General features: G+C 32.4%; 110 protein-coding genes and 1 tRNA gene (2 of these 111 cut by a window edge). 41 read left to right on the forward strand and 70 right to left on the reverse strand.

The genetic code is table 11. The annotated features are described in order from the left end of the window. On the forward strand, positions 1 to 2,337 hold the 3' portion of the coding sequence (ccsA, locus tag APR43_RS16050; RefSeq protein WP_053474158.1) for a cytochrome c biogenesis protein CcsA. It extends 873 nt beyond the left edge of the window; 2,337 of the gene's 3,210 nt are visible here — the last part of the coding sequence; its start codon lies beyond the left edge, outside the window; it ends in the stop codon at positions 2,335 to 2,337. Between the two features lie 1,013 nt (positions 2,338 to 3,350). Here the strand turns inward: ccsA and APR43_RS16055 are convergent. The 4 genes from APR43_RS16055 to APR43_RS16070 all read right to left on the reverse strand — a co-directional run bounded on the left by APR43_RS16055 (position 3,351) and on the right by APR43_RS16070 (position 5,476). Further along, positions 3,351 to 3,677, reverse strand: a complete 327-nt coding sequence (locus APR43_RS16055) for a DUF3667 domain-containing protein (protein ID WP_053473265.1) — start codon at positions 3,675 to 3,677, stop codon at positions 3,351 to 3,353. Between the two features lie 8 nt (positions 3,678 to 3,685). Beyond that, positions 3,686 to 4,069, reverse strand: a complete 384-nt coding sequence (locus tag APR43_RS16060; RefSeq protein WP_053473260.1) for a DoxX family protein — start codon at positions 4,067 to 4,069, stop codon at positions 3,686 to 3,688. Positions 4,070 to 4,157: 88 nt separating this feature from the next. After that, the gene (locus tag APR43_RS16065) at positions 4,158 to 4,946 is read right to left on the reverse strand and encodes an anti-sigma factor domain-containing protein (protein ID WP_053473259.1); all 789 of its coding nucleotides are present in this window, start codon (positions 4,944 to 4,946) and stop codon (positions 4,158 to 4,160) included. Continuing rightward, positions 4,946 to 5,476: an RNA polymerase sigma factor gene (locus tag APR43_RS16070; protein ID WP_053473258.1), complete on the reverse strand. Its 531-nt coding sequence runs from the start codon at positions 5,474 to 5,476 to the stop codon at positions 4,946 to 4,948. Before APR43_RS16070 ends, APR43_RS16065 begins: the two co-directional genes overlap by 1 nt. Positions 5,477 to 6,210: 734 nt before the next feature. Between APR43_RS16070 and APR43_RS16075 the strand changes: the two genes are divergently transcribed. Beyond that, the gene (locus APR43_RS16075) at positions 6,211 to 6,798 is read left to right on the forward strand and encodes a glutathione peroxidase (RefSeq protein ID WP_053473257.1); all 588 of its coding nucleotides are present in this window, start codon (positions 6,211 to 6,213) and stop codon (positions 6,796 to 6,798) included. Between the two features lie 284 nt (positions 6,799 to 7,082). Here the strand turns inward: APR43_RS16075 and APR43_RS16080 are convergent, their stop codons facing one another. Continuing rightward, entirely contained in the window at positions 7,083 to 7,580 is a 498-nt protein-coding gene (locus APR43_RS16080; protein WP_053473256.1) for a GNAT family N-acetyltransferase, read from the reverse strand. Between the two features lie 73 nt (positions 7,581 to 7,653). Continuing rightward, the gene (locus APR43_RS16085; RefSeq protein WP_053473255.1) at positions 7,654 to 8,829 is read right to left on the reverse strand and encodes a thioredoxin family protein; all 1,176 of its coding nucleotides are present in this window, start codon (positions 8,827 to 8,829) and stop codon (positions 7,654 to 7,656) included. Between the two features lie 175 nt (positions 8,830 to 9,004). On the opposite strand from APR43_RS16085, the gene menD reads away from it, so the two are divergent. From menD to APR43_RS16125, 8 genes are all read left to right on the forward strand, one after another. After that, the gene (menD, locus tag APR43_RS16090; RefSeq protein ID WP_053473254.1) at positions 9,005 to 10,669 is read left to right on the forward strand and encodes a 2-succinyl-5-enolpyruvyl-6-hydroxy-3-cyclohexene-1-carboxylic-acid synthase; all 1,665 of its coding nucleotides are present in this window, start codon (positions 9,005 to 9,007) and stop codon (positions 10,667 to 10,669) included. Between the two features lie 93 nt (positions 10,670 to 10,762). Continuing rightward, a complete protein-coding gene (locus APR43_RS16095; RefSeq protein ID WP_053473253.1) occupies positions 10,763 to 11,104 on the forward strand; it encodes a DUF2853 family protein in 342 nt (113 codons plus the stop codon). A gap of 136 nt (positions 11,105 to 11,240) precedes the next feature. Then, the gene (locus APR43_RS16100) at positions 11,241 to 12,098 is read left to right on the forward strand and encodes a S1 RNA-binding domain-containing protein (protein WP_053473252.1); all 858 of its coding nucleotides are present in this window, start codon (positions 11,241 to 11,243) and stop codon (positions 12,096 to 12,098) included. An 821-nt stretch (positions 12,099 to 12,919) separates the two neighbouring features. Next, on the forward strand, positions 12,920 to 13,753 hold the full coding sequence (locus APR43_RS16105; protein WP_053473251.1) for a 1,4-dihydroxy-2-naphthoyl-CoA synthase: 834 nt from the start codon (positions 12,920 to 12,922) through the stop codon (positions 13,751 to 13,753). 166 nt (positions 13,754 to 13,919) lie between these two features. Then, entirely contained in the window at positions 13,920 to 14,882 is a 963-nt protein-coding gene (menA, locus tag APR43_RS16110) for a 1,4-dihydroxy-2-naphthoate octaprenyltransferase (protein WP_053473250.1), read from the forward strand. A gap of 30 nt (positions 14,883 to 14,912) precedes the next feature. Then, positions 14,913 to 15,590: a metal-dependent hydrolase gene (locus APR43_RS16115; RefSeq protein ID WP_053473249.1), complete on the forward strand. Its 678-nt coding sequence runs from the start codon at positions 14,913 to 14,915 to the stop codon at positions 15,588 to 15,590. Positions 15,591 to 15,773: 183 nt separating this feature from the next. Beyond that, the gene (locus tag APR43_RS16120) at positions 15,774 to 17,012 is read left to right on the forward strand and encodes a tetratricopeptide repeat protein (protein WP_371079496.1); all 1,239 of its coding nucleotides are present in this window, start codon (positions 15,774 to 15,776) and stop codon (positions 17,010 to 17,012) included. Positions 17,013 to 17,097: 85 nt separating this feature from the next. Next, complete coding sequence (locus APR43_RS16125; RefSeq protein WP_053473248.1) at positions 17,098 to 18,162, forward strand: o-succinylbenzoate synthase; 1,065 nt, start codon at positions 17,098 to 17,100, stop codon at positions 18,160 to 18,162. 61 nt (positions 18,163 to 18,223) lie between these two features. Here APR43_RS16125 and APR43_RS16130 read toward each other — a convergent pair whose 3' ends face one another. Further along, positions 18,224 to 18,778 carry a hypothetical protein gene (locus tag APR43_RS16130; RefSeq protein WP_053473247.1) on the reverse strand — a complete coding sequence of 185 codons (555 nt, stop codon included), beginning with the start codon at positions 18,776 to 18,778 and terminating at the stop codon, positions 18,224 to 18,226. Positions 18,779 to 18,795: 17 nt separating this feature from the next. Then, positions 18,796 to 19,788, reverse strand: a complete 993-nt coding sequence (locus APR43_RS16135) for an OmpA family protein (RefSeq protein ID WP_240514960.1) — start codon at positions 19,786 to 19,788, stop codon at positions 18,796 to 18,798. A gap of 114 nt (positions 19,789 to 19,902) precedes the next feature. On the opposite strand from APR43_RS16135, the gene APR43_RS16140 reads away from it, so the two are divergent. Both APR43_RS16140 and APR43_RS16145 read left to right on the forward strand, forming a co-directional pair. After that, complete coding sequence (locus APR43_RS16140; protein WP_053473245.1) at positions 19,903 to 20,379, forward strand: CYTH domain-containing protein; 477 nt, start codon at positions 19,903 to 19,905, stop codon at positions 20,377 to 20,379. 3 nt (positions 20,380 to 20,382) lie between these two features. Continuing rightward, positions 20,383 to 21,351, forward strand: coding sequence for a YpdA family putative bacillithiol disulfide reductase (locus tag APR43_RS16145; RefSeq protein WP_053473244.1), 969 nt, complete (start codon positions 20,383 to 20,385; stop codon positions 21,349 to 21,351). 119 nt (positions 21,352 to 21,470) lie between these two features. Here APR43_RS16145 and APR43_RS16150 read toward each other — a convergent pair whose 3' ends face one another. Both APR43_RS16150 and msrA read right to left on the reverse strand, forming a co-directional pair. Beyond that, a complete protein-coding gene (locus tag APR43_RS16150) occupies positions 21,471 to 23,045 on the reverse strand; it encodes a protein adenylyltransferase SelO (RefSeq protein WP_053473243.1) in 1,575 nt (524 codons plus the stop codon). 136 nt (positions 23,046 to 23,181) lie between these two features. Then, entirely contained in the window at positions 23,182 to 23,715 is a 534-nt protein-coding gene (gene msrA / locus APR43_RS16155) for a peptide-methionine (S)-S-oxide reductase MsrA (RefSeq protein ID WP_053473242.1), read from the reverse strand. Between the two features lie 185 nt (positions 23,716 to 23,900). On the opposite strand from msrA, the gene APR43_RS16160 reads away from it, so the two are divergent. Continuing rightward, complete coding sequence (locus APR43_RS16160) at positions 23,901 to 25,388, forward strand: aminotransferase class V-fold PLP-dependent enzyme (RefSeq protein WP_053473241.1); 1,488 nt, start codon at positions 23,901 to 23,903, stop codon at positions 25,386 to 25,388. 315 nt (positions 25,389 to 25,703) lie between these two features. Here APR43_RS16160 and APR43_RS16165 read toward each other — a convergent pair whose 3' ends face one another. From APR43_RS16165 to APR43_RS16185, 5 genes are read right to left on the reverse strand one after another with little or no spacing between them, the layout of a single operon-like run. Beyond that, the gene (locus APR43_RS16165; RefSeq protein WP_053473240.1) at positions 25,704 to 26,174 is read right to left on the reverse strand and encodes a nuclear transport factor 2 family protein; all 471 of its coding nucleotides are present in this window, start codon (positions 26,172 to 26,174) and stop codon (positions 25,704 to 25,706) included. 52 nt (positions 26,175 to 26,226) lie between these two features. Continuing rightward, positions 26,227 to 26,751, reverse strand: coding sequence for a hypothetical protein (locus APR43_RS16170; protein WP_053473239.1), 525 nt, complete (start codon positions 26,749 to 26,751; stop codon positions 26,227 to 26,229). Positions 26,752 to 26,762: 11 nt separating this feature from the next. Further along, positions 26,763 to 27,239, reverse strand: coding sequence for a hypothetical protein (locus tag APR43_RS16175; RefSeq protein ID WP_053473263.1), 477 nt, complete (start codon positions 27,237 to 27,239; stop codon positions 26,763 to 26,765). A 6-nt stretch (positions 27,240 to 27,245) separates the two neighbouring features. Beyond that, positions 27,246 to 27,923: a peptidoglycan DD-metalloendopeptidase family protein gene (locus tag APR43_RS16180; protein WP_053473238.1), complete on the reverse strand. Its 678-nt coding sequence runs from the start codon at positions 27,921 to 27,923 to the stop codon at positions 27,246 to 27,248. 10 nt (positions 27,924 to 27,933) lie between these two features. Continuing rightward, positions 27,934 to 28,599 carry a spermidine synthase gene (locus APR43_RS16185; protein ID WP_053473237.1) on the reverse strand — a complete coding sequence of 222 codons (666 nt, stop codon included), beginning with the start codon at positions 28,597 to 28,599 and terminating at the stop codon, positions 27,934 to 27,936. Between the two features lie 66 nt (positions 28,600 to 28,665). Between APR43_RS16185 and APR43_RS16190 the strand changes: the two genes are divergently transcribed. After that, positions 28,666 to 29,217 carry a 1-acyl-sn-glycerol-3-phosphate acyltransferase gene (locus APR43_RS16190; RefSeq protein WP_053473236.1) on the forward strand — a complete coding sequence of 184 codons (552 nt, stop codon included), beginning with the start codon at positions 28,666 to 28,668 and terminating at the stop codon, positions 29,215 to 29,217. A gap of 83 nt (positions 29,218 to 29,300) precedes the next feature. Here the strand turns inward: APR43_RS16190 and APR43_RS16195 are convergent, their stop codons facing one another. After that, positions 29,301 to 29,759: a helix-turn-helix domain-containing protein gene (locus APR43_RS16195; RefSeq protein WP_053473235.1), complete on the reverse strand. Its 459-nt coding sequence runs from the start codon at positions 29,757 to 29,759 to the stop codon at positions 29,301 to 29,303. Positions 29,760 to 30,071: 312 nt separating this feature from the next. Between APR43_RS16195 and APR43_RS16200 the strand changes: the two genes are divergently transcribed. From APR43_RS16200 to APR43_RS16215, 4 genes are all read left to right on the forward strand, one after another. Then, complete coding sequence (locus tag APR43_RS16200; protein ID WP_053473234.1) at positions 30,072 to 31,226, forward strand: M14 metallopeptidase family protein; 1,155 nt, start codon at positions 30,072 to 30,074, stop codon at positions 31,224 to 31,226. 77 nt (positions 31,227 to 31,303) lie between these two features. Then, entirely contained in the window at positions 31,304 to 31,783 is a 480-nt protein-coding gene (locus tag APR43_RS16205; protein WP_008468989.1) for an Lrp/AsnC family transcriptional regulator, read from the forward strand. 93 nt (positions 31,784 to 31,876) lie between these two features. Further along, positions 31,877 to 34,462, forward strand: coding sequence for a phosphoenolpyruvate carboxylase (locus APR43_RS16210; protein ID WP_053473233.1), 2,586 nt, complete (start codon positions 31,877 to 31,879; stop codon positions 34,460 to 34,462). A gap of 30 nt (positions 34,463 to 34,492) precedes the next feature. Then, positions 34,493 to 35,008, forward strand: a complete 516-nt coding sequence (locus APR43_RS16215; protein WP_053473232.1) for a DinB family protein — start codon at positions 34,493 to 34,495, stop codon at positions 35,006 to 35,008. Positions 35,009 to 35,239: 231 nt separating this feature from the next. On the opposite strand, the gene recQ is transcribed toward APR43_RS16215, so the two are convergent. The 6 genes from recQ to APR43_RS16250 all read right to left on the reverse strand — a co-directional run bounded on the left by recQ (position 35,240) and on the right by APR43_RS16250 (position 44,591). After that, on the reverse strand, positions 35,240 to 37,360 hold the full coding sequence (gene recQ, locus APR43_RS16220) for a DNA helicase RecQ (RefSeq protein WP_053473231.1): 2,121 nt from the start codon (positions 37,358 to 37,360) through the stop codon (positions 35,240 to 35,242). Positions 37,361 to 37,495: 135 nt separating this feature from the next. Continuing rightward, complete coding sequence (locus APR43_RS24510; protein ID WP_053473230.1) at positions 37,496 to 37,906, reverse strand: hypothetical protein; 411 nt, start codon at positions 37,904 to 37,906, stop codon at positions 37,496 to 37,498. Positions 37,907 to 37,915: 9 nt separating this feature from the next. Then, positions 37,916 to 38,884 carry a deoxyhypusine synthase family protein gene (locus tag APR43_RS16230; protein ID WP_053473229.1) on the reverse strand — a complete coding sequence of 323 codons (969 nt, stop codon included), beginning with the start codon at positions 38,882 to 38,884 and terminating at the stop codon, positions 37,916 to 37,918. A 109-nt stretch (positions 38,885 to 38,993) separates the two neighbouring features. Continuing rightward, positions 38,994 to 40,397: a decarboxylase gene (locus tag APR43_RS16235; RefSeq protein ID WP_053473228.1), complete on the reverse strand. Its 1,404-nt coding sequence runs from the start codon at positions 40,395 to 40,397 to the stop codon at positions 38,994 to 38,996. A gap of 299 nt (positions 40,398 to 40,696) precedes the next feature. Next, entirely contained in the window at positions 40,697 to 41,764 is a 1,068-nt protein-coding gene (gene aroB, locus APR43_RS16245) for a 3-dehydroquinate synthase (protein WP_053473262.1), read from the reverse strand. A gap of 118 nt (positions 41,765 to 41,882) precedes the next feature. Continuing rightward, the gene (locus APR43_RS16250; protein WP_053473226.1) at positions 41,883 to 44,591 is read right to left on the reverse strand and encodes an O-antigen ligase family protein; all 2,709 of its coding nucleotides are present in this window, start codon (positions 44,589 to 44,591) and stop codon (positions 41,883 to 41,885) included. Between the two features lie 161 nt (positions 44,592 to 44,752). Here APR43_RS16250 and APR43_RS16255 point away from each other — a divergent pair, with 161 nt between their 5' ends. Beyond that, positions 44,753 to 45,922: a proline dehydrogenase family protein gene (locus APR43_RS16255; RefSeq protein ID WP_053473225.1), complete on the forward strand. Its 1,170-nt coding sequence runs from the start codon at positions 44,753 to 44,755 to the stop codon at positions 45,920 to 45,922. Between the two features lie 453 nt (positions 45,923 to 46,375). Here APR43_RS16255 and APR43_RS16260 read toward each other — a convergent pair whose 3' ends face one another. Then, positions 46,376 to 48,160, reverse strand: a complete 1,785-nt coding sequence (locus tag APR43_RS16260; protein ID WP_053473224.1) for an ABC transporter ATP-binding protein — start codon at positions 48,158 to 48,160, stop codon at positions 46,376 to 46,378. Between the two features lie 267 nt (positions 48,161 to 48,427). Here APR43_RS16260 and APR43_RS16265 point away from each other — a divergent pair. The 4 genes from APR43_RS16265 (at position 48,428) to APR43_RS16280 (ending at position 50,772) form a co-directional block, all read left to right on the forward strand. Beyond that, positions 48,428 to 48,505, forward strand: a tRNA-Val gene (locus APR43_RS16265). Between the two features lie 240 nt (positions 48,506 to 48,745). Then, positions 48,746 to 49,588 (forward strand): helix-turn-helix domain-containing protein, encoded by an 843-nt coding sequence (locus APR43_RS16270; protein ID WP_053473223.1) that lies wholly within the window; start codon positions 48,746 to 48,748, stop codon positions 49,586 to 49,588. A 58-nt stretch (positions 49,589 to 49,646) separates the two neighbouring features. After that, on the forward strand, positions 49,647 to 50,144 hold the full coding sequence (locus APR43_RS16275) for a DinB family protein (protein WP_053473222.1): 498 nt from the start codon (positions 49,647 to 49,649) through the stop codon (positions 50,142 to 50,144). A gap of 232 nt (positions 50,145 to 50,376) precedes the next feature. After that, entirely contained in the window at positions 50,377 to 50,772 is a 396-nt protein-coding gene (locus APR43_RS16280) for a VOC family protein (protein ID WP_053473221.1), read from the forward strand. A 62-nt stretch (positions 50,773 to 50,834) separates the two neighbouring features. On the opposite strand, the gene APR43_RS16285 is transcribed toward APR43_RS16280, so the two are convergent. The 10 genes from APR43_RS16285 to APR43_RS16330 form a co-directional block, all read right to left on the reverse strand. Then, positions 50,835 to 51,194: a nuclear transport factor 2 family protein gene (locus APR43_RS16285; RefSeq protein WP_053473220.1), complete on the reverse strand. Its 360-nt coding sequence runs from the start codon at positions 51,192 to 51,194 to the stop codon at positions 50,835 to 50,837. Positions 51,195 to 51,250: 56 nt separating this feature from the next. Beyond that, positions 51,251 to 52,180 (reverse strand): hypothetical protein, encoded by a 930-nt coding sequence (locus APR43_RS16290; protein WP_053473219.1) that lies wholly within the window; start codon positions 52,178 to 52,180, stop codon positions 51,251 to 51,253. A gap of 87 nt (positions 52,181 to 52,267) precedes the next feature. Further along, positions 52,268 to 52,810 (reverse strand): helix-turn-helix domain-containing protein, encoded by a 543-nt coding sequence (locus tag APR43_RS16295; protein ID WP_053473218.1) that lies wholly within the window; start codon positions 52,808 to 52,810, stop codon positions 52,268 to 52,270. Between the two features lie 20 nt (positions 52,811 to 52,830). Then, entirely contained in the window at positions 52,831 to 53,613 is a 783-nt protein-coding gene (locus tag APR43_RS16300) for an alpha-ketoglutarate-dependent dioxygenase AlkB (RefSeq protein ID WP_053473217.1), read from the reverse strand. Between the two features lie 9 nt (positions 53,614 to 53,622). Further along, entirely contained in the window at positions 53,623 to 54,852 is a 1,230-nt protein-coding gene (locus APR43_RS16305; protein ID WP_053473216.1) for a hypothetical protein, read from the reverse strand. 47 nt (positions 54,853 to 54,899) lie between these two features. Beyond that, the gene (locus APR43_RS16310; RefSeq protein ID WP_053473215.1) at positions 54,900 to 55,313 is read right to left on the reverse strand and encodes a VOC family protein; all 414 of its coding nucleotides are present in this window, start codon (positions 55,311 to 55,313) and stop codon (positions 54,900 to 54,902) included. A 68-nt stretch (positions 55,314 to 55,381) separates the two neighbouring features. Beyond that, the gene (locus tag APR43_RS16315) at positions 55,382 to 56,500 is read right to left on the reverse strand and encodes an FAD-dependent oxidoreductase (RefSeq protein WP_088636421.1); all 1,119 of its coding nucleotides are present in this window, start codon (positions 56,498 to 56,500) and stop codon (positions 55,382 to 55,384) included. Positions 56,501 to 56,561: 61 nt separating this feature from the next. Beyond that, positions 56,562 to 57,326 carry a helix-turn-helix domain-containing protein gene (locus tag APR43_RS16320; RefSeq protein WP_053473213.1) on the reverse strand — a complete coding sequence of 255 codons (765 nt, stop codon included), beginning with the start codon at positions 57,324 to 57,326 and terminating at the stop codon, positions 56,562 to 56,564. Between the two features lie 38 nt (positions 57,327 to 57,364). After that, a complete protein-coding gene (locus APR43_RS16325) occupies positions 57,365 to 58,552 on the reverse strand; it encodes a hypothetical protein (protein WP_123924605.1) in 1,188 nt (395 codons plus the stop codon). Between the two features lie 227 nt (positions 58,553 to 58,779). Then, entirely contained in the window at positions 58,780 to 59,742 is a 963-nt protein-coding gene (locus APR43_RS16330) for an AraC family transcriptional regulator (protein WP_053473211.1), read from the reverse strand. Positions 59,743 to 59,837: 95 nt separating this feature from the next. Here APR43_RS16330 and APR43_RS16335 point away from each other — a divergent pair, with 95 nt between their 5' ends. Continuing rightward, positions 59,838 to 61,001: an FAD-dependent oxidoreductase gene (locus APR43_RS16335; protein WP_053473210.1), complete on the forward strand. Its 1,164-nt coding sequence runs from the start codon at positions 59,838 to 59,840 to the stop codon at positions 60,999 to 61,001. Between the two features lie 180 nt (positions 61,002 to 61,181). On the opposite strand, the gene APR43_RS16340 is transcribed toward APR43_RS16335, so the two are convergent. Genes APR43_RS16340 through APR43_RS16350 form a run of 3 tightly spaced genes read right to left on the reverse strand, consistent with a single transcriptional unit; the run spans position 61,182 to position 62,360 of the window. Next, on the reverse strand, positions 61,182 to 61,556 hold the full coding sequence (locus APR43_RS16340; protein WP_053473209.1) for a DoxX family protein: 375 nt from the start codon (positions 61,554 to 61,556) through the stop codon (positions 61,182 to 61,184). A gap of 6 nt (positions 61,557 to 61,562) precedes the next feature. Then, positions 61,563 to 62,030, reverse strand: a complete 468-nt coding sequence (locus APR43_RS16345; RefSeq protein WP_053473208.1) for an SRPBCC domain-containing protein — start codon at positions 62,028 to 62,030, stop codon at positions 61,563 to 61,565. A 3-nt stretch (positions 62,031 to 62,033) separates the two neighbouring features. Beyond that, positions 62,034 to 62,360 carry an ArsR/SmtB family transcription factor gene (locus tag APR43_RS16350; protein ID WP_053473207.1) on the reverse strand — a complete coding sequence of 109 codons (327 nt, stop codon included), beginning with the start codon at positions 62,358 to 62,360 and terminating at the stop codon, positions 62,034 to 62,036. A 140-nt stretch (positions 62,361 to 62,500) separates the two neighbouring features. Here APR43_RS16350 and APR43_RS16355 point away from each other — a divergent pair, with 140 nt between their 5' ends. Continuing rightward, positions 62,501 to 62,854: a DUF2200 domain-containing protein gene (locus APR43_RS16355; RefSeq protein ID WP_053473206.1), complete on the forward strand. Its 354-nt coding sequence runs from the start codon at positions 62,501 to 62,503 to the stop codon at positions 62,852 to 62,854. Positions 62,855 to 62,932: 78 nt separating this feature from the next. Here APR43_RS16355 and APR43_RS16360 read toward each other — a convergent pair whose 3' ends face one another. After that, positions 62,933 to 65,281: an outer membrane beta-barrel family protein gene (locus APR43_RS16360; protein WP_053473205.1), complete on the reverse strand. Its 2,349-nt coding sequence runs from the start codon at positions 65,279 to 65,281 to the stop codon at positions 62,933 to 62,935. 341 nt (positions 65,282 to 65,622) lie between these two features. Here APR43_RS16360 and APR43_RS16365 point away from each other — a divergent pair, with 341 nt between their 5' ends. Further along, positions 65,623 to 66,711: a sensor histidine kinase gene (locus tag APR43_RS16365; protein WP_082356458.1), complete on the forward strand. Its 1,089-nt coding sequence runs from the start codon at positions 65,623 to 65,625 to the stop codon at positions 66,709 to 66,711. A gap of 1 nt (position 66,712) precedes the next feature. Next, the gene (locus APR43_RS16370; RefSeq protein ID WP_053473203.1) at positions 66,713 to 67,417 is read left to right on the forward strand and encodes a LytR/AlgR family response regulator transcription factor; all 705 of its coding nucleotides are present in this window, start codon (positions 66,713 to 66,715) and stop codon (positions 67,415 to 67,417) included. A 74-nt stretch (positions 67,418 to 67,491) separates the two neighbouring features. Here the strand turns inward: APR43_RS16370 and APR43_RS16375 are convergent, their stop codons facing one another. The 9 genes from APR43_RS16375 to APR43_RS16415 form a co-directional block, all read right to left on the reverse strand. Further along, positions 67,492 to 67,857, reverse strand: coding sequence for a hypothetical protein (locus APR43_RS16375; protein ID WP_053473202.1), 366 nt, complete (start codon positions 67,855 to 67,857; stop codon positions 67,492 to 67,494). A gap of 140 nt (positions 67,858 to 67,997) precedes the next feature. Then, a complete protein-coding gene (locus APR43_RS16380; RefSeq protein WP_053473201.1) occupies positions 67,998 to 68,930 on the reverse strand; it encodes a transglutaminase-like domain-containing protein in 933 nt (310 codons plus the stop codon). 17 nt (positions 68,931 to 68,947) lie between these two features. Next, positions 68,948 to 69,799, reverse strand: a complete 852-nt coding sequence (locus tag APR43_RS16385; RefSeq protein WP_053473200.1) for a substrate-binding domain-containing protein — start codon at positions 69,797 to 69,799, stop codon at positions 68,948 to 68,950. A gap of 52 nt (positions 69,800 to 69,851) precedes the next feature. Further along, positions 69,852 to 70,325: a DUF4265 domain-containing protein gene (locus tag APR43_RS16390; RefSeq protein ID WP_053473199.1), complete on the reverse strand. Its 474-nt coding sequence runs from the start codon at positions 70,323 to 70,325 to the stop codon at positions 69,852 to 69,854. Then, on the reverse strand, positions 70,325 to 70,717 hold the full coding sequence (locus APR43_RS16395) for a VOC family protein (protein WP_053473198.1): 393 nt from the start codon (positions 70,715 to 70,717) through the stop codon (positions 70,325 to 70,327). Before APR43_RS16395 ends, APR43_RS16390 begins: the two co-directional genes overlap by 1 nt. Positions 70,718 to 70,720: 3 nt before the next feature. After that, positions 70,721 to 71,161 (reverse strand): DinB family protein, encoded by a 441-nt coding sequence (locus APR43_RS16400; RefSeq protein ID WP_053473197.1) that lies wholly within the window; start codon positions 71,159 to 71,161, stop codon positions 70,721 to 70,723. Then, a complete protein-coding gene (locus APR43_RS16405) occupies positions 71,161 to 72,033 on the reverse strand; it encodes a nucleoside phosphorylase (protein WP_053473196.1) in 873 nt (290 codons plus the stop codon). The genes APR43_RS16400 and APR43_RS16405 overlap by 1 nt, the downstream gene beginning before the upstream one ends. A 272-nt stretch (positions 72,034 to 72,305) precedes the next feature. Then, positions 72,306 to 72,638: a translation initiation factor gene (locus tag APR43_RS16410; RefSeq protein ID WP_053473195.1), complete on the reverse strand. Its 333-nt coding sequence runs from the start codon at positions 72,636 to 72,638 to the stop codon at positions 72,306 to 72,308. A gap of 112 nt (positions 72,639 to 72,750) precedes the next feature. After that, positions 72,751 to 73,701 (reverse strand): isopenicillin N synthase family dioxygenase, encoded by a 951-nt coding sequence (locus APR43_RS16415; protein ID WP_053473194.1) that lies wholly within the window; start codon positions 73,699 to 73,701, stop codon positions 72,751 to 72,753. 370 nt (positions 73,702 to 74,071) lie between these two features. Between APR43_RS16415 and APR43_RS16420 the strand changes: the two genes are divergently transcribed. Then, complete coding sequence (locus APR43_RS16420) at positions 74,072 to 76,048, forward strand: thiamine pyrophosphate-dependent enzyme (RefSeq protein WP_053473193.1); 1,977 nt, start codon at positions 74,072 to 74,074, stop codon at positions 76,046 to 76,048. 97 nt (positions 76,049 to 76,145) lie between these two features. Here APR43_RS16420 and APR43_RS16425 read toward each other — a convergent pair whose 3' ends face one another. The 4 genes from APR43_RS16425 to APR43_RS16440 all read right to left on the reverse strand — a co-directional run bounded on the left by APR43_RS16425 (position 76,146) and on the right by APR43_RS16440 (position 78,843). After that, complete coding sequence (locus APR43_RS16425; protein ID WP_053473192.1) at positions 76,146 to 77,117, reverse strand: zinc-binding alcohol dehydrogenase family protein; 972 nt, start codon at positions 77,115 to 77,117, stop codon at positions 76,146 to 76,148. 182 nt (positions 77,118 to 77,299) lie between these two features. Then, positions 77,300 to 77,875, reverse strand: a complete 576-nt coding sequence (locus APR43_RS16430) for a Crp/Fnr family transcriptional regulator (protein ID WP_053473191.1) — start codon at positions 77,873 to 77,875, stop codon at positions 77,300 to 77,302. Positions 77,876 to 77,878: 3 nt separating this feature from the next. After that, positions 77,879 to 78,430, reverse strand: a complete 552-nt coding sequence (locus APR43_RS16435; RefSeq protein ID WP_053473190.1) for a hypothetical protein — start codon at positions 78,428 to 78,430, stop codon at positions 77,879 to 77,881. Between the two features lie 5 nt (positions 78,431 to 78,435). Then, positions 78,436 to 78,843 (reverse strand): hypothetical protein, encoded by a 408-nt coding sequence (locus tag APR43_RS16440; RefSeq protein WP_053473189.1) that lies wholly within the window; start codon positions 78,841 to 78,843, stop codon positions 78,436 to 78,438. 87 nt (positions 78,844 to 78,930) lie between these two features. Here APR43_RS16440 and APR43_RS24515 point away from each other — a divergent pair, with 87 nt between their 5' ends. Then, positions 78,931 to 79,107: a hypothetical protein gene (locus APR43_RS24515; RefSeq protein ID WP_165590699.1), complete on the forward strand. Its 177-nt coding sequence runs from the start codon at positions 78,931 to 78,933 to the stop codon at positions 79,105 to 79,107. Between the two features lie 137 nt (positions 79,108 to 79,244). Next, positions 79,245 to 79,673, forward strand: coding sequence for a hypothetical protein (locus APR43_RS16445; RefSeq protein WP_053473188.1), 429 nt, complete (start codon positions 79,245 to 79,247; stop codon positions 79,671 to 79,673). A gap of 66 nt (positions 79,674 to 79,739) precedes the next feature. Here APR43_RS16445 and APR43_RS16450 read toward each other — a convergent pair whose 3' ends face one another. Both APR43_RS16450 and APR43_RS16455 read right to left on the reverse strand, forming a co-directional pair. After that, a complete protein-coding gene (locus tag APR43_RS16450; protein ID WP_053473187.1) occupies positions 79,740 to 80,999 on the reverse strand; it encodes a mechanosensitive ion channel family protein in 1,260 nt (419 codons plus the stop codon). Then, entirely contained in the window at positions 80,992 to 81,285 is a 294-nt protein-coding gene (locus APR43_RS16455; RefSeq protein WP_053473186.1) for a DUF3817 domain-containing protein, read from the reverse strand. The genes APR43_RS16450 and APR43_RS16455 overlap by 8 nt, the downstream gene beginning before the upstream one ends. A gap of 103 nt (positions 81,286 to 81,388) precedes the next feature. Here APR43_RS16455 and APR43_RS16460 point away from each other — a divergent pair, with 103 nt between their 5' ends. From APR43_RS16460 to APR43_RS16480, 5 genes are all read left to right on the forward strand, one after another. After that, on the forward strand, positions 81,389 to 81,922 hold the full coding sequence (locus APR43_RS16460) for a DUF6155 family protein (RefSeq protein ID WP_053473185.1): 534 nt from the start codon (positions 81,389 to 81,391) through the stop codon (positions 81,920 to 81,922). Between the two features lie 108 nt (positions 81,923 to 82,030). After that, on the forward strand, positions 82,031 to 83,569 hold the full coding sequence (locus tag APR43_RS16465; RefSeq protein WP_053473184.1) for a DEAD/DEAH box helicase: 1,539 nt from the start codon (positions 82,031 to 82,033) through the stop codon (positions 83,567 to 83,569). A 170-nt stretch (positions 83,570 to 83,739) separates the two neighbouring features. Then, positions 83,740 to 85,074, forward strand: coding sequence for a DEAD/DEAH box helicase (locus tag APR43_RS16470; RefSeq protein ID WP_053473261.1), 1,335 nt, complete (start codon positions 83,740 to 83,742; stop codon positions 85,072 to 85,074). 78 nt (positions 85,075 to 85,152) lie between these two features. Continuing rightward, positions 85,153 to 85,677 (forward strand): GNAT family N-acetyltransferase, encoded by a 525-nt coding sequence (locus tag APR43_RS16475; protein WP_053473183.1) that lies wholly within the window; start codon positions 85,153 to 85,155, stop codon positions 85,675 to 85,677. 124 nt (positions 85,678 to 85,801) lie between these two features. Then, positions 85,802 to 87,070: an NAD(P)/FAD-dependent oxidoreductase gene (locus APR43_RS16480; RefSeq protein ID WP_053473182.1), complete on the forward strand. Its 1,269-nt coding sequence runs from the start codon at positions 85,802 to 85,804 to the stop codon at positions 87,068 to 87,070. A 399-nt stretch (positions 87,071 to 87,469) separates the two neighbouring features. On the opposite strand, the gene APR43_RS16490 is transcribed toward APR43_RS16480, so the two are convergent. Then, positions 87,470 to 88,699 carry a multidrug effflux MFS transporter gene (locus APR43_RS16490; RefSeq protein WP_053473180.1) on the reverse strand — a complete coding sequence of 410 codons (1,230 nt, stop codon included), beginning with the start codon at positions 88,697 to 88,699 and terminating at the stop codon, positions 87,470 to 87,472. Between the two features lie 140 nt (positions 88,700 to 88,839). Between APR43_RS16490 and APR43_RS16495 the strand changes: the two genes are divergently transcribed. Next, a complete protein-coding gene (locus APR43_RS16495; RefSeq protein WP_053473179.1) occupies positions 88,840 to 89,259 on the forward strand; it encodes a hypothetical protein in 420 nt (139 codons plus the stop codon). 89 nt (positions 89,260 to 89,348) lie between these two features. Further along, complete coding sequence (locus APR43_RS16500; RefSeq protein ID WP_053473178.1) at positions 89,349 to 89,732, forward strand: hypothetical protein; 384 nt, start codon at positions 89,349 to 89,351, stop codon at positions 89,730 to 89,732. A 15-nt stretch (positions 89,733 to 89,747) separates the two neighbouring features. On the opposite strand, the gene APR43_RS16505 is transcribed toward APR43_RS16500, so the two are convergent. Further along, complete coding sequence (locus APR43_RS16505) at positions 89,748 to 90,143, reverse strand: helix-turn-helix domain-containing protein (RefSeq protein ID WP_240514961.1); 396 nt, start codon at positions 90,141 to 90,143, stop codon at positions 89,748 to 89,750. Between the two features lie 761 nt (positions 90,144 to 90,904). Here APR43_RS16505 and APR43_RS16510 point away from each other — a divergent pair. Together APR43_RS16510 and APR43_RS16515 are read left to right on the forward strand one after the other, a co-directional pair. Next, complete coding sequence (locus APR43_RS16510) at positions 90,905 to 92,818, forward strand: DUF294 nucleotidyltransferase-like domain-containing protein (RefSeq protein ID WP_053473176.1); 1,914 nt, start codon at positions 90,905 to 90,907, stop codon at positions 92,816 to 92,818. 3 nt (positions 92,819 to 92,821) lie between these two features. After that, the gene (locus tag APR43_RS16515) at positions 92,822 to 93,418 is read left to right on the forward strand and encodes a PolC-type DNA polymerase III (RefSeq protein WP_053473175.1); all 597 of its coding nucleotides are present in this window, start codon (positions 92,822 to 92,824) and stop codon (positions 93,416 to 93,418) included. 376 nt (positions 93,419 to 93,794) lie between these two features. Here the strand turns inward: APR43_RS16515 and acs are convergent, their stop codons facing one another. From acs to APR43_RS16550, 7 genes are all read right to left on the reverse strand, one after another. After that, positions 93,795 to 95,705, reverse strand: a complete 1,911-nt coding sequence (gene acs, locus APR43_RS16520) for an acetate--CoA ligase (protein WP_053474517.1) — start codon at positions 95,703 to 95,705, stop codon at positions 93,795 to 93,797. Between the two features lie 507 nt (positions 95,706 to 96,212). Then, a complete protein-coding gene (ilvC, locus tag APR43_RS16525) occupies positions 96,213 to 97,682 on the reverse strand; it encodes a ketol-acid reductoisomerase (RefSeq protein WP_053474516.1) in 1,470 nt (489 codons plus the stop codon). An 87-nt stretch (positions 97,683 to 97,769) separates the two neighbouring features. Then, positions 97,770 to 98,291 carry an acetolactate synthase small subunit gene (gene ilvN / locus APR43_RS16530; RefSeq protein ID WP_053474515.1) on the reverse strand — a complete coding sequence of 174 codons (522 nt, stop codon included), beginning with the start codon at positions 98,289 to 98,291 and terminating at the stop codon, positions 97,770 to 97,772. 88 nt (positions 98,292 to 98,379) lie between these two features. Further along, a complete protein-coding gene (ilvB, locus tag APR43_RS16535; protein ID WP_053474514.1) occupies positions 98,380 to 100,074 on the reverse strand; it encodes a biosynthetic-type acetolactate synthase large subunit in 1,695 nt (564 codons plus the stop codon). A gap of 120 nt (positions 100,075 to 100,194) precedes the next feature. Then, positions 100,195 to 101,868 (reverse strand): dihydroxy-acid dehydratase, encoded by a 1,674-nt coding sequence (gene ilvD / locus APR43_RS16540; protein WP_053474513.1) that lies wholly within the window; start codon positions 101,866 to 101,868, stop codon positions 100,195 to 100,197. Positions 101,869 to 102,135: 267 nt separating this feature from the next. Further along, a complete protein-coding gene (gene leuB, locus APR43_RS16545) occupies positions 102,136 to 103,254 on the reverse strand; it encodes a 3-isopropylmalate dehydrogenase (RefSeq protein WP_053474512.1) in 1,119 nt (372 codons plus the stop codon). A gap of 77 nt (positions 103,255 to 103,331) precedes the next feature. Continuing rightward, the gene (locus tag APR43_RS16550; protein ID WP_082356497.1) at positions 103,332 to 104,507 is read right to left on the reverse strand and encodes a 2-isopropylmalate synthase; all 1,176 of its coding nucleotides are present in this window, start codon (positions 104,505 to 104,507) and stop codon (positions 103,332 to 103,334) included. A 155-nt stretch (positions 104,508 to 104,662) separates the two neighbouring features. On the opposite strand from APR43_RS16550, the gene APR43_RS16555 reads away from it, so the two are divergent. Beyond that, the gene (locus tag APR43_RS16555; RefSeq protein WP_053474510.1) at positions 104,663 to 106,207 is read left to right on the forward strand and encodes a hypothetical protein; all 1,545 of its coding nucleotides are present in this window, start codon (positions 104,663 to 104,665) and stop codon (positions 106,205 to 106,207) included. 282 nt (positions 106,208 to 106,489) lie between these two features. Here APR43_RS16555 and APR43_RS16560 read toward each other — a convergent pair whose 3' ends face one another. Next, positions 106,490 to 108,145: a M1 family metallopeptidase gene (locus APR43_RS16560; RefSeq protein ID WP_053471461.1), complete on the reverse strand. Its 1,656-nt coding sequence runs from the start codon at positions 108,143 to 108,145 to the stop codon at positions 106,490 to 106,492. Positions 108,146 to 108,293: 148 nt separating this feature from the next. Next, complete coding sequence (locus APR43_RS16565) at positions 108,294 to 109,949, reverse strand: M1 family metallopeptidase (RefSeq protein WP_053471460.1); 1,656 nt, start codon at positions 109,947 to 109,949, stop codon at positions 108,294 to 108,296. A gap of 115 nt (positions 109,950 to 110,064) precedes the next feature. Between APR43_RS16565 and APR43_RS16570 the strand changes: the two genes are divergently transcribed. Beyond that, positions 110,065 to 110,763, forward strand: coding sequence for a carbohydrate-binding family 9-like protein (locus tag APR43_RS16570; RefSeq protein ID WP_053471459.1), 699 nt, complete (start codon positions 110,065 to 110,067; stop codon positions 110,761 to 110,763). A 191-nt stretch (positions 110,764 to 110,954) separates the two neighbouring features. On the opposite strand, the gene hisIE is transcribed toward APR43_RS16570, so the two are convergent. The 7 genes from hisIE to hisB form a co-directional block, all read right to left on the reverse strand. Further along, positions 110,955 to 111,554, reverse strand: coding sequence for a bifunctional phosphoribosyl-AMP cyclohydrolase/phosphoribosyl-ATP diphosphatase HisIE (gene hisIE / locus APR43_RS16575; RefSeq protein WP_305728096.1), 600 nt, complete (start codon positions 111,552 to 111,554; stop codon positions 110,955 to 110,957). Between the two features lie 55 nt (positions 111,555 to 111,609). Next, on the reverse strand, positions 111,610 to 112,158 hold the full coding sequence (locus tag APR43_RS16580; protein ID WP_053471457.1) for an STM3941 family protein: 549 nt from the start codon (positions 112,156 to 112,158) through the stop codon (positions 111,610 to 111,612). A 21-nt stretch (positions 112,159 to 112,179) separates the two neighbouring features. Further along, positions 112,180 to 112,935, reverse strand: a complete 756-nt coding sequence (hisF, locus tag APR43_RS16585) for an imidazole glycerol phosphate synthase subunit HisF (RefSeq protein WP_053471456.1) — start codon at positions 112,933 to 112,935, stop codon at positions 112,180 to 112,182. Positions 112,936 to 113,038: 103 nt separating this feature from the next. Further along, complete coding sequence (hisA, locus tag APR43_RS16590) at positions 113,039 to 113,764, reverse strand: 1-(5-phosphoribosyl)-5-[(5-phosphoribosylamino)methylideneamino]imidazole-4-carboxamide isomerase (protein ID WP_053471455.1); 726 nt, start codon at positions 113,762 to 113,764, stop codon at positions 113,039 to 113,041. Between the two features lie 119 nt (positions 113,765 to 113,883). Further along, positions 113,884 to 114,465, reverse strand: a complete 582-nt coding sequence (hisH, locus tag APR43_RS16595; RefSeq protein WP_053471454.1) for an imidazole glycerol phosphate synthase subunit HisH — start codon at positions 114,463 to 114,465, stop codon at positions 113,884 to 113,886. 73 nt (positions 114,466 to 114,538) lie between these two features. Beyond that, positions 114,539 to 114,889 (reverse strand): nuclear transport factor 2 family protein, encoded by a 351-nt coding sequence (locus APR43_RS16600; protein ID WP_053471453.1) that lies wholly within the window; start codon positions 114,887 to 114,889, stop codon positions 114,539 to 114,541. Positions 114,890 to 114,977: 88 nt separating this feature from the next. After that, positions 114,978 to 115,343: the 3' portion of a bifunctional histidinol-phosphatase/imidazoleglycerol-phosphate dehydratase HisB gene (gene hisB / locus APR43_RS16605; protein ID WP_053471452.1), read on the reverse strand. The gene runs 771 nt beyond the window's last position; 366 of the gene's 1,137 nt are visible here — the last part of the coding sequence; its start codon lies beyond the right edge, outside the window; its stop codon occupies positions 114,978 to 114,980.

Below are 115,343 nucleotides of genomic sequence, written 5' to 3' on the forward strand. Positions count from 1 at the left end.
TATGAATCTAGTAATGATTTCAAAGCAAAATCTCATACAGATGCTTTAGTTGTAAAAGTTAAAGCTGAAGGACAGGAAAAAGAAGTAATGGTAATGGGCTCTAAAGGAAGTATTGGAGAACCAAAAACGGTAAAAATTGGTAAAATCGAATACTCTATATTCTACGGAAGTAAAGCGTATGTTTTACCTTTTAGAGTAAAATTGAATGACTTTATCGCAACGAAATATCCGGGAACAGAAAAAAGTTATTCTGCTTTTGAGAGTAAAGTTACCGTTCAGGATTCTACAGAAACTTTTGATGCCGATATTTATATGAACCATGTTTTAGACCATAAAGGATATCGTTTCTTTCAATCTTCTTTTGATCCAGACGAAAAAGGAACAGTTTTATCTGTAAACCACGATTTCTGGGGAACTTCTATCACGTATTTAGGATATTTTATGTTATTCTTTGGTTTAATGGCAATCATGTTCACCAAACATTCTCGTTTTGCTGACTTAAAACGCAAACTGGAAAATGTGAAAAAGAAAAAAGAAAAACTAATTACCATTTTAGTTTTAATGATTAGTTTGAGTGGTTTCGCACAGCAAAACCCTCACGTACATTCGCACGAACATGATCACAATCATACAGCAGATCCAAACGATCACGCGAATCACGTTACTGCTCCACCGAGTCAAAAACAATTAGATTCGTTATTGACAATTTATAAAGCTCCGGAGGCGCATGCGGCAAAATTTGGACGTTTAATTATTCAGGATGCGGGCGGACGTATGAAACCTATTAATACGTTTTCATCTGAATTACTTCGAAAAGTAAGCCACAGTGATACTTATAATGGAATGAACTCTGACCAAGTATTTTTGTCAATGACACAATATGCTCAGGTTTGGATTCAGATTCCGCTTATTTATATTAAATCAGGAAACGACAGTATTCGTAAAATTATTGGTATTGACAAAGAAGCAAAATTTGCTCCGTTTGTAAAATTCTTCGATGAAAACGGAAATTATAAATTGTCACCTTATTTAGATGCTGCTTATAAAGCAGGAAATCCGAATCAGTTTGAGAAAGATTATATTGAAACAGATAAAAAAGTAAACTTGATGGAATCTGCTTTAAGCGGCAGTATTTTGAGAATTTTTCCTGTTCCAAATGATCCAAACCACAAATGGGTTTCGTATTTAGAGCGCAATAACAATGGTTTTAAAGGAATGGATTCTACCTATGTAAACCAAATTCTCCCATTGTATTTTAGTGCTTTGAATAATGGTTCTATTTCTAAAAACTGGGATACGGCCGATCAATTGGTCGAAAGTATAAATGGTTTTCAAAAGAAATTTGGCGCAAAAGTTCGTCCAAGCGAACAAAAAATTGATGCCGAAATTGCTTATAATAAATATGATGTTCTTCAAAAACTACCGTATTGGTATATCACAGCAGCACTATTTATGTTTGTTTTTGTGATTGTCAATATTTTCTTTGAGAAAAAATGGCTTCGTATAACCGTAAATGCTTTTCATATTATAGTTGGATTGTTATTTGCGCTTCACACATTAGCATTAATAGCACGCTGGTATATTTCTGGTCATGCTCCATGGAGTAATGCGTACGAAGCAATTGTATATGTAGCTTGGTCAACAATGTTCTTTGGATTGGCTTTTGACAGAAAATCAAAATTAACGGTAGCTTCATCTGCTTTCGTTACTGCTATGATTTTAATGGCAGCATACATGAACTGGATTGATCCGGAAATTGCAAATTTACAGCCCGTTCTTAATTCATATTGGTTAATGATTCACGTTGCAGTTATTGTAGCAAGTTATGGCCCAACTGCATTAGGGATGATTTTAGGTTTTGTGGCTTTACTATTGATTTTGTTTACAACTGAGAAAAACAAAGCTAAAATGGAGTTGAACATTAAAGAGATAACTTATATCAACGAAATGGCGGTAACTATTGGTTTGATCATGCTGACTATTGGAAACTTCTTAGGCGGTCAATGGGCAAACGAAAGCTGGGGTCGTTACTGGGGATGGGATCCAAAAGAAACCTGGGCTTTAATTTCGATTATGATTTATGCTTTTGTAATTCACGCTCGTTTTGTTCCTGCTTTGCGTGGAAAATGGTTCTTCAATTTAATGACGATGTTTGCCTTTATTTCGATTCTATTTACATATTATGGAGTAAACTTCCATTTAGTTGGTTTACACTCTTATGCAAGCGGAGAAGCACATTCTTTAAACTGGGTTTATTATTCAATAGCAACAATTGCAGTAATTGGTGCTGTGACTTATCCGAAATATCGAAAATATTATAAAAGCAAAAAAAAGTAGTTTTTTTGATATAATAAAAGAGGCTGCTTCAAAAGTTGAGGCAGCCTCTTTCATTATAATTATTTTATTTTTGTTATTTATAGTCACTTTTTGATATTCAATATATCATTCCATAGGAATGTTTCGTAGGTAGAAAAAAATAAAGATCATCCACATTTACGTTCCATAGGAACGTTTGATGGATCAGGTTATCAAAAAACAATGCCAAAATCAAACGTTCCTACGGAACGTAAACCATTATAACAATATAATTTTCTACCAATGAAATGTTCCTCCAGAACAAGGAAACATATAAAATAAAAAAGGGACTGTCTCAAAAGTTGAGACAGTCCCTTTTTTTGGACCAAAACTTTGTTTTTTATCATTCCATAGGAATGTTTCGTGGGTAGAAAAAAATAAAGATCAGCAATATTTACGTTCCGTAGGAACGTTTGATGGGCAGATTATTTTAAAAAAAATATCAAATCAAATGTTCCTACGGAACGTAAACCTTTGTAACAATATAATTTTTCTACCAATGAAATGTTCCTACAGAACAAGGAAAAATATAAAATAAAAAAGGGGCTGTCTCAACTTTTGAGGCAGCCTCTTTCATTATAATTATTTTATTTTTGTTATTTATTAGTCACTTTTTGATATTCAATATATCATTCCATAGGAATGTTTCGTAGGTAGAAAAAAATAAAGATCATCCACATTTACGTTCCATAGGAACATTTGATGGATCAGGTTATCAAAAAACAATGCCAAAATCAAACTTTCCTACGGAACGTAAACCATTATAACAATATAATTTTCTACCAATGAAATGTTCCTCCAGAACAAGGAAAAATATAAAATAAAAAAGAGACTGTCTCGACTTTTGAGACAGCCCCTTTTATTGGATCAAAACTTTGTTTTATCATTCCATAGGAATGTTTGGTAGGTAGGAAAAAATAAAGATCAGCAATATTTACGTTCCGTAGGAACGTTTGATGGGACAGATTATTAAAAAAAATATCAAATCAAACTATTCACTTAACATCACTGGTATAAGGATATAAATTGATATGAAAATAATGATACATAAAACCGTAAAGCGTTGCCAACACAACAACAAGCGAAAGCGGTTTAAAATGCCTGACACGTTTTCCTTCAATAAATTCCCGAATAGAATGTCCCGGTTTGGAAAATGACTGCTTTAAGGAATATAAAATTCCCTTGTCAAAATGCAATAATCCGTGTTGAATATCGTGCCACAAAAAATGCGCATTTATTTTATGGGTTTCAGCACTTTGCCCGCAATTATTGCAGCAATGACCTGTATAAATCTGATGACAGTTTTTGCAAGTTATTTCCATATGATTCATTATTTAGAATTTAACTTAAACCCGTTTGGATACATTATAGCTAATAAAACGCAAATCAATAAAAAGTTATATTCAACACCATTTCTTCCGCCGCCCACAACAAACCAGCCTTCCTGAAAATGAACCAGAACAATTCCCATAATCAAAATAAAAATCGTTACAAATCCTGCTGGTTTTACATATTTATTAAACAGTAAAAGTAAAGCCGCAACTATATGAGATAGTTTAATAGACCAGGCCAGAAAAACACCAAAAGGAGCAAAGCCAATCTGATTTAAATATAAATTTCCAAAATCGTTAATTCCATTATTAAAAATTCCGAAAACCGAATGCGTCAGCAGAATTATTGCAGTGGCAATTCTTAAAAGTAAAGTTCCGTTCATAGTTTAGGATAGTTTTGTTTTTGGTTAAATAAAAAAGCGCATATTAAAAGTAATTAATATGCGCTTTAAATTATAAATATTTTAGGCTTTAAACTTTTCCTAAAGTATATAGTTGTTCCATTGTAGGTGTTGGGCTTCCACCGGCCGGCTCTAAAGTGATTCCAAATGCTTCTGCCGAATCTGTCTGGCTTACAGCAAAGATTTTTTGTGAATTTCCTTCAAAATTATCCAGTAAACCAATACTTGTTGGCGTTAATACCGGACTTAGCTTTAAAGACCAAACCTGATAAACCATTCCTTTTGGCGGAGTTGGTAAACCTGCAGCATCAATATAAGTCGTTTTTGTCTGCTGGTTCCAGTACACTTTTGCAAAAGATGTTGGAGAAACTGCCTGACCGCCAAGCGTTACGCCGGTATTTTTAATATCTCTAACGATAGTTAAGTTTTTCTCCGTTTGTTTATTCTGCTGATCTAGAAAAGCATAATTTCTTTCGATTTTATTTTTCTCACTTCCAACTTTAGAGATTGTTTCTTTTGATTTAGTTAATTCTAAAGTTTGGTATCCAAAACCTAACAATAATAAAACTGCCGCTGCCCAGCCCACATATTGAGTCCAGTTTGATGCAGGTTTTAGTTCGACAACTTTACCATGTTTAAGTTCTAAACGAGCTTTAATTTTTTCGAAATTCTCAACAGAGTGGAAAGGAGCGAAGCTTGATGATAGGGCCACAATAGCTCTTTCTATCGCAATTATTTCGTCGTCTACTTCCTTGTTGTTTTTTGCCAGTTCGGCAATTTCCAGATTTTCCTTTTCGGTTAATAAACCGTAAACATAAAGTTCTAGAGTTCCTGATTCAATATATTCTTGTGCTTCCATTATATTTTTAAATAATTTCTTAAATCGTTAATACAGTTTCTGTTTTGAGTTTTGATAGTTCCCAGTGGCAGTGCCAATTCTTCTGAAGCTTCTTGCTGGGTATATCCTTTGAAAAATAATAAATCAATAATTTCTATACATTTTGGTTTCAGTTTCTTTACGAACTCCTGAATTCCAATTGTATCAATTCTATTAATTAATTTATTACTGTCATCTAACAGATTTACGAAATTATCCGAGGAAAGGTTTTTTTGGCTGTTATTAAAATTTTTGGATCTCAGCTTGTCAATCGACGTATTCCTAGCTATATTAAGGATCCAGGTGTAAAATCGGCCTTTACTTTCGTTATAAGAATCGATGTTTTTCCAGATTTTTACAAAAACTTCCTGCAAAACGTCTTCGGCTTCTTCACGATTTTTGATTAAAACATTAATGACTGAAAATAAACTTTTTGAGTACATATCGTACAAGTGGGTAAAAGCTCTTTCGTCTTTTTTGTAAATTAAAACTAATAATTCTTCTTGACTCATAGATTTGGATTTAAAGCTTAAATATAATTTTATCGAAATTTTCTTATAACGTGAGATAAAGATAATTTATTTTTTTGTGAAAAAAATATTTTTTTTTGTAGTTAAAACCTTAGATAAATAAAGGCTTTAGATAAAATTTAGAAAAAAAGTGCAATTTTTTTTACTTTTTTTAAATCCAAAAATAAACCCTTTTCGTATATAACATTATAGATGGAAAATGAAAAAGGGAAAGATTAAGCAATTAGTAAATTTTTTTTTTTAAAGTTAAAAATTATGCGCGGGATAGAAAAATTTAAAATATTAATTGTGGGTTTAACAACCGTTTTATCGCTGATAAATTTTACCAATAAAGATTTTAAAAATGAAATCGTTAAAAATGAACTAAATAAAAATATTGAATAGTTGATGTCCTCGGACTTCCAACTGAAAATCAAAAACACTAATAGTAATCACGCATGCTAAACGAACTGAAATTTCCACTATAAACGCCATAGATAATTGAATTAGTGCGATTAAGATTAAAGATTTTCATTATAACCGGGGCATCAACTATAGTTTTAAAATATAAAAGAGACAAATAATTAATTCATGGTTTGATTTGTTTGTATGGGGGGAAGCCCGGCGTCTGATTAACGCCGGGCTTCATTTTTTATTTAACTTATTATTAATAAAAATAAAAGCGGCAAAAATATTCAGCAATACAGATTTTAATTAATTTTATAAAAAATTATACAATGAAAAAAATACTATTTATAGCATGCAGTGCCTTACTTTTATTAAGCGCACCAACTCAGGCTCAAACAAGCACAAACAAATTATTTAAATCAGATAAAGCTATGGCAAAAGAAAACATTTATCAGTTTAAAGTGGAAGATTTATCAGGTAATACTTTTGATTTTGCTTCTTTAAAAGGCAAAAAAGTCCTAATTGTAAATACAGCATCAAAATGCGGATTAACTCCGCAATACAAAGATCTTGAAGCGGTTTACAAACAATACAAAGACAAAGGTTTTGTAATTGTAGGTTTCCCGGCAAATAATTTTGCATCTCAGGAACCAGGAACAAACAAAGAAATCGAAACTTTTTGTCAGCAAAATTATGGTGTAACTTTCCCTATGATGGATAAAGTTTCTGTAAAAGGCGATGATATGTGCGAGGTTTATAAATTCCTGACTCAAAAATCTAAAAATGGTTTACAGGATTCTGAAGTAGAGTGGAATTTCCAAAAATACTTAATCAATGAAAAAGGAGAATTGGTAAAAGTAATTAAGCCAAAAACTTTAGTTACAGATCCAGAAGTTATCAATTGGATTAAAAGTTAATTTAGAACTTTAGATAAAAAAATCCCCAAATTTGAAATTCAAATTTGGGGATTTTTTTTGAGGTTCAAAGTGGCAAAGATGCAAAGAGACAAAGGTTTTCCTCAAAGTTTTGTCATTTCGACGAACGAGAAATCGCACTAGTATTTCCTCAAAGAAAATCGCCAATCTTTGTCGAGTTTCTTGTGCAATTTCTCGTTCCTCGAAATGACAAAAAAGCGAAAAGAAAAAAAATCCGTGATAATCCGCGCCTTCGCGATAGCGAATCCGTTAAATCCGTGTGCCATTTACGCCAATATAAGCTGCATAAAAACCAAATCAAGCCAATGATCAAACTTATATCCAACTTCACGAATCGTCCCGATTGCTACAAATCCAAATTTTTCATGAAAAGCGATACTTCCCGCATTATCCGCATCGATAGCACCAATCATAACATGAAAACCTTGTTCTTTAGCCAAACGAATCAATTCAGTCAATAATTTAGAGCCAATTCCTTTTCCAATAACATTATCAACCACATAAACAGAATGCTCAACAGTATATTGATACCCAATTTTTTCACGAAACTGGCCATAACTTCCAAAACCAACAACTTCGCCATCTAAATCAGCTACAACAATAGGAAGGTTTTTAGCTTTTTTATCTTCAAACCATTTTGTTTGTACTTCAAGAGTTTGAATATTATAACTATAATTTGCCGTTGTATGCAGAATAGAATGATTTACAATATCAAGAATTTTTTGCAAATCGTTTGTGGTTGCAGGTCTAAGAATAAGGCTCATGGTTTTAATCTTTTAAAATTTCACGTCACAAAGATTAGTGTTAATTCGTGAAATTCGTGTTTGTATTTTAAGTTTATTTAGAATTTAATTCGGTCAGTAAAGTATCGATATCTTTGGTGTTCCAACCCATTTCTTTACCAATAGCTTTGGCATCTTTAGCATATTTCAATGCCTGTTTTTTGTCTTTTATTTTATTATAAAGTCGGGCGATGAGTAAATTTCCATCGTAAGAATCCGTTAATTCTAAAGAATGTTTTACCCATGAAATTGATTTTTTTAAACTTTCGGCATCATTAATATGTTTTAAATAAGTCTGCCCGATATCTTTTAAGAAACTAGCATCATTCCAAACCAGTTTTTCAGTGTCTTCCAAAGTTACTTTTTTGTAGAAATCCCACTTTTCAGTACGTTCAGCCAGCGTTAAATCAAATTTAAAAACAAGAGAATCTGTTTTTTGCAATCGAATCGATTTGGCAACTTCTCTCTGTTTGTAATAATTTATAGTATCCAAATTATCCACAAGCGGACGAAGTAATTCATTTACAATACTTTCGACTTTACGATCAACACGGTTTTGCGAAGCCACAGCAGTAAATTCTTTTTGATGTTTTAAAACATATTGAAATTCTCTCGAATTAATATCGGTAACACCATTGGCAATTACGCGCCAATTGGTTTCGCTAACCAATTGAGCATCTGATTGTGTCTGTAGATAAATATGAGTAGGAATCGATAATTCTGTTCTGTCTTTTCCTTTTTTCAATGTATTCAAATAAGTAAAGAACTTTGTTGAATTACTTGGATCAGCAAGAAAATCTTTTTCTAAATACGGAAGTTGCAATTTAGGATTTAAAGCATAATTAGCTTCTGCCAAAAAATCTTCTTTTTTCATTTCGCCTTTTAAAGCATATAAAAGAGTTTCATTAGCATCTAAAAACAAAAATGCCGGAAGTGAAGTCGTTTTAAACTTATTTTTAAGTGCAATTCCTTCTTCTTTTTCAATGTTTTTCCAAATGCAGATATAATTTTTGTTTAAAAAATCCATCACATTTTGATCACTGAAAACTTCTTTTTTCATTTGGTTACAATGCGGGCACCAATCTGCATACAGCATTATAAAAACCGGTTTATTTTGTGTTTTAGCATTTTCAATAGCCGTTTTGTACGTTATTCCGTCAACAGCAAATTGATTTTGAGAGGTTACGGTTTGCAGCGAAACGAAAAGAAAAAGTAAATATAAATAACGCATAAAGGGTTAATTTTAATAAAGAAATTCTGTTTTACAAATATATTCCCTTTTTATAAAATCAGTCTTAATATCTTCCTAATATATAAGTTAAATAAAGCGCGAAGTTTGTAACTTTGTAATCGCAAAAGAAAATTTTAAGCAATATATTTTCTTTAAAAATTATACACCATTTAGAATGATTTACCCCAAAATAGCGCTTGCACAAAGCATTATCGAGATTTGTTCAGCAAAAGGAATTCATAATATTATAATTTCTCCAGGTTCACGAAATGCACCTTTGACGATTGGTTTCGCACAAAATCCAAATTTTAAATGTTACAGTATTGCGGATGAGCGCTGTGCCGCATTCTTTGCCTTAGGAATCGCAATGCAGACAAAAAAGCCTACAGCAGTTGTATGCACGTCAGGATCGGCATTGTTGAATTATTATCCGGCTGTAGCCGAAGCATTTTACAGTCAGATTCCGTTAATTGTAATTTCTGCAGATCGTCCGCAGAGTAAAATTGATATCGGCGACGGGCAAACTATTCGTCAGGAAAATGTCTACTTAAATCATTCTGTTTTTAATGCCAATTTAACCGAAGACGCTTCGGTAGAAAACGACTTAAAAATCAATAAAGCCATAGAAACAGCGATTCTTCAAAAAGGTCCGGTTCATATCAATGCACCATTTGAAGAACCATTATATGAAACAGTTTCAGAACTTTCTGTTGAACCAAAAATCATAACGCTGGAAGAAGAAATTCCAACCAAAATTATTGATAACAGCGAAGAAATTGCTTCCATTTGGAATTCGGCAAAAAGAAAATTAATTCTTATTGGCGGAATAAATGAAGTAAATTCTGTAGATCAGGAAATTCTGGAAAACTTTGCCAATGATCCATCGATTGTTGTCCTTACAGAAACGACTTCAAATATACATCATCCAAGTTTTATTAATAGTATAGATACTTTAATTACACCATTTGATGATTCTGATTTTAAAGAATTGGAAGCCCAGGTTTTAATCACTTTTGGAGGTATGATTGTATCCAAACGTATTAAAGCTTTTTTACGAAAGTATAAACCTGCACATCACTGGCATATAGATACTTTACGTGCTTATGATACATTCAATGCTTTAAGTAAACATTTTGTGATGGAACCAAATGATTTCTTCAAAGATCTGCTTCCAAAAACAGAATTTAAAGCAAGCAATTACTTTTCGAAAATCGATAAAATTTACAGTCTAAGAAATAAAAGAAAAGAAGAATTTTTAAAGAAAATTCCATTTTCAGATTTTAAAGTTTTTGAAAAAGTAATCGAATCGCTTCCTAAAAATATTCAGTTGCAAATTAGTAACAGTTCGGCAATTCGTTATGCACAGTTAATTGAAATAGATCCTTCAATTGAAGTATTTTGCAACAGAGGAACAAGCGGAATCGACGGAAGCACTTCAACTGCAGTTGGTTCAGCAGTTGGGAGCGGAAAACAAACTGTTTTTATTACAGGTGATATTAGCTTTTTATACGACAGTAACGCTTTATGGAATTCTTATATTCCTAAAAACTTCAAAATTATTATAATTAATAATGGAGGAGGGGGAATTTTCAGGATTTTACCCGGACATGAAGAAAAACCTGTTTTTAATACCTATTTTGAAACTTCACATCATTTAACCGCAGAACATTTAGCAAAAATGTACGGTTGTAATTATTATAAATCCAGTAATTTAGCTGAACTACATGAGAATTTAGATAAACTTTATAATGAAAATCAAGCACCGGGAATATTGGAAGTATTTACTCCAACGGCAGAAAACGATGTAATTTTAAAACAATACTTTAAAGAACTTGTTTAATTTTTTGTAAGTTAAATTGTGTTAAATATTTGTTTTGACTCATAATAATATTTAGATTTGGCTGCATAATTAGTAACCAATATTAAATTTATTATGAGTAAAAGACAAGAATTAATTCAGAAGTATGCAGCAGATTTAAAAGAGAAATGCGGAGTAACTCCAAATATGGATTTGTTGACAAAAGTAACCATTGGATGCGGGCCAGCAATTTATAATGCTGATGCGTCTACAGTAGCTGGAAATCAAGATTCAGAGATACACACCGTTAAAAATAATTTTCTGATAAAAAAATTAGGTTTAGCAGATACTCCGGCTTTAGATGAAGCTATTCATGCAGTTTTAGAAAAATACGGTAAATCAAACAAACATAAATACAGAGCTGTGGTCTACTATCTATTGACAGTTCACTTTAAAAAAGAAAGTGTTTATAAATAACAAATAAAAGCGTCAAAATTGGCGCTTTTTTCTTTTTATATACCTTAATCCAAAACATTTTTCATTTACGATTTCAAACTTCGTACATTTGCACCTTAGAAGCTTTGATGCTTTTCAACTTAGAATCTTAAGAAAAATGCTTGAAATAGGAAAATACAATACACTAACTATATTACGTGATACAAAAGTTGGTCTTTTTTTAGGGAATCCTGAAAAAGATCCAGACGGAATTCACGATGTTTTATTACCAAATAAATATGTTCCAAATGAATTTGAAATAGGCGAAGAACTTGTCGTTTTTGTTTATTTAGATCATGAACAACGCCCTGTGGCCACTACACTTGAACCTTATATTTTATTGAATGAGTTTGCACTTTTAAGAGTAAACTACACCAATAATGTTGGTGCTTTTATGGATTGGGGAATGGAAAAAGATATTCTGGTTCCGTTTAAAGAACAGGCGCGTCCAATGGAAAAGGGAAAACGCTACCTAGTTTACCTTTATAAAGATGAGAAAACCAATCGTTTAGTAGCTTCAAGTAAGTTGAACCAATTTTTAAATAACGATCAGCTTACAGTTGAAAAAGGAGAAGAAGTCGATTTGATCGTTTCTCACATTACAGAATTGGGAATAAATGTGATTATCAACGAACAGCATAAAGGACTTTTATACAAAGATGAAGTTTATGACGATTCGATAAGAACCGGAGACAGAATGCGTGGTTACATTAAAACCATTCGCCCTGATAATAAAATTGATGTTGCTTTGCAAATTCAAGGTTATCAAAGTATTGAGCCAAATGCAGAAAAGATTTTAGATGAATTAAGAGCCAACCGTGGTTTTTTACGTTTAAATGATAATTCACATCCGGAAGACATAAAAACGGTTTTAAAAATGAGTAAAAAAACTTTTAAAAAGGCTGTAGGAGCTTTATACAAAGAGAAACTCATTGAAATTAAAGAAGATGGAATTTATCTGGTAAAGGATAATTAAATTCCAATATTTTAAATTCCAAATTCCAATGTTATACGCATACATTGGAATTTGGAATTTATTTTTTGGAATTTCAACCATTGGAATTTGGAATTTTTATTTTTTGGAATTTACTTAGCCCGTTATAACAAGAAAGGCTGCTCATTACAAGCAGCCTTTCCCTTTTTATTCTAGTTTTAAAAAAAATTGTAATTAAAAAAAAACAGAAATAAAATAATTCGAATTCATCTTGAAAGTCAGCAGCTTTACGAATTTTAGAAACTACTTTCTTGATGGTATGTCTTTAAACAATTATTGCGTTTATCTTAAAAGCAAAAATTTAATTTCACGGCTAATCCATTTGGTTTAATAAAATAACTTATAGAAAGTTTTAGTTAGCATTTTTCCTCTTTTCGTAATCAATTTGATACTAATTACAAAACAATTCTAGCGTTTAACCTTAGGTGTTACTATCTCCTTTTTGAAATTTTGACAAACGAGTAAATCATTTGCTCATTTCTAATAGGTTTACTATTTAAAACCATTAAAAAATGAGCGACAAATTTTTTAAATTTTCTCAAAAAAATCATTTTTTAGGTTAATAAATCAGTGAAAGAAAATCAATCTTATGTCAACAAAATATTTGTATCTTGTTGATTTCTAGGGTGTAAAATTACTCATTATTTTTTAATACTAATGTTAAAAAGTGTTATTTTTTGTACAGGGAGTCCAATTGTTAACATTGAATGAAAAAATAGCTGTTACTTAAACAAAATTGAATAGGGGAAAATGTAAAAAATGGTTTATTTTTACACTATAATTTTTAAATAAAACAAACAGAAATGGATTGGATTACAGCCAGAGAATTTGAAGATATAACCTATAAAAAATGTAATGGAGTTGCCAGAATTGCTTTTAACAGGCCAAATGTTAGAAATGCCTTCAGACCTAAAACAACTTCAGAATTATACCAGGCTTTTTATGACGCGCAAGAAGATACTTCAATTGGAGTAGTTTTGCTTTCTGCAGAAGGGCCATCGACAAAAGACGGCGTTTACTCGTTTTGCAGCGGAGGCGATCAAAATGCGCGTGGACATCAGGGATATGTTGGAGAAGACGGTCAGCATCGTTTAAATATTCTTGAAGTACAGCGTTTAATTCGTTTTATGCCAAAAGTAGTTATTGCAGTTGTTCCGGGCTGGGCTGTTGGCGGCGGACACAGTTTACACGTAGTTTGCGATATGACACTTGCAAGTAAAGAGCACGCGATTTTTAAGCAGACAGATGCTGATGTTACCAGCTTTGACGGTGGTTACGGATCTGCTTATTTAGCAAAAATGGTCGGGCAAAAAAAAGCGCGTGAAATTTTCTTTTTAGGAAGAAATTATTCAGCTCAGGAAGCTTTTGAAATGGGAATGGTAAATGCTGTAATTCCTCATGATGAATTAGAAGCTACTGCATACGAATGGGCACAGGAAATCCTTCAAAAATCTCCAACTTCTATCAAAATGCTAAAATTCGCCATGAACTTAACCGACGACGGAATGGTTGGACAACAGGTTTTTGCAGGTGAAGCAACACGTTTAGCCTATATGACAGAAGAAGCTAAAGAAGGAAGAAATGCCTTTTTAGAAAAAAGAAAACCAAACTTTGGCGAAAATAAATGGTTACCATAAATAATTTTAGATTTTAGATTGCAGATTTTAGATTTTTTGAATCTGAAAATGGCATCTAAACTCTAGATTAAAAAACAATATTATTTAGATTACAGATTTTAGATTTTTTAAATTATAAAGAATCCAACAATCTAAAATCTAAACTCTAAAAATCTAAAATAAAAATATGAAACACTGGATTGAAGCAGCTAGACTGCGCACATTGCCTTTATCAGTTTCCGGAATTATAGTTGGAAGTATTTACGCACTTTCAAACCCAACAGAAACGATTAATACGCCAACAGAAGTTTTTAGTTGGAAAATTTTTGGTTTCGCACTTTTAACAACACTTGGTCTTCAGGTACTTTCTAATTTTGCAAATGATTACGGAGACGGAGTAAAAGGTACAGACAATGCAGATCGTGTAGGTCCGCAGCGCGCCATTCAAAGCGGTGCAATTACGCCGCAAGCCATGAAAAAAGCCATAATAATTACTTCTTTGCTGACTTTATTATCAGCAATTATTTTAATTTATTTTGCTTTTGGTCAGGACAATTTTGGGTATTCTATCTTTTTCTTATTATTAGGAATCGCAGCAATTGTTTCGGCAATTCGTTATACAGTTGGAAATTCAGCTTACGGATACAGAGGATTTGGCGATTTATTTGTTTTCATTTTCTTCGGATTAGTGAGCACATTAGGCGTTAACTTTTTGTATTCAAAAGAAGTAGATCCGCTTTTAATCCTTCCCGCAGTTGCAATAGGATTATTGAGCGTTGGGGTTTTAAACCTTAACAATATGCGCGACGAAGAATCAGACAGAAAATCGGGTAAAAACACAATCGTAGTGCAAATTGGCGGTGCAAAAGCTAAAATTTATCACTTTTCAATCATTATTACAGCTATGCTTTTGGTTGTGATTTTTGCAATTTTAAGCGATTATAATTTCGACCAATATTTGTTTTTACTGGCTTACATTCCTTTAACTAAACATTTAATTACTGTTTATAAAAATCAAAACCCTAAGCTTTTAGATCCGGAATTAAAAAAAGTAGCATTAAGCACATTTTTGCTTTCAATCTTATTGACAATTTGTATGATTTCGTTGATTTCAGACATTATTGTTAATCTTTTCCTTGGAGGAAGATAATTTCAAGTTCAACTTTAAAACTTTTTAAAAATGAAAATTACATTTTACGGACACGCATCTTTAGGGATCGAAGTAGGAGGAAAACATATTCTTGTTGATCCGTTTATTTCAGGAAATCCACAGGCTGCAGCCATCGACATAAATACATTAAAAGCAGATTATATCTTATTAACTCACGCACACAGTGATCACGTTTTAGATGTAGATACAATTGCTAAAAACACCAATGCAGTAATTGTTTCAAATGCTGAAATTACAAGTTACTACGCAAAAAAAGGTTTTAATGCACACCCAATGAATCACGGCGGAAGCTGGAAATTTGACTTCGGGAGAGTAAAATATGTAAACGCGATTCACTCCAGTTCTTTTCCTGATGGAACTTACGGAGGAAATCCCGGCGGATTTGTAATTGAAGGCGAACACAAAAATATTTACATTGCCGGAGATACAGCACTTACATTTGATATGAAATTGATTCCGCTTCGTACAAAATTAGATTTAGCTATTCTTCCAATTGGAAACAATTTTACAATGGATGTTGAAGATGCCATAATCGCATCTGACTTTGTAGAATGCGATAAAATTCTAGGTTATCACTTTGATACTTTTGGTTATATCGAAATCAACCACGAAGAATCAATCCGCAAATTCTTTGATAAAGGAAAAGATTTGATGCTTTTAAATATCGGAGAATCTATAGAATTATAATGTCATCCTGAGCGTAGTCGAAGGAAGGAGCTAATTCCCGCTATCCGCTATATCTTTTGTGATCTCGTGAAAAAACGAGACCACAAAAGGATATCGCTCCTATCGGGGCTAGGACATTCGGTTTCAAAAAAATATTTTGGCATAATATATGTCAAATAATTAAGCATTGAATCATTTTAATCTGTGCAATCTGTGGCAAATAAAATATCATCACGAAATATAACTTTCAAAAGTATATTTTTAATCCTTTTACTAACTTCTACCTACAGCGCTTTTGCTCAAAAAGACGGTTATTGGGACAAAGAACGTGCAACCACAAAAGAAATCCTGGTTTCTGCAGGTGACAGAATTGTAATAAAAACAGAAGATTTACCAGTAGGAACAACTGAAATTGTGTACAGAATTACACTTCTGGACAAAAATCAGCAAATGGCCAATAGTTTGGTTTCGCTGCTAAAAGCAATTCCAGATCCATACGGAATAGGACAAGGTTCTGCTGGAGCTGTTTTTTTAATGTCTAAAATTTCCGGAGATGATCAATGCACATATTCCTTGTTTACTTCAAATGAAAATGCTAAAAAATACGTTAGCGACGGAAAAGTTGATTTAGCTTGTTATTCTCAGTCAGAACCTGTTAGCAAAGACGCAAAGAGAATTTCATTAGACAAAAATTCCTGTTTAAAAGAAAATACCAAAACAATTTGGTTCGGTTTTGAAAGCAAAAATTGGTTTTTAAGTCAAAAAGTAGTTTTAGAAGTTGTGCCTTGGGTTGATATAAAATTAAACCGCGGCTGGAATCAGGACAATAAAAATGAGATTATTAGTCTGTGCAAAACATCAACAATGGCACAGAAAATGGCCAATTCTGATGATTTTTGTGTCTGCATACTAGACAAAATCATGAAAGAATATCGTTATGCTGAATTTCAAAAATTACTGGCTGTAGAAAAAACAAAAGTTTACAAAGACTTTGGAAATGCCTGCTATAAAGACGCTGACATTTCTAAAAACGTTTATAACGATTTAAGAAATCAGATTGCGACTTTAATAAAACAACAAAAGTACAACGAAGCCATCCAAAAATTAAATATAATCATCAACGACGGAAAAGCTACGGCATTAGATTACAGTTCAATTGGTTATTGCTATATCCTGACAAAACAATATGCAAAAGCATTAAAGTTTTTGCAGGAAGGAGAAAAATTAGATGATACAGAGTTATTAGTAAAACTAAATTTAGCACACGTATATTTAGTGAGTAATAATTACGGTGACGCAAAAACAATCTATAAAAAATATCAAGATCAAAACGTTACAGACAGCCTAAGCTGGAAAGACAAAACAAAATCTGATTTTGCCCTTTTCGAAAAAGCAGGTTTACCCTCAAAAGACTTCGAAAAAATTCTAAAATTATTTAACTAAGTTACTAAGTTGCTGAGATACTAAGATTCTAAGTTTTTTAGTTTCTCAGCATCTTAGAGTCTTAGAATCTTAGCATCTAAAAAAAATGAAAGCGACTTACCACAAATATATGCTCGAGTTTAAACGTCCGTCTGGGACGTCTCGCGGTGTTATGACCGAAAAAGAAACCTGGTTTATTATTCTTGAAGAAAATGGTAAAAAAGGAATAGGTGAGTGCGGAATACTTCGTGGCTTAAGTGCTGATGATCGTGATGATTATGAAGAAAAGCTAAAATGGGCTTGCGAGAATATTCATTTAGGAGAAAAAGCGTTATGGGAATCTTTACTGGAATTTCCTTCGATTCAATTCGGAATTGAAATGGCTTTTTTGTCACTAAAAAGCGAAAATCCATATTTATTATTCCCTTCTGATTTTACCAAAAAGAACCAATCAATCGAGATAAACGGCTTGGTTTGGATGGGCGAGCCGGCTTTCATGAAACAGCAGATTGAAGAAAAATTAGCCAACGGATTCAGCTGTATCAAACTTAAAATTGGAGCAATAGATTTTCAAAAAGAATTAGAATTATTAGAATTTATCCGTAGTCATTTTTCAGCAGAAGAAATAGAAATTAGAGTTGATGCAAATGGCGCTTTTGCTTTGAATGAAGCTTTAGATAAACTCAATCAATTAAATAAATTTCAATTACATAGTATCGAGCAGCCTATTAAAAAAGGAAACATTCAGGCTATGGCAGATTTATGTGAAATAACTCCTTTTCCAATTGCTTTAGATGAAGAATTGATTGGCATATTTTCATTCGAAGAAAAAGAAAAATTACTGCAGAAAATCAAACCTCAATACATCATTTTAAAACCTAGTTTTATCGGCGGTTTTAGAGGAACACAGGAATGGATAAAATTAGCAGATAAATACAATATTGGCTGGTGGATAACCTCTGCATTAGAAAGCAATATCGGATTAAATGCAATAGCACAATGGACATTTCTTCAAAATTCAAAAATGCCGCAAGGATTAGGCACCGGAGCACTTTACACCAATAATTTTGATTCTCCGCTAGAAGTTTTAAAAGGAAAATTGTGGTACAATTCATCTACAGACTGGGATTCAGTAATTTTAGAAAAGGTACAAAGTAACAAAGATTCATAGGGTTAAAAAGCACGATATAAAACCTCTGAGCCTTTGCCGCTCTGCACCTTTGAACCTATTTTTACTCTTTCCCGCCAAGTAAATTTCCCTGCCATTCTTTTAATTCCTGCCATTTACCCTGATAAGCAAATAAAGCCTGTTTCGCCCACGTACTAGGGTTATGAATTGAATAATTTTCTCCTCCGGAATCCAGAATGGACTGTAATCTTTCTGTTGATGTTTCCGAAAGATCTTTCCATGTTTTAATTCCGGAGTCGTTAAGTAAAGCTTCTATTTTTGGGCCAATTCCTTCAACAATTTTTAAATCGTCCTGTTTTATTTTTTTACCTAATATATTTGCAGCCAGTGCACTATCAAACAAAACAGCTGGAGTTTCTGCAACAAATGATTTAGGTACAGATGCAGAAGCTTTAGCATGCGCAGCCGCCAGATCTGCTTCCAGAGAAGCTATTTTTGTATTTAAATTTTTCGTATTTGCTTTACAGGCATCAAGATCTGCTTGTAATAATGCAGCTAAAGAATCATCTTCTTTTGAGTTCAATTTTCCTAGTAAGTAACCTAAAATTCCACAGATTATACCCACTAAAATCGGTATTAAGATACATGGTAAATTCATAATAAGTATATTTTTGATTATTTGATGGTAATTACGGTTCTTCTGTTGCTTGCTTTTCCTTCGGTTGTAGCGTTATCGCTAATTGGTTCATCCGGACCTTTTGATTCAGTTTCAATTCTGGAGGCTTCAATGCCATTTTTTATTAAATAATTTTTAGAAAAATCGGCTCTTTTTTGTGCCAATTCTACATTTAAATCTCGATTTCCGACATTATCACTATGCCCCACAACTAAGACAGAAGTGTTTTTTACATTTTTTAAATATTTAATAATATCAGTCACTTTTTGCTGTTCTTCTTCATTTAAATTAAAACTCGATTTATTGGTATTAAAATGAAGAATCAACGGATTGGCATTAATTTTTTCTTTTAATGCAGACCAATCATCGCTAGCTGCAGAAGTTGTATCAATAGTTGCAAATTCGTATTCAACAGGGCCAATAAGTGTATCTGCATTCGTTTTCCAGCTGTTGATAATTTCTCCTTTGGTATCCAATTGAGAAGAAGCTAAACCTTTTGAAACAAAATAATTTTTGACATCATTTGCACGTGCTAGTCCAAGATTTTCAAATTTTGTTGTATTCGTTTCGTCAGAAGTAGCATAACCCGTAATGGTAACTTTTTGTTTCAGATTTGAGACTAAAAAAGTTTTAAGTTTTTCAATTCCAATTGAAATTGAATCGCTTATAGGCTGAATTGCAACAGGGTTATTTTTTAGAAATTTAAAATTATAATTGGTTTGAAATTCAAATCCGGAACCATTTATGATAAAAGGAACAAAATTATCATTTTTAATTGTCGTAGGAGGAACTTTTTCGACAGCAGAATTTGGCTGCGCCGTATCGCAATTGCAGCAAAACTTTATATACAAAATTGTACCTAAAATTATGACCAGAGCGATCCCTAATAAATAAAGTGCTTTTTTAGACATGATTTGATGAATTAAGGTTCTATCAAAATTAACGAAAATTAATATAGCTAATATGTTAATAATCAATGAAATTGGTTTCATTTTAGACCAAAAAAACTGGAATTTGAAACGAATTTTATAAATGGATTTTTAAAAATGAAATTCCGCGACTGAATTAAAATGAGTAAATTGCAGTAAAATAAATTAAGACTCAAAATGCTCGAAATAGAAAGAAAGTTTCTTGTAAAATCAGACGATTTTAAAGAACAGGCATTTGCAAAAAATCAAATTGCACAAGGTTATTTAAGTTCAATTGCCGAGAGAACGGTTCGTGTTAGAATTAAAGGAGATAAAGCTTTTTTAACCATAAAAGGAATTGGCCACCAAGGAGGAATGTCTCGTTTTGAATGGGAAAATCAAATTCCGCTTGACGAAGCTGCAGAACTGTTGAAATTATGCGAAAAAGGTAAAATTGAGAAAACGCGTTATGAAATTAAATTCGGAAAACATATTTATGAAGTTGATGAATTTTATGGAGAAAATGAAGGCTTAACAATGGCTGAAATTGAACTGCAGTCTGAAGATGAAAGTTTTGAAAAACCAGATTGGCTGGGAGAAGAAGTAACAAATGATGAAAGATATTATAATGCTTATTTGAGCAAAAATCCTTTTAAAAACTGGGGAAAAGAATAATTTATGACAGACCAATATGATTTAATTATTGTGGGAGGCGGGCCAATAGGTCTGGCTTGTGCGATAGAAGCTCAAAAGAAAAACTTACGTTATTTAATTATAGAAAAAGGCGCGATTGTAAATAGTATTTTCAATTATCCATTGTACATGACTTTTTTCTCAACTGCCGAAAGACTTGAAATTGGTGATATTCCGTTTAACTGTTTAGCACCAAAACCGGGTCGTCAGGAAGCTTTAGAATATTATCGAAATATCCACCGTTATTTTAATTTCAATATTAATTTATTTGAAAAAGTAAATGGAATTAAAAAAACTGGAAGTTCTATTTTTGAAATTGCTACAAACAAAAGTTCATACAAATCGAAAAACGTTGTGATTGCTACCGGTTTTTATGATATTCCAATTCACATGAATCTAAAAGGCGAGGAATTACCAAAAGTTCGCCATTACTATAAAGAAGCGCATGAATATGCTTTTAGAAATGTTGTAGTTGTTGGTGCAAACAATTCATCTGTTGATGCAGCTTTAGAATGCTGGCGAAAAGGCGCCAACGTAACTATGGTAATTCGTAAAAATGAAATCAATAATCGAGTAAAATATTGGGTTAAACCCGATATCGAAAACCGAATTGCGGAAGGAAGCATTAAAGCTTATTTTGAATCTAATATTACAGAAATCCGTGATAATGAAGTTGAAATTGAAACTCCAAATGGAAAAGTGACAATCGAAAATGATTTTGTTTTGGCTTTAACAGGTTATAAACCAGATTTAAATTTTCTTGAAAATATTGGGATTGAACTTTCAAATGATGAATTGAAAATTCCAACGTATAATCCGGAAACGATGGAAACCAATGTTGAAGGTTTATTTGTGGCAGGCGTTGTCTGCGGAGGAATGCAGACGCATAAATGGTTTATTGAAAACTCAAGAATCCATGCTAATATGATTGTGGATTATATTGTTTCTAAGTGAATTATTGCCACAGATTACACAGATTAAAAAGGATTTCTTCTCTAATACTCATAATTTTTTTAATTACAAAGATTAAAAAATCATTCTAATCTGTGTAATCTGTGGCAAAAAAAAACTTTTTAAGAACTACAAGAAAGCATAGAACATCCCACTTTAGATCTCGCCCAATCTGGTCGTTTTGCGAACCATTTTTCGTATTCCGGCTGTTCATCGTATGGCTTTTGCAATAATGTATACAGCTCGTTTATCAACGAATAATCTTCTTTATCAGCAGCATCAATCGCTAATTGTGCCATATAATTTCGAAGTACATATTTCGGATTAATTAAATTCATTTTTTGAGAACGTTCTTCATCCGATAATTCTTCAGCATTCAATCTATCCAAATAAACTGCAAACCATTTTTTCCAGGCATCTAAAATATCTCCCGAAACTTCTTCAATTTTATAAAACGAATATTGAATTTTTTCAATCGCTTTTTCAACAGAATCTGATTTTTTAACGGAACTTAAATTTCTAAAAAAGATCGTCATATCGGTTTCTGTCAATTGTAAAGTCGCTTCCAGATTATCGGTTAAATCATTATCAATTTGAGCAGAAGTTGAAATAAACAATCCTAATTTATTTAGAAACATTTCTTTATAATCTAAAATAAAATCATTCATAAATGATTCTAAGATTTTTTCTAATTCTTCAGTTTCATTAATCAAAGGATAAATCGCATTCGCCAATTGATATAAATTCCAATGTGCAACTTGCGGTTGATTCCCGAATCTATATCTCTTGTTTTGACTGTCTGTAGTATTTGGAGTCCAATTAGGGTCGTAATTTTCAAGCCAGCCGTAAGGCCCGTAATCAATTGTGATTCCATGAATTGACATATTATCTGTATTCATTACGCCGTGAACAAAACCAACTCGCTGCCAATGCAAAATCATTTCGCGTGTTGTATCGGCTACTTTTTTAAAGAACTGCAAATATTGTTCTTTTGGTTCGCCTTTAATTTCAGGGAAATAATGTTTGATATTATATTCTACAAATTGCTTTAAGTTTTTAAGTTCGTTTCTGGCAGCCAGCATTTCAAAACTTCCAAAACGAATAAACGAAGGGGCAACACGACAAACAATCGCGCCTTTTTCGTAAGCAGGATTTCCGTTGTATAAAACGTCACGCAAAACCTGATCTCCGGAAAGAATCAACGAAAGAGATCGGGTAGTGGGAACACCTAAATGGTACATGGCTTCGGCACATAAATATTCTCTTATTGAAGAACGTAAAACTGCCAAACCATCAGCAGTTCTGGAGTATGGCGTTTTTCCGGCACCTTTTAATTGAAGCGTAAAAAACTGATTGTTGTTTTCAACCTCCGTTAAATTGATGGCTCGGCCGTCGCCTAATTGTCCAGCCCAATTCCCGAATTGATGTCCGGCGTAACACATTGCATAAGGCTTTGTTTCAGGAAGAATTTCTTTTCCTGAAAAAACATTCAAAAATTCTTCTGATTGAATTTCGTCTTTTGAAATCCCAACCAATTCAGCAACTTCTTCAGAAGCATGAATTAATTTTGGATTTGAAGGTTTTGTTGGATTTACATACGAAAAAGCAGTATTCCTAACTTGACGAATTTCATTTGTTAAGTCTATATCTGCGGGCAATTCAGCAGTAAATCGATTATTTATTTTTAAATTTTTCATTTGAGTTTTTTATAATTGGCCCACAGATTTTACAGATTGAACAGGTAAAACGGATTTTTTTAAATCTGTGTCCATCTTTATTTAGCATCAAAAAAAGAGAAATCATTTTAATCCGTATAATCTGTGGCCTATTTTTTTAGCCAATTAATTTATCAGCATACATTTTTTTAAGTTTTTGAACTTTTGGATCGATTACAAGCTGGCAATATCTTGCTTCCTGATTGTTGTTGTAATAATCCTGATGATAATCTTCGGCTTCATAAAACACTTCAAAAGGTTTTAACTGCGTTACGATAGGATCAGCATAAACGGGCTGCACTTCTTCAAAAACCTTTTCTGCAATTTCTTTTTGTGATTCATCATGATACAAAACTATCGAACGATATTGTGTTCCGTTGTCCCCGCCCTGACGATTTAAAGTTGTAGGATCGTGGCTTGTCATGAAAACAGTTAGTAAATCATGATATGAAATAATGTCAGAATCAAAAGTAACCTGAATAACTTCTGCGTGACCAGTTCGTCCTGTACATACTTCGCGGTATGCCGGATTCTTTATAAAACCATCTGAAAAGCCAGATTTTATTGTCTTAACTCCTTTTAAACGCTGAATTACAGCTTCTACACACCAAAAACATCCACCACCAAAAGTGGCTGTTGATAAATTTTCCATAAATGTAAAAATAGCTTAAAGTTTATATGCCCTATTAACCTGATAGAATATTATGATAATTTATCTAAAAAAGAGGTGTTTAACTAAAGATATTAAAAGTTTTCTTAAAGTTTAAAGTTTAGAATTGATAAATTCTCAATTTTAGAAAAAAGCAATATATTTGCAGTTAAACACAGGCACAACAAATGAATACCAAAAATAGTACCATCAGTCTAGAAACTTATTTTCAGGATTTTAGACAGCATATTGTTGGCATAGATCAGGAATTTATGTCACCTTTTGGCAAAAAAAATATTGTTTACACGGATTGGACTGCCAGCGGAAGGCTGTACAGACCAATTGAGGAGAAACTATTGAATCAATTTGGACCTTTTGTTGCCAATACACATACTGAAACTACGGTGTCTGGTACTGCCATGACAAAGGCATACCACCACGCAAGACATATTATAAAACGTCATACCAATGCAAGTGAAGATGATGTTTTAATTACAGATGGAACCGGAATGACTGGAGTTATCAATAAATTCCAGCGTATTTTAGGTTTGAAAATTCCTGAAAACCTTAAAAATTTCACCACAGTTCCTGCTGAAAAAAAGCCTATTGTTTTTATCTCACATATGGAGCATCATTCTAATCAAACTTCTTGGTTAGAAACAATTGCAGACGTTGAGATTATTCCATCTTGTGAAAAAGGACTGTTTTGTCTGGATAATTTAGTATTGTTATTACAGAAATACAGCGACAGAACTATAAAAATTGCGTCAATAACTTCTTGTTCAAATGTAACGGGTATAAAAACTCCTTTTCATGAAGCAGCAAAATTAATGCATCAATATAACGGAGTTTGCTTTGTAGATTTTGCCTGTTCTGGCCCTTATGTAGAAATTGACATGCATCCTGCAGATTCTGAATCTTATTTGGATGCGATTTTCTTTTCTCCTCATAAATTTCTTGGAGGTCCTGGAACTTCGGGAGTTTTGATTTTCAATAAAAAATTATACAATAATATGATTCCGGATTGTCCGGGTGGAGGAACGGTTAGCTGGACAAATCCGTGGGGCGAACATAAATATATTGATAATATCGAGGATCGCGAAGATGGCGGAACTCCCGGTTTTCTTCAGGTTATTAAAACCGCTTTGGCAATTGAGCTGAAGGAAGAAATGGGAATTGAGAACATTTTGCAACGCGAACACGAAATTGTTGATTTTGTTTTTAGTCAGCTAGATCCTGTTGAAAATATTAAAATTTTAGCGGGTCAGCATAAAAACCGTTTGGGTGTAATTTCATTTTTTATTGAGGACTTACATTTTAATTTAGGTGTAAAATTGTTGAATGACAAATTTGGAGTTCAGACTCGCGGCGGATGCAGCTGTGCCGGAACTTACGGTCATTATTTATTACACGTAGATCAGGAAACTTCTAATAAACTGGTAAATGAAATTACGATTGGTGATTTAATCAAAAAACCGGGATGGATTAGAATGTCGATTCACCCAACTACTACTGATGAAGAAATTGCTTTTGTTTGTAATAGTATTATAGACTTAGCTAAAAACCATAAAACCTGGGCTTTAGATTATTATTATAATAAAGACACTAATGAATTTGTTCATAAAAACGCTACTTCTTTTGAGGATGAATTGGTGAAGAGTTGGTTTAAATCGTAGGATTTTTTTTTAACGCAAAGTGAGTGAAGTTGCTGATTTAATTTTAACGCAAAGTTCGCAAAGTTTTTTCGCAAAGTGCACAAAGATTTTTAGTATAAAAACAAGTTTTTTTAAGTTCGCAAAGCTGGTTTTTAAAATATACGCATAAAGTAAAGTAAATAAGCCCGAGAGTTTTTAAAACTTTCGGGCTTATTTTTTATAATTGATATTCTCAAACGAAACTTTGATGCCTTAAAAAACTTTTACAAAGAAAAACCTTCGCGCACTTTGCGAAAAAAACTTAGCGAACTTTGCGCTAAAAAAAGCTTTTCTAGATTACTTAGATTCCTGGAATTTTTTAAGGGAAAGTAAGGCTTGTTCCTGAATTTTTTTATGGAAAAATCCTGTCCAGCCTAATAAATATCCAGTTGGTCCAAAGGCTTGTTTTGACCATTTCCAAACATCAAAATTATCGGTATGTTTAATGATTAAGCCATCCTGGAAAACAAATTCGGCAGAAATTCTATTGATTACGTTACGGTTTGTTTTGCTGAAATTATAAGTTGCAACCCATTTTGCAGAGCCCGTAAATTCATCGGCTTTTACATCAAAGAATTCAATTTTAAGACTTCCTTTGCTTCTTATAATCAGCATTTCCCACATTTTTGAAACTTGTTCTTCTTTTAATAAACCAAAGGCCGGATCAATAAAATGTATTTTTGGATGATAACATTCAGCCATTGTTTTAAAATCAGAATTGGCAAAAGCAGTATAGAACTTTGTAATTAAAGCTTCGTTGGGAGTCATAAATTTGAAAATTAGGTTATAAATATAAGATTTATTATATAAAATATTGTATTTACAAAACACTAATTTCTTTTGCGGTGTCGTAACTCTTTTTAGATTTATCGTAAACCGTTGAAAAATAATTCTTTTTGTTGTGCGCCGTAAAATATCCGGTTTCGTTTCCAAAAGTATTGGAACCTCCGTTTATGATAAATCGAACAGCGTAAATATCATTTTTTTTAAGTTTGGCAAATTCAGCAGGAGTAAAGTAATAGTACGAAGTTGTTTTTCCTTCAGTAGATTCTTTTACGTTTTTGTCAGTGCAGGCAATAACATCGGCATTAGCCAAATCTACATAAAGGCCTCCGGCAATTCTCGCTTTATCATTTGAAGTTGCAATTGTTATTTTTAAAATGCCGCCTTTATCTGTTTTTGCAATCTGAATGTTGGCTTCGCCCGTAAAAGCATATTTTTCGCAGATAAATGTATATTCCTGCGTTGCCGGAAAAGGCTGAGATCCTTTTACACTCATGGTTTGCTGCGCATTTGCAAAGATTGAAATAAACAGTAATAAAAGAAGAGGCAATTTTAATTTCATATATATTTACTTTATTGTTCGGCTGCTTTTGCGTCAAACTTTTCATCCCAATCCATTGATTTAATGGCAGATATTAAGTTCTCTTCATTTACAAAAATGCGAAGTTCTTTATTTGCTACTTTTTTACTGTATAAAGCGTGATAACGGTAAATTACTTCATTTTTGGTTTTGTAAACGCCATCTAATTTTAAATCAATAAAACTTCCATAATATTGTCTAAATCTGGTACAGGTTTTAGTCAATCGCTCTTCGGTCGTATTTTCTCTAACAGACTGAGTAACTTCGGTTTCATTAAAAGGTTTAAACTTTGATGTATTACAGGTTTCTAAAACTCTTTTCCCTAATTCGTACGCTTTTCTCTGCTGTTCTGAACTAATATCGGCGTTAGAAACTTTTTTAATTTTTAAATCTTCCGTATCTCTACTTACTGTTTTCGATTTACATCCAATTAATAACAACAAACATATAATCAATCCCGCTTTCTTCATAATCATTTAAGTTATTTTTAATAATAAGTTTGGGTCGGGGCAATTTTCTATATAAAAATTTAAATCATTTGTATTGCAGACACCGGGATAATCGCCCCATTTGTCTTCTAAGTTTTTTATAATCTGAAAGTGAACATGAGGAGCATAATCTCCGTTAACAGTTGAATTTCCTAAAGCTGCAATTTGTTCGCCTTTCTTAAAAATTGTCCCAACGGTAAGGTTTTCTATACTTTGTAACGATAAATGTCCGTATAAAGTATAAAATTTTTCGTTTTCTACTTCATGTTCTAATATTATGGTTGGCCCGTAATCTCCTAAACCTTGGTTATTTTGAAAACTGTGAACCTTTCCGTCAAGTGGAGCTAAAACTGGAGTATCAACTTTTGCCCATAAATCAAGGCCAATGTGAATATTTCTTTCCGGAACAGAATCATTTTTAAAAATAGTACTCCTTTTATATAAGTTACGGCCTTCGATATAACCGCCATAGGCAACTTCTGCATTATTATCTGCCAGATAATCAAAAATAAAACGTTCAAATTCTGTAGACGTTTCAGGTTTGCTTTCGACTAAATCAGTATTGGTTATAGATAAATCTAAAGGAAGGTATTTTGAAAAATCAATTGAGGCATCGATTACTTTAGTAGGTGGTAAGGCTTTTAATATAGATACAAGGGATTTCATAAAATTAAATTTAGGCTACTTTTTCGATTATTATTAATTCATTATGAACTTCAATGCGGGGCAGCATTTTTGAAGTAAATAATTGTGCGTTTATCTCTGTAATGTATTTTCTGTTTCGAACATTATGCGCTTCATCGAGAATCATGGTGTTGAATAAAATGAAGCCCTGATCTTTGAGAAGAAAACAAACTCGTTCGCTAAAAAACTTTTCGAACAAAAAGTTTGGCATATTAGTATCTTCAAAAATATCAATAATTATTAAATCGTAACGATCTTTTGTTTTTAAAACAAACTCAAAAGCGTCGTCAATGATAATTTCAAGCTGCTTGATCTCGTTTAAATTAAAATACTGATTGGCAATTTGAATCATTTCAGGATCGATTTCAACTCCGGTAATTTTACCTTTATAATTAATTTCGTCAACAAGGGTTTTGATTACGCTTCCGCCGGCAACGCCAAGAACAAGAATATGCTCCATTTGTAATACTTTATCATAACCTATATTTCGAAGGCCATACCTTAATATACGCTGTAAACTTCCGTAAGAATAATTTGTGTTTTCAGAATCTAAAACCAATTCTCCATTTGCCCAGGTAACTTCGATCACTTTACTTCGTGCCGATTTTTTTTTGAAGATTTTAATGGGATATAGATAACTGAACAATTTTTGAATCATTTTGTAATGCTTTTACTCAAAAATACCATTTTAAATCTTTTATTTTGCAAGAAATATTAAATTTTAATGAAGAAAAGACTATACAAATTCATCTTTTTTAAGCTAATGGGCTGGAAGATAGTAGGAATAGAAAATGCTGAAGTGAAAAAATGTATTTTAATGGTTATGCCGCATACCAGTAATCACGATTTTTATATTGGTCTTTTTACCCGCGGTATTTCCGGCTTACAAATGAACTGGGTTGGGAAGAAAGAATTATTCAAATTTCCGTTTGGTTACTATTTTAGAAATGTTGGTGGTGAACCGCTTGACCGCACCGGTGGATTAAATAAAGTAGATTCTATCGCTGCGATTTTTGATCGTAAAGAAGTTTTTCGCTTGGCTGTTGCGCCAGAAGGAACACGAAAAGGTGTAACCGAAATCAAAACCGGATTTTATTATATAGCGCTTAAAGCGAATGTGCCAATAGTTCCCGTTGCTTTTGATTGGGGAAAGAAAGAAGTTAATTTAGGAAAGCCTTTTTATCCGACAGGAAATTATGAAGCCGATTGGGAAATTTTAAAACAGCACTATAAAGGTGTTTTAGGAAAAATTCCTGAAAACGGAATTCAGATCTAATTTTTTGATGTTTTTCCAGATTCGTGAGAATCCCTTAAATGAAAATTATTTAAAAAAATTTTCAAATACGCGAAATTTTCGATCTATGGGACATAAGCCTTAAAAGTTCCGTTTTTATAGAAAATTACAATTTTCTCAATTTCGTCTTCTTCAAAACTCAAATTTGATTTTTTGGTTTCGATCAAACTTTTAATCGGGGATTTATTTTCTTCTTTATTTAATGGAGTAAATAAATCTTCTCCAGAATAATTTTCATTTGATGAAGAAGGGGAGTCTGAATTTATATTTTGAAAATTCGGAACTGTTTCATTTTCTGATTTTGGAAAATTTCCTTTTCCAACTAGAATCCAATATAAGTCTACTTCTGGAAAAACATCCAAAATTTTCATGACAAAATCAAGACTTGGTTTGTTTCTGCCAGAGAGAAGGTGAGACATACTGGAACGCTGCACGCCAATTTTATCTGCAAATGAAGAAGCATTTAGTCCGTAATAATCCAGTATAATTTCCAGTCTTTTTACAAAATCATCGATGTTTACCATTGTAAATTCTAGTTTAAATTACACGTGTTTACAAATGTAACTAAAAAGATTTGATAATACAATTTTACAGTTGTAAATCGTTCAAATTAAATGTTTATGGTGCAATTTTAACTCCATATAAAAACATATAACTCATTGAAATATAACATATTGATGTTTTATACTTAAAGTAATAACAATTGTTAACTGGATTTTACTGGAATCCTTAAAACTCACTAATAAATCTGTTTACATTTCTAAATTCTCTTTATTTTTTCATGTTTACAATTGTAAAAATAAAGATGTTTACTTTTGTAAACTAATCAAAACACAATGCATTTAGAAGAATTATTTAACCAATACAAAGAGCATTCTATTGAAGGAAGATACCTGACTTTAGATCATATTCAACCTTTATTAGACAAATTAAATACTGATAATCAAGTTAAGGTTATTGGAAAATCTGTTTTAGGAGAACCTATATATAGTTACGAAATTGGAACCGGAAAAACACGTATCTATTTATGGTCTCAAATGCATGGAAATGAAAGCACGACAACTAAAGCGCTTTTTGACTTTATTAATGTATTAAACAGCAAATCTGATTTTGCCGAAAAAATGCTTTCAACATTTACATTTTATGCTATTCCAATATTAAATCCTGACGGTGCAAGACTTTATACACGTGAAAATGCGAATAAAATTGACTTAAATCGCGATTCTCAAAACCTTACACAACCAGAAAGTAATGTTTTAAGAGAAGTTTTTGAGACTTTTAAGCCTCATTACTGCTTTAATCTGCATGATCAGCGTACTATTTTTGGCGCTGGCGATACTGGTAAGCCTGCAACTGTCTCTTTTTTAGCTCCGTCTTATAATGAAGAAAGAGAAGTGAATGAAAACAGACAAAAAGCCATCAATTTAATTGCCGGAATTAACGATGAATTACAAAAATATATTCCTGGACAAGTTGGAAGATTTGACGATTCATTCAATATAAACTGTATAGGTGATACTTTTCAGTTTTTAGGAGTTCCTACCATATTGTTTGAAGCAGGTCATTTTCCTAACGATTATGAAAGGGAAATTACAAGAAAATACATATTTTTCTCACTAATTTCGGGCTTTAAACTCATAAGCGAAAACGATTTAGTTGTCAATAGAAATTCTGATTATTTGAATATTTCACAAAATAAAGTCGTTTTTTATGATTTTATGTATAAAAATATCAAAATAAATTATGATGGTATCGAAATTATTACGAATTTTGTCGCACAATACAAAGAAGAATTGATTGAAAATAAGATTCATTTTAATGCTTATATAGTAGAAGCAGGCGAATTGGAAAATTATTTTGGTCATTATGAATACGACGGAAATGAAGCTGTTTATTCTGATGATTATCTTAATATTCCGAAAATGAACCAAAAAGCAGATTTTTATTTAAATAAAAATACTAAATTTGTTAACGGGTTGATAAAAAGTTAATTTTTATGTGAATTTGTTGTTTTTTATATATATTTTTATACTTTGTAATAGCAATTAGTAATATTAATTAAAGAATTATGAGTAAATTTCGTTTAGATGAAGTAGATCACCAGATTTTAGATATGTTAATAGACAATACGAGAGTTCCGTTTACTGACATTGCAAAAAAACTATTGATTTCTGCTGGTACAGTACACGTTAGAGTAAAAAAGATGGAGGATGCCGGTATCATCATGGGGTCTTCATTAGCCTTAGATTACGATAAATTAGGTTATTCATTTATTGCTTATGTTGGGGTATTCCTTAATAATACATCACAAACTAAATTTGTATTAGAGCGTATCAATCAAATTCCATTCGTAACAGTTGCTTCTGTAACGACAGGAAAATTCAACATCTTTTGTAAAATTAGAGCAAAAGATACAAAACATGCAAAAGAAGTTATCTTCATGATTGACGATATCGATGGTGTATACAGAACTGAAACTATGATTTCATTAGAGGAAAGTATTAACGATAAGAAGCGTTTGATGCATACTATTTTCAAAAATATGTAAGAATCCCTCTTGAATGCTATATTAAAATATAACCTCAAGTTTATTCTTGGGGTTTTTTTATGACCAATTAACCAACCAACTATAAAAGAATTTATGTACACGTTGCCAAAAATAGAACGTTTTAACAAAGACGTTCTCTCTAAATACCATATTTACAATAGTGTTTTCATAACATTACCATTTGACTCTATTGATAATACAGGTGTTTTACTGCCGTTATTTACAGAAACCTGCGAAACGGGATTTAAAAAACAGGAAACCCCAAAAGAAATTTTTGATTTCTTTTCAAACAAGTTCCTGAACAATGCTTCAGAAACGGAAAAAATCGACTTAATGTTTCGATTTATCCAATATATAGAACGTCAGATTGTATTGTTTGACGCTATCGAAGATGCTGCTTTTCCTGAAGTTAACAATATGGAAGGGCGAGGATCTTTGCGTGATATCAAAGAAAAATCAGATGCAAAAGAAAAAGACGACGAATTAGTTAATTTTTTAGAAAATTTCAATGTACGTACGGTTTTAACAGCGCATCCAACTCAGTTTTATCCTGGCCCAGTTTTAGGAATTATAAACGATTTGACCGAAGCAATTCGCCAAAATGATTTATTACAGATCAAACAATTATTGGCACAGCTGGGAAAAACACCTTTTATTCAGCATGAAAAACCAAACCCTTACGATGAAGCCGTTAGTTTGATTTGGTATCTTGAAAATGTATTCTATGCTACAGCGGGAGAAATTGTACATTATTTACAGAAAAATATTAATGACGGAAATCAAATTCAGAACCAATTAATAAAATTAGGATTCTGGCCGGGAGGTGACCGTGACGGAAATCCATTCGTTACAACAGAGATTACACTGAAAGTTGCAGATCGTTTACGAACTTCAATTTTGAAGTGTTATTATGTTGAAATGAGAAATTTAAAAAGAAAGCTAACTTTCTCAGGCGTAGATACTTTAGTGTCTGATCTTGAACATAAACTTTATCGTTCAGTATTTTATTCTAAAGGTGAAATTTTTATCACTTTAGATGAATTATTGACACAGCTGAATACAATTCGTACTATCATTATTGAAAAACATCAATCTTTATATTTAGACGAATTAGAAGCTCTTTTGGTAAAAATCAATTTATTCGGATTCCATTTTGCAACTTTAGATATTCGTCAGAATAGTAAAATTCATAATGTTGTATTTAAAGATGTTGTGAATTATTACTTAAACTCAGGTTCAGATACTTTTCCGAAAAATTATTATGAATTGACAGAAGATCAAAAAATTGATGTTTTATCAAAAATAAAAGGAGATTTAAATCCTGCTGATTTTGAAAACGAAATTACAAGATCAACTTTAGAATCTGTTCAGGCAATAAAAACCATTCAGGAAAACAATGGGGAAGAAGGTGCAAATCGTTACATTATTAGTAATAACGAAAGTGCCCTAAACGTAATGGAAACTTTTGCGATGATTCGTTTGAATAATTGGGAAAATCCAACTGTTGACATTATTCCGCTTTTTGAATCTGTAGATGATTTACAAAATGCGCATCAAATTATGGAGCAATTGTATACCAATCCTGAATATTCTAAGCATTTAAAATCAAGAGGAAACGAACAGACCATTATGCTTGGTTTTTCTGACGGTACAAAAGACGGTGGTTATTTAATGGCTAACTGGAGTATTTATCAGGCTAAAATTTCGTTGACTGAAATTTCAAGAAAATACGGAATTAAAGCTATTTTCTTTGACGGACGCGGCGGACCTCCTGCGCGTGGTGGTGGTAAAACACACAAATTTTACGCTTCTTTAGGGCCAAAAATTGAAAATAAAGAAATTCAGATCACGGTTCAAGGACAAACAATTAGTTCTAATTTTGGAACTTTAGATTCTTGCCGTTTTAATATTGAAAACTTACTAAGTGCAGGTGTAACCAATCAGGTTTTTGGTAAAGAAAAAAATGAGTTAACTCCAGACGAAACTCAAATCTTGACGCAATTAGCTAATTTGGGTTATGATAAATATTTAAGTTTTAAAAATCACCCGAAATTTATTCCTTATTTGGAAAAAATGAGTACGTTGAAATATTATTCTAAAACAAACATTGGAAGCCGCCCATCAAAAAGAAGCAAATCTGAATCATTAGATTTTGCAGATCTAAGAGCGATTCCATTTGTAGGTTCCTGGAGTCAGTTGAAACAAAATGTACCGGGATTTTTTGGAGTTGGAACAGCTTTGAAACATTTTGAAGAATCAGGACAATGGGATAAAGTAAGTGATTTGTACCACAATTCATTATTCTTTAAAACGTTGTTGGAGAACAGTATGATGTCATTGGCAAAATCATTTTTACCATTAACGGCATACATGAGAAAAGATCCGGAATTTGGTGAATTCTGGCAGATTATCTATGACGAATTCTCTGAAACAAAACGTCTTTTATTGAAAATTGCAGGTCATAAAACCCTAATGGAAAATTATCCTGATGGTATAGCATCAATTCAAATAAGAGAGCGTATTGTATTGCCGTTGTTAACAATACAACAATACGCATTGTTGAAAATTAATGAATTGAACAAAGAAAATTCTGCAAATGAAGAGCTAATCAAAGTTTACGAAAAAATCGTAACTAGATCTCTTTTCGGAAACACAAATGCAAGTAGAAATTCAGCTTAATCGTAATTTGTAAACTTTAAAATTATAAAAATGATTGCAAGTCAGTTACTAGAAAATGAATATTCAGGTCATTTTGGAACTTATATCAGAGAAGCCGGCGATGGGAAATTAATTGAAGAATTAGAAATTTCTCTTCATGATTTCATCCGATTTGTTCAAAATATTCCAATGGATAAATTTGATTATCGCTACGCAGAAGGGAAGTGGACAATTAAAGATATTATTCAGCATATTATAGATACTGAACGTATTTTTGCTTATCGCGCTTTGAGATTTTCAAGAAATGACAAAACGCCTTTGCCTAGTTTTGAAGAAGATGATTATGCAAATAATACAGAATCAAATAAAAGAAGTATTCAGGATTTATTAACTGAACTTTCTGCTTTAAGACATTCAACTTTATTATTTTACAAAAGTTTATCTGAAGAGCAGCTTAAAAGACTTGGAACGGCTTCTGGTAATCAAATTTCTGTTCGAGCTTTAGGTTTTGTTATAATTGGACATCAAAAACATCATCAAAAAGTTTTTGAAGAAAGATATTTGTAAAAGCATAAAATTATAAAAACTAAAAAAATCCTGTGAAGTAAATTCACAGGATTTTTTGCTTTTGTCATTTCGAGAAACGAGAAATCGCACTAGAAACTCGACAAAGATTACGATTCACCATAAGGAAATACTTGTGCGATTTCTCCTTTCGTCGAAATGACAAAAAAATCGCATTAATCCACGCCTTCGCGATAGCGAATCCGTAAAATCCGCGTGCCATCTACGCGAATATTATTTACCAATTAAATGCTTTCTCTCTAAAAACGCCAATCCAAATCGAATTTTATCATAAGACATTTTCTCTTCAAAGTATTCGTAGTAAGGTCGTAAAGCGCTAGGATTTTCTAATTCTAATTGAGCTTTTTTAATTTCAATGATTTCTTTATCAGAAACAAACTGACTTAAATCAAAATCGTTTCCGTCAACATATAATTTAGCTAAATGAGAAACAATTGTGGTTTCTCCCAGATTTCTTTGTCCGGCGATTTCTTCAATAGAAAGTCCATTTAGAAACAACTCTAAAGTTTTAGCATACGTGCTTTCCTTTTTGTCTTTCTTAACGACAGATTTATTTCTTTGAAACTCAATAATCGCCTTAATGAATTCTGCCCCGTATTTTTCAAGTTTTGCTTTTCCAACACCTTCTACAGCAAGGAAATCCTCATCGCTCATTGGTCTTAAAATTTCCATGTGTCTTAGCGAAGCATCGCTGAAAATAACATAGGCCGGAACTTCTTCTTCCTGAGCAATTTCGTAACGTAATTTTCGAAGTGTTTCAAAAAGAGAATTTTTAGCAGCAGTTTTTGCTTTCTCTTGTTTTACTTCATTTTTATCAATTACTTTCTTAACAACCGTTGTCAGTTTTACTTTTTCACCCTCAAACAAAACTTTTTTTGCAAAAGGGGTTAATAAAATTTTATTATGCTGATGAAAAGCAATTTCACAATATCCTAGATTAATCAGCTGAATTAAATATTGATTCCAATCGTACCAGGAAATATCGGCTCCAATTCCGTACGTTTTTAGCGTTTGATAATTTTTTTCGTAGATATATGCGTTTTTTGAGCCTCTTAAAAAATCAACAATCACAGCTAAAGGTTCAGATTCCTGTAATCTGGTAATAGCCGAAAGTGCTTTTTGCGCGAGAATCGTTCCATCAAAAAATGTTGGCGGATTTTTGCAAATATCGCAATTACCGCAATTTTCTGTAACGAGTTCTCCAAAATAAGAAAGAAGAATTTTTCGCCTGCAGCTTACTGCGTCTGCATATTGCTTCATTCGTTCTAATTTGGCAAGCTGAACATCAGAATTTAATCCTTCAGAAGCAAATTTTTGAAGCTGAATCACATCTGCATAACTTTCAAATAAAACTGTTTCAGCTGGTAATCCATCGCGGCCTGCACGCCCAATTTCCTGATAATAGCCTTCAATATTTTTAGGCAAATTATAATGAATTACCCAGCGAACATTTGATTTGTCGATTCCCATTCCAAATGCAATTGTAGCACATACAACCTGACAATCATCATTTATAAACTGATCCTGAGTTTTTGCTCGTGTTGTGTTGTCTAAACCGGCGTGATAAGCTTTTGCAGCAATTCCATTTTTTGATAATTTCTCCGCAAGTTCTTCGGTCGTTTTTCTGCTTAAACAATAAATAATCCCAGATTCGTTAGGCTTATTCTCGACAAAATCAATAATTTGTTTTACACGATCTAAAGCTGGTCGCACTTCAAGACTTAAATTTGCGCGATCGAAAGAGGCCACAAAAGTTTTTGGACTTTTTAAATTTAGCTGTTTGGTTATATCTGCACGTGTTGCTTTATCAGCTGTTGCAGTCAAAGCTAAAACAGGAGTAGAAGGGAAGCGGTTTTTTAAATATCCTAAATTGGTATATGCCGGCCTAAAATCATGCCCCCAAGAGGAAATACAATGGGCTTCGTCAATTGCAATTAAACTGATTGTTAATTCGTTAAAAACATTATCTAAATACGATAAACTTTCGGGAGCAATATAAACGAGTTTAAAATTATTCGATTTTAAATTATCAATATAAAACTGCTGTTCTTCAGATGATTGACTGCTGTTGATGTAACATGCGGCAATTCCGTTTGTTTTTAAACTATCAACCTGATCTTTCATCAAGGCAATTAAAGGCGAAATAACAATAGTTATTCCGGGTAATATAAGTGCTGGCAGCTGAAAACAGATTGATTTTCCACCACCGGTAGGCATAATAGCTAATGTATCCTGTCCGGATAAAATAGTTTTTATTATCGTTTCCTGATTTGGCCTGAATTTTTCAAATCCGAAATTTTCTTTCAGTTTGGCGTGTAGTAATTCTGATTTCATATTGGCGAATAATTTATATTTTAAATATATTTCTTAAAATATAAATATAGTAATTTTCTTATAATTTGTTTGTATGGATAAATAAAAAAGGAACTCAAAATAGAGTTCCTTTGTCTTTATTTTAAAAGTAAATGATTAATCTTCGTCGTCCTCATCTTCGTCATCATCAGCAATATCGTCTGGATCTCTGTCATCATCGTCATCATCTCCACCGTCAACGTCTGGTTTATCAAGATTGTCATCATCGTCATCATCGTCTGCAGCATCATCATCAAGATCAATACCTTTAACTGGCTCGATTGTATCAACATCAAGATCGATATCGTCATCTTCATCATAATTTTCGATTCTGTCAGCAAGTTTAGTACTGATTTTTACTAAATAAATAGTGTCTTCAGTACGAACTTCAACAGCTTCTACTAATTCGTTTTTAGCGTTTCTAAAACGGATAACATCCGAATCATCATAACCATCAGGAAATTTTTCAACCAAAAGGTTTAAAATTTCGTTTGTCAGTTTGGCGTAGTCTACTATAACTCTTTTCATAAAAATATCCTATAAATCTAATAAATATGCAAAAATTAATGGTGCAACAATTGTAGCATCCGACTCTATAATAAATTTAGGGGTTTTGATATCTAATTTACCCCATGTGATTTTTTCATTTGGAACTGCCCCTGAATAAGAACCGTAACTTGTTGTTGAATCAGAGATTTGGCAGAAATAGCTCCAGAAAGGAACATCATGCATTTCCATATCCTGGTATAACATTGGCACAACGCAAATAGGGAAATCTCCAGCGATACCACCACCAATTTGGAAGAATCCAATACCATTTTGGCTGTTTTTTGAATACCAGTCAGCAAGGAAAGTCATGTATTCGATACCAGATTTCATTGTAGATGCTTTCAAGTCACCTTTTATTACATATGATGCAAAAATATTACCCATTGTACTATCTTCCCATCCCGGAACAATAATAGGTAAATTTTTCTCAGCAGCAGCATACATCCAGCTGTCTTTTAAGTCAATTTCATAATATTCTTCTAAAACGCCTGATAATAACATTTTGTACATGAATTCATGTGGAAAATAACGTTCTCCTTTATCATCAGCATCTTTCCAAATTTTATAGATGTGTTTTTGCAAACGTCTAAAAGCCTCATGCTCAGGAATACAAGTATCTGTAACACGGTTTAATCCTCTTTCCAGTAAAGCCCATTCGTCTTCTGGTGTCAAATCACGGTAATTAGGAACTCTTTCGTAGTGAGAGTGAGCTACTAAATTCATGATATCTTCTTCTAGATTGGCTCCAGTACATGAAATAATTTGTACTTTATCTTGTCTAATTATTTCCGCAAAAATTTTACCAATTTCTGCTGTACTCATTGCACCAGCCATACTCACCAACATTTTAGATCCATTTGCTAATTGTTGTTCGTATTCTTTGGCTGCATCTACCAGTGAAGCAGAATTAAAGTGTAAATAATGTTTTTCAATAAACTGACTGATTGGTCCTTTCATTTTGTTTTTTGTTTTTTTGTTTTTTTTGAATTAAAAGTTTTTAACCTTTTGGATATATGCAAATTAATAATTTTCTAATTATTAACCTTAATTAATTTACAGTTTTTTTTTACAATTTTTTCTTGTAACCTAATATTTTTAATACGTCGTCTGAAGTCTGTTGTTCAGAGAAAACTTCTGTTGCCAGAATTCCATTTTCATCGCGATCTATCAAAATATGTTTAGGCTGCGGAATCAAACAGTGGTGCAAACCTCCGTAACCTCCAATTGTTTCCTGATAGGCTCCAGTATTAAAGAAACCAATATACAATGGCTTTTCTTTGTTGTATTTAGGGAGATAAATGGCGTTCATATTTTGTTCTGAATTGTAATAATCATCACTATCACAAGTCAATCCACCTAACAGAACCCGCTCGTAAGTATCATTCCAGCGATTAATCGCCAGCATAATAAAACGTTTATTGATAGCCCAGGTATCCGGAAGGGTAGTAATGAAAGACGAATCGATCATATTCCATTTTTCTCTATCATTTTGTTGTTTTTGATACAAAATCTGATAGATAGCTCCACCGCTTTCACCTACAGTAAACGATCCAAATTCAGTAAATATGTTTGGAACATCAACTTCGGCTTCATCACAAGCTATTTTAATTTGATTGATAATTTCATCAATCATATATTGATAATCATATTCAAATGCCAGCGAGTTTTTAATTGGGAAACCGCCTCCAATGTTCAAACCATCAAGAGTAGGGCATTCCTTTTTAAGTGCAATGTATACTTTAATACATTTTACAAGCTCGTTCCAGTAATATGAAGTATCGTTTATTCCGGTATTAATGAAAAAGTGAAGCATTTTAAGCTCTAATTTATCATTTTCCTGAATTTGTTTTTTGTAAAACGATACGATGTTTTTATAACCAATTCCTAATCTTGAAGTATAAAACTCAAATTTAGGCTCTTCTTCGGCAGCAATACGGATTCCAATTTTGAATTTTCCTTTGATTTCTCCCTGAAGTAAATCAAGTTCTTCGTAATTGTCAATAATCGGAATAGTGTTTTTATGCCCGTTATTAATTAATCTCGCAATATTATTAATGTATTCGTCTCTTTTAAAACCATTACAAATTACATAAGTACTTTTGTTGATTTTACCATTTTCTAATAAATTCTCGACAATATTAACATCAAAAGCAGATGATGTTTCAATGTGAATGTTATTCTTGAAAGCTTCATTCATAATGTATTCAAAATGAGAGCTTTTTGTACAATAACAATAGTAATATTTTGCTTCGTATTTATTCTTTTCCATTGCGTTTCTGAACCAGGCTTTTGCCTTATTGATGTTTTCAGAAATTTGAGGTAAATAAGTAAACTTTAATGGAGTACCATATTGTTCAACCAATTTCATCAAATCGATGTTATGAAACTGAAGGTTGTCTTTGCTTAGTTTAAATTCCTCTTGAGGGAAGTAATAGGTTTGATTTATTAGGTCCGAATATTTTGTATTCATTTATATTTCAATATTTTAAGTAGTAATTATTAAATTTAGTGATTTTCTTCTAAATTTAAAATTCAAACTCTAATATTAGCAAATATAATTTGCAGTTTTTCGTGTTCTGCTTTCGAACATTGGAAAACATCAAAACAAAACGGGCTTTTACTATTATAAAAACGATTCAACATTCTAAGTAAAGAACTGTTGAGGCGGTTTCTGTAAGAGCTGAATTGTCTTTGTTTATTGTTTGTTTTCATTGTGGCAAATGTAAAAAATAATATATACCAAAAGCAATGCTTTTAATTAAAAAAAGTTTAAGATTTATAATCCTGAAACGCAGCTAGAATTAATTTATTTTCAACGGATTGGTTAATTTTTATCTTTCCGATTCCTTCAATTAAGGCAAATTGAATCAATCCGTATTCATTTTTTTTGTCATGAATAAGCAATTCCAGGATAGGATCGATGTCATTTTCTTCAAATTTTACATCGTCATAAATTGCTTTTATAGCCGTTTTTATTTCAGAATATTCTTCGGAAGTAATTAAATCTTTATGAAGGGAAATATAACTTTCTAAGATCATTCCCACAGCAATTGCTTCACCGTGTAATAAAGTTGTTTTAGATTCACTCTCTAAAAAGTAGCTTTCGATGGCATGACCAAGAGTATGTCCGAAATTAAGTGCTTTACGGATATTTTTTTCTGTTGGGTCCTGAATTACGATTTCGTTCTTAATTTCAACCGAACGGTAAATCAATTGATCTAATGCATTATAATCAATAGCACCAAGATCAAGAAATTCTTTCCAGTAAGCTGCATCATAAATTAAACCGTGTTTCAGCATTTCTGCAAGTCCGGAACGCATCTCGCTTTGTGGTAAAGTTTCAAGATATTCGGTATCGATTAAAACCATTTGCGGAACATTTATAACTCCAATCTGGTTTTTAAGATTTCCTAAGTCAACTCCGGTTTTTCCTCCCACAGAAGCATCAACCATAGATAACAGAGTAGTAGGGATATTTATAAAATCAACACCTCTTTTAAAAGTTGAAGCTACAAAACCACCTAAATCTGTTACAACACCGCCTCCAAGATTAATTATAAGTGATTTTCTATCTGCCCCAAGTTCTGTTAAAACATGCCAGATTTCAATACAGGTTTCTATATTTTTATTGGCTTCTCCTGCTTCAAACTCTATAATTTCAATATTTAAATCTGTTTCAATTACAGGTAAAAGTTTTGGCAGGCAATACTCATTTGTCTCAGTATCAACAATAATAAAAATATTTGAGTATTTATTTTCTTTTAAATGTTTATTTAAAGCTTCGTATGCATATTGGTTAAAATGCACGAGATAATTGTTCGCTTGAATAGATTGCATAATTCTTCGGTTAATTGAAACCGCAAAATAAGGCATTTTTAACTAAAATATATTCAAATTTTGACCCTAATTTGTTTAAAAACGAATCATTCTAAATTAATTTTTAACAGAACAGAAACTATTCACACATCTTAAGTAATTGTTGTGCATCAGAATAGTTTTTGCTTTTTGATATATTTAAATATTTGCACGCATTAGTTTTGTCATTTTCTTTTAAATAACAAATTGCAAGGAAATATTCTGTTTTCCCGCCATTTAAGCCGGGATATTTTAAGGCATTCAGTAAGTAATTGATCGCTTTTTTTGACTGGCCAACTTTTAAATAATAGAATCCAATATTTTGTGCAGCGTAAATACTTTTTGGATCGATTTTTAAAGCTTTTTGGTAAGACTCCAAAGCTTCATCCATTTTTTTCTGTTCTTCAAAATTTTGTCCTTCCGTAATTAAATCGGCAATCAAAAGATCATTTTTGCGTTTTTTTAATGCTGCTTCATCTGCAAAATTATTATTTTGACTCGTAGCTATTAACTGTTTGGCTGCAGGATAATTTTTGTCTTTTGATAAATTAAAATATTTAAGAGCATTCGTTTTATCATTTTCTTTTAAATAAGCAATACCTAAGAAAAACTCTGTCTTTCCACCATTTAAACCAGGGTATTTTAATGCTTCAAGTAAAGCATTTATTGCTTTTTTGTTTTGGCCTTGCTTTAAATAATTGAATCCTATATTTTGTGATATATAAACATTTTTAGGATCAATTTTTAATGCTTTTTCATACGATTGTAAAGCATTGTTTAAATCAGATTTATTTTCAAAATTTTGACCTCCGACTAAATAACTGGTAATTAAAAGTTCATTTTTTTGTGCCAGCAATACACTATCCTGAGGATTCTTTTTCAATCCTTCATCAATAAACTTAAGCAAATTTTTATAATTATAACCTGAAAATCTAAGCCCTTTCAATGTAATTTCCGAGACTTTAGGCATTGGTCTGTATTGTGTAAATAGTTTGTTTTGTTTTAATATTTCTAATGTATCTTTTCTTGTTATCGCCATTAGAATTGAGTTCGTAAAAATCTGATAATTTCTAGGACGAGTATTGAAAGCTCTTTTTATATATATATAAGCACTATCTAAATTTCCTCTTTTTTTAGCTATAAGATGTTTATAATAATCAATACTTCCGTCATAATTATTTATTTTATTGGCTTTTGAAAGGTACTTTTGAGCTTTATCATATTTTTTTTCACGTATATAATAAATTGCTGCATATTGACAATATGACTCTGAAGAACTTGTAACATTTGGATATAAAGGCATTTTTTTTACAATTTCATCTCCAGTTAGAACTTTTTTATCGTCAGTATAAAGTTCATCCATTACAATTAAATACTGCAGATTCGATACTCTATAGATTCTAAAAGCAGAATAACTAAGTATTGTTGTTATACCTATTAAAATAACTATTATAACTTTTAATGAATTAGTATTATTTTTTATGCCACGATCTGATTTTAAATTATTACTCAACGTCAAAGCAATTATTAAACTAAAAAATATTGACATCGTTGGCCTGTACATAGGAAAATTGAATACTGAATCTATTCCATAAACAATTAAAAGTAAAAGTGTTAATAAGGCTATTATTTTTGTTTCTTTTTTTTGCGATTTTAGTATTCTTTTCAGATTTATAAAAAATACAGAAATAAAAATTGAAATAAAAATTAATCCATTTATTATTCCGGTTTCTGCTAAAATTTCAAGAAAATCATTATGCGTATGTAAAGAAGCTAAAGAATCATTAGCAATAGTTTTTTCATAAGAAATTGATTCTACCTGATAATTTCCCAATCCAATTCCAGTAAAAGGTGCGCTTTTAGTTATTTTTAATGCGTTATTCCAAAAAGCCAGCCTTAGCTGCGAAGACGTATCGTCAGCATTTATCTGTGTTATCTTTTTTTCTAAAGAGGTATATCTTCCTTTGTCTTTTGACTTTTCAAAAATTGAATTGGCAAATAATATGGCAGTCAATAGCGGAATTATTAAAAGCAAAACCTTAGAAAATGTTTCTTTTTTAAATGAATATTCTTTTAAGAGATAAAATATATAAATTGAATAAATCAAAAACAAATTAATCAGAGGTGTTCTGGCTCCTGTTAAAAAAATAACAGCAGTAACTGAAAATAAAATAAAAACTGAAAACCATTTTTTATATGTTTTAAAGTATGTTATTCCAAGAAGTAAAAAAGGGACTTTTATAGTTAAACTGGCTGCAAGAATATTTATATTTCCTGTATTTCCTTTCATTGTGTTTAACAAAGCCATAATTGAAGCATTACGAGGAATAATTACAAAATGACAAAGCTGCTGCCATGATTGAATTAATGCACTTATACTTATTATAAATACAATTTTATATATGAGATCTAGTTTGTTTTTTAAAAGGATAGAGATATTTATAAATAAACAAAATATAATTACTATTTCTGTAAATTTTGTAAATACTAATGATGTGTTCTTTGCAACAAAATAAGATATAGCACAAAAGAATAGAAATGCGGCATATAATTTAAAAATAATGCTCTTTTTTAAAGAAGAAAAAATATCAGGAAAAAGTAATTGCGAATTGCAATAAAAATAAACACTAATAATTATATTTAATACTGAGAGGTATAAAAACTGTGGATGAATAATTTCTGCAGCCTTAAAATAAGGTATAAAATCGATTATTAACAAAGAAGATATAAAAAGGAGAACTATAAAATTAGGAATTGAGTGTCTTCCTTTTAGTTCATTCAATATGCTGTTGGTATTGTTGTTTTCCATTTTGTTCTAATTTTTTGCAAAATTACGCCCTAAGGGTGTATACAATACGACTTTTTTATATCAAAAAAAGTCTTTTTAAGATTGTCATATTTTAAAAAAACGATCGCATTTAATGCGAAATATTGAAAACAGTAATTATCTTTGCACAAAAACTAAACTTAATGGAAAAAATATTCGATAACACTCAGGTTGCTTTTTCACTTAAAAGTGATACAGAACTTGACAGGGCTTATTTTCTTTTTAAAATGATTGATAGTGAGCCTTTAGTACGTATTGGAACTGCTGTTACAAATTTTGCAATCAAAGCACATCTTCCGGTTGAAGGATTGATTCGTGCAACGGTTTTTGATCATTTTTGCGGCGGAGTAAATGAAGATGACTGTTTAACCGTAGTAGATAAAATGTTTACCAAAGGCGTTTCATCTGTATTAGATTATTCAGTAGAAGGAAAAGAAGAAGAAGCACAGTTTGATGCGGCTTTAGAAATGACCTTAAAAACTATTGAATTTGCAAAAGAACGTTTAGCGATCCCGTTTGCAGTATTTAAACCAACAGGTTTAGGGCGTTTTGAATTGTATGAGAAATTAGGAGAAAAACAAACTTTAAGTCCAGCAGAACAAGAAGAATGGAATAGAGTTGTAAATCGTTTTGATCAGGTTTGCAGTGAGGCTCATAAAAAAGATGTTGCCTTATTGATTGATGGTGAAGAAAGCTGGATGCAGGATGCCGCTGATGAATTAGTTACGGATATGATGCGTAAATACAATAAAGAAAAAGCTATTGTATTCAACACTTTACAAATGTACCGTTGGGATCGTTTGGATTACTTGAAAAAATTGCATGAAGTGGCTAAGGCCGAAGGTTTCTTTATTGGAATGAAATTGGTTCGTGGCGCTTACATGGAAAAAGAAAACAAACGAGCTGAAGAAAAAGGATATGTTTCGCCAATTTGCGTTTCTAAAGAGGCAACAGATATTAATTATGATGCTGCTGTTCACTATATGTTAGAGCATTTAGAAACAATGTCCATTTTTGCTGGAACTCATAACGAATTGAGCTCTTATAAACTAATGGAAATGATGGCTGAAAAAGGAATTGCCAAAAACGATAAAAGAATTTGGTTTGGGCAATTATATGGTATGAGCGATAATATTAGCTACAACTTAGCTGAAAACGGTTATAATGTAGCAAAATATCTTCCGTTTGGGCCTGTAAAAGATGTTATGCCGTACTTGATTCGCCGTGCCGAAGAAAATACTTCTGTAGCAGGACAAACAAGCCGCGAATTATCTATGATTAAAGCTGAACGTAAACGTAGAAAAGGGAAATAATAGTTTTCAGTCTCAGTTTACAGTTACACATAAAAAAAGCTCCAATTAAAATTGGAGCTTTTTTATTACCTTAATTCTTTATGTAAACTGGACTAAAGTCCAGCCCTACAATATGGATCGAGCCAGAGGCTCTTTTTATAGTTCCGAAGGAACAAATTATGTTGTAGAGCTGGATTTTAGTCCAGTTTAAATACAATATGGATCGATCCAAAGACCCTTAGATAGTTCCGAAGGAACAAATTATATTGTAGAGCTGGACTTTAATCCAGTTTAACTACAATATGGATCGATTCAAAGGCTCTTAGGTAGTTCCGAAGGAACAAATTATATTGTAGAGCTGGACTTCAGTCCGGTTTAACGTGTTCATATCCAAAAAATGCAAACCCGACAGGTTTAAAAATCTGTCGGGTTTGCATTATAATTGAAATTTGGAATTTTTAAATTGAAATTTATTTAAGAATTACTAAACTGTAGATTGCTTAAGTTTTTATAAATTCCATTTTCCAGATTTATTAATTCCTGATGCGTTCCTTCTTCTGAGATTTCTCCGTTGTCCAGAACTAAAATTTTGTCTGCATTTCTGATCGTCGAAAGGCGATGAGCAATGATAATACTTGTTCTTCCTTCCATTAATACTTCTAAAGCTTCCTGAACTAATTTTTCGCTTTCGCTGTCTAAAGATGAAGTTGCTTCGTCTAATATTAATATACTTGGGTTTTTAAGTAAAGCTCTTGCAATTGCAATACGCTGACGTTGTCCGCCAGATAATTTAACGCCGCGTTCTCCAACTAATGTTTCAAATTTCTCTGGAAAACCGTCTACAAAGTTGAATGCATTTGCTTGTTTTGCTGCCAATATTATTTCTTCATCAGATGCATCTGGTTTTCCGTAAGCGATATTTTCTCTGATAGTTCCGCCAAAAAGAATAACATCCTGCGGAACAATACTCATATTTCCGCGAAGTGCTTCTAAATCATAATCATAAATATTTTTTCCGTCAACAGTAATTTCTCCCGAAGTTATATCGTAAAAACGCAATAGGAGAGAAGAAATAGTAGATTTTCCGGCGCCACTTGGGCCTACGATTGCTATTTTTTGTCCAAATTCTGCAGAGAAATTTACATTTTTCAATACCTGAATTTCCTGACGTGTTGGGTAACTGAAAGCAACATTATTAAAGGTTACGTTTCCTTTTATTTTTTCCTGCGTTGTATTTGAATCTGAATTTATTTTCTCCGGACTTTCATCTAATAATTCAAAAACACGTTCTGTAGCTCCAATTGCTTTCTGGATTTGGGCATATAACTCGGCAATTCCACCAAAAGAAGCACCAACAAAAGTTGAATACAAGACGAATGAAATTAATTGTCCAACGCTCATTTCGCCGGCAATACTTAATCGAACACCAAACCAAACTACGGCTACAATTGCGCCAAATAAACAGAAAATAATAAATGAGGCAAAATAACCACGGTATTTACCGCCTTTTATAGCCAGTTTTACAACATCGCTAATTTTACCTTTATAACGTGCAATTTCGTACCATTCGTTAGCAAAAGCTTTTACAATGCTGATTCCCTGCATCGTTTCTTCAACAATAACCTGGCTTTCTGCAACCTGATCTTGTACTTTTTTAGAATATTTTCTAATAAATCTTCCAAAAACTACTGCAGCAATAGCAACTAAAGGCACAACTGAAAGCATTAATAAAGTCAATTTTAAACTTTCTGTAGCTAATAAAATTACACCACCAATAATTAAGATAAACTGACGTAAAAACTCAGCAATTGTTGTAGTTAATGTATCCTGAATTTGTGTGATATCGGCGCTGATTCGGCTGTTTAATTCTCCAACTCTTTTTTGGGAGAAAAACGTCATTGGCAGTTTTACCAAATTGGTATACAAAGCCAAACGCAGATTTGCCAGCGTATTTTCGGTAAAATTTACGAACAATGATAATCTGAAGAAAGAAAAAAATGACTGCAGAAACAGAATTAAAATTAATCCAAAAGCTATTTTATTAGCTTCGTCATTGTTTTTGTTTTTTACACAATCTACAAGCATTCCCATTAATTTAGGAAAGGCAAGGGCAGTAGCGCCAGTTAAAAGCAGAAAAATTAATCCGATGAAAAATTTCCATTTGTGGTTTCCTGCGTATGTAAATATTGTTTTTGCTTTGTTAAGAGAAGTAGCTGTAATTTTTGATTTAGGTAAATCGTTTTCTTTATATCTAGCCATTAGAATATACTGTTTTTAGGTATGCAAATGTATGACTATAGCAAAAGATTACAAAGCATTATTAAGAATTAGAAACCCAGATTTCGTTTTTTAACGAAATTATAAGAAAACCTGGAATTTTATTTCTTTTTTAAGAAGCTGAAAAATAGGTTTCTAAATAAACGCATGAAAAAAATATTAGATTTTTTTTGAAATATACTTGCAAATACAAATTCTAGCTGTATATTTGCACTCGCAATCACAAAATGATAGCAGCCTAGTAAAATAGGGCGATTAGCTCAGCTGGTTCAGAGCACCTCGTTTACACCGAGGGGGTCGGGGGTTCGAACCCCTCATCGCCCACCAAGAAACTCCTTAAGAAATTAAGGAGTTTTTTTATGTCTATATTTTTAATTTATGTTTCCTCTATAGTACTAACCTCATATTTAATATCAGGCGCGTTGAAGTTCAAAATTCAAAAATATTTTCTACGGTTGAAATTTGTATATTAGCTAAACGTTTCACCTTCAAATTGCGACAGAATACAAAGTCGAAATACGTTAGTCAACAGTATGATAAATTCACAAACAGACATGAAAATCTAAAATGGACACATTTAGCACATTCGACTATATTTCATATCAAAAAACACCCAGAAATAAAATCTTTCTTCCACAAAACCTTGTTTCATTTTTAGAACAAGGCGAGAAAGTTGTATATTATTCTGATAATAAAATATCTATTACGAACAACCAATTTGTGATACTTTCTTCGGGAAATTGCTTAATGACCGAAAAACTTCCGGTGAACAATAATTATCGAAGCACTATGTTGTTTTTTAGCAATACAGCCTTAAAGAATTTTTTTGTAAAATATGCTTCTATTATTAACCAAATTTCACCTAATCCCAACAAAATAATTAAGCCATTTGCAATATTCGAAAAAGACCAGTTTATTAGAAATTTTATCACTTCACTTAAACTTATCCAATCCAAACCTGCAATATTTTCTAATAAAATGCTTGAATTGAAATTTGAAGAACTAATGCTTTATCTTCTTGAAATATATCCGAATGAAATTCTTTCATTCCACACAAAAAATCTGGAAGAATATTCTAATTTTGAAATACGAAGAGCCGTTGAACTAAATATAACAAACAATCTTACAATAGAAGAATTGGCTTTCTTGTGCCATACAAGCGTTTCTACTTTTAAGCGGAAATTTGTAAAAATCTACAATCTTGTACCAAGCCAATACTTTCTGCAACAAAAAATAGAAATGGCAAAATTGTTATTGTTGCAAAACGAAAATCCAAGCGAAGTGTTTTACAAAGTTGGCTATGAAAATCATTCAAGTTTTTCACAATCTTTTAAACGAGTTCAAGGCATTAGTCCTAAACAATTTCAGCAAAGAAATCTGAATGTTACTCAACAGCTTTTGAATGATTAGCGATAACTCTACAACATAAACGCCTTCTATTTTTGCAGTAAATTTAAACTCAAAAGAAATGAATAAAAGGTATCTTATGGAAATTGCTAACTATAGTAATTGGGTTGATAACAGCATAATTAAATGGCTCGAACAAATTAATGATGAACAATGGGATAAAGAAATTACAAGCAGTTTTAATTCTGTTGCAAAAACAGTAACACACATTGTTAGTGCTAAAAAAGTTTGGATCGATTTTTGGAAAAACACACCTAATCCTGTTTTTCTTTCAGCTAATTTCACCGGGACAAAAAAAGAATTGATTGAAATTTGGAAAAAAACAATGGATGATTATGATAATTTTATTGAGGGTTATCCAGAAGAAAATTACACACAAATAATTTCTTTCAGCGTAAGAGACGAAGAATGGAGCATGGAATTTGCTCAAACTGTACTACATCAAAATAATCATGCCACCTATCATCGAGGACAATTAATAACAATGTTGCGACAAATAGGCTTTACTAATTTTTCTAACACTGATTTGGCAACTTATTTTATCAAAAAAAAGATATAGTAGATTATAATGATGATACTAAACAGACTTGAAAACTAATACTTTTAAGTTTTTAATCATCAAAAAATGTCAAGATTGGAATTAAGTGTTCGATTACTGTCTCAGACACTTCACAGAATTTTAAAACTCCAAAGTCATTTGATTTTGGAGTTTATTTATAAAAAGCTTTACAAATGCTGATTTTAATTCCCTAACTTTATTTTATATTAAACATTTATAAAAAACTGAAGTTATGAAAACTAGAATGATTTGGGGAAACTTGGTTACTCACGATTTACAAAAAACAATTCAATTTTATACAGCATTAGGTTTCAAGCAAAACGGGAAAGAAACAAATGAACTGGTAAGTTTTATTATTGCAGAAAACCATTTTATAATAAACTTTTTTACTCCAAAAAGATTTGAGTGGGCTTTAAAGGGTAAATTGACTAATACAAATGCTGAAAATGAAATTATCTTTTCATTATCTGCAGACAGTAGAGAAGAAGTAGATCTTTGGCTTGATAAAGTTAAAAAAGCTGGTGGCACAATTTTCTCCGAACCTGAAGATTTTGAAGTAGGCTATACCTTTGGTTTTGCCGACCCTGATGGTCATAAATTCAATTTTTTATATTGGCCGGGAATGTAATTATAACAGAAATGAAAAAGCTCCATTAAAAAATAATGGAGCTTTTTAAATTATTTACTGGATTAATTCTCAACCAATTCAATATCCATAGTCTTTATAAGTCCGTTCTGGAAAGTATAAACATGTTTTACCAATCCGTCGAACATTAAATTGCCTTGTAAATCTTTTACATTTTGGTGCACTTTGACTTCCAGACTTCCGTTTTCTCTTTCGGTAAAACCAACTGGATTAACTTTTGGGTTTATTTCTGTCCATTGTCTTGTCCAATATTGCTTGATTTCATCGTGTCCGCTTATGTAACCGCCTTCCCAGGCTTTTGACCACTTTACATCTTTCTGCATTGTCGATAATGCGTTGTCAATATTTCTTTCGTTAAATGCAGAATATGCTTTTTCAATAACTTCTTCTAGTTGATTTGCCATTATATTGATTTTTGATTGATTTCTATGCTAATATAAACATTCTTTAGACAAGGAGCTCACTCAACCTTAAACCTTTCATTTTTACAGTCAATAATCAATTTATGATTTAAAAAGATTTTATTTCCAATCATTCCCTGCATTCCGGAGCGTTTCATTAAAAAAGTCTGCATTTTTGAAACCCCTTCAATATATGTTACTTCTGAAATTTTTAATTGTGTGTCTCCAAACTGCATTTTTTTATTTGCAGAAGCAGAAATCACAGTCAATACATTTCCCCAGGAATTTCCTTTTTCTACTTTTAATTTACTGTTTTTGAGTTTGTATTTTTGCCATTCTTCTTTATTTATAATCAATTCATAGCCGCTTGTACCAGAATCATAGAGCAATTTTAAATCTTGGTTTTCAATTTTTGCAGGAAAAAGAAGTTTACGTTTCTTAAATTCAAATTTTGTAAATCCGTTTTCAATTTCATTTTCTGTAAATGAGCATGTGTTATTTATGAAATTCAATGAAACTATTCTTTTTTCTAATAAATCGGTTCCAATTGTCCCTATAATATTGACAGAATTTGGATTGTCTAAATCAGCTTTTTTACCATAATCTAACAATTGAAATTTTTTAGAAGAAATACTTAGATTCTTTACTTTGAAGTTTAATGAAACATCTTCTTTAAAATCAATTTGTGAAGGAAATTTTTCCTGAACAGATTGTAGTGATTTTTTGTAGAAAACAGTTATTGGCGAACCAAAATCCAGCTGCATATAAAATGTTTTTTTTATGCCTTTTAATTCAACAGGCAAAAGAAGAGCGGCATACGGATTTCCTTCATCTGAAACCCATTTTACAGAAGCGTTTTCTGCATTTCCCGAAACCTTAAGATAGTTTTCCGGTGGACTAAATTTTCTGTCAAAATAAAAATAGCCGCCAATTAGTGAAAGGACAATAAGAGCTACGAAAGCCAGCACGATTTTTTTAATTATTTTCATTACAATTTTTTCTGCAATATTGAGAATTGTAATGTGATTAAATCAAAAAACGGATATGACTTTTTTACGTCAATTTAACGACATTGATTATAAGATACTGTATTTCAGTTTTATATATAAATCTGATTTTTGAGTTAAACTCATCCCATTTTTAAAAATTATATAAATATTTATAACTTTTAACAACACTAAGAAGACAATAAACAGTGGAAAATTCAGTGAAAATGCTTTCTGAATAAACGGACTTATAAGCATCAAAGTTCCTAGAACAAAAGTGTAAATAATCTGCACTGTCAAAATACTTTTTCCTAATTCTTTTGCTTTTGGTTCTTTCGATTTATACGTCAAAATAGATGGAAAAATAATATTTCCAAATGGAATAACCAGAGAAGACAAAGCAGAAAAATTAATGAGTTTAGCCCGTTTAATTTCTGGAGTATCTTGTAAATCTGAAATTAAATCTTCGGGTTGAACTTCAAATGATTTGGCCAAAGCTTTGAGCGTAAAACCTTTTGGAATATTTCCCGCTTCAATTCTTTGTATTGTTCGCAATGAGAGCCCTGATTTTTCAGCAAGCTCAGTCTGAGTCAGATATTTTTCTTCTCTCAATATTTGAACTTTTGCTTTCATTTAATTAATTGTTTAAACTATTATTTCGGAGGCATAGTATCACTAATACTCAGCGTATACGATAATTTTGGATAAGTAAAATCCATAGTAAAATTTTCCTGTCCTCTCAATTTATAAAATTCTGATTTTTGATCTTCATTTGCCAATTCTAATAATTCTCCGTTAGAAAATCTAGGTTTATTATCATCAAACTGAATAAAGGTTTTGGATTTTCTAAAAGTAATTCCTAGCCATTTATTTGCTTCGGATGTTTTTTGTTTTGGCACAGCTTCTAATATAATTTTATGAAGAAATGCCGTGTTTGCCGACAACGGAAATAAAACAACAGAATTATGATTTAAAACAATATCAAATTCTTCATCTGTCGCTTTATCTTTTACTTTAAGCTTTCTTAAGTTTTTTTCAGATAGTTCTTCCGGATTTTCATAACAGCTGAAAAGCCCAATATAAGAGCCTTCTTCCAGATCTAAAGCCTGATCTGAATGATATTTCATCGTAGCATAACTTGAATCGTAAACTTCAATTAATGCATTATTAAAATCAACTTTGGGTAAATTATCTATGTTATTCTTTTCAATTTCAGCATTTAAACTAGCTATTATGGATTGATGTAATGCAGAAAATTGGTTAGCCGGAATATTATAAATCGTAGTTGTTCTTACTATTGGCACACCATTATCTTTAACATCAACTAAATGATTTCCGAGTCTGCCTTTTCCTGTGATTTCAAAATCAGCAGAATGCAGCAATTCATTAAATAAATTATTTTCGATTGGAAGGATAATCTTTTGAAAGTCTTTCATTTTAGGAAATTAATATATTGGCTTTTCATAATCACCAGCATTCATACTAAAATGAACTTTTCCGTATTCAATGTTCTTTACGGTCATATTTTCTTCATAATAAGAATCTCGCAAAGTGATCATTGTTTCTTCTGTCATTTCTTCCAGTTTGATTAACCCTCCATTTTCTTTTATATAAGTTTGATTTTCCGTGTAAACTGCTTCCAGATTCGAGCATCGGGCAACATATCCCATTCTAATTGGGATTTGGTCAACGTTTAACGACGAAGGCCTAATTTCATGCGTATATAATCTATTTGTTGAAAGTGGGATTATAAAAGCTGAATTTGGATATAAAGTAACGCTGAATTCTTTTTCAAAAGAAGCATCAGTAACTGTATTTTTTAACTTAAAATTAAGCCTCGTCAATCCGCTTGTCTCTTTGTAACACCAATCGTATCTGTCTTTTTTAGAAGGTTTAAGTTTGTCAAAATTGGAATTATCATAGAAAGTACAAAAAGCAATAATTCCTTCTTTTGGCATATCCTTGGTTTTATCAGAATGCGCCTTTATTTTCGATTTTACTTCCTTAGAATTTTCATCTGATTTTACTTTATTTTCATAAATCTGAACCAAGACATGATTAACCTTTGTTTCTTCTTCAAAAGTCTGTTTAACAGCTTCGTTCAAAGCTTTCATTACAGAATGATCTGTTTCACGAAAATTATCTGTTGGACCTGTAAAATTGCTCGAGCATCTTAAAAGATTAAAATGCAGTATTTCTTTATCCGCAGTTTCTTCTTTTAAAATCTCACTTAAATAAATCCCGGTTCTCAAAGCTTTAGACCCTTTGTTGGACTCCGTTAAATTTTGAAATAAATGCTCCGATTTGATTTTATCGAAATAACCATTCCCAATGAACATTTCTCTAAAATAAACCCCGGCATTGCTCACCAAAATAGGAACTTGTCCAAGTTCTACAAATTTGATATTTGAACTTGCAAAGCCTTCATAATTAACAGAAAACTCTTTAATAACAAAGTAAGTACCGCTAGCATTTTTAAGCTGGCTGATATCACCAAAGGCATAAATTGTTTTATTGTTTATAGAAGTATTAATCTCCGAAAAGTGCTTAATAACTTTTCCGCAGAAATTAGAAACTAAATATCCAAGTTCTGATGAAGTGTCGATTGAATCTTGTAAAACAAGAAGTATATTTTTATCTTTTGAAATGCTGTTTTCGGTATGCGGTTTGGTCATTTTTTATTTAAATATGGATTAGGCTTAAAGAATTTATTTGTGAAATATTAATAAACAGGTTCCCAAAGTTCAATTTTATTGCCTTCTGTATCCATTATGTGTACAAATTTGCCATAATCATAGCTTTCAATTTCATCAAGAACCGTTACGCCGTTTGCTTTAAGTTTTTCTACAAGACCTTCGATATTTTGAACACGGTAATTCACCATGAAATCTTTTTTTGATGGAGAAAAATATTCATCACCTTTCTTAAAAGGGCACCATTGTGTTGATTCTATTTGCTCTGGTTTATCAAGATTTCTGGATTCAAAACTTGCCGAACCCCAATCGTTGATTTCTAAACCTAAATTTTTAGCATACCAATCTTTAGTTTCCTTCGGATTTTCAAGAAAAAAGAAAATACCGCCAATTCCAGTAACTTTTGGAGTTGTATCGTCTGGTTGATTTTGTGAGTCTGACATATTCTTCGTTTTAAAGGTTAGTTTTCTTTGACTAAGATAAAATTATTTTCATCACAAAAGGTAAATTTTCAATCAACAAATTTTAGAAAAGTAAAATCCGTTTTAAGCATTTCTATTTCATTTTCTCTGGTTTGTTGCTGCGCTTCTTTGGCATAAACAAACATTCTTTCTTCATAATCATTTATAGCACTTTCAATAGTTTGAAATTCTCCGTTTAATAGATTTTCAGATAAAATCAACGCATCCAGAAGTCCAATATTAGCACCTTGTCCGGCAAAAGGAGGCATTAAATGCGCTGCATCGCCAATAAGTGTAATAGGCAAGGGGCGGTTATTTTTCCATACTTTTTCTACAGAAATCTTTTTAGTTGGTAATCCGGTAAAGAAAGAAGTGGCACGAAATAATTCTTTATAGGATTCTCCCCAATCAGAAAGCTTATTTAAAAGAAATGTTTTGACATTTTCTATATTATGAAAATCAATTTCTAATGTTTCAGGCATCTTAAAAATAACATTGTAACTTAAAGCATTATTATTTTTAGGATTGGCAACCAATAAATTACCATTGTTAGAAGTCATCAAAATTTTATCACCGCACAACTCATAAAACCCTAAAGATTTTGCTTCTGATGCAGAAACTTCCCCTTGAATCATATACGTTCCCGTAAGTTCAACTTCGGCATCTGTGATATATTTTCTAATAGAAGTCATTCCGCCATTTGCACCAATAACAAAATCAGCTGCTGCCGTTTTTCCGTTTTCAAAATGTAAAAGCCATTTTCCGTTTTGTTCCTCAATTTCATTCAGTTTACTATCCCAAACAACTGTATTTTCTTTTAAACTGTCGATTAATAACGTTCTTAAATCATTGCGGTTTATTTCAGGAGCGTCGTATTGTTCTTCTACATTAGTTTCTTTACTAAATAATATATTTCCTTTATAATCAGTCATAATTCTTCCCATCGGAATTGCCATTTTATAATACGTTTCAAGCAATCCCGCCTTCTGCATCGCATCTTGACCAGAACCTTTATGTAAATCGAGCGTTCCGCCCCAAATTCTTGCTTTTGGATCTTTATCTCTTTCGTAAACTGTAACATTAATTCCGTTTTGTTGAAGTAATCTAGCCATTGTTAAACCAACCGGGCCTGCGCCAATAATGGCTATTTTTTTATTTGTGAGTAACATAATTTTATTGTTTAATTAGGTTACAAAATTGAGAAGACTACAGGAGATGAAATAGTAAAAATCAGTCGTTTTTGGTATTCATTTTTTTAATTGCCACAATATCCATAAAACGATTGTCTTTGTTTTTACTCAATTCTTTTGGCGTAACGCCAGAGTATTTCTTGATTTCTTTGATGAAATGATTTTGATCGGTGAAGTTTTGATCGGGAAAAAGTATGCCTTCGCTGATAGGTTTAAATGAAGAACCAAAGCGCAGAATATTGCAGTAAGCTTTTAAAGAAATCCCAAATTGCTGATTAAAGTAACGATTAATCTGGCGGCTGCTCCAAAACACGTTTTCAGATAGTTCCTTTACCGTTATTGATCCTTTTGAAGAATAAATAAACTCAAATAATTTTCTTTTTCGGTTATCAATATCTGATGTTGTAATGCTGTTTATTATTTGGGTTGCTTTACTGCAAAAATTCTCAAGAGTTTTTAAATCCTCAGCTTCAAACTGCCAGATTTCGTCTGAAATAATTTTATCATCATTTAAAACATCTTTGATAGAATCTCCAAATAAATATTCTACAGCCAATAATTTGAAGCCTATAGAAAACATTTTTGTTCCAATAGGAATTATAATCTGACTCGGAATTGTATCTAAACCCCGAATCGTTTTTTCCCAATTATCAGCATTTAAATTCATAACCGCCAAATCAACCATTGCGTTGGGCAAAATAGTTGACGGAATTTCTTTCCCAGTATTGTTCTCAAACATCCAAAAGCTGTGAACAAAATGCGAAATAGAATTATCTGGTAAAGCTGATTGAATTAATAAAGTCATTTTACTTTTAATAAGTAATTCAAAAGTACTATTTATTCTTAATGCTTCATATTTACGGCATTAAAAGAATAGGAAACCATTAAATAACTCCAAAATGCGAGTTTATTTTCATCCTGAATTTTAGGAAGATACTGCATCGCATTTGTTGAACTGTACCACGAAAACGCATAATTAATTTCTAATTGTTTTATTGGAGTATATTTTAATGAAAGATCATTTTCAAATCCAAGGAACTTTTTTACATTTTGCCCTTCATCATTTTTTAAGGGAAATTGATTGTAAAACAGATGAAAATCAGAACGAACAGAAAGTTTATCAGTTAAAGGAAATGAAGCAAATAAATACGGATTTACTAAACCTTTTCCACCAACATCTGCCGGAAAACGGGTAAATACATTCATATTTCCGTTAAATTTCCATGTCACGCCATAAAGCACATCAAAACTTTCAGATTCATCTGCAGGTAATTGTGAACGGTTTCCGCTGATTATTTCTGCACCTAAACGCAATATTGCTGTATTGAAAGAAAAGCGAATTTCCGGCTGAAAATAATAGGCAAACAATTTCTTGCCTTGAGATGTTCGTCCAAATTGCAAATAAGAATTTAATGTATAATACCAGTTATTGCTTTTATATTCAATTCTTCCTCCAGATGTGGCACGCCCGTACCTATTTCCAGATGCAGGATTTTCAAATAAATCAAATACATTCAATGAATTAAAAGAAAATCCATTGTCAAAATTATAATTGAAATTATTGACAGCTAAATATTTGTATTTATTAGAAGCCACGGGAGAGTAGGCCGGGTCAAATTCATTTCCGTATTTTCGGGTAAACAAAAAGAAAAAATCATTAGAGAAATGTTTTGCCGTTTTCATCAATCGTATTCCTTCATGCGCTCTGCCTTGCTGTGCCCAGGGTGCGTCAGAAAAAAGCCTTCCGTTGTCTAATAAAATACTTTGTCTTCCGAGCCGAATATTGAATGATTTGAATTTAGTTTCAAAATATAATTGATAGAGATTTATACTTCCAATTTTTGATTTTAAATTTTGTTCTTCCCAAACATGAATTTCTTGTATATCAGACTTTATTAACCATTTTTCTGCCGTATACGACATCGATATTCGGTTTCTTTGTGTTGTATAAAAATAAGGATCTATAGAATCGTTTGGCGGAAGAAAATAGTTAGAAGTATATTCAACTCTTGGCCTTAGTTCTATATTCATTAAAAACTGATTGGAAACAGGTTTTATTTCCTGAGCAGAAAATTGAATTGAAAATAAAAAAAGCAAGAAATAAATAAAGATTTTGACAAAGTTGAAAGTGCTGTTTATCATTTGAGATTATAATCAAATATCTTTATTAAAACCGTGATTTGGTTACTGATTTCTTTTTTGCTAATATAAAACTATTTCTAAATGCCTTACATCATTTTTAACACATAAAGTATTGATTATGTTAGCGAATATTTCTTTGGTTTCAAGCCAATTTGCTGTTCAAAAACCCTTGAAAAATGGCTGAGATTGGTAAAACCCAATTGATAACCAACTTCTGAAACTGATAAATGTTTTTCTTTTAAAAGTCTTGCGGCTTCCTGTATTCTCATATATTGATAATATTCAAAAACGCCTTTACCAAAAGTCTGTTTAAACAATTTTCGAAGTTTGGGTTCGCTCATTCCGGCTTCTTTTGCAAGCGAATTAATCTCTGGTGCTTTATCTAAATTAGATTGCAAATGGTATTTTATGGCATAAATTGCTTTAATATCTTTTATATGTATTCCGCTTGCCGGTGTTTCTTCACGCTGCAATAACAAAGCAAAAATATGACAGAGCAGTTCTTCGCATTTTAGCTTATTATAATGATTCTCTAAACTTTCGGGAATGGATTGATGCAGCATTTCGCTCGCAGTTGTAATCATGGCGGAAGAAATTCCTATTTCATAAGCAAAAGTATCTTTTGATGAAAGTATACTTGAAACTATGGAATGTTTTAATTCTCCAAATCGTTCCTGCAAATATTCTCTTGATGCTGAAATAGTTATACTTCTAAAAAACGTATTTTGAGGCATCGCCATTACAGATGAAACAGATTGCATTGCGATGAAAACATTGGGCTGTTCTGCGATTATGGTGCCTTGTTTTTGGTTAGAAGAATCAAAAATACCGCTGAGAAAAAAAATCACATTTTCTTGTCCTTCAGGAATTTCATTTTTACGATCAAGGACAATTTCTTCTTTTAAATAATAATTCCTGATCATCATTCGCAAATCTTTTCCCCATGTAAAACCAGTCATATAGCCTTCGCCAAAATGCTGTGGAATATCAATAAAACGTCCGCGAACACGAGCTCCAATTGCATCAGCAAACTTATGCAGGATTCCTGAACCGTTTTTATCTACAACTTCAATTTTCATTTACGACTATTTTAATATCAAAATAAGATATTTTACCTATAAAGATACAGATAATTTTGTAATGAAAATTTAAACAAAGTAAAAACGATATAATTATGTTATTAGATAATAAAAAAGTAGCCATTATTGGCGGAGGCCCAGGCGGATTAACTCTTGCCAGACTACTACAGGAAAAAGGAATTGATGTAAAAGTTTATGAAAGAGACGAAAACCGAAATGTTCGTCAGCAAGGTCATACACTTGATTTACATGAAGATACAGGTTTAAAAGCGATACAGGAAGCTGGATTGATGGAAGAATTTAAAAAATACTACCGTCCTGGAGCAGATAAAATGCGAATTGCCGATAAAGATATGACTGTAGTATTTGATGATCAGGAAGAAAAACCTGAAGATGATTTCGGAAACGAGCATTTTCGCCCGGAAATTGACCGCGGACCTTTGCGTGATTTACTGATTGCCTCGCTTAAAGAAGAAAATGTGATTTGGAATTCTAAATTCACCCAAATGAAACCTTTAGGAGCTGGCTGGGAAATTTCTTTTGAAAATGGAACAACAACTTATGCCGATTTCGTAATTGCTTCAGACGGCGCAAATTCGCGTGTGAGAAAATATCTTACAGACATCGAGCCTATATTTTCTGGCGTTACAGCGGTTGAAATTAATATTTATAAAGCAAAAGAAAATGCACCAAACCTTTGGAAGCTTGTAAACGATGGAAAACTTTTTGCTCTGGAAGAAGGCAAAACATTCTTTTGCAGCTCAAAAGCTGATGGCACCTTAACTATTTTAATTGGAATAAAAACAGAAGATAATTGGGTTACCAATTCAGGAATTAATTTTAAGGATAAAAACTCCGTTGCTGAATGGTTTAAAAACGAATTCAGAACCTGGAATACTGATTGGCAGGAAATTTTTGAAACCAATGAAATTTCTATTATTCCAAGACCTATGTATCATTTCCCGATTGACCAATATTGGAAACCGCTGCCAAATCTTACCATAATTGGTGATGCCGCACATCGTATTCCGCCTTATGCAGGAGAAGGAGCAAATCAGGCTATGGCCGATGCTTTAGATTTTTATGAAATATTTTGTTTTGGTAATTATGAAACTATAGAAGAGGCTGTTTCTTTATTTGAAAATAAAATGCGCAGTCGTATGGAAGAAATAACAGAAGATACTTTAAAAATGACCGACGCTATGCATGTAGAAAGCAATTTACAGTTTTTAACTGATTTTTTTAATCAAGTTTATTAGGGAGTTTACAGTGTTCAGTTTTTAGTGTTCAGTTTGTAATCACAGTTTGCAGACTGTCAGGCTGAGCGAAGTCGAAGCCCTCGTGTCGTAAAAGCCCTTCGACTTCGCTCAGGGTGACAGCTATTTTCAAAACTGAAAACTGCGACTGCGACTGAACACTAAAAACTGAATACTGAACACTTAAACAACAGCTTTTCTATCAATCGGTCTAAAATACCATGATGTAACTGTTAAAACCAATAATAATGTCGGGCCAAAATATGCTATACCAGAATCGTCTACGGCAAAATGAGAGAAAATAGCGCCGCTCATGGCAAAAAAGAATCCTGCGTAAGCCCATTCTTTTAATAAAGGAAACTTCGGAATTAAAATAGCTATAACGCCTAAGATTTTCCAAACGCCCAGAATGGTTAAAAAGTAAAGCGGATAGCCTAAATGTGCCATCATATCGGCTTCTTCCTTCATTTTTATAATTTGTACAATTCCTGTTGAAGTCATTCCTAATGCCAGCCAAAGAGTGGCAATCCAATAAATAATTTTATTTCTTTTGCTCATAACGATTTATTTAAGTTTGTTTACTATTTCCTGTAAGCGATTGTGTGCGAAGTTCAGGCCTTGTGCAAAAGGCAGTTTCAATTGTTGATCTCTGTGTTCTACAGATTTGTAGATAATCTGCATCGTAAGTCTGCTTGTTTCATCTGTAAGTTCTTCAAACTCCAAAAACTCCAATTGAGGTGCAAAATTGGCATTGTCCATTTCAAAAGTTCTGGTAATTCTTTCATTTGGAACAAAATCATGAATGACACCATTGGCACTAAAAACAACATTCCCGTTTTGGTCTTTGGTTTCAAACTGCCAGCCGCCATGTTGTTTGTTTTCTAATTTTACCACTTTTGTTCCCATCCATTGTTCTACAATTTCAGGTTCTGCATAAGCTTTAAAAAGTAAATCAACCGGAAGATCAAATTCTCTTGTAATTACAATTTCCTGCTGGCCATTTTCGGCATTAATTTTTGTTTTGCGTTCCATAAATTAATCTTTTTTGGGTTTATAGTTTTTCATTATGCTTTCTAATTTATTAAATCGTTCGTCCCACATTTGACGGAATGGCTCAATAAAATCAGCCACTTCTTTTATTTTCTTCGGATTTATATAGTAATAAATCTCGCGTCCGTTTTGCTGTTGGTCAAGCAGTTCGCATTCCGTTAATATTTTAATATGTTTCGAAATAGTCTGTCTTGACGAATCAAAATTTTCCGCTATAGTTCCTGGTGTCATCGCTTGAATGGCTACCAAATTTAAAATTGCTCTTCGCGTTGGATCGGCAATTGCCTGAAAAACATCTCTACGTATTTCCATTGTGCAGTTATTTGACTGCAAATATAATGAAGTCATTTGACTGCACAATATTTTTTACGAAAAATTTTATATTTTTTTGAAATTATGAGGAGTTACAGGCGTTTTTTTATAATTTTAAATTCAATAAAAAAGAAGAAAACATGAATAATAATGCTAAAGTATTTCAATATTCATTTGCGAGTATTTATCGATTGTATAAGGAAAAAGTAGAGAAGAAGGGACGCACTGCAGAAGAAGTAGATACAGTTATACTTTGGCTGACGGGTTATAACGATAAACAATTTAGAGATCAAATCGAAAAGAAAGCAGATTTGCAGACCTTTTTTGCAGAAGCACCAAACCTGAATCCAAATGCATCTAAAATTACTGGTGTAATCTGCGGTTACCGAATTGAAGATATCGAAGATCCGTTAATGCAAAAGATTCGCTACATGGATAAATTAGTAGACGAATTAGCTAAAGGAAAAAAAATGGAAAAAATCCTAAGAGAATAAAAAAAAAGCCGTTTTAAAGAATTATAACGGCTTTTATTTACAACAATATTTGGAATTTAAAAATTGGAATTTAATTTTTTACATATTATAAGGCAATCTATCAGCATCATTTTTGCTTCTGTTAAAACGATAAATAACATTCAAATTAATATAGCGTCCTTGCGATCTGGCTTCAGATTCTAAATAATAATATTGAGTTGTAATTTTTTCAGTCGTAATCTGCGAATTAAATAAATTATTTACGTTTAAAGTTACCGACATTTTATCTCCAAGGAAGTCCTTGCTCAAACCTAAATTTGCACTATACTGAGCCTCTGTAAGTGATTGAACGCCTTGATTTTTTCCTCGATATCTAAAACTGAATTCTCCCGAAATAATTTTAGGAAACTTCACTACAGATCTAAAATTTGAAAGCCAGGTTTGATCTTCGGCATTATAATTTACGTTTTCAAAAGTTCCCTGCTGTTTGAATTTGTAATAATTAAAATCTAAAGCCAGTCTAAGCCATTTTGTTGGATTATAAGTCGTCGAAACTTCTGCACCGTAACGGTCTTCAGTATCAAGGTTTACAGGCGTGCTTACAAAATAATTTTCATCGGTACGTTTTACTATATATTCAAAATAATTGGTTGTATGCTTGTAATAAACAGACGGATTAATGCTGAATTTCCCCGGTTTTGTCAATAAGGTAAACTCAAAAGAATTGGTAAACATTGGGTTCAAATCTGGATTTCCTACCGTTAAATTTCTTAAATCTGAAACTCCCGAAAATGGATTTAACTGCCAGAATCTTGGTCTGTTGATTCGTTTACTGTAGCTCAACTGCAAATCTGTTTTTTCGGTTAAATTGTATACAAAATGCAGCGTAGGGAAGAGGTTAATGTAGTTTTTAGTATTATTAAAAGTGTTTTTTGTATCTGCAATTTTTATATCAGACAATTCAGAACGCAGCCCTAACTGGTAATTAAACTTTTCATATTTGCTTGAAAACTGAAAATAAGCACTGTATAAATTCTCATCGTATTTTAATTTATTGGTAAATTGTTCTTGTAGTACATTATCCAGAATGGTGTGATAATCACTTCTCAGCGCACGAAGATCACTTCTAATTCCCATTTCAATTTTAGAATTTTCAGAAATTGGGTCTACAAAATCTGATTTTATAAAAATATCATTACTGCTTTCAATATCTCTTGAATACAAATTAGAAACCGAAGCATTAAAAGGAAATGTTTTTTTCTGTGTAATATATTGGTTTTCATCATCATTCCAAAAATCATATTGTAAACTTGTTGTCCATTTTTTATCCTTTCTGTCAAACGTTTTTACATAATTTAATTCTAATGCATTGTAAATTTGAGGTTCTTTATACTTTTCAGATCTCGAAATAATACTATCCGTAACATTATTGGCATTTGAATAATTGTAGTTGTAATGCATTTTGTTGTTATTGTTGTCTTTACTACGGTAATAACTTCCTGTTAATGTGTTTTTTGAGTTGATATAATAATCCCCGCCTACGTACATATTATACACGCCAATGCTTCGTTTCATATCATCATACTGATTTAAAATTGTTGTTGTACCGTTATCTGTATTCGTTTGAAACTGTTTGTTATACCCATAAATATCTAAATAACGATACCCTAAATTTCCAAAAAGATTCACTTTTTCTGTTTTATAACTCACATTGGCATTTAAGTTATGTCTCGCAGGATTTCCAATTCCGGCTTGAAGCGAACCGTTAAAGCCTTTCATGGTGTTCTTTTTCATAATAATATTAATAATTCCCGCACCGCCCTGCGCTTCATATGCCGAAGAAGGATTGGTAATAACTTCTACTTTTTCAATATTGGCCGCAGATATTTGCGACAAACCATTATTAGTGGTCAGCATAGAAGGTTTTCCGTTTATCAATACCGTAACGCTGCTGTTTCCTCTAAGGCTTACAACTCCTGCAATATCAACATTTACCGAAGGAACATTGTTTAAAATATCATTTGCAGACCCGCCGCTGGATAAAATATCTTTACCAACATTAAAGACTTTTTTATCGATTTTCATTTCTACCGCTGATTTTTCGGCAATAACATTTACTTCGTCTAATTGATTTATACTTTCTTCTAAAAGAATGTCTTTCATAACAATATCTTTATTCAATTGAATATTTTCAGCCGTAAAAGTTTTGTATGACATATAAACGGCTTTAAGCTGATAATTTCCAGAATTGCTTTTTAAAATGTAATTTCCATCAGCATCTGTAACGGCTTCTTTTTTATTTTCTGCAGATGATAATAAAAGCGTTACATAAGGTAAAGCCTGTTTGGTTTTAGAATCTACTATTTTTCCTTTGATAGTAAATTGTGATGTTTGTGCTCCAGATGTGAAGCTGAATAGTAATACGATTAATAATGTTAACTGTTTCATTTTTTGATTGGTTTAGAATTTTAAGCAAAACTCCTTTTTAATTTCACTCAAAATTTTCACGCATGATATAAGGGCGATTATTGCGTATAAACAATCAAATAGAAACCATAAATCGTGTTTATATCCAATTTTTATATGTTCGTATCTTTTTTTTGCATGTTCATCGACAACCATTTTGTCTTTCTAAATAAATGTTAACTTTGATTTACTTAGATTTTTAGTTGCTAAGATTCTGAGACACTAAGTTTTTTTTTAAATCAGCAACTTAGAAAAGAATAATAAACCTTTAGAAAAAATCTTAGAATCTTAGACCCTTAGCAACTCAGCAACTTAAAAAAAACATGACACCATTCGAAAAAATTATAAAGTTCTCTAAAGAGCACAGAATAAGTACCCATATTATTTTTTGGACATTTATTTTTATTATGTTTTTTAGCAAAAACACTTCTTCTGAACCAGAAGAATTATGGGTTGATATAGCATACACATTATATTATGAGTTGTTTTCTATCATTGGGGCTTATTTTATGTCTTATAGAATTTTACCCCGCTTAATGATTACACAAAAGCATAATTGGGTTTGGGCAGAATTGGTTCTGGGAAGTTATGCTATCTCTGTTATTGCCAGAATTGCAATGGTGTACGGCTTGGAAACTCTTACGCGCAAACGACCTTTTAATCAGGAACCTATTGCTGAAATCCTGACTGATTTACCTACTTTATTTGGAGCTTACTTTTTGCACATTCTTTCGTTATCTATATTTTTTATTTTTATAAAATTGATAAAAGATCAGTATGTTGTTCAGAAAAGGTCTTTACTGCTTGAAAAACAAAAAGCAGAAACCGAATTAAAAATCCTGAAAGCACAATTAAACCCTCATTTTTTGTTTAATACGCTTAATAACATTTATTCGCTATCTATTACAAATTCTCCAATAACTTCAAAATCAATTGCTGTTTTGTCTGAGATTTTAGATTGTATTTTATACCGATGCAGTGCGACTTATGTTCCCATTTCTCAGGAAATCTCGTTGCTTGAAAATTATATTACGCTCGAAAAACTAAGATATGATGAGCATTTAAGCGTTGTATTCAATCATTCTATAGATCACAATAAATCTATTGCGCCTTTGATTTTACTTTCTTTGGTCGAAAATGCCTTTAAACATGGAGCAGGAGAGGACACAGGAAGTTCTCCTAATATTCAAATTGATTTGAAGCTGCAAGGTGATCGTTTTGAGTTTAAGATTGTAAACTCCATAAATAAAATTGACAGCGAATCTGGAAACGGAAAAATTGGATTAAATAATATTATCCAGCAGCTTGATAAAATTTATCCCGAACATTATACTTTTGATGTTACTAAAACCGAAAAGGATTTTACGGCTTATTTACAGATTAATTTAGCAACCGAATATAATTTAGCTTAAAATGAAAATAAAGTGTTTATTAGTCGACGACGAGCCTTTAGCAATCAGCTTATTGCAGAATCATATCAGTAAATTAGATTATTTTGAAGTGGTAGGAACTTGTCCAAACGCTTTAAAAGCCGCCGATGTATTGCGTACAACTCCTGTAGATTTGATGTTTTTAGATATTAAAATGCCGCAGATTACGGGAATAGATTTTTTAAAAACATTAAAGAATCCGCCGGCTGTTATTTTTACTACCGCTTACCGTGAATATGCCTTAGAAAGTTACGAGCTCGATATTGTAGATTATCTTTTAAAACCGGTTACTTTCGATCGTTTTTTTAAAGCCGCAGATCGTTATTTAAGAATTAGCGGACCTGTAAACAGCAAGATAATTACGCCTTCGCAGGAAGATTATATTTACATCAAAAACGGGCCAAAATTCAATAAAATAAACGTCGATACAATTTTGTATATCGAAAGTGTCAAAGATTATATTATTGTACATCAAAAAGATGGTGTAAAACTAAATGCGAAATATAAAATCAGCGATATTGAATTAGAATTGCAGGATAAAAACTTCCTGAGAATTCACCGCTCTTTTATCATTAATTTAAAAAATATCACGGCATTTACGCCTTACGATGTAGAAATTGGAACTATTGAAATTCCTATTGGAGCGAGTTATAAAGAATACGTTTTTAAAATTTTAAAAAATTCATAGCAATAAAAAACTCCTTAAATGATTTACTTAAGGAGTTTTTTATTGCTTTTGTGGTTATATCAGGATAGCAAAGCTTATATTTTTTTGAGCGTAAGTTTCATTTCTTTACTGTCCAGAATTAATTCGTCACTGGTAATAGTACTTTCGCAAGGGTATGGGGTGCCAACTTCATCTTTAATTACTAAACTTTTTCCACCTTTTGTCAATGCATAAGTACCATTTGTAATTTCTCTTGTCAAGAATCCGGTAACATGCCCATCTTTTGTAAATGTTAAAGTTCCATCCGTTAAAATTACAGCTTTTAAAGAATCCGAAATGGGCATTTTCGGTTCTACCGCTGTAATTTTCCAAGAGCTTACCAGTGTATTTCTCTTAGAACATGAAATCATTAATACTGAAGCCAATGCAAGCGCGAAGATAAATAATTTAGATTTTTTCATGATTTTGTGATTAAAGATTAGAAATGAAAAGGTACGAAAAAAATTATTATCTATAACGTTATAGCTGCAGAAAGTTAGATTGAGTCATCTGATTTCTAATATCTTATAGAAAAACCTAGTTTTTCAAGAGTTTCAAAAAATCAATTCAGGGTCAAAGCTCCCAGAATTTCTTCATACATAAACGGGCCTCCGGGATAAGTTGCTGTATAATCGAGATTCATCCAGACCTGACCACGTTCATCAATATGGTAATGCAGGTTTTTACCATAACTTTCTCTTGGAAAAAGTACATTTTTAATTAGATAATTGACCTTTTCCAAATCAATCATAGAGCCTATTAATATTTCGGGATAAATATGGCCTTTGGTGTGTATAAGTCTTGGAGTTCCGCCAATAGAGCGAATTGCCGCCGCCATTAAAATAGAATGATCATCACAATCTCCTGAAAAATATTCTAATGATTCGCTGGCAGTAGCAATATAATCGCCTTCTTTTGGGTCGTTGACATAATTCCAGCGACCGTTTATTTCTTTAAAAACAGCAAAACACTGAATTATGGTTCTATAATCAGAATAACCTTTTATTCCTTTAAAATGCTTTGAAGTGGCCATAATAGCAAAATTTCGAACTTTCGGATTTTGATATTCAATGGCACTTATAATTTTTGATTTATTGGGAAACGGCAGCAGTTTTGCCACAATTATATCCTGCGGATACGGATTGTCTGACATGGTATAAATCATCGAATTATAATCTTCAGAAATCTCACTGAAGCCATAATTCCCAATAACCGATCCGTAAAATAAAACCAATAAATAAACCGCGACGCATAAAATGATTATGGTTCGCAGATACATTAGTAAAAAGAAAACAACAGCAAAAACAAAAATAAATATAAAAACACGATCCAGATTGAAAGCCCATTCCAGATCGATAAGGTTTTGATGCAAAATGATAAATATGGGAATCGTAATAAAAAGACTCAACACAGAAATAATAATCCTATCCCAAGGTGATTTCACCTGTAATTTGGATTTTAGCTGCGGTAGGTCAATTTTGGGAAAATTTATCATAAGAATCAAAAGCAGTTTTACAGCGCTTTCACCGTTTCAACAAAAGTACTTTTTTTATCAATAATTCCCAGATCAAATAATTGATTTTGAATTTTGATAAATGCTTTTTCACTTAAATGTTTTTGTGACCATTGTGTTAGTTTCAGCCATTCCTGAATATCTTCAACTTTTTGATTGAATAATTCGGCTAAAGTCTTGTCAATATCAGGAATCTGAGCAAAATCATGCGTTGTTTTATTAATAACTTCCAATACTTTTTCAACCACTTTTGGATTCTTTTTCAAGAATTCGTCGCGAACCGTGATTACAAATGAAGGCCATGGAGTAGGGCAGTCGCCAACACGCCTGAAAATTCCCTGATCAACCAGCGGTTTTGTCATAAAACGTTCCCACATAAAATAATCTGCAGTTTCGTTTGTCAAAGCTTCTACAGCGCCGTCAATAGTATTAATAATTTCAAATTGAAGCTTGTCGCTGTTCCAGCCTTGTTCATTTGCATTTACATAAGCCATTAATTGTGAACCTGAACCAATTCTTGAAATCGCAACTTTCTTGTTTTCTAAATCTTTTACAGTTTCGAAATCTGATTTTGCTGCAACGTGAATGCCCCAAATTAAAGGTGACTGCACATAAATCTGAACAATTTTACTTGGGTTTCCTGCCGTAATATCTTTTACAATTCCTTCTGTCAAGATAACGGCCATATCAGCTTCGCCGTCGCGCAGCATCTGACACATTTTTCCGGTACCTTCAGGAACGTTTTTCCATTGTAAATCGATATTTTCTGCTTCAAATTCGCCATTTTCAATGCATAAATGCCATGGCAGATTGAAGTGTTCAGGAACACCTACAATTTTTACAGTTTTCATTATAGTTTAAGTTTAAGTTAAGTTTGGTATGCGTATTTTTAAGTTTGTAAGTTTAGTTTTTTATTAAATCAGCCCTGTGTTTGTCTGAAAGGCAAGGTTCTGCATATTGAATAATTTCCTGAGATTCGTATTCGTTTAAAATACTTCTCACAATCGAATAATCAACATCGCGAACCACTTCTACAGAAAGAAAATTATCATTTAATCCTTCTGATAAACAATTTATTGCTTTTAGTTTTTCTCTGATGATTTCCTTGTCAAATCCTTTTTCCAAAATAATCACCTGAACAATTGAATTTCCTGAATTTTCAATTGTTTCTTTATAAACCAGGCGATCTTCCTCTTCATCAAATTCGGCATAAAATAAATCATCAGTAGCAATCAACGGTCCGAAAAATGGGATATTATCTAATTTAAAAAGTCCTTTTTCTAAATCTACAATTTCGGCCCACATCGTTTCTGAAACTGTTTCTTCTAAATAATCACTGTAATATTTAAATAATATTTTTTTATGTGTTTCCTGCATTATTCTATTTCGTTTATTATGGCTTTTAAGGATGATATTACAATACGATAACCATCTGGATCCTGAATCATTTTTCCGTTTTCGTTCCAAAACGGATTAGCTGCAGTTATCGTTGCAATATTATGGTGTATAAGCTTATTTATTAATTCGTTGTAATCTGAAATTGTTTTGGGATAAAGCACAATTACATCGTCTTCATCAAAAGAATGATTGGCTTTTACATTGGATTGTGTAAATCCAAAATGCCAGTCTAAACCCGATTTTCCAATAAAAATTCCATCGTAATTGTTGTGTTTTTCAAAACCTCCTAATTGTTCAAAACCGAGAATATCGACGTAAAAATCTTCAATTCTCTTTAAATCATTCGTATGTCTTGCTACTCTTAAAAACATAATCTAAGATTTTATCTGATTGATATGATGTTCTAAATGTTCTACATAATCCGTCATAAGAAACCTTAAATCAATCACTGATTCATCACTCAAAACAATTTTATAATCTAGAGCCTTCTCATCAACAGATTTCATGAGTCTCACAATTTGCTTGTTTAATACCAGCCACAACTGCAAAAGCTCATCAGGATCCATTATTTGATACTGATTTAAATTTACTAAATCTATTTGATTATATGGTCGGTGCTGATAAGGTTTTTCTAGATAATTAATTTCAGTAAAACGTACCAAATTATGAATTGCTGAATCTGTCAAATGACCTAAAATTTCTTTTTTAGACCATTTTCCAGCGGCTTTAGCTTCTAAAACTTCGTTACTTAATGTTGAAAAATGATTCACATTTTCGTTCAGTAATTTTTCAAATTTAAGAATAGCTGCCTGCATTATTTACTACTTGAAAGTTTATTTAAAGTATAAGTAATCAATTCATCAACAGCTTTATAAGGATCTTCACTAAAAGTTCCCGAAGCACGATTGGCAATAATTGCATTTAAAGATAAGGCATTATGCCCTAAAAGAGAAGAAAGCCCATAAATTGCTGCAGTTTCCATTTCAAGATTAGTAATGCGATTGTCATTAAAATCAAAATTATCCATTTTATTGTTTAATTCTTCATCCTGAATATTCAGTCTCAAAACACGGCCTTGCGGACCATAAAACCCTCCGGCTGTAGCGGTTATTCCTTTGAAAATTTTATCTGATTCGATAATTTTTTCCAGTTTCTCTGAACACGGAATCACGTAAGGTCTTCCTTTTCTAATATCCCAGTTGGTGTGAAGAATAAAAGCATCTTCAAGAGCTGTATTCGAAACTTCGTCAATTAAATAGGAGCGAAGCATGTTATCTAAACCAAGTCCAAATTTTGACATTACAAAACTGTCTACAGGAATATCTGCCTGCAAAGAACCCGAAGTTCCAATTCTGACAATATTCAAAGAAGTCAATTTTTCTTTTGGCTGACGTGTTTTTAAATCGATGTTTACCAAAGCATCTAATTCGTTTAAAACAATATCAATATTATCAGGCCCAATTCCAGTTGACATTACAGAGATTCTTTTCCCTTTGTAAATTCCCGTTTGGGTTTTAAATTCTCTTTTTTGTGTTGAATATTCAATCGAATCAAAAAACTGAGTAATTTTTTCGACTCTATTCTGGTCTCCAACAAAAATAATATCGTTGGCAATATGTTCAGGACGAAGGTTTAAGTGGTAAACACTTCCATCCGGGTTAAGTATTAATTCTGATGATTTTATCATTTTTTTTAGTTACTAAGGTTCTGAGATGCTAAGATTCTAAGTTTTTTTAAAGGTACAAAGTTGCAAAGAGGCAAAGATTCAAAGGTTTTTCTGTAGAGGTGCACAGCTGTGCATCTATAAAATTCCATAATTTAAATTCCAAATTCCAATTACTCAAATTTACACAAAGCTTTGCGAACTTTGCATTTTTATAAAAAACTCAAAGTAAAAAATCTTAGCGAACTTTGCGTTAAAATAAAAAATTGGAATTTGGGATTTAAATTTTGGAATTTTTATCCTCCGACACGCTTCGTTTTAAATCCTTTTTCTTTTAAAATTGCCATAATTTTGTCGCGGTAATCGCCTTGTATGATGATTGAATCATCTTTAAAAGTACCGCCAACGCTTAATTTTGTTTTGATTTCTTTGGCTAATACTTTAAAATCTTCATCGCTTCCTTCATAACCTTCAATTATAGTCGTTGGTTTTCCTTTGCGTTTTTCAAATTTACAGATCATTGGTTCTTTTTGTACATACAAAACATGATCCTGTTCCTGAATTACCTCAGGTTCGTTTGATTCTTCGTGATCTGGAAATAAGTTTTTTAACTGATCTTTTAAGTCCATATTTTTTTATTCTAAAAATAAATTTCAACCATAAAGGTATTTAAAAATTAAATTCCAAACTCCAAGAAAAGCTTGGAATTTGGAATTTTAATATTGGAATTTATTTAAGTTTTTATTTCTTAATTAAACCTAATTCTACCAAACGTTCGTGTAAAAACTCGCCCGCTGAAATATCCTCATATTTCTTAGGATGTTCTGCATCAATACATTTATCCAAACAATCCAGGCGCATATCGCTTACAGGATGCATAAAAAACGGAACTGAATAACGAGAAGTTCCCCATAATTCCCTAGGCGGATTTACAACCTGGTGAATTGTAGATTTAAGTTTATTATTAGTATGTCTTGACAACATATCGCCCACATTAATCACTAATTCATCGTCTGCCGCAATAGCATCAATCCATTCACCGTCGTGGTTTTGAACCTGAAGTCCTTTACCTTGAGCACCCATTAACAAAGTGATTAAATTGATATCACCGTGAGCTGCTGCACGAATCGCGTTTTCTGGTTCAGAAGTAATTGGAGGATAATGAATTGGTCTTAAAATAGAGTTTCCTTCTTTTGCATAATCATCAAAATAAAACTCATCAAGTCCAAGGTGTAAAGCCAAAGCTCTTAAAACATAAATTCCTGTTTTTTCAAGCATTTGGTAAGCCTCTTTACCAACTTCATTAAAACGAGGCAATTCTTTAACTTCTACATTTTCAGGATATTCTGAAGCCCATTTAGAATCTTTGTCAACATACTGGCCAAAATGCCAGAATTCCTTCAAATCTCCCTCTTTACGTCCTTTAGCATGTTCTTTTCCAAAAGAGACATAACCTCTTTGACCGCCAATTCCGGGAATTTCATAATTATGCTTAGTTTCTACTGGCAAGGCGAAAAATTTTCTAATTTCACCATAAAGTTCGTCTACCAATTTGTCATCTAAGAAATGACCTTTTAAGGCAACGAAGCCAATGTTTTCAAATGCACTGCCGATTTCATTTACAAATTTTTGTTTACGTTTCGGGTCGTCCGAAAGGAAATCACGTAAGTCTACACTAGGAATGTTTTGCATACTTTACATTTTTATTTAAGAAAAAAAGGCGCATTAAGCCTTTCAATAACAAAGGTAGAGAATATTTTATATTTGAATTTTATAAATTACCATAAAATTTAGTTTTATATCCAATTTTTAATACAAATTCTGAATTAAAATTTTAAATTCTGAAAAATTAATGCATTTATTTTTTGTAGCTAAAATATTATAAAAAATACTGGTCTGACGAAAAAAACCGATTATATTTGTGTTCGCTTTTTTTAAACCGAAAACTGCAAATTATTTTCTATTTTTATAGAATTAAAGATATGCGTTTTTAAATTATTTAACAATTAGATGTAAAATTGTTATATTTTTTTATATTTGAAAAACTAAACTTACTACAAAAATGATCTTTTACAGAGAAAACCTTACTGACGAAAAATTACTAGATTTATATAAAAAAATCTTGAAACCGCGCTTGATTGAAGAGAAAATGCTCATTTTGATCCGACAAGGAAAAGTTTCAAAATGGTTTTCAGGAATAGGCCAGGAAGCTATTGCAGTAGGAGTTACGTCTGTTTTAGACGAATCTGAATATGTATTGCCAATGCACCGAAATCTGGGCGTGTTTACAACCCGAAATATTCCATTGCACCGACTTTTTTCGCAATGGCAGGGAAAGGCAAACGGTTTTACAAAAGGCCGTGACAGAAGTTTTCACTTTGGAACGCAGGAATACAATATTATAGGTATGATTTCGCATTTGGGTCCGCAATTAGGAATTGCTGACGGAATTGCGCTGGCTAATAAACTTCAGGACAATAAAAAAATCACAGCGGTTTTTACCGGAGAAGGCGCTACCAGCGAAGGAGATTTTCACGAAGCATTGAATATTGCGGCGGTTTGGAAGCTTCCGGTTATGTTTGTTATCGAAAACAACGGCTACGGACTTTCTACACCAACAAACGAACAATATTTATGTGAAAACCTTGCTGATAAAGGAATTGGTTACGGTATTGAAAGCTGGATTATTGACGGAAATAATATTGTTGAAGTCTACAACAAACTATCGAAGTTAAAACAGGAAATGATCGAGAACCCGCATCCGGTTTTATTAGAATTTAAAACTTTCAGGATGCGCGGGCATGAAGAGGCGAGTGGGACAAAATACGTTCCGCAAGAATTAATGGACGAATGGGAAGCTAAAGATCCGGTTACCAATTATAGAAAATATCTAACAGAAATTGGAGTTCTTACCGAAAAACTGGACGAACAATTGCGTGCTGAAATTAAGTTGGAAATTGATAAAAATTGGGCAATGGCAAATGCCGAACCTGAAATAGAGCCAACTTATAGTGGAGAATTAGATGATGTTTATAAAGACTTTGAATATGAAGAATATACTCATGGCGAAGAAGTAAAAAATATTCGTTTTATAGATGCCATCCGAAATGGTTTAGAACAATCTATGTGGCGTAATAAAAACTTAGTCATAATGGGGCAGGACATTGCTGAATATGGTGGAGCTTTTAAAATTACAGATGGATTTGTTGATGCTTTTGGAAAAGATCGCGTTCGAAATACTCCAATTTGCGAAAGTGCCGTAGTTTCGGCTGCAATGGGATTATCCATCAATAATTATAAAGCCATTGTCGAAATGCAGTTTGCTGATTTTGTTTCGACAGGTTTTAATCCAATTGTCAATTTATTAGCAAAATCACATTATCGCTGGGGCGAAAAAGCCGATGTTGTCGTTAGAATGCCTTGCGGCGGAGGAACACAAGCTGGGCCGTTTCATTCGCAGACAAATGAAGCCTGGTTTACTAAAACTCCGGGTTTAAAAGTTGTTTATCCGGCGTTTCCTTATGATGCAAAAGGTTTATTAAATACCGCCATTAACGACCCAAATCCGGTTTTGTTTTTTGAACACAAACAATTATACAGAAGTATTTATCAAGACGTTCCAACAGATTATTATACTATTCCGTTTGGGAAAGCGGCTTTATTAAAAGAAGGAAATGCGGTAACCATTATTGCTTTTGGAGCTCCGGTTCACTGGGCTTTAGAAACTTTAGCCAATAATCCTGAAATCCATGCTGATTTAATTGACTTAAGAACTTTACAGCCGCTTGATACCGAAACTATTTTTGCTTCGGTTAAAAAGACCGGAAAAGCTATTATTTATCAGGAAGACACTATGTTTGGCGGAATCGCAAGTGATCTTTCGGCTTTAATTATGGAAGAATGCTTCGAATATTTAGACGGGCCGGTAAAAAGAGTAGCAAGTTTAGATTCCCCAATTCCGTTTACAAAAGCTCTTGAAGATCAGTTTTTAGCTAAAAATCGTTTTGAAGAGGTTTTATTCGAGTTACTGAGATACTAAGATTCTAAGTTGCTAAGATATTGAGGTTCTAAGATGCTAAAATTGTTTCTGAGTTTAAAAAAACTTAGAATCTTAGCATCTTAGAACCTTAGTAACTTTAAATAAGAACTACTAATCTTTTGCCATCAGAAACATCAGCGTTCCACATTTTCTCGATATCGACTAAATTCACTTTCTCGATATTTACTTTTAGTTTGTTCTGAGAAGCCAAAAGAAACATTTCAGGAAGAATTTCTGAAAACAACAATTTCACTTCATCCTTTGTCCAGCTTCCTAAACCTGAACCCGACAATTGCAAATCAACGCTTCGTAAAATTTGAGCAGATAATTGAATGGTGTCGCCAGACATTGAACCTACAGAAACATATCTCGTTTTAGGAGTAAAATTTCCGTTTCCTTTTAAAACCGAAAGAATCAATTCTGCCGAATGTCCCCACAAATAATCCAAAACAATATCAATTGGTGTATTTTGATGAATTTCTTTAAGCTTCGACACAAAACTTTTATCATCCTGTTTTAAAGAAACAATTTCATCAGCGCCTAATTCTAAAAGACTTTCAAGAGTTTTCTCGTTTCTTCCGATAACAATTATTTTCTTCGCTCCATAATGTTTCGCAATCTGAATGGCCATTTGTCCCGTAAAACCAGTTGCGCCATTAATTAAAACCGTTTCTCCTGATTTTATTCCAGCTCTAAAACGAAGCGCCATTGCCGAACCTGCAACCGCATTTGGCATTGCTGCGGCTGTTGCATCTTCAATTCCGTCTGGCAATGCGACCATTCGGTTTTTCTCGACTAAAGCTTTTTCCGCTATTGTTCCGGAAATTCCGCGGGCATAAACTCTGGTTCCGTTTTCTAGTAAACCTATGGCGTCACTCCCAATTACAAATCCGTTTTGATTTTCATTTTCCGAAGAATAATGTTCTCCGCTTGCAATTCCTTTGTCCAGATTAGTAATCGCTACAGCTTTAACCGAGATTAAAACCTCATTTTCATTTGTTGCGATTGGTTCTTGGAATTCTGCATATTTTGGCAATTCGCCTTTTTTATAAACTACTGCTGCTTTCATAATTTTAAATATTAAATTTTATGAAGCAAAATTATAGGGCTGTTTATGGGCAAACGATAACATTTGTTATCAAATGAAATAAGAAACAATTATCAAGTTTTTTTTTAAAACCATATAAGTTATATAAGTTAATTTAAGTCTAGCTTACAATTTCTTATATAACTTATATGGTGAAATTTTAATTATTTTTTGTGAACCAGTTTACTTTTGATTCGGCTTAAATGAACCGTGCTCACACCAAGATAAGAAGCAATGTAATGCTGCGGAACGCGCTGCACAATTTGAGGTTTTTCTTCAATTAAACTAAGATAACGCTGAGTAGGGGAGTCTTTTATGAAAGAAAAAAAGTGTTTCATATAGTCAAATGTTCTTTGAAAAAGCATATTGATTAACCGATCCCGAAGTTCTGGGATTTCTTTAATTTCTTCCAAAATTGTATCGACATCATTTTTAGAAATCCACCATAAAACAGAAGGCTCGATTGTTTCCACCACAACCGGACTCGGAAATTTTTTAATAAAACTTTCAATAGAAGCAACGCTATGATTTTCGAAAAAGAACTGTGAAGTCAAATCTTTTCCGTTATTATTAAACCAAACTCTGATACAGCCTTTTTCGATTATAAAAAGCTTTTTAGAAACTTCGCCTTCTTCGATCAAAACAGTTTTTGCAGGAACTTCAATACGATTGAAATAACTCGTGTATTCGTTCCATTTTTCATCGGTTAAAGGGAATTTATTTCGGAATTGGTCGAACATTTTTTATGTAATTTTAAGTTCTTTTGCTAAAGTGAGATTTGTTGTCACAAGCAAGTTATCACTCATACCATAAACCTTATTTTGTTCTGAATCTTTGAACTCGGAAGCGCTCAAAATTATCGTTTTTCCATTTTCTGTTTCAAGTAAGAAAGTCTGTGGATATATTGAGAAAGAAGCTTCTTCCCAGATTATTTTAAAATCAATAATTTTCTGACCAATTAAGTTAATCCACTTTTCCTCATTAGAAATATCCCATTTTTGTTCATAATCATTTGGAGTTTTCTCTAAATCAATCTCTTTTGATAAAAGTCCGTAACTAAAAAATGTATTATCCCAAAAAACATAAATTGTTTTGTTAGTCATTTGAAAATAGATAGAATGATCTAAAGTATCTATTTCTGGATATTTAGTAAAATAGGTAGGTTCTGGAATAAGATGCTCATTATCTTCAAAAACATATTGAATTTCTCCATAAATAACTCCTCGAATTATTTCTCCAACAAACATTTTACGACAATTGTTTTCGTAGACAATATGCTCATCTGTCAATATCATGGAAATTATTTAGAATCGGATTCAACCTCAAACAACTGCACTTGACTTTTAAGTCTCTCAATCAATAAATTCATCATTCGTTTATTTAAACTAGATGAATTCTGAATATAAGTTTCGTATTCTTCAATGGTAAAAAGTGCCATTACAATTCCTTTTAGGGAATTACGGAACTTAATATCTTTTTGAATGGAATTTTCTATAGTCTGCAGTTTCTTCTCAACTGTGTACGAATAAAAATCAGGTTTATTTTTATTTACATAATTAATAAAAACCGCAATAAACAAATCGTTCTGAAGTTTTAAAATAGGCCTAATCGTCTGATTTTGAAAGATCTCATCTGGAGAAGACTGAGCACTTACAGTTCCTAAAGTTTCGCCTCTTAATTCTCTTAAAAAAGTGTCTCTATCTGCCATGTTTTTTCTTTAAATTTAGAAAAAATCTTTTAATAAATTATATTTAATACATTTATTAAATATTAATTTCACTTAAAAATCAGCATCATGAAAAACAAGTCAATTATACTGACCGTAATTCTTCTAATCATTGCATCAGGAAATTATTTTAGAAGTAATTCATTATCAAATATTCGTAATGTAGATTTCCTTTCTATTTTTGCCATTGGAGTATTATTTGGCGTTCTCATAGTTCAAATTTTTCAATTGATTAAAAAGAATTAACTGTTTAAAAAGTTAACCATATAAGTTATATAAGAAAATTTAAGTTTCATTCTTAACGAACTGAATACTTGTATGGTCAAGATTAGGCTTTAATTTAAATGAACTTATATAACTTATATGGTTTAACACACACACTCATGAATATAAAATCTTTGGTTTTTCTCCTGTTGATATTGGTTACTATAGTTTCCTGCAATTCAAAAGAGGATAAAAATGATTATCAGGAAGTTTTGTATCGCGCCGTAAATAATAAAGACACCGCAATTTTAGCGCTTAATATAAGTGACAAACGTTTTTTTGGTCGTTATGAAATATCTTATTATAAAGTAGGAAAGGATTCCGGCGATGTAAGAGGGGATATAAACGGAAATACTTTAAGAGGCGATTTTCATTATATATCAAACGGTGGAACCTGGAAAAGAGTGCCTTTAGCTTTGCTTAAAAAAGAAAACAAACTGATTCTGGGAAATGGAGTAGTGGGAACTTACTTTAATCTTCCGTGCTTTATTGACGGAACTTTGAATTATAAAGATCCGAAGTTTGTTTTTGAAGAAATTAAAAGATAGTATTCAGTCGCAGTCTCAGTTTTCAGTTTTTTACTGAGACTGTGACTGAGTACTGCGACTGAAAACTTACCTATTCAATACCCCAATCTGCGACGGCAATTCAAAAATTTCAAGATCGAAATAAATTACCGACGCCATAATGTGATCGAAAATATCAGACATTATATATTCGTAATTTGCCCAGCGTTTATCGCTTGAAAAAACATAAATTTCTAATGGAACTCCGTGTGCAGTTGACTGCAGCTGTCGACACATAATATGCATATTTTTATTTAACCCAGGATGGTCTAATAAATACTGCATAATGTATTTTCTAAACAAACCTAAATTGGTCATATTACGACCGTTAAGAGACAATGATTTATCGATTCCCCGATGAGCATTGTACTTTTCAATTTCAGCTTGTCTGGTTTCAATGTAAGAGGTAATAAGCTGAATTCCTTTCATATGATTCAGGTCATCATTATTCAGAAAACGAATACTGCTGCTTTTAATCAAAATATGTCTTTTAATACGTCTTCCTTCAGAATTCTGCATGCCGCGCCAGTTCTGGAAAGAATCAGAACTTAAAGCATACGTTGGAATCGTGGTAATGGTATTATCAAAATTTCGAACTTTTACGGTCGTTAAATTGATTTCAATTACATCGCCATCGGCACCAAATTTATCCATTGTAATCCAGTCGCCAATACGAACCATATCGTTTATGGCAACCTGAACACTCGAAACAAATCCTAAAATTGTATCTCTGAAAATCAAGATGATAATAGCAGAAAGAGTTCCCAGAATGGTTAATAATTCGCCTCTTTTGATTCCGAATAAAGTTGAAATAATCATCGCAACCCCAAAAATCCAAAGCACAATCATAATAACCTGAATGAAACTGTCGATTGGTTTGTCGCTGTATTCCGGTTTTTGCTTTAAATAATCACGAAGCGCATTAAAAATCGTTCTGATAATCCATAAACTGATCAAAACGATATAAATACCAACGATTTTCCCAAAAAGCGATTCCCAATATTCGTATTTGTCCAGAATAATAGGAACAGCTTTATAAATAAAGAAAAACGGAATTAAATATGCGGTGTATTTTGTGGTTTTATTGTGAACTAGATAGTCGTCAAACTTTGTTTTGGTGCGCTGGGCAAAAATGGCTGTCAACGTTACCAAAACAAATTTTGCGACATAATAAATGGCATAAGCCAAAGCCACCATAATGGCAATATTAAAAATCAGACTAATATAAGACGCAAAATTGCGGTTCATTCCCCAATGCCTGAAAAGAGGGTATAAAAAATTGAATATTTTATCCAAAAGGTTAAGCATTTGCTTTAGTTTCTAAATATTTTTTCTCGATGTAGAAAGTTCCAAACGGAATAAGAGAAGCGATTAGTATAATTGCAAATGTTTTTAAATCCCAGTTTTGAGATTTTTTCAATAAAAAAGCCAAAACAATATAACCTATAAATAACACGCCGTGTGTCATTCCTAAAGGTCTTAATAAAGTATGGTAAAGTTCTGGATTGTTAGTTTTAATAATAAGCATATTGGCAAATAAAACTAAATATGAAATTCCTTCTAAAATAGCGGTAACTTTAAAAATCTTAAGCATGTAGATATATTTTGAGATTATAGCAGCAAAATTAAGTATTAGGATTGGTTTTTAAGTTATGTCTCAGGAAAGTAATTTACTTTTGTAATCTTAAACTTTGATAATGAGCAAGCGCGATTTAAAAAAATATTTAACCGAACTGAGCAAAGAGCAACTCGAAGAACAGCTTATTGAGCTGTATGAAAAATTTGCTCCGGTAAAAGTGTATTACGATTTTGTTTTTAACCCAAAAGAAGATAAACTTTTGCAGGAATCTAAGGTTAAAATTTCCCATGAATATTTTCCCATAAAAAAGCCCAATGCAAAATGGCGCCCCAGAGCAAAAATGCGTCGTTCTGTGGCACAAAAAATCATCAAACATTTTATAATGTTAGGCGTTGATCCATTTATTATTGCCGATTTGATGTTTTACAATATCGAAATTGCGCAAACTTATTCTGCCAACAACTACATTAAGCAGGAATTATTTTACAAAAGCATTTTTAATTCGTTTGAACAAGCAGTAAATTTTGTCATTTCTAACGGAATCCTCGCTGAATTTAAAGCAAGGATTGACGCAATTCACCAGCAGACTTTGCAGCAAAAATGGAAAAATAAGTATGATTTTGAAGCAATTCTGGATAAAATCGACTTTTAAAAACACTTCCTATAAAAAATCTTATTTAAAAAAATCATTTATTTTAGGTTAAAATAAGATGAATAACTGTTTTTTAGATGTATTTTTGCAAAAATCCAAAAATAAACAATGTCTCAAAACACTTTAGAAATAGAAAGAGAAGAGAAAAAAGAACTTTATGCATACCAAAAAGGCGATATTGATGCCATTTTTGACCGCTTAGACAATGCTCCTCCAAAACATCATTTATTGTATCAGCTGCCTACCGGAGGCGGAAAAACAGTAATTTTCTCTGAAATTGTACGTCGTTATTTATCTAATAATGACAAAAAAGTGGTTGTTTTAACTCACAGAATCGAGCTTTGCAAACAAACTTCAAAAATGTTGAAGGGCTTTGGCGTAAGCAATAAAATAATCAACAGTAAGGTAAAAGAATTACCGGACCAAAATGATTATTCTTGTTTCGTGGCGATGGTTGAAACTTTAAAAAACCGTATCAACGACGAGAAACTGCACCTTGACAATATTGGTTTGGTAATTATTGACGAGGCACATTACAATTCATTTAGAAAACTATTAAACTCATTTAAAAATGCTTTTATTCTTGGAGTAACAGCAACACCTTTGAGTTCAAACATAAAATTACCAATGCACCAAAGTTACGACGAACTTATCGTTGGAGACACAATTGGTTCATTGATCGACAAAGGATTTTTGGCGAGAGCAACAACCTATAGTTATGATGTTGGTTTGACCTCATTAAAAGTAGGTATCAACGGAGATTATACCGTAAAATCATCTGATGATTTGTATACCAATTCTTTAATGCAGGAAAAATTGCTCCATGCGTATACAGAACGCTCTTTAGGTAAGAAAACTTTAATTTTCAATAACGGTATTCATACATCATTATATGTATATGATACTTTTAGAGAAGCTGGCTACGATATCAGACACCTTGATAATACAAGCAGTTCTGAAGAGCGTAAAGATATTTTGGCTTGGTTCAAGAAAACTCCGGATGCAATTTTGACATCTGTGGGGATTTTAACAACTGGTTTTGATGAGCCAACTGTTGAGACAATTATCTTAAACAGAGCAACAAAATCATTGACATTATATTTCCAGATGATTGGCCGTGGATCTCGTAAATTACCTGGTAAAGACGAGTTTACAGTAATCGATTTAGGAAACAACGCCGCTCGTTTCGGTTTATGGAGCGAACCGGTAAACTGGCAGCACATCTTTAAATCTCCAGAATTTTATTTAGAGAATTTAAGAGACGATACTGAAATCGAAATGTTCTTTAAATACAGTATGCCTCCAGAATTAAGAGCAAAATTCAGCAAAACTGCTGATGTTACTTTTGATGTTGAAGAAGAACACAAACTAGCGATTAAACAAAATTTACGTTCGAAAATTGTTTTAGATAAATCGCTTGAACAGCATGCTGCAATGTGTGTTGATAATACAGAGACACTTCAGGAAGCAAAAGCTTTGTCAAGAGAATTAGAAGACGATATCGAATGCCGAATTAAACGTTACGCAAAATGTTTAAGTCAGTGTAGTAAAAACTACCGCGAATGGCTTCTGGATGATTACAAGCAAAGATTGACCTTATTAGTAGGTAAAAAATACCGCGAAAAAATCATGAACGAACCGGATTGATTTTAGAATTGTTTCAAGTTTTAGGTTTCATGTTTCAAGTTGTTGGAATCTAAACATAATATAATTTAGAAAGGAGAAATTGCGATTTAATGTGATTTCTCCTTTTGTCAAACTTATCAGGCTTCTGTGCAACTTGAAACATGAAACCTGAAACAAAAAAAACTAAAAATATGTCTAAACAATTCTCAACATTAGGACTTTCAGCGCCAATTTTAAAAGCTTTAGGCGAATTAAACATTGTTGAACCTACTGAAATTCAACAAAAAACAATTCCGCTTTTACTGTCTGAAAACCACGATGTTGTTGGTTTAGCCAAAACCGGAACCGGAAAAACAGCGGCTTTTGGACTTCCTTTATTGCAATTAATTGATACAGAATCTCCTGTAGTTCAGGCTGTGATTTTAGTTCCAACAAGAGAATTAGGACATCAGATTTTTAGAAATTTAGAAGATTTTTCAAAATATATTCCAAATATTTCAATCGCGGCAACTTGCGGTGGAATTCCCATAAAACCTCAAATTGAGCGTCTTACATCGCCAACACACATTATTGTGGCAACTCCGGGACGTTTAATCGATTTGATTCAAAGAAAAGCAGTTGATTTAAAACAAACCCAATTTTTAGTTTTAGATGAAGCCGATGAAATGGTTTCGATCTTAAAAGAAAGTCTGGACGAAATTCTGGCTGAAATTCCTAAAAAACACCGCACTTTATTATTCTCGGCTACTTTACCGGGAACAATTAAACAATTGGTTCAGAATTACTTAAACAAAAATGTAGTTCAGGTAAGCGCCAATATGGAAACTGTTGGTAACCAAGGAATTGATCACGAATATATTGTAGTTGATCCTATTGAAAAATTAGATGTTTTAATGCATTTTCTAAATTCAAAAGATGGGGAACGCGGTATTATTTTCTGTAAAACAAAAGCTGCCGTTAATAAATTAGCCAAAAATCTGGCGATAAACCGTTTTTCTTCGGGAGCAATTCACGGAAGTTTATCACAGGGAATTCGTGACAGGATTATGGAACAATTCCGAGAAGGACATATTAATATATTAGTTGCCACCGATTTAGCAGCGAGAGGAATCGACGTAAAAGAAATCTCTTATGTTGTCAATTACCATTTACCGGATGCTTACGAAACGTATGTTCACCGAAGCGGAAGAACTGCGAGAGCAGGAGCAAAGGGACTTTCTTTAACTGTTTTACAGGAAGAGGAAGTGGCAGAAATTGCTGATTTTGAAAGAGAACTGGGACTTAAATTTACTAAATTCCAAAAACCGTCTGCCTTAAGTATTGAAGAAAACAATACACTTTTATGGGCAAAACAAATCTTCAAAACAAAACCAAATCACGATATTTCGACTGATTTAAAAACGAAGGTAAAAACCGTTTTTCATCATCTTACAAAAGAAGAACTGATTGAGAAATTGTTAGCCAATTATGTTTTACAAAATAAAATTGAAGTAACAGAAAAACCTGTTAAAAAATTCAAAAAGTAAGACTTAAAGCTTCTAAATCTGCTGATTTATGTTGTATTTTTATAAGAAATTTAAACCCTGAAATACAGCAAAATTAGAATGGAAGATATTCATATAAACAAAATTACACTTGACGATATTGACCAATTGCAAAAAATTGGCCGACAAACTTTTTATGAAACTTTTTCAGAATATAATTCTGAAGAAAACATGCAAACTTATCTTGATGAAAAGTTTTCTAAAGAAAAATTAACGGAAGAACTAACGAATAAAAACTCTGAATTTTATTTCGCAGTTTTGAACGATAACGCAATTGGTTATTTAAAAATAAACTTCGGAGAATCGCAGACTGAACTGCAGGACGAAAAATCCCTTGAAATCGAACGTATTTATGTTTCAAAAGAATTTCACGGAAAAAAAGTCGGGCAATTACTTTATGAAAAAGCGATTCAAACAGCCAAAGAAAAGAACGCTGACTATGTTTGGTTAGGAGTCTGGGAAGAAAATCATCGCGCTTTAAGTTTTTATAAAAAGAATGGTTTTGTCGAATTTGACAAACACATTTTTAGACTTGGAAATGATGAACAGACTGATATTATGATGAAACTTAAATTGACTGAATAATTCTCAAAAAAGGAAAAGAAAACTTAAGTTTGAGTTTCATATTTGGAATTAAAATGTTAAATTTATGGAACTGCTAAGGCAAAAACAGTTTTACTCATAAATCCTACATAATAAAACAATACGTATGAATATAGTCATTATAGGAGGTGGTTTTGCAGGAATAAATCTCGCAAAAGAACTTGTAAATCATCCTCAAATACAAGTAACCCTTGTCGATAAAAACAATTATAATTTTTTTCCTCCGCTTATATATCAGGTTGCAACCGCTTTTTTAGAACCATCAAGTATTAGTTATCCTTTTAGAAAATTTTTTGCCGGTAAAAAGAACCTTCAGTTTCGTTTAGGTGAATTACTTTCTGTAGTTCCCGCCGAAAATAAAATCATTTTGAGCAACGGCGAATTATCATATGATTATTTGGTTTTTGCAACGGGTGCCGAAACGAGTTATTTTGGTATGGAAAACGTAATGAAAAACGCAATTCCGATGAAAACCTTAAATGATGCCATCGAAATGCGAAATGCATTGCTTAAAAACCTTGAAAAAGCCGCTATTACCAAAGATATTCGTAAACGTCGTAAATTATTAACGATTGTTGTTGCCGGAGGCGGACCAACGGGAGTTGAAGTTTCTGGAATGTTTGCCGAAATGAGAAAAAATATTCTATTGAAGGAATATCCGGAATTAGAAACATCTGCGAGTAATGTTTATTTGGTAGATGGAGGAGATGCTCTTTTAGCACCAATGAGCAAGGAATCTCAAAAAGATACTCTCGAAGCGCTTACAAAACTTGGCGTTGTTGTAAAACTGCATACTCGTGTTGTTGATTATGTTGATGATACGGTGCATTTTGAAAACGGAGAAACAATCAAAACCAAAAACTTAATCTGGGCAGCCGGAGTTTCTGCGAAGCTTTTTGACGGAATTCCAAAGGAAAGTTACGGTCGCGGCCGACGTATGGCGACAGATCAATATAGTAAGGTAAATGGTCTAGACAACATTTATGCTATTGGTGATACTGCAATTTCAGCCGGAGATAAAAATTTCCCCGATGGACATCCACAGGTTGCACAAGTTGCAATTCAGCAAGGATTAAATTTGGCTAAAAACTTTAAGGCAATGACTCAAAATAAACCTTTGAAACCTTTTGCTTATAATGATAAAGGTTCAATGGCGATTATTGGAAAAAACAAAGCCGTGGTTGATTTACCAAGTCCGAAATGGCATTTTAAAGGATTCTTTGCATGGGTTATCTGGTTGTTTATTCACCTGATTTCCTTAATTACATACAGAAACAGGATTAATACATTTTGGAATTGGATGGTTGCGTATTTCGCAAGAGATCAATCTCTTAGAATGATTATTAGACCTGATAAAAAACAACAATTGGAATAAAATATTAAATTCCAAAATTTTTAAAATCCAAATTCCAATTATCGGAGTTTGGATTTTTTTTGAGTTTACTAAATTTAAATTCCAATTTTTTAAATTCCAAATTCCAATTATCGGAGTTTGGATTTTTTTTGAGTGAGCCAAACCGGACAGGTTTTAAAAACCTGTCGGGTTTGTTGTAGAAGATCCACAAAGTATTGTCATTTCGACCGAAGGGAGAAATCGCACACGGAACTCTACAATCTAAATCTCCAATCTTTGTCGACATTCTAGTGCGATTTCTCCTTTCAGTCGAAATGACAAACTGTTGAACATAAAAAAGCCAGAATCTTGATTCTGGCTTTTTATATATTTTATAATCCAATTGGAATTTGGAATTTAAAAAAATTGGAATTTAAATATCTAATGTCCCACAACCACATCATCACTTTCAGCAATCTCAACTTTATTTTTAATAAACCGTTTTCCGATATTTAAAACTACAAAAGCAATAATTGTAGTAACGGTCATAATAAGAACCATAGGCGCTACAGAATCTTTAACAAAAATTCCGACAGCAAATGAAGCTAAAGCCCCTAATCCTAATTGAATAGCGCCCATTAAAGCCGAAGCACTTCCGGCATTTTTAGCAAATGGAGCCATTGTAAGTCCTGCAGTATTTGGATTTGAAATTCCTAAACAGCCCAGGAATAAAAATAACATTACAATTGTCGAATACAAGCTTAAAAGGTTATTTACCGAAAGTATCAGGAATACAATAGTAATTAAAGATTGCAAAATTAAAGCAGCAAAAATCATTTGTTCACTGGAAAATCTCTTTAATAAAACCGAATTTAACTGACTCGAACCAATAAAACTAACGGACATAAAAGCAAAAATCCATCCGTATGTTTTAGCATCAACGTGGTAAATATCCATAAAAATGATAGGCGAGGCCGCTACATAAGTAAATAATCCCGAAAAAGCGATCGCTCCCGTAAATGCATACGTATAAAACTGAGGCTCTTTAAGGACTTTTAAAAAGTTAGAAATTATAGGTTTTGGCTTTAAAGAAATAGAATGATCTGGTTTGTAACTATTTGGCAAACCAACTTGAGAAGCAATTAAAATGGCAATTCCCATACAAAACAGGATTAAAAATACGATATGCCAGCCAAAATCCTGCGTTACATAACCGCCAATTGTGGGCGCCAGCATCGGCGAAAGCCCTAAAACAAGCATTAATAAAGAAAATACTTTCGGAATATCTTTTACAGGAAATAAATCACGAACCATCGCAACCGAAGCAACTGTTGCAGCACAACTGCCAATAGCCTGAATAAAACGTAAAAAGATAAACGAATCAATATCAGCAACGTATACACAACCTAAAGAGGCTAAAATATAAACCATTAAACCCACAAATAAAGGTTTTTTACGTCCGAAACGGTCTAATAAAGGTCCGTAAAGTAATTGTCCTGCTGAAATTCCGATAAAATAACTCGACAAACTCATCGAAACTTTTGCTACAGATGTATTTAAATCCTTAGCAATATCAGAGAAACCAGGCAGATACATATCAATTGAAAAAGGGCCAAGTGCAGTTAAAGAACCTAAAATAAGTATAAGTTGAATATATTTTTTTGTTGTCATTTTCTTAAAATATTGCTTTTAATTTCGTGCAAAGATAAATATTAACTATCTTGTTGTAAATAATAATTACTTTAATTCAAAAATGGTTATTATATAACGTTTCGAAAATGTTTTGAAACATTAACTATAAAATTTAGATTATGAAAAAATTCACTTTACTATTAGCACTTATTTTTACAACAATTTCTTTTGCTCAAACCATCTCATCAAAACAAGAAGATGCAAATGTGGAGCAATATTCATTACTATCAAAAGTAAATCAATATTATCCGGATATTACTTTAAGCAAAACGATCACAAATTTTTATGCTGATGGGAAAATTATTGATTCACAGCAGCAATTTGATTTAAAAGGAACTAAATTTTCTAGTTATAAACTTGGAATTGAACCAGATAACAAAAAATTATTGTTTGAATATGTTTCTGATGAAACTGGAAAAGTTTACGGTGACGTTTCACTTTTTAACGGAAATGTGCTGAGAACAACATTTACTGAAAAGACAAATCAAATTGAAGTTTCACTTAACGGAAAATCGGTTTATTTGAAAAAATTAAATTAAATTTTCAAATACGCGAAATATAAAGCATCACAATTCTGTGATGCTTTTTTCGTTTATATTTGAATCATAATTCTGCACATTTAAATTTTATGAAAAAAAATATTTTGTTTCTGATTCTTATAAGCTTTCAATCATATTCGCAAACCAATAAATTTACCGGCACATGGGGATCAGAAAAATGCAAAGACTGTAAAAAACAATATATTTTTACCATAACAATGGCACAGTCAAATTATATGATTTCTGGAACTGCAGAAGTTACAAGCGATTCTAAAGAATTAAATTCGGGAGTTTTAGATGTTACCGGATATGTTTATCCATTGGGCGACACAGCTCAAATAAAACTGATAAATAAAGACGGATCAAGTTCAAGCGCAGTTTTAGTTGTAGAAGATAATGTCATTCAATTTAGAAAACGTGGTGGTAGTGATTTAGTACCTAAAGAATTAATTATGAAGAAATTATACGAATAGTAATCGTAGTATTTTTTACTTTCCCTGAATCAACTTTTCTAACTTATCAATCATTTCTTTTTGCTGCTCAAGCATACGCTCGTAAAGCTCAACCATTTTATCAATAGGGTTGAAAGTAGGTTGGTTATTAAAAAAAGCCGGTTGTTGACAATTGTCAAAAGAAGCATTATTTGAAATAATATTTACTGCTTGTTCTTCGTCGAAATTTTCGATAGCTTGTGCAGGAACTTTCAGTATTTTAGCAACTTGTTCTAAAATATCATTTTCTATAGATTCTTTTTGTTCCAAAAGAGAGATTTTCTTTTGATTCCAATTTTCGCCCAATTCAAAGGCAAGTGCTTCCTGTTTAATACCTAACATTTCACGGAAACGTTTTATATTTCTACCTTGATGTATTATTTTGTCTGTCATGTTGCGATCTGTCATAAATGTCAAATATAGGATTTTTACTTAAAATAATTAAAACATATGAAGGTTTAAATTAAAATTTCACTAAACTGAAAATCCGTTTATTTGAAAAAAATAAAATAATTTTTCAAATATGAGAAATTTGAAGCATCACAATATTATATGAAATCTTGACTAATGTATAATCGTTAAAGTAAAATTTCAACGCGTAAAAATCTTTTATTTGAAATTTGAAAATTTTATTTTTCAAATATGAGAAATTTTAACGCAGTAAAATGATATTAATTTGAATCAATATAAATCTCATATTTGAAATAATATAAAGCATTTTTTGAAAGATGAGATTCTGAAACAAGAGATAAGTCTATGAATAGAAAGAGAATACAAATAATAAAGCCTTGCCAGCCGTTAATTAGACATATATATTTTTGAACTATAATTTATATTATGTAAAATAGAAAATTATAAGAATCTTATGCTGAATCATTCATTATTATAAATCCTGAATAATCTAAACTGCTGCCTCTTTCCCTATGCAACATAAATTGAATAATTTAGTTTATAAACTGATAAAACTGTAAATTTATAACAATGAAAATCAATCGATTATTTAAAATTGATTCTCAAAAAACTATTTTAAAGCCTTGAATTCAGTAAATCTTAACATTTCTTTAAAATAATTAGATTCTGAGCAAGATGGTTTCATTCTAAGAGTTTATTTTATTATTTTTACATTCAATATTTTAAAAGATATTATACCATATATGAATACAATTGCTGAGCATATTGCAGATTTTTTAAAAGAATACCCGCCGTTTGATAACTTAACTTTTCAGGAATTATCAGATATCGCAACAAATATTCGTGTCATTAATTTAGAAAAACATGCAGTATTGTTTCAAAATAATGATCCGCTTCACGACAGTTTTTATGTTGTGGCTTCTGGAGTCATTAATTTAACAACGATTGCTGATGCCGAGGAAACTCTTATAAACAAATGTCACGAAGGAGATATTTTTGGTTTACGCCCGTTTTTTGCCAAAAATAACTATATGATGACGGCAAAAGCACGTGAGGAAAGTATTGTTTACGCAATTCCAATTGCTGTTTTCCGCCCGTTTGTAGCTAATAATTCAGATGTTTTAAACTTTTTACTGGAAAGTTTCGCAGTAAATTCAAGACATACACGAGATAATTCACGCTCTAACGGAAAATTAGATCCGGACAGTAATTTCATGGATCAGCAGAATGAGATGCAGTATATTCAGTCTCTTTCTTATAATAATTCTCCGTTAACAACAGAATCTCACCATATTGTAAAAGATGTTGCCATTTTGATGACAGAATCTATGGTGGACAATATTGTGATTTGTGAAAAAAATAATCCAATTGGTATTGTTACCCATGCCGATTTATCTTCAAAAATTGCAACCGGACGTTATCCTATTACAGAAACGATTGACAAGATTATGTCTTCGCCGGTTGTTACAGTAATTGAAAATGTTTCTTTGGCCGAAGCTCAGCTTTTAATGCTGAAACATAATGTTTCTCACCTTTGTGTGACTAAAGACGGTACAAGTAAATCTGCTGTGAAAGGAATTATTTCTGAGCACGATTTAATTGTGGCTCAAGCTAGTAACCCTGGTGTTTTAATTAAAGAAATTAAGCGTTCGCAGCTTCCAAAAGATTTAAAACAAATTCGTGATCGTTTATCAGATTTGATTCAGAATTCGATTCAGAAAAATATACCAATTTCTCACGTTAGTAATATTGCAAGCGAAATTAACCTTGCCATCATTAAACGTGCGGTAGAATTATCTATTTTAGATTTAGGCTCCCCTCCTGCCAGATTTGCATGGTTAAGCATTGGTAGTCAAGGACGTAAAGAACAGCTTTTATTGACAGATCAGGATAGTATTTTGATTTTTGAAGATGTTGCTCCAGAGAAATACCGCGAAGTAAAAGATTACTTTTTAAGACTCGCAAAAAGAACAACTGCCATACTTGAAAAAGTAGGTTACGAATATTGTCCAAACGGTCATATGGGAAGTAATATGCTTTGGTGTAAGTCATTGAGCGACTGGACAAAACAATACAACAGCTGGATGAATACTCCAGGTGAAAACAGTAATGATTTGAGCAGTATTTTCTTTGATTATGAGATTGTAATTGGTGAAGCAAAAATTGAAGAAGTTATCGAAAATGTGGTATTTAAAAATGCCGTAAACAATACTTTATTCTTTGACTTTTTAGGAAACGATGCTTTAAAGAGAAATTCTCCTCTAAGCTTTTTCAAGAAATTCATTGTTGAAGAAGAAGGTCCGCAAAAAGGGAAATTTGATATTAAAACCCGTGCTTTAATGCCGCTTATTGACAGTGCACGTTTGTTAATTTTGAGCGCGAATATAAAAGGAATCAAAAATACGTATTTAAGATTCAAACAATTAGCGATTACCGATTCTAAAAATGCTGAAATATATTTAAGTTGTGCCGAAGCTTTTTTAACACTTTCAAAATTCAGAACTGTTGAAGGTTTAAAAAATGACGATTCCGGGCAATATATTAATTTAAGAGAAATGTCTAAATCAGACAAAGAGAAGTTAAAAAATGCTTTAACCCCGATGAAGGATCTTGAGGAACTTATTAAGAGTAAATTTCAACTGACACAATTCTCATAAAATATGCTAGACTGGATTAAAAATATCAATAAGGAATATCCGGAATTCTGGAAGGAATACTTAACAAAATTAGAAGCAAAACCAACCAAATACGTGGTTTTGTCGACGGAAACTTCTGGCTTAAACCCTAATAAAGATGTTATTTTATCTTTAGGGGCTTTTTCTGTAATTGACGACAGTATTGTAATTAAAGAGAATTTTGAAGCAGTTTTACTTCAGTATAAATTTCTAGAAGAACACGGAATTTCTAATGAATTCATTATTGAAAGCAAAATGAATAAAATGCCTGAAGCTGAGGCTTTAGAGGCATTTATAAATTTTATTGGAAATGCAGTTCTGGTTGGTCATCATATTAATTTTGACATTGAAATGCTAAACGCTGCTCTGGAAAGATTAGATTGCGGAAGATTAAAAAATGAAGCTCTCGATATTGACATTATGTATCGAAAATTAACTGATATTAATGACAAACAGTTTTCCTTAAACGATTTATGCGAAATTTATAAAATTCCAAAAAGCGACAGAAATTCTTCTGCAGAAGATGCTTATAAAATTGGGCTTTTATTTTTGAAATTGAAGTCGAGATTGGGGATACGATAATTCTAAACACAATCTTTGTCAAAGTTTTGAACTTTGACAAAGAACTACACACAATCTTGTCATTTCGAGGAACGAGAAATCGCACTAGAAACTCGACAATGCATGTCACCAATCTTTGTAGAATTACGAGTGCGATTTCTCGTTCCTCGAAATGACAAACTACATGTTGAAACAACGCGATTGTCAGGCTGAGCGAAGTCGAAGCCCGTCATGCAAGAATCACTTTGCGAGGGCTTCGACTTCGCTCAGCCTGACATAGATTATAAATACTTAAGCTTTGTCAAAGTTTAAAACTTTGACAAAGCTGATCATCATAAAAACAAAAATGCCTCTTAAAATTTAAGAGGCATTTTTTATTATAAATACAAGTTTCGAATTAAGAAATTCTATCTTTAATAATCTCATCTACAATTTCAGGATTCAATAATGTTGAAGTATCTCCAAAATTAGAATTATCACCTTCAGCAATTTTACGTAAAATTCTACGCATGATTTTTCCTGAACGTGTTTTTGGTAAACCAGAAACGAATTGGATTTTATCTAATTTAGCGATTGGCCCAATATGATCCGAAATATATTGGTTGATCTCTTTTGATAAATTCTCTTTATTTCTAACTTCTCCAGTTTCTTTCAGAATAACGTAACCATATAAAGCGTTTCCTTTAATATCATGTGGGAATCCAACAATAGCAGATTCTGCAACCGCTGGGTGTTCGTTGATAGCATCTTCGATTGGCGCTGTTCCTAAATTATGTCCAGAAACAATTACAACATCATCTACTCTACCCGTAATTCTGTAATAACCAACTTCGTCTCTTAAAGCTCCGTCACCTGTAAAGTATTTTCCAGGGAAAGCAGAGAAATAAGTGTCTTTATAACGTTGGTGATCTCCCCAAATCGTTCTGGCGATTCCAGGCCAAGGGAATTTAATACATAAACTTCCAACTACTTGGTTTCCTTCAATTTCATTACGTTTTTCATCCATTAAAACTGGCTGAATTCCCGGCAATGGCAATGTCGCATAAGTTGGTTTTGTTGGCGTTACAAAAGCAATTGGTGAAATCATAATTCCTCCAGTTTCTGTCTGCCACCAAGTATCTACAACCGGACATCTTTTATCTCCAACGTGGTCGTTGAACCAGTGCCAAGCTTCTTCGTTGATTGGTTCTCCAACAGATCCAATAACTTTTAGCGATTTTAGAGGATATTTTTGAATATAATCTAAGCTTTCTTTTGCTAATGAACGGATTGCCGTTGGTGCTGTATAAAATTGTGTGATTTTATGTTTTTCGATAATATCCCAAAAACGGCTAAAATCAGGATAAGAAGGAACTCCTTCAAAAATTACGGTTGTTCCGCCATTTAGTAATGGTCCGTATAAAATGTATGAGTGTCCTGTAATCCATCCAATATCTGCCGTACACCAGAAGATATCGTTTTCTTCATGGCTGAATACGTTTTTGAATGTATAAGCCGTGTAAACCATGTATCCGGCTGTTGTATGCACCATTCCTTTTGGTTTCCCTGTTGATCCAGAAGTATACAGAATAAACAAAGGATCTTCGGCATCCATAATTTCAGCAACACTATTATCAAGAGCTGCATCTAATAAAGGCTGTAACCAAATGTCACGTCCTTCTTTCATTGCCACTTCTGTTTTTGTTCTTTTTACCACTAAAACTTTAGAAACTGACGGACAAGTATCCAAAGCTTCATCAACAATAGATTTTAAATCGATTGTTTTATTTCCTCTATAACCTCCATCAGATGTAATTACCATTTTACATTCGCTGTCGATAATTCTGGCAGAAACTGCAGAAGCAGAAAATCCTGCAAAAACTACTGAGTGAATCGCTCCAATTCTGGCACAAGCCAAAACAGAAACTGCTAATTCTGGAATCATTGGTAAATAAATACAAACGCGGTCTCCTTTACGAACTCCCTGCTCGCGCAAAACGTTCGCCATTTTTGAAACTCGTTCGTATAATTCATTATAAGTTATATGTAAAGCGCTTTCAGACGGATCATTCGGTTCAAAAATGATAGCCGTTTTTTCTCCTCTTTTGCTTAAATGTCTGTCGATACAGTTTTTGGTAATGTTAACCTTAGCGTCAGTAAACCATTTCACTTCGGCATCTGCCATATTAAAATCAACAACTTTTTCCCACTGTTGATACCAAGTAAAATTTTCTTCGGCAATTTTCCCCCAAAATTTTCTTGGCTCTCTTATTGACTTATTGTAATGTTTAAAATATTGTTCTAAATTTTCAATTTTATAATAACTCATAGTTTTGTGGAATTTTTTTTTATAAATGTATTAAATCTGCTTCTATTCTTAAAATTATTTAATTCATAAATTTTATATAAAAAAAACATATAATAAATAAAATATATGTTTTTTTTAAAGTTATTCTAAAAAAAGACGATTTAAGAAAAAATCTAAATCGCAAAAAAGGTATGACAAAGAAATTATCATACCTTTTTATTTAACAAATTTCAATAACAATTAATTTTGTAATATCTGCATTACAAATGCTTTCCCTACTTTGAAAATAGCAGCAGCTTTATTAATTATAATAGAAATTTCAACAAGTATATTTTTTGATTAAAAAATATACCCCAATTTTAGGGATCCGCTTCACTTAACTTGCTTAAATAACAGAAGTTAAGTGAATGCAAAATGCATCTATATCTATTTTCTTAATAAGTGCTTACTAATTCAAAATATTAATTTAAAACATTGATACAGAGCAAATTCCACTACATTCGGAATGCGTGGAAATTCCCAATTTTATTATACAATTTTTTTCATTGCTGTCATTGATTCTCTCAACCATGCTCCTACTTCTTCGATAGGATGCTGACGAATTTCTTTATTTACAGCAATTAAAACATTATTATCTACTCCATTTGAAGTTGAAAATGGTTTTCCAATAATATTTGTTTCTACTTTTTTCATAAATTCAGTCAACAATGGCTTACAAGCGTGATCAAATAAATAACAGCCATATTCTGCAGTATCAGAAATTACACGGTTCATTTCAAACAATTTCTTTCTTGCGATTGTGTTTGCAATTAATGGTAATTCGTGTAATGACTCATAATAAGCAGATTCTTCAATGATTCCAGCCTCTGTCATAGTTTCAAAAGCTAACTCAACACCAGCTTTTACCATTGCAATCATTAAAACTCCATTATCAAAATATTCCTGCTCAGAAATTGGAGCTTCTTGCGGAGCTGTTTTTTCGAAGTTAGTTTCTCCTGTCGCAGCTCTCCATTTCAATAAATTAACATCGTCATTAGCCCAGTCAATCATCATAGTTCTTGAGAATTCTCCAGAAATAATATCGTCCTGATGTTTTTGGAATAACGGACGCATAATATCTTTCAATTCTTCTGCTAATTCATAAGCTTCAATTTTAGAAGGATTATTTAAACGATCCATCATATTTGTGATTCCACCATGTTTCAAAGCTTCAGTAATAGTTTCCCATCCGTATTGAATTAATTTTGAAGCATATGCTTTATCGATTCCTTTTTCAACCATTTTATCAAAACATAAAATAGATCCTGTTTGAAGCAATCCGCAAAGAATTGTCTGCTCACCCATTAAATCTGATTTTACTTCGGCAACGAACGATGATCTTAAAACTCCTGCTTTGTGTCCTCCAGTTGCTACAGCGTAAGCTTTTGCCTGATCTAAACCAAATCCGTTTGGATCATTTTCAGGGTGAACTGCAATAAGTGTTGGTACACCAAAACCTCTTTTATATTCTTCACGAACTTCAGATCCCGGACATTTAGGCGCACACATAATAACCGTGATATCTTCACGAATCTGCATTCCTTCTTCAACAATATTAAAACCGTGAGAATAAGCTAAAGTCGATCCTTGTTTCATTAATGGCATAATCGCAGTAACAACAGATGTATGTTGTTTATCCGGAGTAAGATTACAAACTAAATCAGCAGTTGGAATCAACTCTTCATAAGTACCTACTTTAAACCCATTTTCAGTTGCATTTTTATATGAAGCTCTCTTTTCAGCAATTGCATCTGCACGCAATGCGTAAGAAATATCTAAACCTGAATCTCTCATGTTTAAACCTTGATTCAAACCTTGTGCACCACATCCAACAATAACAACTTTTTTCCCTGCTAATGCTGAAATTCCGTCTGCAAATTCTGACTGCTCCATAAATTCGCAAACTCCAAGTTGCTCTAATTGTAATCTAAGTGGTAATGTGTTGAAATAATTTGCCATTTTGTTTTAAAATATTTAATGAAATGAAATTTAGTAATTAATTTATTTATAATTGGTTGTGATCGTGTAATATCACATATTAATTGTTTATTTGAAGGTTTCTAACAATGATGAAATCTCCATTTTTTCTTTAGAAACCGAAATTCTTCCCGAACGTACAAATTGCATAATTCCGTATGGTTTGAATTTTTGGTATAAATCTTCAATTTCTGAACGTCTTCCTGATTTTGAAATCACAAAGAAATCTCTTGAAACCGTTACAATCGTCGATTGGCTGTCTTTGATGATATTTTGAATTTGTTTTTCATCAAACAACAAACTTGAAGCGATTTTAAAAAGTGCATTTTCTAGATAAATGGTTTCTTCATCTGTATGATAAAATGCTTTTATAACTTCAATTTGTTTTTCAATCTGTCCCACAATATTCTGAACCCATTTCTCCGTTGTATTTACTACAATGATAAATCTTGAAACATTCTCTATTTCTGATTCTGAAACATTTAGACTTAATATATTAATGTGACGCTTTAAGAATATTCCCGATATTCTATTTAATAAACCCACGTTATTTTCTGAGTATACCGATATGGTAAATGTTTTATCTTCCATTTTTTTGTTAGTTTATTTTGTTTCAGGTTTCAAGTTTCAAGTTCTGCTGAGAACGTGAAACTTGAAACTTAAAACTTGAAACCTTTTTTTAGCTTAATCTAATTTCTGATACACATGCTCCTGTTGGAATCATTGGGAAAACGTTGTTTTCCTTTTCGACCATGACTTCTAAGAAATAAGAATCTTTTGAAGCAAGCATTTCGGCAACTGCGGAATCTAAATCTTCACGTTGTGTAACTTTCTTAGATTTAATATGATACCCTTCGGCAATTGCTGTAAAATTTGGATTAATCATTTTTGTTGATGCATATCTGTTGTCAAAAAATAATTCCTGCCATTGACGCACCATTCCTAAAAATTCATTGTTTAGAATTACAATTTTTACCGGAACCTGGGTCTGGAAAATTGTTCCCAATTCCTGAATCGTCATCTGGAATCCTCCATCACCAATAATAGCTACAACTTCACGATCTGGTCTTCCCATTTTAGCTCCAATTGCAGCCGGAAGCGCAAATCCCATTGTACCTAATCCGCCAGAAGTAATATTACTTTTAGTTGAATTGAATTTAGCATAACGACACGCAAACATTTGGTGCTGACCAACATCTGAAACTATAATCGCATCACCTTTTGAGTGTTTGTTGATCATTTCGATAGTTTCTCCCATCGAAAGTCCCGGAGTTTCTGGATTTAATTCGTCTTTAATAACCGTATCATATTCTATTTTAGCCAATTCTTTAAACTCATTGTGCCATAAATCGTGTGATTTTGCATCCAGTAATGGTAATAAAGCAGCTAAAGATTCTTTTACATCACCTAAAACAGCAACTTCTGTTTTAACGTTTTTATCAACCTCTGCAGGATCAATTTCGAAGTGAATTACTTTTGCCTGTTTTGCGTAAGTAGCTAATTTACCTGTAACACGGTCGTCAAAACGCATTCCGAAGGCAATTAAAACATCACACTCATTTGTTAGTAAGTTTGGAGCATAATTTCCGTGCATTCCAAGCATTCCTACATTTAAAGGATGATCTGTTGGCAGAGCCGAAAGTCCTAAAATAGTCCAGGCCGCCGGAATTCCTGATTTTTCAAGAACTGCTTTAAACTCGGCTTCAGCCTGACCTAAAATAATTCCCTGACCGAAAACTATAAAAGGTTTTTTAGCACTGTTGATTAACGCTGCAGCTTCTGCAACTTTGTCTAATTTTAATTTCGGAACCGGAACATAACTTCTAATTCCAGTACATTTTTCATAACTAAAATCTAACTCATCAAACTGAGCGTTTTTAGTAATATCGATTAATACAGGTCCCGGACGTCCGGAACGAGCAATATAAAATGCTTTTGCAATGATTTCAGGAATTTGAGAAGCCTCTGTTACCTGAAAATTCCATTTTGTAACCGGAGTCGAAATTCCGATAATATCTGTTTCCTGAAAAGCATCAGATCCTAATAAATGCCTTCCAACTTGTCCGGTAATACAAACCATTGGAGTTGAGTCGATTTGAGCATCAGCAATTCCGGTCACTAAATTTGTTGCTCCCGGTCCAGAAGTAGCAATCGCCACTCCTACTTTTCCTGTCGCTCTCGCATAACCCTGAGCAGCATGCGTTGCACCTTGTTCGTGACGTACTAAAACATGGTGTAACTGATCCTGAAATTTATATAATTCGTCGTAAACCGGCATGATTGCTCCTCCCGGATAACCATAAATTAAGTCTACTCCTTCTGCTAATAAACATCTAATAACGGCTTCGGCGCCTGATATCCTAATTGTTCCCATTTGGTATATTTTTTTCTCTCTTATTTCTATTTTTTAAGAAATAGAGATTTACACTTTTATAGTTTATTCCAAAATCTTTTTCATTTTATTGAAATTGATTTTTGAAATTGTAATTGAATGCTAGTTATCGGTAACACATCCTGTTGATGCGCTTGAAACCGACCTTGCGTATTTAAGTAAAACTCCTCTGTCAACTTTTAGCGCTGGTTGAACCCAAGCCGCTTTACGAGCTGCATATTCTTCGTCAGATATCTTCAGGTCGATAGTATTTTTCACAGCGTCGATAGCGATTATATCTCCATCTTTTACTAGTGCAATACCACCACCATCATATGCTTCTGGTGTAACGTGTCCTACCACGAATCCGTGTGAACCTCCGGAGAATCTACCATCTGTAATAAGTGCACAGCTGCTTCCTAATCCAGCTCCAATAATCGCTGATGTTGGTTTTAGCATTTCAGGCATTCCCGGACCACCTTTTGGTCCACAACCCCTGATGACGACTACATTACCCGGTTTAATTTTTCCGGCCTGAAGACCAGGAATTACTTCAAATTCACCCTCAAAAACTACAGCCGGTCCTTCAAAATATTCTCCTTCTTTTCCGCTGATTTTTGCTACAGCACCTTCAGAAGCAAGATTTCCGTATAAAACCTGAATATTTCCTGTTGGTTTTAATGCTTTTTGAATTTCATGGATAACTTCTTGTCCGTCTTGTAAATCTGGAGTTGAAGCTAAATTTTCAGCAACTGTTTTTCCTGTTACAGTTAAACAATCTCCGTGAATCAATCCAACTTTTAACAGATATTTCATTACTCCCGGAATACCTCCCACTTCATGAATATCTTCCATCATATATTTACCACTTGGTTTCATGTCAGCAAGAACCGGAGTTCTGTCATTAATAGCCTGAAAATCATCCAAAGTAATTGTGATACCAACAGAATGTGCCATTGCAATTAAGTGCATAACAGCATTTGTAGAACCTCCTAAAACCGCTACAATTGTAATAGCATTTTCGAAAGCTTTACGAGTCATAATGTCTCTTGGCTTAATATCTTTTTCTAATAAAATTTTAATTGCAGCTCCGGCAGCTAGACATTCGTCTCTTTTTTCCTGACTTAAAGCAGGATTAGAAGAGCTATATGGCATACTCATTCCTAATGCTTCAATTGCAGAAGACATTGTGTTTGCCGTATACATTCCACCGCAGGCACCAGCTCCAGGGCAGGCATTTTGAATAACACCTTTAAAATCTTCCGGAGTAATTTCTCCTTTTACTTTTTTCCCTAAAGCTTCAAAAGCAGAAACAATATTTAAAGATTCTCCTTTCCATTTTCCAGAGTGAATAGATCCTCCGTAAACCATCATTGACGGACGGTTTAATCTTCCCATTGCGATTAATGCTCCGGGCATATTTTTGTCACAGCCGGGAATTGCGATGATACTATCGTACCATTGTGCTCCTGCCACTGTTTCTATAGAATCTGCAATAACGTCACGAGATACTAATGAATAACGCATTCCTTCAGTACCGTTTGAAATTCCGTCACTTACACCAATGGTATTAAAAATAAGTCCGACCAGATCTGCATCCCAAACACCTTTTTTAACATCTTTTGCTAAATCATTCAGGTGCATGTTACACGTGTTACCATCGTAACCCATGCTCACAATCCCTACTTGTGCTTTTTTTAAATCTTCTTCAGTTAAACCAATACCGTATAACATCGCTTGCGCCGCTGGCTGAGTTTGATCTTGAGTGATGGTTTTGCTGTACTTATTTAATTCCATTATTGTATTATTTATTTTAATTTTTATTCAAAAAAAAACCTTCCAGTATTTGGAAGGTTTGTAATATAGTTTTTCAATTATATTTATACCATTCCCGATGCAGATGTGCGAAACACATTGACAACAACGACAGAAGTAATAATAATTGAGATTTGCATCTTTATTTTTTTAGTGTTACAAAAGTACGGAAACTTTAAGAACTAAAAAAATAAAATCTCAACATTTTCAATACTTCTTGTTATTTAATTCATAATTTTAATAAAAACTTTAAACTATTGTCGACTGTCCGATATGAACATTGTCATTTCTGAAATATAACAGGTCATCTTTGCTGAAAATAACATTGGAGACAAACTCCCCTACTTCATTTGTACCGAATTTTGAATCTGGTTTTAAATCAACTGTAACCACTTTATATTCAATTGCTTTTTCAATAGCTTTATAAATCACATTTGCTTCTGTAAACAATCCGAAATGTTCTAACAACATTGCTGCTGATAAAATCGAAGCAATTGGATTGGCAATATTTTTTCCTTTTGCCTGAGGATAAGATCCGTGGATTGGTTCGAAAAGCGCATTTTTTTCTCCTAAAGATGCCGAAGCTAATAAACCAATTGAACCTGTAATTACGCTTGCTTCATCTGATAAAATATCTCCAAATAAATTTTCTGTCAAAATCACATCAAATTGTTTTGGATTTAAGATGATTTGCATGGCTGCGTTATCAACAAATAAAAAGTCTAAAAGAACATCAGGATAACTTTCGCCCACTTTTTGAACTACTTTTCTCCATAATCTTGAAGTTTCCAAAACGTTAGCTTTGTCAACCATAGTCAGCTTTTTACGTCGGTTTTGTGCCGATTTAAAAGCTAAATGTGCGATTCTTGTAATTTCTTCTTCTGAATATTCACATAAATCTGAAGCGTGTGTTCCTTCTTCATTTAATGTTTTAGCTCCAAAATAAGCACCGCCAGTTAATTCTCTGAAAATAGTAAAGTCAGCACCTTCAATAATTTCTCTTTTTAAAGGAGATGCGTCAACTAATGCTTTATAAGGTTTTATTGGACGAATGTTGGCAAACAATCCTAATTCTTTACGCAATTTCAATAATCCCTGCTCCGGACGAACTTTTGCATTTGGATTATTATCGTATTTAGGATCACCAATGGCACCAAATAAAACAGCATCAGTATTTAAACAAAGATTTAAAGTTTGTTCCGGCAGCGGGTTTCCAGTTTTGTCAATGGCGATAGCACCCATGAGCGCTTCTTCAAAAACAAATTCATGATTGTACACTTCGCCAATAGCGTATAATGCTTTTTTGGCCTGCGCAATAACCTCTGGTCCAATTCCGTCTCCTGGTAAAACTGCTATTTTCAAATTCATAACGTCTCGTTCTTTATGATTTAAATCTTTATTATTTTTTCTTTCTTCTTTACTCTTTCTTCTATTTTCTTTTTTAACTAGCTTCTGATTAAATCACCTTCAATTTTAGAAGCTTCGATAATTTGGTGAATATCTGCATCAACCACTTCTTTTTTGATATCTGCAAATTTCAGGAACTCAATATATACAATGTCTAATTGTACTTTAGTCAACTCGTAACCTACTTTTTTAGCACGGTATGCTAATGCTGCTCTTCCGCTTCTTGCAGTCAAAATGATTGAAGATTCGTTTACACCAACATCAAGCGGATCCATGATTTCATAAGTCGCTCTGTTTTTGATAACACCATCCTGATGAATTCCAGAACTATGCGCAAAAGCATTTGCTCCAACGATCGCTTTATTTGGCTGCACAATCATTCCCATACTTTCAGAAACCAAACGACTCATTTCGTTTAATTCTCTTGTATTAATGTTTGTATCTAAATTTAAGTATGGATGCTGTTTGAAAATCATTACCACTTCTTCAAGTGCTGTATTTCCAGCTCTTTCTCCAATACCATTAATAGTACACTCGATTTGTCTTGCACCATTTATAGCACCTGCAATTGAGTTTGCAGTTGCCATTCCTAAATCATTATGACAGTGACATGAAAGGATTACGTTTTCGATTCCTTTTACGTTTTCTTTTAAATATTTAATTTTTGCCCCGTATTCTTCAGGAAGACAATATCCTGTTGTATCAGGAATATTTAATACCGTTGCACCAGATTTAATTACTTCTTCGCAAACTTTAGCAAGGAAAGCATTGTCTGTTCTACCAGCATCTTCTGCATAGAATTCAACATCTTCTACATATGATTTTGCGTGAGCTACTGCAAATTTTGCTCTTGCAATAATATCTTCTGGAGTAGTTTGTAATTTATGGAGTATATGAGATTGTGAGGTTCCGATTCCGGTATGGATTCTAGGTCTTTTAGCGTGCTTTAAAGCAGCTGCCGCAACATCAATGTCGTTTTTTACGGCTCTTGTCAATCCGCAGACGGTTGCATTTTCTACAATTTTACAAATCTCAGAGACCGATAAAAAATCGCCCGGACTTGACACAGGGAAACCGGCTTCGATAATATCAACTCCCATTTTGTCTAGTCGTTCTGCGATAACTAATTTTTGCTTAGTATCTAACTTACATCCTGGAACTTGTTCACCGTCGCGTAATGTGGTGTCAAAAATTTGAACTTTCTCTCTATTCATATTCATTTATTTAATGTAATTTCACATCTTGATAACAAATATATATTGTACAATCGCAGTACGAAATTCATTTTAATGAAATTATACTGTTCATAACACAATTTATAACGACTTAAATATTTAATAATCAATAAGTTATATTATTATTTTTTACAATGGCTAACCATCAAAAAGATTTCTTATTTGTTCTGATAAAATCACTTTCCAAATCTGAAAAAAGGCAGTTTAAAATTTTTGCAAGCCGATTAGAAACAAGTTCGAATACTAAATTCATTGAATTATTCAATATTTTAGATAAGTCTGAAACCTATGATGAAAAGCTGATTTTGAAGAGCGGAATCATCAAAAAAGTACAGTTATCTAACTTAAAATCATACTTATATAAACAAATTTTAGTAAGTATTCGTTTGAATATTCCGAGCCAGAACATTCGTTATCAACTTCGTGAACAAATTGATTTTGCTGTTATTCTATATAATAAAGGTTTGTACAAACAGAGTTTAAAAATTCTGGACAAAACAAAACAGCAGGCTTTAGAAAATGATGAAAAATATATGGCGTATGAAATTGTCGAGTTCGAAAAGCTGATAGAATCGCAATATATTACCCGAAGTATTCAGGGCCGCGCCGACGAACTTGTTATTCAGGCCAAGGAATTGAATTACCGAAATACAATTTCAAGTAAATTATCGAACTTATCGCTTCAATTATACGGAATCATGCTGAAAACCGGTTACGTAAAAAGCGATGAAGAGTATAAATATATTGACGATTATTTCAACAAACATATTGCAAAACTTGACGAAACTAAATTTGGTTTCCGTGAAAAGTATTGGTTTTACAACGCTAATTTATGGCGCAGTTTCTTGGTTCAGGACTTTTTAGCGAGTTATAAGTTTGCTTATAAATGGGTGCAGCTTTTTTACGATAACCCGAATATGATTTATCTGAATCCGGTATTCTTCTTAAAAGGAAATCATTATTTTCTTGAATCGCTTTATATGTTAAAATATACATCGAATTTCAAAAGATATCTTTCACTTTTAGAAGAAACTATTCAGGATCCAAAATTTCCGGTAAACGATAACATTGCATCACTATCATTTCTATATGTTTACAACAATAAGTTGAATTTACATATTCTGGAAGGTACTTTTGCTGAAAGCGAATATTTGATTCCGGAGATTTTAGAAAAAATAAAACTGCACAGCGAACATCTTGACGAACATCACGAAATGTTGTTTTTCTATAAAATTGCTTCTATTTATTTTGGAAATGAGAAGTACAATGAATGTATTCTTTATTTAGATAAAATCATCAACAACAAGAACTTAACCATGCGTGAGGATTTAATGTGCTTCGCGAGACTTTTGTCTTTAATTGCGCATTATGAATTAGGGAAAGATTATTATTTAGAAAATCACCTGAAAAGCACCTATAAGTTCTTATTGAAAATGAATGATTTACATGAAGTTCAAAAGGAAATCATCAAGTTTTTAAGAAACCTGAACAACTTCTATCCTGCCGATATTAAAAAGGAATTCAAAAAAATGCACGCTCGTTTTGTAGAGCTTGAAAAGAATACTTACGAAAAAAGGGCTTTCTTGTATCTTGATATTATTTCATGGCTTGAAAGTAAAATTGAGAATAGAAAAATTGCGGATATTATTAAGGAAAAGGCGAAGCTTAACAGCCGTTGATTTAAATTCCAATTTTTTTAAATTCCAAATTCCAAACTATTTGCGGTACTACCTTTGTCAAAGTTTAAAACTTTGACAAAGGTTTCTGCGCACAATTACGACGTACTATTTGTCATTTCGACCGAAGGGAGAAATCGCACTCGAAACTCTACAAAGATTGGCGAATTTCTTTGCGGAAATACTAGTGCGATTTCTCCCTTCGGTCGAAATGACAAAACTTTACGAAAAAATCCCAAACTCCAACAATTGGAATTTGGGATTTATATTTTGGAATTTAAAAATTTACTCTATAATATTCGAAGTCGTAACATAAAAATCCTTATCAACTTCTACTTTTCTATCTTCATTAGTCGTTTTTTCAGACTGCCATTCTGTTGTTGGTTTCAACCAGGTTTCAACACCGTTTAATTTTACTCTTACCGGCATATCAAATTTAGCTACGCAGTTTGTCCAGTGATATCCAAAAGTTCCGTTTTTAAACATGTATTCAAAAACCGGAATCTGTGTTGTAGTTAAATATTGTGCAAAAACTCTGTTGAAGTTAATTCCAGATTGTTCGTTGATATAATCCTGAATTTGTTTGCCAGTAACCGTTTGGTGATAGAACGTTTTATTCATACCTCTTAAAATCGATTTCCATTTTGCATCATCATTAATTACCTGACGAATCATGTGCAGCATTGAAGCACCTTTTGGATACATATCTCCAGATCCTTCATTATTAACATCATAATGTCCGATAATTGGCGTATCGTTTTGAATGTTTTTTCTGCATCCAATAATATATTCAGCGGCTGCATCTTTTCCGTAATAATATTCAATAAAAAGGCTTTCAGAGTAATTTGTAAAACTCTCGTGAACCCACATATCAGCAATATCTCTGTACGTAATATTGTTGGCAAACCATTCGTGGCCAGACTCGTGAATAATGATAAAATCAAATTTTAATCCCCAGCCCGTTCCGCTTAAATCACGTCCTAAATAACCATTTTTATATTGGTTTCCGTACGTTACAGAACTTTGGTGCTCCATTCCTAAATACGGAACTTCTACTAATTTATAACTGTCTTCATACCAAGGATAAGGTCCAAACCAGTTTTCAAAAGCTTTCAGCATTTTTGGAGCATCCTTAAACTGCTCTTTTGCCAAAGTTAGATTATCTCTTAAAACATAATAATTACAATCTAAATCGCCTTTTTCTCCTTTATAAACTTCAGAGAAATTAACGTAATCACCAATATTAATGTTTACGCCGTAATTATTAATTGGGTTCGAAACGTACCAATTAAATGTTTTTGTTCCGTCTTTTTCTTTTTTAACGCTTTGCAATCTTCCATTAGAAACATCCGTTAAATCTCCCGGAACATTTACGCTGATTAACATATTTTCTACTTCATCATACATATGGTCTTTGTTTGGCCACCAAACGCTCGCGCCTAAACCCTGACAAGATGTAGCAATAAAATCTTTTCCGTTTTTATCTTTTTTCCATGAGAAACCTCCTTCCCACGGCGCTCTTACCGCTTCTTTTGGTTTTCCTTCAAAATAAACTACGATTTCTTTGGTTTCGCCAACTTTCTGCTTTTCAGTTAAAGTAATGAAGAACGCATTTCCGTCTCTTTCAAATTTTAATTCTTTCTTGTCCTGCGTTACTTTCGTAATTTTCATAGGTTCCTGCAAATCAATCTGCATTCTGTTATTCTCTGTTAAAACAGTATAACGTACTGTGTTAAAACCCGAAATAGCTTTTTCTTTAGGATTAACTTTTACATCAAGATGATAGTATTTTAAATCCCACCAGGCTCTTTCTTTTGTTATGCTTCCGCGTAAAGTATCCTGATGTGTAAAAACCGTTTCTCCTTTATTAAGGAGTCCTTGAGCATTGGCAGTAAAACCAATTAAAAAAGCAGTAAAAATGCTTCCGAAGTAATTTTTCATTAGTAAAATGGTATTATTTTGAAATCAATCTGCAACAAATGTAAACATTCGGATTAAGATTTCTAAAATTTTATGATTTCCTGATAAAAAAACAAACCCAATAAATAAGAAATTTATTGGGTTTCAATTTTTAATTATTTTCCGAAGTTTAATTGGTAATATTAAATTCTGTCACGTAAAAGTTTTTATCTACAACCAAAGTAGATTTATCATCCTTTACATTTTCTGCTTTCCAGTCTGTTGTTGGTTTTAACCACGTTTCAACACCGTTTAAAGTAACTTTTAAAGGAAGATCAAAATTCTCTACACAATTGATCCAGTGATAAACCAATTTTTGATTTTTAATATAATATTCAAAAGTTGGAACCTGAGCCGTTCTTAGATACTGATCAAAAACCGGACTAAAATTGATTCCTGACTCTTTACTTATATAATCTTCAATTTGTTTTGTAGTAACTGTTTGATGGTAAAAAGTTTTATTCATTCCTCTCAAAATCGATTTGAATTTGGCATCATCATTTATAACCTGACGAATCGTATGAATTATATTTGCACCTTTTGGATACATATCGCCAGATCCTTCAACATTTACATCATAATAGCCAATAATTGGTTTTTTATTGGTAATCACTTTTCTAATTCCTCTTATATATTCATTTGCGGCGTCTTTTCCGTAATAATACTCAATAAAAAGTGATTCAGAATACGTTGTAAAACTCTCGTGAATCCACATATCTGCAATGTCTTTATAGGTAATATTGTTTGCAAACCACTCATGTCCAGACTCGTGAATAATAATATAATCAAATTTTAATCCCCAGCCTGTTCCGCTCATATCGTTTCCTTTATAACCATTTTGATAGTCATTTCCGTAAGTCACAGAACTTTGGTGTTCCATTCCTAAATACGGAACTTCAACTAATTTATAACTGTCTTCGTAAAACGGATAAGGTCCAAACCAGCTTTCAAAAGCTTTCAGCATTTTTGGTGCATCCTGAAAATGTTTTTTAGCAATTTCAAGATTATCTCTCAAAACATAATAATTACAGTCTAAATCGCCTTTTTCTCCTTTAAATTTCTCAGAAAAATTAACGTAGTCTGCAATATTGATATTGACACCGTAATTATTAATTGGGTTCGAAACATACCAATTAAAGGTTTTAGTTCCGTCTTTTTGTTTTTTTACGCTTTGTAATCTTCCGTTTGAAACATCGGTCAAGTGCCCCGGAACATTCACGCTGATTAACATATTTTCGACTTCATCATACATATGATCTTTGCAAGGCCACCAAACGCTCGCGCCTAAACCCTGACAAGATGAAGCGATGAAATCTTTTCCGTTTTTATCTTTCTGCCAAGTAATTCCTCCGTCCCACGGCGGTCTAACAGCTTCTTTAGGCACTCCGCCAAAAGAAACTATTATTTCTTTAGTTTCGCCAACTTTTTGATTTTCAGTTAAAGTGATGAAGAATGCATTCCCGTCTCTTTCAAATTTTAATTCTTTTCCGTTTTGCGTTACTTTCGTAATCTTCATTGGTTCCTGCAAATCGATCTGCATTCTGTTATTTTCTGTTAAAACAGTATAACGTACCGTATTTGAACCTGTTATTGTTTTATCTGCAGGATTTACTTTTATATCAAGATGATAATATTTCAAATCCCACCAGGCTCTTTCTTTTGTAATGCTTCCGCGTAAAGTATCCTGATGTGTGAAAACGGTTTCAGACTTATTCATAAGTCCTTGAGCATTGGCAGAAAAACCAATTAGAAAAGCTGCTATAACACTTCCAACGTATTTTTTCATTATAAATTAAGTTTTTGAATTAGTTATAATATTAGTATATTTTTTTAATTTATGTTACAGATTTGTATTCATAAACAGTATTGTTTTTTTATTTTAGCTAAAATTTACCAGTTTTATGAAATTTAGCTCGTTTTTATACCTTTTGATATTCTTTTATTCAATACATAATTATTCCCAGACATTTCCTGTTTACAAAACAACCGATAAAATAACAATTGACGGAGATTTAACCGATTGGAAAACACCTTTTTTAGGTCCGTTTGTAATTCATAATTCCGGTGAAAAGGCTACTCAAAATACAATGGTTTCACTTTCGTGGAATGATGAAAACCTTTATATCGCCTATCATTCTATAGATTCGAAAATAGTTGGAAAGGCTCAGAAAAAAGATTCTAAAATCTATGAAGCTGATGATTTAGTGGAAGTTTTTATTGATCCTGATGGTGACGGAAAAAACTATCTTGAAATCGGCGTAAATGCTTTTTCTACCAATTATGATATGCTTATAAAGTGTATTTCGCCCGAATGTGGAGGCTGGAAAACGGCAATGAAATTTGATATTGAAGGATTAGAAGCTGTCAGCAAAATAATTCCCGAAGGTTTTGATACCGAAATTAAAATCCCTTTTTCAAGCTTAGAAAAAATAGAAAATGGAAATTTCTCTAAACCAAAAATGGGTACAAAATGGAAAGCCAATACTTTTAGAATTGATTACGGTAATACAACCGAATATCTTGCTTTACAGGATTATAAAAGTTTGAAATTTGGATTTCATCACCCGGAAGAATTTGCGGTTTTTGAGTTTGTGGAGTAAGCTTTGTGAGATGGCTCGCGGATGACACGGATTCGCTATGCGAAAGCGCGGATATATACGGATTTTTTTCCTTTTTTTGTTAATCGCATTTTTTGTCAGACTGAGCGAAGTCGAAGTCCCGTTTGCTGAATCACTTTGCGGGACTTCGACTTCGCTCAGTCTGACAAGATTGGGTTATAACAAACTTTGTGTTACTTCTGACGTTTCTTTAAAACATCAACAACGTCATTCAATTGAAAACCTTTTGCCTGCAATAAAATCAAATAATGAAAAAGTAAATCAGCGCTTTCGCTAAGAAATAAATCATCGTTATCATCTTTTGCTTCTATGACAACTTCTACAGCTTCTTCACCAACTTTTTGGGCAATTTTATTGATTCCTTTTTCGAATAAAGAAGCTACATAACTTTTCTCAGAATCGGCATTTTCTCTGCGGATTTTGATTGTGTTTTCTAATTGAGAAATGAAACCGTAATTTTCTTTGTTTTCTTCCTGCCAGCAAGTATCTGCGCCCGTGTGACATGTTGGCCCGACAGGTTTTGCCTGAATCAAAAGCGTATCACCGTCGCAGTCATTTTTAATACTTACCAAATTTAAAAAGTTACCACTCTCCTCGCCTTTTGTCCAAAGTCTTTGTTTAGATCGGCTGAAGAAAGTTACTTTTTGTGTTTCTATTGTTTTTTGAAGCGATTCTTCGTTCATGTAACCCAGCATCAAAACATTTTTAGTTTCTGAATCCTGAATTATTGCTGGAATTAATCCGTGTGAGCTTTTTATATCTATGTTCATTATTATTTTAGATTTTTGAGTTTAGATTTTAGATTCTGAACTCTTATATTATTTTGTTCTAATTTTTAGTTACTTGAATTTCTTCAAATTTTTGTATTAATATATTCTTCAACTCATTAAAAGATATTTTTAGTCCATTAACTGAAATACTAACAGGAGAGCCTGATTGCTTTAAATTCATTTTTATCATATTCCTTTTAATCACATTAGTTTCTTTACTTATATAATCTTCAGGATTTTTAAGATAAATTTTAATGAATTTTTGATTTACAACTGTAATTTCTTTAATTGCATCAATGTCTTCCCATAAAATTCTCCCAAGCGATACTGCTGATGAATTATCTATAATTCCAATAGCATCAATAACAACGACTGGTTTTTTATCAAATAACTTTTTTGTACTGAAATAGATTCCAAACAATCCCATGAATAGACCTAAAATTGAAGCACCATTTTTTATTATAAAATTATTAACGATTACATTACGAACAGTAGGCTGATATACTAATATCCAAAGGCTGACAATTAAAAATAAGATTGAAAAAAACAATAGTTTTATCAATTTACCCGTACTTCCAAAAATTTCTATACTTTCTTTATCTTCCATAAATATTATTATCTGACTTTCCTAAAGTCTAACTACAATACCATTACCTCTAAGTTCTTGTTTTAAAGCTTTTATCTCAATTTCTTTAAAGTGAAAAACACTCGCTGCCAAAGCCGCATCTGCTTTTCCTTCTTTAAATGAATCTACGAAATGCTGTATGTTTCCGGCTCCGCCCGAAGCAATTATCGGAATATTGATTAAGGTTGATAATTTAGCTAAAGCTTCGTTTGCAAAACCATTTTTAGTTCCGTCGTTATCCATTGATGTGAATAATATTTCGCCCGCACCGCGTTCCGCAACTTCTACAGCCCAATCGAATAAATTTAGTTCAGTTGGTACTTTTCCGCCTACTAAATGTACAATCCATTGTCCGTCAATTTGTTTGGCGTCGATTGCAACTACAACACATTGACTTCCGAATTTCTGAGCCAAATCATTAATTAACTGCGGATTTTTTACTGCCGATGAATTTATCGAAACTTTATCTGCTCCGTTATTCAGCAGAATTTCAACATCTTCAACAGACGAAATCCCGCCGCCAACCGTAAACGGAATATTGATTTTTTCCGCGACACTTCGTACCATATTAACCAGCGTTTTACGTCGTTCTTCAGTTGCCGAAATATCAAGGAAAACCAATTCATCCGCTCCTTCTGCCGAGTAAATTTCTGCTAATTCTACAGGATCTCCTGCATCACGCAAGTCAACAAAGTTAACGCCTTTTACGGTTCTTCCGTTTTTTATATCTAAGCAGGGTATGATTCTTTTTGCTAACATTTTTTTGTTGTTTCACAGAGATTCACAAAGATAACGCTGAGATTCGCAAAGATTTTTTTAGTGAATCTTTGTGTTTTACTTCGTGCATCTTTGCGAAATAATCTTATTTATTTAAAATATAATTTTCAAGTTGCTTTAGCGTAATTCTTCCTTCGTAAATCGCTTTCCCAATTATCGTTCCTTCACAGCCTAATTCAGCTAATTTAGGTAATTCATCAAAAGTTGAAATTCCGCCCGAAGCAATTAATTTTACACCTTTTGCTTCTTCTAAAATTTTGCCATAAAGATCAAAACTCGGCCCTTCAAGCATTCCGTCTTTTGCAATATCGGTGCAAATAACATACTGAATTCCTTTAGTTTGATAATCCTGAATAAACGGAATCAAATCTTCATTTGAATCTTCTAACCAGCCCGAAACAGCGATTTTTTCCTCTTTCGCGTCAGCGCCTAAAATAATTTTATCAGAACCGTATTCTGAAATCCATTTTTCGAAAATAGCTCTGTTTTTTACAGCAATACTTCCGCCAGTAATTTGATTTGCACCGCTTTCAAAAGCAATTCTCAAATCGTCATCTGATTTTAATCCGCCGCCAAAATCAATTTTTAAACTAGTTTGTGACGCAATTTGTTCCAAAATCTTATAATTGACAATTTTGCTTGATTTTGCACCGTCTAAATCTACTAAATGCAGATATTCGATTCCGTGCGCTTCAAATGATTTCGCTACTTCAAGCGGATTTTCGTTGTAAATTATTTTGGTATCATAATCACCTTTGGACAAACGAACACATTTTCCGTCAATGATATCTATGGCTGGTATTATTCTCATTTTTATTATTTTAGATTTCTGATTTTAGATTTTAGATTCTAAAAATTGAAATTGATTTTTGATATTGTAATTTATATTTTGATTGGAATTTGGGATTTAAGAAATTGGAATTTTAAAATTTACATTTTTAAGAAATTCCCTAAAATCTTTTCTCCCACTTCACCGCTTTTTTCCGGGTGAAACTGGGTTCCATAAAAATTTTCTTTTTGTAAAGCGGATGCGTATTCTAAATCATAATTCGTTGTTGCAATGGCTTCTGGACAATTTGGAGCATAAAAACTATGAACCAAATACATAAATTCATTTTCTGGAATTGCTGCAAATAAATCTGATTTTAAGTTATAAATCTGATTCCAACCCATTTGCGGTACTTTTACCTGATTTGAAAATTTCACAACATCAACATCAAAAATCCCTAAACCTTTTGTATTACCTTCTTCAGATGAATTGCACATCAACTGCATTCCAAGACAAATTCCCAAAACAGGCTGTTTCAAATTCGGAATCAAACTGTCTAAACCGCTTTCACGAAGTTTTGCCATTGCTGAACTTGCTTCGCCAACGCCAGGGAAAATCACTTTATCTGCTGCCTGAATTTCTTCTGGATTATTACTCAAAACGGCTTTAAAACCTAGTCTTTCAATAGCAAACATAATGCTTTGAATATTTCCTGCTCCGTAATTTATAATTACTATTTTCAATTTATTTTAGATTTAGATTTTAGATTTTAGATTTCTCTTCAATCTTACAATCATTTAATACTATTATTTTATTTTACAGATCCGTATAATGAGCTATCATTTTGTTTACCAATCCGTTTTCATTAAAAAACATGACTTCAATTGCCATTTTATTCATAACTGATTTATAATAAAGTGCAACAGAATTAACTCCTGAAGTTACTTCGATCAATTCAAAATGCAAATCTGGAATTTTATGTAAAGCTTTCTCCCAGTATGCTCTAACTTGCTCTTTTCCGTACAGCGAACCACTTTCGATTCCCGCAGCGAGTTTTATCATTGGTGTCGTAATTTCAATATCTTCAGAATAATGTTTCATGATATCGTCTAAATCATGAGAATTCCAGGATTCTATCCAGGCTTTTGCAAATTTATCAGCGTTCATAGTTTTTGTTTGTTTTGTTTCAGGTTTCAAGTTTCATCTTTCACGTTCTGTTGAGCAACTTGAAACCTGAAACTTGAAACAAAATTCATTACAACATCCCCTTCGTCGAAGGCAAAATCATCTTTTCGGTATCTCTTTTTACGGCTACTTTTATGGCTTTTGCGAAAGCTTTAAAAATGGCTTCAATTTTATGATGTTCGTTGATTCCTTCTGCTTTGATATTTAAATTCGCTTTTGCGCCGTCTGTAAATGATTTGAAAAAGTGGTAGAACATTTCTGTTGGCATTTTGCCTACCATTTCACGTTTAAATTCGGTTTCCCAAATCAACCAGTTTCTTCCGCCAAAATCAATCGCAGCCTGTGCTAAACAATCGTCCATTGGCAAACAGAATCCGTAACGCTCAATTCCTAGTTTATTTCCTAATGCTTTTGCGAAAACTTCTCCTAAAGCAAT

The organism is Flavobacterium sp. NLM (assembly GCF_002210235.1).
Classification (GTDB): Bacteria; Bacteroidota; Bacteroidia; order Flavobacteriales; family Flavobacteriaceae; genus Flavobacterium; species Flavobacterium panici.

Excerpts from the sequence above, each read along its gene's own strand:
- APR43_RS16055 (WP_053473265.1), bottom strand. The coding sequence starts at position 3,677 with ATGGAAATAACTTGCAAAAACTGTCATCAGATTTATACAGGTCATTGC.
- APR43_RS16060 (WP_053473260.1), bottom strand. The coding sequence starts at position 4,069 with ATGAACGGAACTTTACTTTTAAGAATTGCCACTGCAATAATTCTGCTG.
- APR43_RS16065 (WP_053473259.1), bottom strand. The coding sequence starts at position 4,946 with ATGGAAGCACAAGAATATATTGAATCAGGAACTCTAGAACTTTATGTT.
- APR43_RS16070 (WP_053473258.1), bottom strand. The coding sequence starts at position 5,476 with ATGAGTCAAGAAGAATTATTAGTTTTAATTTACAAAAAAGACGAAAGA.
- APR43_RS16075 (WP_053473257.1), top strand. The coding sequence starts at position 6,211 with ATGAAAAAAATACTATTTATAGCATGCAGTGCCTTACTTTTATTAAGC.
- APR43_RS16080 (WP_053473256.1), bottom strand. The coding sequence starts at position 7,580 with ATGAGCCTTATTCTTAGACCTGCAACCACAAACGATTTGCAAAAAATT.
- APR43_RS16085 (WP_053473255.1), bottom strand. The coding sequence starts at position 8,829 with ATGCGTTATTTATATTTACTTTTTCTTTTCGTTTCGCTGCAAACCGTA.
- menD (WP_053473254.1), top strand. The coding sequence starts at position 9,005 with ATGATTTACCCCAAAATAGCGCTTGCACAAAGCATTATCGAGATTTGT.
- APR43_RS16095 (WP_053473253.1), top strand. The coding sequence starts at position 10,763 with ATGAGTAAAAGACAAGAATTAATTCAGAAGTATGCAGCAGATTTAAAA.
- APR43_RS16100 (WP_053473252.1), top strand. The coding sequence starts at position 11,241 with ATGCTTGAAATAGGAAAATACAATACACTAACTATATTACGTGATACA.
- APR43_RS16105 (WP_053473251.1), top strand. The coding sequence starts at position 12,920 with ATGGATTGGATTACAGCCAGAGAATTTGAAGATATAACCTATAAAAAA.
- menA (WP_053473250.1), top strand. The coding sequence starts at position 13,920 with ATGAAACACTGGATTGAAGCAGCTAGACTGCGCACATTGCCTTTATCA.
- APR43_RS16115 (WP_053473249.1), top strand. The coding sequence starts at position 14,913 with ATGAAAATTACATTTTACGGACACGCATCTTTAGGGATCGAAGTAGGA.
- APR43_RS16125 (WP_053473248.1), top strand. The coding sequence starts at position 17,098 with ATGAAAGCGACTTACCACAAATATATGCTCGAGTTTAAACGTCCGTCT.
- APR43_RS16130 (WP_053473247.1), bottom strand. The coding sequence starts at position 18,778 with ATGAATTTACCATGTATCTTAATACCGATTTTAGTGGGTATAATCTGT.
- APR43_RS16135 (WP_240514960.1), bottom strand. The coding sequence starts at position 19,788 with ATGAAACCAATTTCATTGATTATTAACATATTAGCTATATTAATTTTC.
- APR43_RS16140 (WP_053473245.1), top strand. The coding sequence starts at position 19,903 with ATGCTCGAAATAGAAAGAAAGTTTCTTGTAAAATCAGACGATTTTAAA.
- APR43_RS16145 (WP_053473244.1), top strand. The coding sequence starts at position 20,383 with ATGACAGACCAATATGATTTAATTATTGTGGGAGGCGGGCCAATAGGT.
- APR43_RS16150 (WP_053473243.1), bottom strand. The coding sequence starts at position 23,045 with ATGAAAAATTTAAAAATAAATAATCGATTTACTGCTGAATTGCCCGCA.
- msrA (WP_053473242.1), bottom strand. The coding sequence starts at position 23,715 with ATGGAAAATTTATCAACAGCCACTTTTGGTGGTGGATGTTTTTGGTGT.
- APR43_RS16160 (WP_053473241.1), top strand. The coding sequence starts at position 23,901 with ATGAATACCAAAAATAGTACCATCAGTCTAGAAACTTATTTTCAGGAT.
- APR43_RS16165 (WP_053473240.1), bottom strand. The coding sequence starts at position 26,174 with ATGACTCCCAACGAAGCTTTAATTACAAAGTTCTATACTGCTTTTGCC.
- APR43_RS16170 (WP_053473239.1), bottom strand. The coding sequence starts at position 26,751 with ATGAAATTAAAATTGCCTCTTCTTTTATTACTGTTTATTTCAATCTTT.
- APR43_RS16175 (WP_053473263.1), bottom strand. The coding sequence starts at position 27,239 with ATGAAGAAAGCGGGATTGATTATATGTTTGTTGTTATTAATTGGATGT.
- APR43_RS16180 (WP_053473238.1), bottom strand. The coding sequence starts at position 27,923 with ATGAAATCCCTTGTATCTATATTAAAAGCCTTACCACCTACTAAAGTA.
- APR43_RS16185 (WP_053473237.1), bottom strand. The coding sequence starts at position 28,599 with ATGATTCAAAAATTGTTCAGTTATCTATATCCCATTAAAATCTTCAAA.
- APR43_RS16190 (WP_053473236.1), top strand. The coding sequence starts at position 28,666 with ATGAAGAAAAGACTATACAAATTCATCTTTTTTAAGCTAATGGGCTGG.
- APR43_RS16195 (WP_053473235.1), bottom strand. The coding sequence starts at position 29,759 with ATGGTAAACATCGATGATTTTGTAAAAAGACTGGAAATTATACTGGAT.
- APR43_RS16200 (WP_053473234.1), top strand. The coding sequence starts at position 30,072 with ATGCATTTAGAAGAATTATTTAACCAATACAAAGAGCATTCTATTGAA.
- APR43_RS16205 (WP_008468989.1), top strand. The coding sequence starts at position 31,304 with ATGAGTAAATTTCGTTTAGATGAAGTAGATCACCAGATTTTAGATATG.
- APR43_RS16210 (WP_053473233.1), top strand. The coding sequence starts at position 31,877 with ATGTACACGTTGCCAAAAATAGAACGTTTTAACAAAGACGTTCTCTCT.
- APR43_RS16215 (WP_053473232.1), top strand. The coding sequence starts at position 34,493 with ATGATTGCAAGTCAGTTACTAGAAAATGAATATTCAGGTCATTTTGGA.
- recQ (WP_053473231.1), bottom strand. The coding sequence starts at position 37,360 with ATGAAATCAGAATTACTACACGCCAAACTGAAAGAAAATTTCGGATTT.
- APR43_RS24510 (WP_053473230.1), bottom strand. The coding sequence starts at position 37,906 with ATGAAAAGAGTTATAGTAGACTACGCCAAACTGACAAACGAAATTTTA.
- APR43_RS16230 (WP_053473229.1), bottom strand. The coding sequence starts at position 38,884 with ATGAAAGGACCAATCAGTCAGTTTATTGAAAAACATTATTTACACTTT.
- APR43_RS16235 (WP_053473228.1), bottom strand. The coding sequence starts at position 40,397 with ATGAATACAAAATATTCGGACCTAATAAATCAAACCTATTACTTCCCT.
- aroB (WP_053473262.1), bottom strand. The coding sequence starts at position 41,764 with ATGCAATCTATTCAAGCGAACAATTATCTCGTGCATTTTAACCAATAT.
- APR43_RS16250 (WP_053473226.1), bottom strand. The coding sequence starts at position 44,591 with ATGGAAAACAACAATACCAACAGCATATTGAATGAACTAAAAGGAAGA.
- APR43_RS16255 (WP_053473225.1), top strand. The coding sequence starts at position 44,753 with ATGGAAAAAATATTCGATAACACTCAGGTTGCTTTTTCACTTAAAAGT.
- APR43_RS16260 (WP_053473224.1), bottom strand. The coding sequence starts at position 48,160 with ATGGCTAGATATAAAGAAAACGATTTACCTAAATCAAAAATTACAGCT.
- APR43_RS16270 (WP_053473223.1), top strand. The coding sequence starts at position 48,746 with ATGGACACATTTAGCACATTCGACTATATTTCATATCAAAAAACACCC.
- APR43_RS16275 (WP_053473222.1), top strand. The coding sequence starts at position 49,647 with ATGAATAAAAGGTATCTTATGGAAATTGCTAACTATAGTAATTGGGTT.
- APR43_RS16280 (WP_053473221.1), top strand. The coding sequence starts at position 50,377 with ATGAAAACTAGAATGATTTGGGGAAACTTGGTTACTCACGATTTACAA.
- APR43_RS16285 (WP_053473220.1), bottom strand. The coding sequence starts at position 51,194 with ATGGCAAATCAACTAGAAGAAGTTATTGAAAAAGCATATTCTGCATTT.
- APR43_RS16290 (WP_053473219.1), bottom strand. The coding sequence starts at position 52,180 with ATGAAAATAATTAAAAAAATCGTGCTGGCTTTCGTAGCTCTTATTGTC.
- APR43_RS16295 (WP_053473218.1), bottom strand. The coding sequence starts at position 52,810 with ATGAAAGCAAAAGTTCAAATATTGAGAGAAGAAAAATATCTGACTCAG.
- APR43_RS16300 (WP_053473217.1), bottom strand. The coding sequence starts at position 53,613 with ATGAAAGACTTTCAAAAGATTATCCTTCCAATCGAAAATAATTTATTT.
- APR43_RS16305 (WP_053473216.1), bottom strand. The coding sequence starts at position 54,852 with ATGACCAAACCGCATACCGAAAACAGCATTTCAAAAGATAAAAATATA.
- APR43_RS16310 (WP_053473215.1), bottom strand. The coding sequence starts at position 55,313 with ATGTCAGACTCACAAAATCAACCAGACGATACAACTCCAAAAGTTACT.
- APR43_RS16315 (WP_088636421.1), bottom strand. The coding sequence starts at position 56,500 with ATGTTACTCACAAATAAAAAAATAGCCATTATTGGCGCAGGCCCGGTT.
- APR43_RS16320 (WP_053473213.1), bottom strand. The coding sequence starts at position 57,326 with ATGACTTTATTAATTCAATCAGCTTTACCAGATAATTCTATTTCGCAT.
- APR43_RS16325 (WP_123924605.1), bottom strand. The coding sequence starts at position 58,552 with ATGAATATAGAACTAAGGCCAAGAGTTGAATATACTTCTAACTATTTT.
- APR43_RS16330 (WP_053473211.1), bottom strand. The coding sequence starts at position 59,742 with ATGAAAATTGAAGTTGTAGATAAAAACGGTTCAGGAATCCTGCATAAG.
- APR43_RS16335 (WP_053473210.1), top strand. The coding sequence starts at position 59,838 with ATGTTATTAGATAATAAAAAAGTAGCCATTATTGGCGGAGGCCCAGGC.
- APR43_RS16340 (WP_053473209.1), bottom strand. The coding sequence starts at position 61,556 with ATGAGCAAAAGAAATAAAATTATTTATTGGATTGCCACTCTTTGGCTG.
- APR43_RS16345 (WP_053473208.1), bottom strand. The coding sequence starts at position 62,030 with ATGGAACGCAAAACAAAAATTAATGCCGAAAATGGCCAGCAGGAAATT.
- APR43_RS16350 (WP_053473207.1), bottom strand. The coding sequence starts at position 62,360 with ATGGAAATACGTAGAGATGTTTTTCAGGCAATTGCCGATCCAACGCGA.
- APR43_RS16355 (WP_053473206.1), top strand. The coding sequence starts at position 62,501 with ATGAATAATAATGCTAAAGTATTTCAATATTCATTTGCGAGTATTTAT.
- APR43_RS16360 (WP_053473205.1), bottom strand. The coding sequence starts at position 65,281 with ATGAAACAGTTAACATTATTAATCGTATTACTATTCAGCTTCACATCT.
- APR43_RS16365 (WP_082356458.1), top strand. The coding sequence starts at position 65,623 with ATGACACCATTCGAAAAAATTATAAAGTTCTCTAAAGAGCACAGAATA.
- APR43_RS16370 (WP_053473203.1), top strand. The coding sequence starts at position 66,713 with ATGAAAATAAAGTGTTTATTAGTCGACGACGAGCCTTTAGCAATCAGC.
- APR43_RS16375 (WP_053473202.1), bottom strand. The coding sequence starts at position 67,857 with ATGAAAAAATCTAAATTATTTATCTTCGCGCTTGCATTGGCTTCAGTA.
- APR43_RS16380 (WP_053473201.1), bottom strand. The coding sequence starts at position 68,930 with ATGATAAATTTTCCCAAAATTGACCTACCGCAGCTAAAATCCAAATTA.
- APR43_RS16385 (WP_053473200.1), bottom strand. The coding sequence starts at position 69,799 with ATGAAAACTGTAAAAATTGTAGGTGTTCCTGAACACTTCAATCTGCCA.
- APR43_RS16390 (WP_053473199.1), bottom strand. The coding sequence starts at position 70,325 with ATGCAGGAAACACATAAAAAAATATTATTTAAATATTACAGTGATTAT.
- APR43_RS16395 (WP_053473198.1), bottom strand. The coding sequence starts at position 70,717 with ATGTTTTTAAGAGTAGCAAGACATACGAATGATTTAAAGAGAATTGAA.
- APR43_RS16400 (WP_053473197.1), bottom strand. The coding sequence starts at position 71,161 with ATGCAGGCAGCTATTCTTAAATTTGAAAAATTACTGAACGAAAATGTG.
- APR43_RS16405 (WP_053473196.1), bottom strand. The coding sequence starts at position 72,033 with ATGATAAAATCATCAGAATTAATACTTAACCCGGATGGAAGTGTTTAC.
- APR43_RS16410 (WP_053473195.1), bottom strand. The coding sequence starts at position 72,638 with ATGGACTTAAAAGATCAGTTAAAAAACTTATTTCCAGATCACGAAGAA.
- APR43_RS16415 (WP_053473194.1), bottom strand. The coding sequence starts at position 73,701 with ATGCAAAACATTCCTAGTGTAGACTTACGTGATTTCCTTTCGGACGAC.
- APR43_RS16420 (WP_053473193.1), top strand. The coding sequence starts at position 74,072 with ATGATCTTTTACAGAGAAAACCTTACTGACGAAAAATTACTAGATTTA.
- APR43_RS16425 (WP_053473192.1), bottom strand. The coding sequence starts at position 77,117 with ATGAAAGCAGCAGTAGTTTATAAAAAAGGCGAATTGCCAAAATATGCA.
- APR43_RS16430 (WP_053473191.1), bottom strand. The coding sequence starts at position 77,875 with ATGTTCGACCAATTCCGAAATAAATTCCCTTTAACCGATGAAAAATGG.
- APR43_RS16435 (WP_053473190.1), bottom strand. The coding sequence starts at position 78,430 with ATGATATTGACAGATGAGCATATTGTCTACGAAAACAATTGTCGTAAA.
- APR43_RS16440 (WP_053473189.1), bottom strand. The coding sequence starts at position 78,843 with ATGGCAGATAGAGACACTTTTTTAAGAGAATTAAGAGGCGAAACTTTA.
- APR43_RS24515 (WP_165590699.1), top strand. The coding sequence starts at position 78,931 with ATGAAAAACAAGTCAATTATACTGACCGTAATTCTTCTAATCATTGCA.
- APR43_RS16445 (WP_053473188.1), top strand. The coding sequence starts at position 79,245 with ATGAATATAAAATCTTTGGTTTTTCTCCTGTTGATATTGGTTACTATA.
- APR43_RS16450 (WP_053473187.1), bottom strand. The coding sequence starts at position 80,999 with ATGCTTAACCTTTTGGATAAAATATTCAATTTTTTATACCCTCTTTTC.
- APR43_RS16455 (WP_053473186.1), bottom strand. The coding sequence starts at position 81,285 with ATGCTTAAGATTTTTAAAGTTACCGCTATTTTAGAAGGAATTTCATAT.
- APR43_RS16460 (WP_053473185.1), top strand. The coding sequence starts at position 81,389 with ATGAGCAAGCGCGATTTAAAAAAATATTTAACCGAACTGAGCAAAGAG.
- APR43_RS16465 (WP_053473184.1), top strand. The coding sequence starts at position 82,031 with ATGTCTCAAAACACTTTAGAAATAGAAAGAGAAGAGAAAAAAGAACTT.
- APR43_RS16470 (WP_053473261.1), top strand. The coding sequence starts at position 83,740 with ATGTCTAAACAATTCTCAACATTAGGACTTTCAGCGCCAATTTTAAAA.
- APR43_RS16475 (WP_053473183.1), top strand. The coding sequence starts at position 85,153 with ATGGAAGATATTCATATAAACAAAATTACACTTGACGATATTGACCAA.
- APR43_RS16480 (WP_053473182.1), top strand. The coding sequence starts at position 85,802 with ATGAATATAGTCATTATAGGAGGTGGTTTTGCAGGAATAAATCTCGCA.
- APR43_RS16490 (WP_053473180.1), bottom strand. The coding sequence starts at position 88,699 with ATGACAACAAAAAAATATATTCAACTTATACTTATTTTAGGTTCTTTA.
- APR43_RS16495 (WP_053473179.1), top strand. The coding sequence starts at position 88,840 with ATGAAAAAATTCACTTTACTATTAGCACTTATTTTTACAACAATTTCT.
- APR43_RS16500 (WP_053473178.1), top strand. The coding sequence starts at position 89,349 with ATGAAAAAAAATATTTTGTTTCTGATTCTTATAAGCTTTCAATCATAT.
- APR43_RS16505 (WP_240514961.1), bottom strand. The coding sequence starts at position 90,143 with ATGACAGACAAAATAATACATCAAGGTAGAAATATAAAACGTTTCCGT.
- APR43_RS16510 (WP_053473176.1), top strand. The coding sequence starts at position 90,905 with ATGAATACAATTGCTGAGCATATTGCAGATTTTTTAAAAGAATACCCG.
- APR43_RS16515 (WP_053473175.1), top strand. The coding sequence starts at position 92,822 with ATGCTAGACTGGATTAAAAATATCAATAAGGAATATCCGGAATTCTGG.
- acs (WP_053474517.1), bottom strand. The coding sequence starts at position 95,705 with ATGAGTTATTATAAAATTGAAAATTTAGAACAATATTTTAAACATTAC.
- ilvC (WP_053474516.1), bottom strand. The coding sequence starts at position 97,682 with ATGGCAAATTATTTCAACACATTACCACTTAGATTACAATTAGAGCAA.
- ilvN (WP_053474515.1), bottom strand. The coding sequence starts at position 98,291 with ATGGAAGATAAAACATTTACCATATCGGTATACTCAGAAAATAACGTG.
- ilvB (WP_053474514.1), bottom strand. The coding sequence starts at position 100,074 with ATGGGAACAATTAGGATATCAGGCGCCGAAGCCGTTATTAGATGTTTA.
- ilvD (WP_053474513.1), bottom strand. The coding sequence starts at position 101,868 with ATGGAATTAAATAAGTACAGCAAAACCATCACTCAAGATCAAACTCAG.
- leuB (WP_053474512.1), bottom strand. The coding sequence starts at position 103,254 with ATGAATTTGAAAATAGCAGTTTTACCAGGAGACGGAATTGGACCAGAG.
- APR43_RS16550 (WP_082356497.1), bottom strand. The coding sequence starts at position 104,507 with ATGAATAGAGAGAAAGTTCAAATTTTTGACACCACATTACGCGACGGT.
- APR43_RS16555 (WP_053474510.1), top strand. The coding sequence starts at position 104,663 with ATGGCTAACCATCAAAAAGATTTCTTATTTGTTCTGATAAAATCACTT.
- APR43_RS16560 (WP_053471461.1), bottom strand. The coding sequence starts at position 108,145 with ATGAAAAATTACTTCGGAAGCATTTTTACTGCTTTTTTAATTGGTTTT.
- APR43_RS16565 (WP_053471460.1), bottom strand. The coding sequence starts at position 109,949 with ATGAAAAAATACGTTGGAAGTGTTATAGCAGCTTTTCTAATTGGTTTT.
- APR43_RS16570 (WP_053471459.1), top strand. The coding sequence starts at position 110,065 with ATGAAATTTAGCTCGTTTTTATACCTTTTGATATTCTTTTATTCAATA.
- APR43_RS16580 (WP_053471457.1), bottom strand. The coding sequence starts at position 112,158 with ATGGAAGATAAAGAAAGTATAGAAATTTTTGGAAGTACGGGTAAATTG.
- hisF (WP_053471456.1), bottom strand. The coding sequence starts at position 112,935 with ATGTTAGCAAAAAGAATCATACCCTGCTTAGATATAAAAAACGGAAGA.
- hisA (WP_053471455.1), bottom strand. The coding sequence starts at position 113,764 with ATGAGAATAATACCAGCCATAGATATCATTGACGGAAAATGTGTTCGT.
- APR43_RS16600 (WP_053471453.1), bottom strand. The coding sequence starts at position 114,889 with ATGAACGCTGATAAATTTGCAAAAGCCTGGATAGAATCCTGGAATTCT.